The sequence below is a fragment of the Ensifer sp. Root127 genome, assembly GCF_001425225.1.
Taxonomy (GTDB): domain Bacteria; phylum Pseudomonadota; class Alphaproteobacteria; order Rhizobiales; family Rhizobiaceae; genus Ensifer; species Ensifer canadensis.
In genome coordinates, this window is record NZ_LMDX01000003.1 from 55,714 (window position 1) to 148,167 (window position 92,454).

Annotated in this window: 83 protein-coding genes, 1 tRNA gene and 1 pseudogene (1 of these 85 only partly in view); 57 read left to right on the forward strand and 28 right to left on the reverse strand. The window is 62.4% G+C overall.

The genetic code is table 11. The features are described from left to right. From ASD03_RS08010 to ASD03_RS08120, 23 genes are all read left to right on the forward strand, one after another. Positions 1 to 79: the 3' end of an ABC transporter permease gene (locus tag ASD03_RS08010; protein ID WP_025429658.1), read on the forward strand. 767 nt of this gene lie to the left of the window's left edge; 79 of the gene's 846 nt are visible here — the last part of the coding sequence; its start codon lies beyond the left edge, outside the window; the stop codon is at positions 77 to 79. Continuing rightward, positions 79 to 825 carry a glucose 1-dehydrogenase gene (locus ASD03_RS08015; protein ID WP_057205853.1) on the forward strand — a complete coding sequence of 249 codons (747 nt, stop codon included), beginning with the start codon at positions 79 to 81 and terminating at the stop codon, positions 823 to 825. The genes ASD03_RS08010 and ASD03_RS08015 overlap by 1 nt, the downstream gene beginning before the upstream one ends. Positions 826 to 839: 14 nt before the next feature. Further along, on the forward strand, positions 840 to 1,613 hold the full coding sequence (locus ASD03_RS08020) for an SDR family NAD(P)-dependent oxidoreductase (RefSeq protein WP_057205855.1): 774 nt from the start codon (positions 840 to 842) through the stop codon (positions 1,611 to 1,613). Between the two features lie 80 nt (positions 1,614 to 1,693). After that, entirely contained in the window at positions 1,694 to 2,926 is a 1,233-nt protein-coding gene (locus ASD03_RS08025; protein WP_057205857.1) for an extracellular solute-binding protein, read from the forward strand. A gap of 74 nt (positions 2,927 to 3,000) precedes the next feature. Further along, positions 3,001 to 4,107 carry an ABC transporter ATP-binding protein gene (locus ASD03_RS08030; protein ID WP_057205859.1) on the forward strand — a complete coding sequence of 369 codons (1,107 nt, stop codon included), beginning with the start codon at positions 3,001 to 3,003 and terminating at the stop codon, positions 4,105 to 4,107. Between the two features lie 91 nt (positions 4,108 to 4,198). Further along, positions 4,199 to 5,080, forward strand: coding sequence for a polysaccharide deacetylase (locus ASD03_RS08035; RefSeq protein WP_057212680.1), 882 nt, complete (start codon positions 4,199 to 4,201; stop codon positions 5,078 to 5,080). Positions 5,081 to 5,139: 59 nt separating this feature from the next. Further along, entirely contained in the window at positions 5,140 to 5,472 is a 333-nt protein-coding gene (locus ASD03_RS08040) for a hypothetical protein (protein ID WP_025429664.1), read from the forward strand. Next, a complete protein-coding gene (locus ASD03_RS08045; protein ID WP_057205863.1) occupies positions 5,465 to 6,544 on the forward strand; it encodes a GTP-binding protein in 1,080 nt (359 codons plus the stop codon). Before ASD03_RS08040 ends, ASD03_RS08045 begins: the two co-directional genes overlap by 8 nt. Then, complete coding sequence (locus ASD03_RS08050; RefSeq protein WP_057212682.1) at positions 6,541 to 7,761, forward strand: extracellular solute-binding protein; 1,221 nt, start codon at positions 6,541 to 6,543, stop codon at positions 7,759 to 7,761. The genes ASD03_RS08045 and ASD03_RS08050 overlap by 4 nt, the downstream gene beginning before the upstream one ends. 11 nt (positions 7,762 to 7,772) lie before the next feature. Next, the gene (locus tag ASD03_RS08055; RefSeq protein WP_057212684.1) at positions 7,773 to 9,140 is read left to right on the forward strand and encodes an amidase; all 1,368 of its coding nucleotides are present in this window, start codon (positions 7,773 to 7,775) and stop codon (positions 9,138 to 9,140) included. Between the two features lie 240 nt (positions 9,141 to 9,380). Beyond that, entirely contained in the window at positions 9,381 to 10,352 is a 972-nt protein-coding gene (locus tag ASD03_RS08060) for a helix-turn-helix domain-containing protein (protein WP_057205869.1), read from the forward strand. A 125-nt stretch (positions 10,353 to 10,477) separates the two neighbouring features. Further along, a complete protein-coding gene (locus tag ASD03_RS08065; RefSeq protein ID WP_057212686.1) occupies positions 10,478 to 12,517 on the forward strand; it encodes a hydantoinase/oxoprolinase family protein in 2,040 nt (679 codons plus the stop codon). Further along, a complete protein-coding gene (locus ASD03_RS08070; protein WP_057205873.1) occupies positions 12,510 to 14,465 on the forward strand; it encodes a hydantoinase B/oxoprolinase family protein in 1,956 nt (651 codons plus the stop codon). The genes ASD03_RS08065 and ASD03_RS08070 overlap by 8 nt, the downstream gene beginning before the upstream one ends. Before the next feature lie 55 nt (positions 14,466 to 14,520). Then, positions 14,521 to 14,964: a GNAT family N-acetyltransferase gene (locus ASD03_RS08075; protein WP_057212688.1), complete on the forward strand. Its 444-nt coding sequence runs from the start codon at positions 14,521 to 14,523 to the stop codon at positions 14,962 to 14,964. Positions 14,965 to 15,005: 41 nt separating this feature from the next. Next, entirely contained in the window at positions 15,006 to 16,361 is a 1,356-nt protein-coding gene (locus ASD03_RS08080) for an aspartate aminotransferase family protein (RefSeq protein ID WP_057212690.1), read from the forward strand. A 545-nt stretch (positions 16,362 to 16,906) separates the two neighbouring features. After that, positions 16,907 to 18,535, forward strand: coding sequence for an ABC transporter substrate-binding protein (locus ASD03_RS08085; protein WP_244494183.1), 1,629 nt, complete (start codon positions 16,907 to 16,909; stop codon positions 18,533 to 18,535). Positions 18,536 to 18,555: 20 nt separating this feature from the next. Then, positions 18,556 to 19,539 carry an ABC transporter permease gene (locus ASD03_RS08090; protein WP_025429674.1) on the forward strand — a complete coding sequence of 328 codons (984 nt, stop codon included), beginning with the start codon at positions 18,556 to 18,558 and terminating at the stop codon, positions 19,537 to 19,539. Further along, positions 19,536 to 20,438, forward strand: a complete 903-nt coding sequence (locus ASD03_RS08095) for an ABC transporter permease (protein ID WP_057212692.1) — start codon at positions 19,536 to 19,538, stop codon at positions 20,436 to 20,438. Before ASD03_RS08090 ends, ASD03_RS08095 begins: the two co-directional genes overlap by 4 nt. Beyond that, complete coding sequence (locus ASD03_RS08100) at positions 20,435 to 21,250, forward strand: ABC transporter ATP-binding protein (RefSeq protein WP_025429676.1); 816 nt, start codon at positions 20,435 to 20,437, stop codon at positions 21,248 to 21,250. Before ASD03_RS08095 ends, ASD03_RS08100 begins: the two co-directional genes overlap by 4 nt. A gap of 5 nt (positions 21,251 to 21,255) precedes the next feature. Continuing rightward, positions 21,256 to 22,185 carry an ABC transporter ATP-binding protein gene (locus ASD03_RS08105; RefSeq protein WP_025429677.1) on the forward strand — a complete coding sequence of 310 codons (930 nt, stop codon included), beginning with the start codon at positions 21,256 to 21,258 and terminating at the stop codon, positions 22,183 to 22,185. A gap of 22 nt (positions 22,186 to 22,207) precedes the next feature. Beyond that, positions 22,208 to 22,684, forward strand: a complete 477-nt coding sequence (locus tag ASD03_RS08110) for a GNAT family N-acetyltransferase (protein ID WP_025429678.1) — start codon at positions 22,208 to 22,210, stop codon at positions 22,682 to 22,684. A gap of 17 nt (positions 22,685 to 22,701) precedes the next feature. Continuing rightward, positions 22,702 to 24,726: a beta-N-acetylhexosaminidase gene (locus ASD03_RS08115; RefSeq protein WP_038577992.1), complete on the forward strand. Its 2,025-nt coding sequence runs from the start codon at positions 22,702 to 22,704 to the stop codon at positions 24,724 to 24,726. 143 nt (positions 24,727 to 24,869) lie between these two features. Beyond that, entirely contained in the window at positions 24,870 to 26,492 is a 1,623-nt protein-coding gene (locus ASD03_RS08120) for an ABC-F family ATP-binding cassette domain-containing protein (RefSeq protein WP_025429680.1), read from the forward strand. Positions 26,493 to 26,626: 134 nt separating this feature from the next. On the opposite strand, the gene pepT is transcribed toward ASD03_RS08120, so the two are convergent. Both pepT and ASD03_RS08130 read right to left on the reverse strand, forming a co-directional pair. After that, entirely contained in the window at positions 26,627 to 27,859 is a 1,233-nt protein-coding gene (gene pepT, locus ASD03_RS08125; RefSeq protein WP_057212695.1) for a peptidase T, read from the reverse strand. A 208-nt stretch (positions 27,860 to 28,067) separates the two neighbouring features. Further along, positions 28,068 to 29,603 carry an MFS transporter gene (locus ASD03_RS08130; protein WP_051509261.1) on the reverse strand — a complete coding sequence of 512 codons (1,536 nt, stop codon included), beginning with the start codon at positions 29,601 to 29,603 and terminating at the stop codon, positions 28,068 to 28,070. A gap of 171 nt (positions 29,604 to 29,774) precedes the next feature. Here ASD03_RS08130 and ASD03_RS08135 point away from each other — a divergent pair, with 171 nt between their 5' ends. After that, entirely contained in the window at positions 29,775 to 30,683 is a 909-nt protein-coding gene (locus ASD03_RS08135) for a LysR family transcriptional regulator (protein WP_057212742.1), read from the forward strand. A 132-nt stretch (positions 30,684 to 30,815) separates the two neighbouring features. Here the strand turns inward: ASD03_RS08135 and ASD03_RS08140 are convergent, their stop codons facing one another. The 4 genes from ASD03_RS08140 to ASD03_RS08155 all read right to left on the reverse strand — a co-directional run bounded on the left by ASD03_RS08140 (position 30,816) and on the right by ASD03_RS08155 (position 34,788). Further along, a complete protein-coding gene (locus ASD03_RS08140; protein ID WP_162250496.1) occupies positions 30,816 to 31,094 on the reverse strand; it encodes a hypothetical protein in 279 nt (92 codons plus the stop codon). Positions 31,095 to 31,436: 342 nt separating this feature from the next. Then, positions 31,437 to 32,678, reverse strand: coding sequence for a saccharopine dehydrogenase family protein (locus ASD03_RS08145; protein ID WP_057212699.1), 1,242 nt, complete (start codon positions 32,676 to 32,678; stop codon positions 31,437 to 31,439). A gap of 143 nt (positions 32,679 to 32,821) precedes the next feature. Then, positions 32,822 to 33,919 (reverse strand): carboxynorspermidine decarboxylase, encoded by a 1,098-nt coding sequence (locus ASD03_RS08150; protein ID WP_057212701.1) that lies wholly within the window; start codon positions 33,917 to 33,919, stop codon positions 32,822 to 32,824. Positions 33,920 to 33,969: 50 nt separating this feature from the next. After that, positions 33,970 to 34,788, reverse strand: a complete 819-nt coding sequence (locus ASD03_RS08155; protein ID WP_057212703.1) for a hypothetical protein — start codon at positions 34,786 to 34,788, stop codon at positions 33,970 to 33,972. A 762-nt stretch (positions 34,789 to 35,550) separates the two neighbouring features. Between ASD03_RS08155 and ASD03_RS08160 the strand changes: the two genes are divergently transcribed. The 8 genes from ASD03_RS08160 (at position 35,551) to ASD03_RS08195 (ending at position 45,592) form a co-directional block, all read left to right on the forward strand. After that, the gene (locus ASD03_RS08160; RefSeq protein WP_025429688.1) at positions 35,551 to 36,597 is read left to right on the forward strand and encodes a LacI family DNA-binding transcriptional regulator; all 1,047 of its coding nucleotides are present in this window, start codon (positions 35,551 to 35,553) and stop codon (positions 36,595 to 36,597) included. 2 nt (positions 36,598 to 36,599) lie between these two features. Continuing rightward, positions 36,600 to 37,577 (forward strand): ABC transporter permease subunit, encoded by a 978-nt coding sequence (locus ASD03_RS08165; protein ID WP_057212705.1) that lies wholly within the window; start codon positions 36,600 to 36,602, stop codon positions 37,575 to 37,577. Further along, positions 37,577 to 38,473: a carbohydrate ABC transporter permease gene (locus ASD03_RS08170; RefSeq protein WP_025429690.1), complete on the forward strand. Its 897-nt coding sequence runs from the start codon at positions 37,577 to 37,579 to the stop codon at positions 38,471 to 38,473. The genes ASD03_RS08165 and ASD03_RS08170 overlap by 1 nt, the downstream gene beginning before the upstream one ends. 49 nt (positions 38,474 to 38,522) lie before the next feature. After that, a complete protein-coding gene (locus tag ASD03_RS08175; RefSeq protein WP_225906381.1) occupies positions 38,523 to 39,947 on the forward strand; it encodes an extracellular solute-binding protein in 1,425 nt (474 codons plus the stop codon). Further along, complete coding sequence (locus tag ASD03_RS08180) at positions 39,934 to 41,118, forward strand: ADP-ribosylglycohydrolase family protein (RefSeq protein WP_057212708.1); 1,185 nt, start codon at positions 39,934 to 39,936, stop codon at positions 41,116 to 41,118. Before ASD03_RS08175 ends, ASD03_RS08180 begins: the two co-directional genes overlap by 14 nt. Before the next feature lie 17 nt (positions 41,119 to 41,135). Further along, positions 41,136 to 43,244, forward strand: a complete 2,109-nt coding sequence (locus tag ASD03_RS08185; protein ID WP_244494610.1) for an ADP-ribosylglycohydrolase family protein — start codon at positions 41,136 to 41,138, stop codon at positions 43,242 to 43,244. Positions 43,245 to 43,322: 78 nt separating this feature from the next. Continuing rightward, entirely contained in the window at positions 43,323 to 44,378 is a 1,056-nt protein-coding gene (gene ugpC / locus ASD03_RS08190) for a sn-glycerol-3-phosphate ABC transporter ATP-binding protein UgpC (protein ID WP_057205894.1), read from the forward strand. Beyond that, entirely contained in the window at positions 44,375 to 45,592 is a 1,218-nt protein-coding gene (locus ASD03_RS08195; protein ID WP_057212711.1) for a CoA transferase, read from the forward strand. Before ugpC ends, ASD03_RS08195 begins: the two co-directional genes overlap by 4 nt. A gap of 37 nt (positions 45,593 to 45,629) precedes the next feature. Here ASD03_RS08195 and ASD03_RS08200 read toward each other — a convergent pair whose 3' ends face one another. Together ASD03_RS08200 and ASD03_RS08205 are read right to left on the reverse strand one after the other, a co-directional pair. Next, a complete protein-coding gene (locus ASD03_RS08200; protein WP_057206150.1) occupies positions 45,630 to 46,043 on the reverse strand; it encodes a VOC family protein in 414 nt (137 codons plus the stop codon). 2 nt (positions 46,044 to 46,045) lie between these two features. Next, positions 46,046 to 47,062, reverse strand: a complete 1,017-nt coding sequence (locus ASD03_RS08205; protein ID WP_057205899.1) for a threonine/serine dehydratase — start codon at positions 47,060 to 47,062, stop codon at positions 46,046 to 46,048. A gap of 86 nt (positions 47,063 to 47,148) precedes the next feature. Between ASD03_RS08205 and ASD03_RS08210 the strand changes: the two genes are divergently transcribed. Then, positions 47,149 to 48,483 carry a PLP-dependent aminotransferase family protein gene (locus ASD03_RS08210; protein ID WP_057212713.1) on the forward strand — a complete coding sequence of 445 codons (1,335 nt, stop codon included), beginning with the start codon at positions 47,149 to 47,151 and terminating at the stop codon, positions 48,481 to 48,483. 117 nt (positions 48,484 to 48,600) lie between these two features. Here the strand turns inward: ASD03_RS08210 and ASD03_RS08215 are convergent, their stop codons facing one another. Continuing rightward, positions 48,601 to 49,038, reverse strand: a complete 438-nt coding sequence (locus tag ASD03_RS08215; RefSeq protein WP_057212715.1) for a hypothetical protein — start codon at positions 49,036 to 49,038, stop codon at positions 48,601 to 48,603. Between the two features lie 223 nt (positions 49,039 to 49,261). Here ASD03_RS08215 and ASD03_RS08220 point away from each other — a divergent pair, with 223 nt between their 5' ends. The 3 genes from ASD03_RS08220 to ASD03_RS08230 all read left to right on the forward strand — a co-directional run bounded on the left by ASD03_RS08220 (position 49,262) and on the right by ASD03_RS08230 (position 52,323). Continuing rightward, positions 49,262 to 49,597: a hypothetical protein gene (locus ASD03_RS08220; protein WP_025429700.1), complete on the forward strand. Its 336-nt coding sequence runs from the start codon at positions 49,262 to 49,264 to the stop codon at positions 49,595 to 49,597. A gap of 521 nt (positions 49,598 to 50,118) precedes the next feature. Further along, a complete protein-coding gene (locus tag ASD03_RS08225) occupies positions 50,119 to 52,071 on the forward strand; it encodes a hypothetical protein (protein ID WP_057212717.1) in 1,953 nt (650 codons plus the stop codon). A 33-nt stretch (positions 52,072 to 52,104) separates the two neighbouring features. Beyond that, positions 52,105 to 52,323, forward strand: coding sequence for a hypothetical protein (locus ASD03_RS08230; RefSeq protein WP_057205904.1), 219 nt, complete (start codon positions 52,105 to 52,107; stop codon positions 52,321 to 52,323). 213 nt (positions 52,324 to 52,536) lie between these two features. On the opposite strand, the gene ASD03_RS08235 is transcribed toward ASD03_RS08230, so the two are convergent. Further along, on the reverse strand, positions 52,537 to 53,004 hold the full coding sequence (locus tag ASD03_RS08235) for a GNAT family N-acetyltransferase (RefSeq protein WP_025429703.1): 468 nt from the start codon (positions 53,002 to 53,004) through the stop codon (positions 52,537 to 52,539). Between the two features lie 466 nt (positions 53,005 to 53,470). Then, positions 53,471 to 54,829: a dicarboxylate/amino acid:cation symporter gene (locus ASD03_RS08240; RefSeq protein WP_025429704.1), complete on the reverse strand. Its 1,359-nt coding sequence runs from the start codon at positions 54,827 to 54,829 to the stop codon at positions 53,471 to 53,473. Here ASD03_RS08240 and ASD03_RS38720 point away from each other — a divergent pair. Further along, positions 54,786 to 55,079, forward strand: a complete 294-nt coding sequence (locus ASD03_RS38720; RefSeq protein ID WP_107027870.1) for a hypothetical protein — start codon at positions 54,786 to 54,788, stop codon at positions 55,077 to 55,079. The two genes, ASD03_RS08240 and ASD03_RS38720, sit on opposite strands and share 44 nt — an antisense overlap. Positions 55,080 to 55,151: 72 nt before the next feature. Beyond that, the gene (locus ASD03_RS08245) at positions 55,152 to 55,583 is read left to right on the forward strand and encodes an OsmC family protein (protein ID WP_057212719.1); all 432 of its coding nucleotides are present in this window, start codon (positions 55,152 to 55,154) and stop codon (positions 55,581 to 55,583) included. Between the two features lie 192 nt (positions 55,584 to 55,775). Here the strand turns inward: ASD03_RS08245 and ASD03_RS08250 are convergent, their stop codons facing one another. Beyond that, on the reverse strand, positions 55,776 to 56,798 hold the full coding sequence (locus tag ASD03_RS08250; RefSeq protein WP_057205908.1) for an LLM class flavin-dependent oxidoreductase: 1,023 nt from the start codon (positions 56,796 to 56,798) through the stop codon (positions 55,776 to 55,778). Between the two features lie 483 nt (positions 56,799 to 57,281). On the opposite strand from ASD03_RS08250, the gene ASD03_RS08255 reads away from it, so the two are divergent. Beyond that, the gene (locus ASD03_RS08255) at positions 57,282 to 58,559 is read left to right on the forward strand and encodes a DUF2254 domain-containing protein (RefSeq protein WP_057205910.1); all 1,278 of its coding nucleotides are present in this window, start codon (positions 57,282 to 57,284) and stop codon (positions 58,557 to 58,559) included. Positions 58,560 to 58,638: 79 nt separating this feature from the next. On the opposite strand, the gene ASD03_RS08260 is transcribed toward ASD03_RS08255, so the two are convergent. After that, positions 58,639 to 59,667 (reverse strand): helix-turn-helix domain-containing protein, encoded by a 1,029-nt coding sequence (locus ASD03_RS08260; protein WP_082555468.1) that lies wholly within the window; start codon positions 59,665 to 59,667, stop codon positions 58,639 to 58,641. 126 nt (positions 59,668 to 59,793) lie between these two features. Between ASD03_RS08260 and ASD03_RS08265 the strand changes: the two genes are divergently transcribed. Next, a complete protein-coding gene (locus ASD03_RS08265) occupies positions 59,794 to 60,414 on the forward strand; it encodes an isochorismatase family protein (RefSeq protein ID WP_200951662.1) in 621 nt (206 codons plus the stop codon). Between the two features lie 91 nt (positions 60,415 to 60,505). Here the strand turns inward: ASD03_RS08265 and ASD03_RS08270 are convergent, their stop codons facing one another. Further along, on the reverse strand, positions 60,506 to 61,705 hold the full coding sequence (locus ASD03_RS08270) for an MFS transporter (RefSeq protein ID WP_025429709.1): 1,200 nt from the start codon (positions 61,703 to 61,705) through the stop codon (positions 60,506 to 60,508). Positions 61,706 to 61,815: 110 nt separating this feature from the next. Between ASD03_RS08270 and ASD03_RS08275 the strand changes: the two genes are divergently transcribed. Continuing rightward, positions 61,816 to 62,754 carry an AraC family transcriptional regulator gene (locus ASD03_RS08275; protein ID WP_025429710.1) on the forward strand — a complete coding sequence of 313 codons (939 nt, stop codon included), beginning with the start codon at positions 61,816 to 61,818 and terminating at the stop codon, positions 62,752 to 62,754. 85 nt (positions 62,755 to 62,839) lie between these two features. Here the strand turns inward: ASD03_RS08275 and ASD03_RS08280 are convergent, their stop codons facing one another. Together ASD03_RS08280 and ASD03_RS08285 are read right to left on the reverse strand one after the other, a co-directional pair. Further along, the gene (locus tag ASD03_RS08280) at positions 62,840 to 63,136 is read right to left on the reverse strand and encodes a CcdB family protein (protein ID WP_057212721.1); all 297 of its coding nucleotides are present in this window, start codon (positions 63,134 to 63,136) and stop codon (positions 62,840 to 62,842) included. Next, positions 63,136 to 63,381, reverse strand: a complete 246-nt coding sequence (locus ASD03_RS08285) for a type II toxin-antitoxin system CcdA family antitoxin (protein WP_025429712.1) — start codon at positions 63,379 to 63,381, stop codon at positions 63,136 to 63,138. Before ASD03_RS08285 ends, ASD03_RS08280 begins: the two co-directional genes overlap by 1 nt. Before the next feature lie 186 nt (positions 63,382 to 63,567). Here ASD03_RS08285 and fdnG point away from each other — a divergent pair, with 186 nt between their 5' ends. The 9 genes and pseudogenes from fdnG to ASD03_RS08330 all read left to right on the forward strand — a co-directional run bounded on the left by fdnG (position 63,568) and on the right by ASD03_RS08330 (position 73,881). Further along, the gene (gene fdnG / locus ASD03_RS08295) at positions 63,568 to 66,663 is read left to right on the forward strand and encodes a formate dehydrogenase-N subunit alpha (RefSeq protein WP_082605216.1); all 3,096 of its coding nucleotides are present in this window, start codon (positions 63,568 to 63,570) and stop codon (positions 66,661 to 66,663) included. Positions 66,664 to 66,707: 44 nt separating this feature from the next. After that, positions 66,708 to 67,631, forward strand: a complete 924-nt coding sequence (gene fdxH / locus ASD03_RS08300) for a formate dehydrogenase subunit beta (RefSeq protein WP_164474921.1) — start codon at positions 66,708 to 66,710, stop codon at positions 67,629 to 67,631. After that, positions 67,631 to 68,317 carry a formate dehydrogenase subunit gamma gene (locus ASD03_RS08305; RefSeq protein ID WP_025429716.1) on the forward strand — a complete coding sequence of 229 codons (687 nt, stop codon included), beginning with the start codon at positions 67,631 to 67,633 and terminating at the stop codon, positions 68,315 to 68,317. The genes fdxH and ASD03_RS08305 overlap by 1 nt, the downstream gene beginning before the upstream one ends. 38 nt (positions 68,318 to 68,355) lie before the next feature. Then, positions 68,356 to 69,276, forward strand: a complete 921-nt coding sequence (gene fdhE / locus ASD03_RS08310; protein WP_025429717.1) for a formate dehydrogenase accessory protein FdhE — start codon at positions 68,356 to 68,358, stop codon at positions 69,274 to 69,276. Positions 69,277 to 69,280: 4 nt separating this feature from the next. Continuing rightward, complete coding sequence (gene selA / locus ASD03_RS08315; RefSeq protein WP_057212725.1) at positions 69,281 to 70,681, forward strand: L-seryl-tRNA(Sec) selenium transferase; 1,401 nt, start codon at positions 69,281 to 69,283, stop codon at positions 70,679 to 70,681. Further along, entirely contained in the window at positions 70,668 to 71,453 is a 786-nt protein-coding gene (locus ASD03_RS08320) for a tetratricopeptide repeat protein (RefSeq protein ID WP_057212726.1), read from the forward strand. The genes selA and ASD03_RS08320 overlap by 14 nt, the downstream gene beginning before the upstream one ends. Beyond that, positions 71,450 to 73,273 (forward strand): annotated as a pseudogene (gene selB / locus ASD03_RS08325) (selenocysteine-specific translation elongation factor); the annotation flags it as partial. The gene ASD03_RS08320 and the pseudogene selB, both read left to right, overlap by 4 nt. Positions 73,274 to 73,387: 114 nt before the next feature. After that, positions 73,388 to 73,483, forward strand: a tRNA-Sec gene (locus ASD03_RS38725). A gap of 14 nt (positions 73,484 to 73,497) precedes the next feature. Continuing rightward, positions 73,498 to 73,881: a hypothetical protein gene (locus ASD03_RS08330; RefSeq protein WP_025429721.1), complete on the forward strand. Its 384-nt coding sequence runs from the start codon at positions 73,498 to 73,500 to the stop codon at positions 73,879 to 73,881. 80 nt (positions 73,882 to 73,961) lie between these two features. Here ASD03_RS08330 and ASD03_RS08335 read toward each other — a convergent pair whose 3' ends face one another. Then, the gene (locus ASD03_RS08335) at positions 73,962 to 74,294 is read right to left on the reverse strand and encodes a hypothetical protein (protein ID WP_025429722.1); all 333 of its coding nucleotides are present in this window, start codon (positions 74,292 to 74,294) and stop codon (positions 73,962 to 73,964) included. A gap of 68 nt (positions 74,295 to 74,362) precedes the next feature. Continuing rightward, complete coding sequence (gene selD, locus ASD03_RS08340; protein ID WP_057205926.1) at positions 74,363 to 75,412, reverse strand: selenide, water dikinase SelD; 1,050 nt, start codon at positions 75,410 to 75,412, stop codon at positions 74,363 to 74,365. Positions 75,413 to 75,787: 375 nt separating this feature from the next. On the opposite strand from selD, the gene ASD03_RS08345 reads away from it, so the two are divergent. Beyond that, positions 75,788 to 76,270, forward strand: coding sequence for a hypothetical protein (locus ASD03_RS08345; RefSeq protein WP_225968553.1), 483 nt, complete (start codon positions 75,788 to 75,790; stop codon positions 76,268 to 76,270). Positions 76,271 to 76,431: 161 nt separating this feature from the next. After that, positions 76,432 to 77,748: a hemolysin family protein gene (locus ASD03_RS08350; protein ID WP_057212730.1), complete on the forward strand. Its 1,317-nt coding sequence runs from the start codon at positions 76,432 to 76,434 to the stop codon at positions 77,746 to 77,748. A gap of 158 nt (positions 77,749 to 77,906) precedes the next feature. Here the strand turns inward: ASD03_RS08350 and ASD03_RS08355 are convergent, their stop codons facing one another. Genes ASD03_RS08355 through ASD03_RS08365 form a run of 3 tightly spaced genes read right to left on the reverse strand, consistent with a single transcriptional unit; the run spans position 77,907 to position 81,699 of the window. After that, positions 77,907 to 78,953: a glutathione synthase gene (locus ASD03_RS08355; RefSeq protein WP_025429726.1), complete on the reverse strand. Its 1,047-nt coding sequence runs from the start codon at positions 78,951 to 78,953 to the stop codon at positions 77,907 to 77,909. A gap of 8 nt (positions 78,954 to 78,961) precedes the next feature. Continuing rightward, positions 78,962 to 80,878 (reverse strand): flavohemoglobin expression-modulating QEGLA motif protein, encoded by a 1,917-nt coding sequence (locus ASD03_RS08360; RefSeq protein ID WP_025429727.1) that lies wholly within the window; start codon positions 80,876 to 80,878, stop codon positions 78,962 to 78,964. After that, a complete protein-coding gene (locus ASD03_RS08365; protein WP_025429728.1) occupies positions 80,875 to 81,699 on the reverse strand; it encodes an N-formylglutamate amidohydrolase in 825 nt (274 codons plus the stop codon). Before ASD03_RS08365 ends, ASD03_RS08360 begins: the two co-directional genes overlap by 4 nt. A gap of 242 nt (positions 81,700 to 81,941) precedes the next feature. On the opposite strand from ASD03_RS08365, the gene ASD03_RS37395 reads away from it, so the two are divergent. Together ASD03_RS37395 and ASD03_RS08370 are read left to right on the forward strand one after the other, a co-directional pair. Then, on the forward strand, positions 81,942 to 82,097 hold the full coding sequence (locus ASD03_RS37395) for a DUF3309 family protein (protein WP_038577999.1): 156 nt from the start codon (positions 81,942 to 81,944) through the stop codon (positions 82,095 to 82,097). 29 nt (positions 82,098 to 82,126) lie between these two features. Then, positions 82,127 to 83,143, forward strand: coding sequence for a DNA topoisomerase IB (locus ASD03_RS08370; RefSeq protein WP_057212732.1), 1,017 nt, complete (start codon positions 82,127 to 82,129; stop codon positions 83,141 to 83,143). Between the two features lie 12 nt (positions 83,144 to 83,155). Here ASD03_RS08370 and ASD03_RS08375 read toward each other — a convergent pair whose 3' ends face one another. From ASD03_RS08375 to ASD03_RS08390, 5 genes are all read right to left on the reverse strand, one after another. After that, entirely contained in the window at positions 83,156 to 83,518 is a 363-nt protein-coding gene (locus ASD03_RS08375; protein ID WP_057205942.1) for a response regulator, read from the reverse strand. After that, positions 83,515 to 86,808, reverse strand: coding sequence for a PAS domain S-box protein (locus ASD03_RS08380; RefSeq protein ID WP_057212734.1), 3,294 nt, complete (start codon positions 86,806 to 86,808; stop codon positions 83,515 to 83,517). Before ASD03_RS08380 ends, ASD03_RS08375 begins: the two co-directional genes overlap by 4 nt. Before the next feature lie 118 nt (positions 86,809 to 86,926). Further along, positions 86,927 to 87,997 (reverse strand): putative zinc-binding metallopeptidase, encoded by a 1,071-nt coding sequence (locus ASD03_RS08385; RefSeq protein ID WP_025429732.1) that lies wholly within the window; start codon positions 87,995 to 87,997, stop codon positions 86,927 to 86,929. Between the two features lie 42 nt (positions 87,998 to 88,039). Next, entirely contained in the window at positions 88,040 to 88,225 is a 186-nt protein-coding gene (locus tag ASD03_RS38735) for a hypothetical protein (RefSeq protein WP_128090568.1), read from the reverse strand. Positions 88,226 to 88,380: 155 nt separating this feature from the next. After that, positions 88,381 to 88,581, reverse strand: a complete 201-nt coding sequence (locus ASD03_RS08390; protein WP_025429734.1) for a CsbD family protein — start codon at positions 88,579 to 88,581, stop codon at positions 88,381 to 88,383. 205 nt (positions 88,582 to 88,786) lie between these two features. Between ASD03_RS08390 and ASD03_RS08395 the strand changes: the two genes are divergently transcribed. Together ASD03_RS08395 and ASD03_RS08400 are read left to right on the forward strand one after the other, a co-directional pair. Next, on the forward strand, positions 88,787 to 89,494 hold the full coding sequence (locus ASD03_RS08395) for a YetF domain-containing protein (RefSeq protein ID WP_025429735.1): 708 nt from the start codon (positions 88,787 to 88,789) through the stop codon (positions 89,492 to 89,494). Positions 89,495 to 89,580: 86 nt separating this feature from the next. Next, positions 89,581 to 90,273: an aspartate/glutamate racemase family protein gene (locus ASD03_RS08400; RefSeq protein WP_200951664.1), complete on the forward strand. Its 693-nt coding sequence runs from the start codon at positions 89,581 to 89,583 to the stop codon at positions 90,271 to 90,273. 90 nt (positions 90,274 to 90,363) lie between these two features. Here the strand turns inward: ASD03_RS08400 and ASD03_RS08405 are convergent, their stop codons facing one another. Then, positions 90,364 to 91,377 carry a 1-aminocyclopropane-1-carboxylate deaminase gene (locus tag ASD03_RS08405; RefSeq protein WP_057212736.1) on the reverse strand — a complete coding sequence of 338 codons (1,014 nt, stop codon included), beginning with the start codon at positions 91,375 to 91,377 and terminating at the stop codon, positions 90,364 to 90,366. A 159-nt stretch (positions 91,378 to 91,536) separates the two neighbouring features. Here ASD03_RS08405 and ASD03_RS08410 point away from each other — a divergent pair, with 159 nt between their 5' ends. Beyond that, complete coding sequence (locus ASD03_RS08410; RefSeq protein WP_057212738.1) at positions 91,537 to 92,001, forward strand: Lrp/AsnC ligand binding domain-containing protein; 465 nt, start codon at positions 91,537 to 91,539, stop codon at positions 91,999 to 92,001. Positions 92,002 to 92,074: 73 nt separating this feature from the next. On the opposite strand, the gene ASD03_RS08415 is transcribed toward ASD03_RS08410, so the two are convergent. Beyond that, positions 92,075 to 92,454: type II toxin-antitoxin system VapC family toxin (locus ASD03_RS08415; protein ID WP_063997065.1), on the reverse strand; the 380-nt coding region annotated here is incomplete at its 5' end.

Here is a 92,454-nt window from a genome sequence, read left to right on the forward strand (position 1 = left end):
GCTGCTCGGCACCTATGCGGCGCTGATGATGCTTTCGGTGCGCCGCGCCAAGCGTATGGCGATCCAGGAGGAGGCGTGATGGCCAGCTCTGCTCTTGGTTCGGCAATCGTCACCGGTGCCGGTTCCGGCATCGGTCGCGCCATCGCGCTGCGGTTGGCGGCCGACGGTTATGCCGTCGTCGTCAATGATCTCTCGCCGGAGCGCTGCGAAGCGGTTGCGGACGAGATCGCTGCTGCCGGCGGAGTGGCGCTCGCGATATCAGGCGACGTATCAAGCGAAGCCGACGCCGCCGCGACGGCCGAGAAGGCAGCGCAATTCCACGGCCCCGTGGCGCTGCTCGTCAACAATGCCGGCATCGCCCATCAGGCGCTGTTCGAGAATCTCGAGGTCGCCGATTTCGACCGGATGTTTGCGGTGCATGTGCGCGGCACCTTCCTGATGACCAAGGCGGTGCTGCCGGCCATGCTTGCCCGCGGCGAGGGTGTGATCGTCAACATGGCCTCGCAGCTCGGCCAGATCGGTGGCGTCGAACTCGTGCATTACTCGTCGGCCAAGGCCGCGATCATCGGCATGACCAAGGCGCTGGCGCGCGAGGTTTCGAGACGCGGCGTGCGGGTGAATGCGGTCGCGCCCGGCCCCATCAATACGCCGCTGGTCATGGGGCTGTCCGAGGATTGGCGCGCGGCCAAGAAGGCGCAGCTGCCGCTCGGGCGTTTCGGCGAGCCGGACGAAATCGCCGCGACGGTCGCGTTTCTGGCCTCGCCGTCGGCGAGCCTGTTCGTCGGCCAGACGCTCGGACCGAACTCCGGCGACGTGATGCTCTGACAGGAAAGATGAAAATGCCAAATCCTCCCAAGACGTCCCGCATTGTCATCGTCACCGGTGCCGGCATCGGCATTGGCCAGGCGACCGCCAGAGCTTTTGCCGCCAAAGGCGACCATGTCGTCGTGACCGATATTCTCGAGCGTGAGGCATCGGCCACGGTCGACGCCATCCGGCATGCCGGCGGCTCCGCCGAGTTCGCCTACTACGACGTCCGCTCGACGTCGGCGACCGACGCGCTGGTCACTGATCTGGAAAAACGCCACGGTCGCATCGATGTCGTCGTCGCCAATGCCGGCATTGCCCATCGCACCCCGCTTGCCAGGCTGACCGACGACAAGTGGGATCTGACCTTCGACATCGACCTCAAGGGCATCTTCCGACTGGCGCGTGCCGTCGCACCCGGCATGCGCCAGCGCGGCGAGGGCAGCATCGTCGCGCTCTCCTCGATCATGGGCGTTGCCTATGGCTGGGACGAGCACGTGCATTACTCCGCCGCCAAGTCCGGCGTCGTCGGTCTAGTGCGTGGGCTTGCCGTTGAGCTTGCCGGCGACGGGGTTCGCGTCAACGGCGTTGCGCCTGGCTACATCCGCACAGCCCAGCTGCTTTCGGAGGAAAACTCGCTCGGGCCTGACGGCGCGGAAGCCGCTGCCGCCTTCATCCCGATGAAAAGGCTCGGAACGCCTGAGGATATCGCCGACGTGATCGCGTTCCTGGCATCCAACAGCGCGAGATACATGACCGGCCAGGTGCTGGTTGTGGATGGGGGCCTCCTGGTGGGGCGTTACTGAAACGCTGCGCGATGCGGCGAATGAACATGGGGCGCGTGGCAAACGGGCTCCGGGGAACAACAACAACTGGAGAAGAGACAATGCCAAATATGGAAATCAATCGCCGCTCCCTCCTCAAACGATCCGCCGGGATGATGGCGCTGGCGATGGGCGGCGGCACGCCGTTCCTGTCGTCGCGCGCTGCCTTTGCGCAGGCCGCCGACCTCGCAGGCCAGCAGCTGCGCACCATCGGCCTTTCGGTCACCGTTCAGGAGCGCATCCTCGAGCAGTTCAAGGCTGCTGCCGGCGTCGGCGGCACGTCCGGAACGGCAGCAACTTTCCCGGACGCTCAGACGAAGATCCTCTCCGGCTCCAAGGACTATGATTGCTGGGAGATCATCGCCGAGCGCCTGCCGTCGATCGTCATGACCAACAATGTCGAGCCCATCCCGGCCTCGGCGCTGAAGAATTGGGCCAACATCCGGGATACCTTCACGACCGCCAGTGACAAGTGGGACCGTAGCGCGCAGATCATCGGCCAGATCTGGACAGACGAAAGCCAGACGGCGCTGAACATGGTGCCCGCCGTCTATAACTACGATTCCATCGGCTACAATCCCGATGTGCTCTCGGCCGAGGAAGCCAACAGCTGGACCGCGATCTTCGATCCGAAGTGGAAGGGCAAGTCCGGCATCAACACCGACCCGCTGATCGCGATCGGCCAGGCGATGATGGCGATGAACTCGCTCGGCCTTTCCGACGTCAAGAACCCGGGCAATGCGACCGCAGCCGAAATCGACGAGGCTGCCGCCTTCCTGATTTCCAAGAAGAAGGAAGGCCAGTTCCGCGCGCTCTGGGGCGATTTCGGTGAACTCGTCAACCTCATGGCGTCGGGCGAAATGGTCGTCTGCGACGCCTGGCAGCCGGCGGTCATGGCGGTCAAGGCGCAGGGCAAGCCCTGCCGCTACGCCGTGCCGAAGGAAGGCTATCGCGGTTGGGCGATTGGTCCGGCGATGATTGCTGGCACTGCCAACAAGGAGGCGGTCATTGCCTATGCCGACTATTGGCTTTCGGGCGAGCCGGGCATCACCGTCTCCGAGCAGGGCTACTACTCGCCGTCGACCAACATCAAGAACGTCATGGCGCCGGAGAAATATGCCTTCTGGTACGAGGGCAAACCCTGGGTCGGCGCCGAGGAGCGCGGCATCAAGGAAGGCGACCTGCGCGACGGCGGCTCGCTCGAAGAACGCGCCAAGAACGTCGCCTACTGGCACCAGTGGCCGGACGAATACGACCACCTGATCCAGAAGTGGGACGAATTCCTCAACGCCTGATGAAGGACGGCCGGGGCGCAAACCCGCCCCGGCCTTTCCCCCAACGCATCCGCTATTAGAACCGGAGAACGACCGTGATCTTCGACCTCGAACTCAACAATGTCGGCAAGGTCTACGACAACGGCACCCCCGCCGTGATCGATTTCAACCTGTCGGTTTCCAAGGGCGAGTTCATCGCGTTCCTCGGCCCGTCCGGCTGCGGAAAGACGACGACGCTGCGCATGATCGCCGGCTTCGAGCAGATCTCTTCCGGCGAGATGCTGATCAAGGGCAAGCGTATGAACGACATCCGGCCGGAACACCGGCCGACGTCGATGATCTTTCAGAGCTACGCGCTCTTTCCGCACATGACCGTGCGCCGCAATGTCGGCTACGGGCTCGACGTCAAGGGCATGGCCAAAGCCGAACGCGACGCCAAGGTCGATCGTATCCTGGCAACGCTTGGGCTCGAGGACATCGCCGAGAAGAAGCCGGACCGGCTCTCCGGCGGCCAGCGCCAGCGCATCGCGCTTGCCCGCGGTCTTGTCGTTGAACCGGATATTCTGCTTCTCGACGAGCCGCTGGGCGCGCTCGACGCCAATCTGCGCAAGGCGATCCAGAACGAACTGAAGCTGCTGCAGAAAACGCTCGGCGTCACCTTCGTCTTCGTCACCCATGCGCAGTCCGAGGCGCTCGCGCTTTCCGACCGTATCGTGGTGATGAACCAGGGCAGGGTCGAGCAGATCAGCCCGCCACACCAGCTCTACACCCGGCCAAACACCGCCTTCGTTGCCCAGTTCATCGGCAACAACACGATCTTCCAGGGCGAAGTCGAAGGCGCATCGGACGACCGGACGCTGGTTTCGACGCCGCTCGGGCAGCTTTCCGGCCGGCCGAACGGGGCCCTTTCCAAGCGGTCACGGGTCAATGTCGTCATCCCGGCCGAAGCGATCGAGGTGCATCCGGCGGCCCTGGTTTCGCGTGACCAGATTGCCCATGCGGTCGGCGGCAACGTCGTCAGCGCCAGTGTGCGCCGCTTCGACGTGGTCGGCCATGTATCCCACCTGACGGCGGGACTTGCGGACGGACGCACCGTTTCGCTCGAAGCCCATGTCGACAAGTACCAGCCCGACGCCTTCCCCGTAGGCGCGGACATTCTTTTGAGCTGGCAGCCGGGCGAAGCCACGGTCATCCCAGCCTGATCACGCGAGCGGGATGAGGAACAATGTGTGCGGTTTTCCGCCCGCATCCCGCTCTGACTTACGAGAAGAGAAAACACGAAGGAGACATACCATGGCCAAGGAAATCCTCTGCAGCTTCGGCGTCGACGTCGACGCGGTCGCCGGCTGGCTCGGGTCCTACGGGGGCGAGGATTCGCCCGACGATATCTCGCGCGGCCTTTTTGCCGGCGAGGTCGGCAGCCCGCGACTGTTGAAACTGTTCGAACGCTTCGGCATCAAGACCACCTGGTTCATTCCCGGCCACTCGATCGAGACATTCCCGGAACAGATGCAGGCTGTGGCGGACGCCGGCCACGAAATCGGCATTCACGGCTACACCCATGAAAACCCGATCGCCATGACGCGCGAGCAGGAGACCGAAGTCCTCGACAAGAGCATCGATCTCGTCACCAAGCTCTCGGGCAAGCGCCCGACCGGCTATGTCGCGCCATGGTGGGAGTTCTCCAACGTCACCAACGAGCTGCTGCTGGAACGCGGGATCAAGTACGATCACTCGCTGATGCATGACGACTTCACGCCCTATTATGTCCGCGTCGGCGACAAGTGGACGAAGATCGACTACTCCAAGAAGCCGTCCGAATGGATGGTGCCGCTGCAGCGCGGCAAGGAGACCGATCTCATCGAAATTCCGGCCTCCTGGTATCTCGATGACCTGCCGCCGATGATGTTCATGAAGAAGGCCCCGAACAGCCACGGCTTCGTCAATCCGCGCGACATCGAGCAGATGTGGCGTGATCAGTTCGACTGGGTCTATCGCGAGATGGACTATGCGGTTTTTCCGATTACGATCCATCCTGATGTTGCCGGGCGGCCGCAGGTGCTGATGATGCTGGAGCGGCTCTATGCCCACATGATCAAGCATCCGGGCGTGAAGTTCGTGACCATGAACGAGATCGCCGACGATTTCGCCAAGCGCTTCCCGCGCAAGAAGTGAGCGACTGACGGGGGCGGTCCGAGCGCCGTCCCCGCTTTTTACACCGATTGGATCAAACGATGTGCTCTCTCTGCGGCGTCCTTGGAGGCAACGAACACTGGGCCGATGCGGTGGCGCGGCCAGGCGTCTATACCCGCAATGTCGAGCGCATCGATCGAAGGCGCGAGCGCGCCAACCGGGTGCGCATCGCCAATGCAATGCTGGCGCGCTTCGGTCTGACCATCTCCGATTGGCAGGGCGCGTCCTTCGTGTTGTCCACACGGACGGGCAAGACTGAGATCATCGAGGATCTCGGTCATCTCTGGCCGGCCGCCGAACGGCTTTGCGGCCGTCCCTGCGATCCGCTCGATGTGGCCCTGGTTACTGCTGCTGAGGCCGCGATCGATGACTGAGCCGCAGATCCCGCTGCTGACCCCGATCAACCTGCTCACGGGCTTCCTCGGCTCCGGCAAGACGACTCTGCTTGCGCGACTGCTCGCCGATCCGGCTCTTTCGGATGCAGCGGTCCTCATCAACGAATTCGGAGAGGTCGGGCTCGACCATCATCTTGTCGAGCGCATCGACGATACCATGGTGCTCTTACAATCGGGCTGTCTCTGCTGCACGGTGCGCGGCGAGCTTGCCGATGCCATCAAGGATCTGCATTCGAAGCGGGAGCGCGGGCTGGTTCCGCCTTTCCGCCGCATCGTCGTCGAAAGCACCGGGCTTGCCGATCCGTTCCCGGTGCTGTCGACGATCAAATCCGACCCGGTGCTGCGCCACCATTTCCGCCCGGGCAACGTCATCACCACCGTCGATGCCGTCAACGGGCTCGGCCAACTCGGCACCTATGTCGAATCCAACCGGCAGGCTGCTGTTGCAGACCGGCTGGTCGTCACCAAGGCCGATCTGGCGCTGCCGGCCGATGTCGCCCGTCTTGTCGAGAAATTGCGCAACATCAATCCGGACGCGCCGCTGCTGATGGCGACCGATCTGTCCTTCGCCGTTGCCGAGCTTGTCGACGAGAACCTCGGCCTGCGCGCCGCCGCGCTGCAATCGACCAGCGGTTTCTATTGCGAGGCGCCGGTTCAATTGGCAACGGCGGAAGGCTCCGTGCACCAGTCCGCGGTGACCTCCTTCGTCATGACCGTGGAGCGCGCCATCGACTGGACGGCTTTCGGCCTCTGGCTGACAATGCTGCTCAACCGTCACGGCGAGAAGGTGCTGCGGGTGAAGGGCATTCTCAACATCGCAGGCGAGGAGCGCCCTGTCGCCATTCATGGCGTTCAGCATTTGGTCCACACGCCTGTTCATATGGAGCGCTGGCCGGACGAAGATCGCCGCTCGCGCATCGTGTTTATTGTTGACGGTCTGGATGTCGAACTGCTGAAACGGTCGTTCGAGGCTTTTGCCCTCGACCGGTCCTCCGTCGAGGATGCGGCCGTCCCGAAACGCAGTCTTCAGGAACGTCAGTCGTCTTCATGAACAAGCACCTGCCTGACCAAGCGACGATGGCGACGCCATCCCTCCATCTCTCCGGTCGCCCACGCCTGCGCGTGCTTGGCACGGCGATTTCTCTGCTCGAGGAGTTGCGGGTTCGCGCCGAGGCCGATCTCGGCATCGAGGTCGTATTCGACAACAACGACTTCCTGACCACTCAGCACAAGGCGGCGCAGGAGCCGGATAGTTACGACATCTACGACCAGTGTTTCCATAATCTGGATATCGTCTGGTACTGGCGGGCGATCCAGCCGATCGAGATTGGCCGCATCGCGCTCTGGGACCAGATCAACGATCTGACGAAGACCGGCCATATCGGCCCGAATGCCAGGCTGGGGCAGGGGGATGCGCCGGTAAAGAAGCTGTTCGTGCAGCCCAATCTCGAACTGGGCGACACGCCGTCGAGCACGATCTCGATGCTGCCGACGACGCATAATTTCGACAGCTTCGCCTACAGGACCGACGTTGCCCCCAATACGGTTTCGATGAACAGCTGGGCGGCGCTGCTCGACGAGCGCTGGGCCGGACGCGCAGCCCTCGTCGACGAGCCGGCGATCGGTATCTTCGATGCAGCCCTTGCCGCGCAGGCATCCGGCCTGATGTCGTTCGACAATATCGGCGCCATGACTGTTGACGAGATCGACCGGCTGATCGGTCTGCTTGAGGAGCGCAAGAAGAACGGCTATTTCCGCGCCTTCTGGCGGACGGCCGAGGATGCAGCGCGGCTGATGGTGCGCGGCGAGACCGATATCCAGAGCATGTGGTCGACGGGCATCAGCATCCTCAACGGCCAGGGCGTTCCGGTGGAACAGGCGGTGCCGGCTGAGGGATATCGTGCCTGGCATGGCGGCCTGTGTCTCGCACGCCATCTGTCGGGCCGCATGCGCGACGTCGCCTATGAGTATCTCAACTGGTGGATATCCGGCTGGCCGGGCTCGGTCGTGGCGCGGCAAGGCTACTACATCTCGACGCCGGAGCGTTCGAGGCAATTCATGTCGGTGGCCGAATGGGACTACTGGTACGGCGGCCTGCCGGCGGCATGCGACCTGCCGGGCCCGGACGGCACCATACGCATTCGGGCAGGATCGGTCAGGAGCGGCGGCTCCTACTGGCAGCGCGCCAACTGCATCGCGGTCTGGAATACCACCATGGACGAGCACAATTATCTGGTTCGCCGCTGGATGCAGCTGGTCGAACGATAGAGGGAAACGGGATGACGCAGGACTTCAGTGGACGGTCGATCGCGCAGCTGTCAGTGCTGCTGCAGTCCGGTGCGCTCGATCCGCGTGAGCTGACACGCTGGACGCTTGAGCGGATCCGCAGTCACGACGACCAAGCGATCTTCACCACGATTCTGCCGGAGCGGGCGATGCGGGAGGCGGAGGCCTCCGCCCGGCGCATCGCCGCCGGCCGTTCATTTGGGTTGCTCGACGGAATTCCCGTTGCGTGGAAAGACCTGTTTGCCATCAAAGGCGTGGCGACGACGGCGGGATCGGTGGTGCTGAAGGACGCGCCGGCGGCACAAGAGGACGCGGCGATGGTGACCGCGCTCGGCCATGCCGGCATGGTCAGCGTTGGTCGCGTCAACATGAGCGAATTTGCCTTCTCCGGGCTCGGCATCAACCCGCATTACGGCACGCCGCGCAATCCGCGGGCGCGCGATGTCGACCGCCTGCCGGGCGGTTCGTCCTCCGGCTCCGGTGCCGCCGTAGCCGCCGACCTCGTGCCGGTTTCGATCGGCACGGATACGGGCGGATCCATCCGCATTCCGGCCGCCTTCAACGGTATCGTCGGCTACAAGGCGACGCGCGGCCGCTATTCCATGCGTGGCGTCTTTCCGCTCGCCAAGAGCCTCGATTCGCTCGGTCCCCTCTGCCGGACGGTGCAGGACGCCGTCTGGGTCGATGCGGCGATGCGAGGTCTGCCCGCGCCGGAAATCCGGCGGGGCAGTCTCGATGGCCTGTCGCTCGTGGTGCCGACAACGGTGGTTTTCGACGGTGCCGAAGACGGTGTCGTTTCCGCTTTCGAAGCCGGACTCGGGCGGCTGGAGCGCGCCGGCGCCCGTGTGCGCCGCCAGCCGTTTCCGGCATTCGAGCGCATTTTCGAGACCATGGCGCGGCACGGACCGCTGGTCACGGCCGAGGCCTTCGCGCTCCATCGCGACCGGCTCGAAGGGTCGCAGGCGGCATCGATGGACCAGCGCGTCGTGGCACGGGCCCGGCTCGGGCAAAACATAAGCCTCTCCGATTATGTCGAGACGCTAAACACGCGGGAGGCGCTGATCGCCGAGATCGCCGCCCATATTGGGTCGAACGAGCTTGTCGCTTATCCCACCGTTGCCCATGTGGCGCCACCCACGGCGCCGCTTCTCAATGACGACGCCCTGTTCGTCGAAACCAACGCCCGGACCCTGCGCAACACCTCGATCGGCAATTTCCTTGACTGGTGCGGCGTCTCTCTACCGTGCGGCATTGGCGCCGCCGGTATGCCGGTCGGCCTGCTGCTTTCCGCCCAGCCGCATCACGATGCGCATCTGTTGTCGATGGCGCTTGCGGCCGAGGCAATCGTTCGTGCCGATTGAGGGGCAGGTCGCTCGGAAACTACGCCTACCGACAAGAGCGAGCGCACTTTGCGACTAGCCGGGGCGGGAAAGAGATAGTCTACTGCTTGACGACCTTCCGGAAACGCCGGTCGCAAAGGCCCTGAAGAGGCCGCGACATTCAAGGCAGCCGGTCAGGAAGAATAGGCCGCGATCGGCCGTCGCCTTGGCAACACGGGAACAGCTGAAGCAGACGGACGGCGGACTGGATGGGAGCTTCGCATGGACGTGAGTTATTCCACGGCAGGCACGGTTGCGTTCGAGCGCAAGCGCTATTGGGACGAGGCGGTATCGAGCACCTACTTCCCGCTCGATCTGCGCTTCCAGAACTCGGCGGAGTTTTCCGGCGAGTTGAACGTCTGGGATCTCGGCGCGGTATCGCTGTCGCGGCTTGAATCCGACGGGCTGCTCTATCGCCGACAGAAACGGCACCTGCTGCATGAGCGCGAAGAAAGCTATCTGATCACCGTGCCGGAGACGGCGGAGATCAGCTTCGAGCAGGCCGGTAAGGCAGTGCGCTGCAAGCCGGGGGCCTTCCTCGTCGAGCGCAGCCATCTGCCGTACGAATTCAGCTATACGGCCAAGAACACGCTCTGGGTGCTGAAGGTGCCGATTGCCACGCTGCGTCCGCGTGTCGGCCTTCCCGAACGTATCGCGTCGCTCAGCTTCGATTCCACCCGTGGCACCGGCGCATTGTTCGTCGACATGATCCGGCTTGTTGCGCCGCGGCTTGTCGAGATGGATGCGCCCGCCCGCGACATGACCGGCAAGCACCTGGTCGATATCCTCGCGATGTCGCTGATCTCCGACGAACGCATGCTGACGTCGGACGCAGGCTCGGTTCAGGTCGGCCACCTGCATCGCGTCGAGAGCTACATTCGCGCCAATCTCGCCCGGGCCGATCTCGGTCCGCAGGTGATCGCCGATGCCTGCGGCATCTCGGTGCGCTACCTGCACCAACTGATGAAGAGGCAGGGCACGTCCGTGTGCCATTGGATCCGGGTCCAGCGGCTTCTGCGCTGCGACGAGATGCTGCGCGATCCCACCTGCCGCAAGCTGGTTTCGGAAATCGCCTATGCACTCGGCTTCAGCGACCACGCGCAGTTGAGCCGCCACTTCAAGGCGCATTTCGGCTACAGCCCGAGCGAAGCGCGCGAGCGCTCCCATCTGACGAGCCCGAGCAGCCCCGGCTGAGCCGGACGGCGACAAACCCCAGACAGACGTGAGGCGGTCGCACGCCCGACCGGGCGAAGGGCGAAGCCTTGCCCGATTTTCAACGGATGCCCGCTTTTAAACGGATGAAAGACAGGAGACGGATTTTGCAGAACCTTCGAGTTGCGGTCGATGTCGGTGGCACCTTTACCGACATCTGCATCATGGACGAGACCACGGGCCGGATCCGGGTCGAAAAGACGTCGTCCTCCGCCGATCCGATCGACGGGATCATGTCTGGCGTCGAAAAAGCCGGCATCGACCTGTCGAAGGTGGCGCTGTTTTCGCATGGCACCACCGTTGCCACCAACGCCCTGATCACGCGGCGCCTGCCGCGCACGGCGATGGTTTGCACGAGAGGTTTCCGCGACGTCATCGAGATCCGCCGCGCCAACAAGGAAGACCTCTGGGATACCTACAAGGACGTAGTGCCGCCCTATGTGCCGCGGCGCGACCGGTTGGTGGTGACGGAGCGTGTCGACGCGCAGGGCGGGATCGTCGCCACGCTCGACGAAGACGAGGCCCGGGAGGTCGCACGCATTCTCAAGCGCCGCAATGTCGCGGCCGTCGCCGTCTGCTTCATGAACGCCTTCATGAACGGCGCCAACGAGCGCCGCATGAAGGAAATCTTGATGGAGGTGATGCCCGGCGTGCCGGTGTCGACCTCGTCGGAAGTCCTGCCCGAGATCTTCGAGCATGAGCGGTTCTCCACGACCGTCGCCAATGCGGCCTTAAGCCCCGTTGTCGTCGACTATACATCGCGGCTCGGCAAGCGGCTGCAGCAGGAAGGCTATGAACGCGATCTTCTGCTTTTGCACACAGGCGGTGGGGTAATGACCCCGAAGAGCGTCGAGGACTTTGCCGCACGGCTTGCCGGTTCCGGCATTGCTGCCGGTGCTATCGCCAGCAAATACATCGCCGAGCTCTGCGGCTTCCGCAATTCGATCGGGCTCGACATGGGCGGCACCTCGACCGACGTGTCGCTCGCCTATGACGGCCAGTCGCGCATCACCAAGGACTGGTTCATCGAATTCGGCTATCCGATCCGCTTCTCCTCGATCGAGGTTCTGACGATCGGTGCCGGCGGCGGGTCGCTTGCCTGGACTGACGAGGCCGGATCGCTGCGCAACGGTCCGCAATCGGCCGGCGCCAATCCAGGCCCTGCCTGTTATGCCAAGGGCAACCGGCAGCCGACCAACACCGATGCCAATGTCGTGCTCGGTCGCCTCGGTACCAGCCTTGCCGGCGGCAAGATCACGCTTGACGCGAACCTTGCCCTCGAGGCCGTCCGCGAAGGGGTCGCCGAGCCGTTCGGGCTAGAGCCGCATGCGGCCGCCGATGCGATCATCCGTGTTGCCAATGCCAATATGTCGGACGCGGTGCGGCTGATCTCGATCAGCCGTGGCTACGATCCACGCGATTTTGCGCTCGTCGCCTTCGGCGGTGCCGGAGCCCTGCATGGCGCGGCGATCGCTCGCGAACTTTCGATCCCCGCGGTCATCGTTCCGCCGAACCCCGGCGTCACTTCGGCGCTCGGCTGCCTGCTCGTCGACATGCAGCACGATTTTTCCGAAAGCTACCTGAAGGCGGCCGCCGACGCCAACGCAACGGCGATCGAAGAGGCCTTCCTCCGCCTCGAACAGGAAGCATCGGAGCGGCTCGCCCATGAAGGTGTCGCGGCTAAGGACGTGGTGCTCCAGCGCAGCATCGACATGATGTATCTCGGGCAGTGGCGTTCGCTCTCCGTCACCGCACCAGCGCCGGTCACCGACATCGCGCCGCTGGTCGAAGCCTTCCACCGTGAGCATCAGCGCGAATACAATTTCCGTCGCGACGAAACGCCGGTCAGCCTGTTCCGCATCAACTTGAAGGCCGTCGGCATGGTGCCGAAGGCGTCGCTGGCACGCCACGAGCCGACGGGAGTGATCCCCGAGCCGAAGACGCGGCGGAGCGTATGGTTTGAAGCCGAGGCCGCGCTCAATACGCCCGTCTACGATCGCGAAACCTTGCCCGCAGGGTTCGTCTTCAAGGGCCCTGCCATCGTCGAGCAACTCGATTCGACCGTCGTCGTCCCGCCGGGAACGACCGCGGAAGTGGACACCTATCTCAACATCATCATCCGCATCGAAGGTGAAGCGAATGTCTGAACAGCAAAACCTTGACCCGGTGACCTTCGAGGTCCTGAAGAACTCCTTCATCACCAGCGTCGATCAGATGGCCGAGCAGATCCTGAGAACCTGCTATTCCTTTGTCATCTACAACCGCGACTTCTCCAGTGCCCTTCACGATGCCGAAGGCAATTCGGCAGCTCAAGGTAACCAGGATATTGCGGTCCATGTCGGCACCCTGCATTTCACCTGCAAGGACGTCATCCGCGCCTTCGATGGCGACATGCATCCCGGCGACGTCTACGCCATCAACGATCCCTATGCCGGCGGCACGCATTTCAACGACGTCCGGCTGATCCGGCCGATCTTCGTCGACGGCAGGATCATCGCCTTCAGCCAGTCGAACGGACACTGGTCGGATCTCGGCGGCAGCGTCCCAGGCTCCTTTGATGTCGCCGCCAAGGAGATGTTCAGGGAGGGGATGCGCATCACCCCGATCCGCCTGTTCGACAAGGGGCGGTTCTGCAAGGATGTCGCCCACCTCATCGCTTCCAACACCCGCGACCCCGCCTCGATCATCGGCGACATCCATGCCCAGGCGCAGGCGACCCAGGTCTGCGAGCGCGAGATCCTGCGGCTGGTCGGCAAATACGGCGAGGGCACGGTGAAACAGGGGCTCGGCGCCGTGCAGGACTATGTCGAGCGCGCCATGCGCCAGCGGATCGCCGCACTGCCGGACGGCGAATGGGAAACGCAGGACTTCATCGACCGTGATCCGGCGGGCAACGAGGGCATGATCCCGATCAAGGTCAAGCTGACGATTAGGGGTGACCGGGCGATCTACGACTTCACCGGCAGCCACCCGACCATCGGCTCGATCTACAATTCCGCCTTCGGCGCGACCTTCTCGGCGGTCGCCGCGGGGATGAAGACCTTCTTCCCCGACCTGCCGCTCAACAGCGGCTTCTACCGGGTGTTCGAAATCATCGCGCCCGAAGGCTCGATCGTCGATGCGAAGTGGCCGGTGGCCGTCACCGGCTTCCTCATGCCCTTCGAGAAGATCATGAACGCGATCTACGAGATCTGGTCGAAGATCATCCCGGAGCGCGCCATCGCCTGTGCCTTCAACCTCGAATACCTGCTGACCGGCGGGCGTGATGCACGCGCCGCGGAAAAGCCGATCTTCATGTTCTACGACTGGCTTCCCGGCGGTTGGGGCGGGCGCAACGGCATGGACGGCTGCAATGTGACGACGGCCTGCTTCGGAACCGGCCTGATGGCCCAGCCGGTCGAGGGACAGGAACGGGCAAATCCGATCCTGACCACCGAGTTCGAGGTGCTGACGGATTCTGCCGGCCCCGGAAAGTGGCGCGGCGGTGCCGGTGTGCTCAAGACTTCCCGCATGCTCGAAGCCGAAAATACCGTCATTTCCTATATCTGCGACCGCGAGCGCGCCATCGTTTGGGGCATCGAGGGCGGGCTGCCGTCGATGCCGCACGGGCTAACGCTGACCCGTGAAAAGACCGGCAAGACGGAATGGCTCGGCGCTACTTTCTCCGATGTGGCAATCGAGGCGGGGGACGTCTTCTCGCGCCCGACCGCGGGCGGCGGCGGCTTCGGCGATCCGCTCGAGCGCGATCCGCAACGGGTGCTGGCCGATGTCATCGACGACTACGTCTCGGTCGAGCGGGCGGCGAAGGATTATGGCGTCGTCATCGATCCCGTCGATCCGGAAATCTGCGCCTACGAGATCGATGCCACCGCGACGGCCGAACTGCGGCGACAGATCCGGGCAGACCGGTTGGGTTGGCTGGGCGCAGATCCGGCCGAGGTCTCGGCAAAGTTCAAGGCGGGGGAAATCAATGCGCTCGACGCGGTGCGCCGCTATGCCGTGATCCTCGACTGGGATACGGGCGATCTGCTACCCGTCTCCACCGAACAGTTTCGCAACATGTATCGCAAACGCTCAGTGGCTGCCTGGCAGTAGCAACGCAAATGCTTGGTGGGTGGGCGGTTCGCCTACCCGAATACGGGGGGATGTCATGGCGGGTGTTACGATCGTTGCGGCCGCTGAGGCCGATAGGTCCGCATGGAACGAGCTTCATGCGGGATTTGCCGCCTTCTACGGGGTTGATCAGACCGACGAGATGCGGGATCGGGTGTGGAGCTGGATCCGCGACGGCCAGCTCGAATGCCGGCTGGCGCTCGATGGCTCGGGTCGCCCGATCGGGTTGACCCATTTTCGCGAATATATCCGGCCGCTGATGGCGGCGCGCGGGGGTTTTCTCGACGATCTCTTCGTTGCGCCCGAGGCGCGCGGCAGCGGCGCAGCACCGGCGCTGATCCGCGCCGTTGCCGAAATCGGGCGAGAGCGCGGCTGGTCCGTCATCCGCTGGATCACGCGCGACAACAACTACCGGGCTCGCGGCCTTTATGATCAGCTGGCCACCAGAACGGATTGGCTGACCTATGATATCGCCTTGTAACCACGCACCAGAGTGATCATGCATCAAAACGGGAGACGCCGATGACCGCACAGCCTAATTCCACCGAAGCGCGGGACATGGCCTACCATCTCCATTCCTACACCAATCCGCGCAAGCTGGAGCGGGAAGGGCCGCTGATCATCGACCGCGGCGAGGGCATCCACGTCTTCGACAACAGCGGCAAGCGCTATATCGAGGGCATGGCCGGGCTTTGGAGCGTGGCCGTCGGCTTCGGCGAGAAACGGCTGGTCGAAGCCGCGCGCAGCCAGATGGCGAGGCTACCCTACTATCATACCTTCTCGCAGAAATCGCACGGGCCGGTGGCGGATCTGGCGGAGAAGCTGGTCGGCATGGCGCCGGTGCCGATGTCCAAGGTTTACTTCGCCAACTCCGGATCCGAGGCGAACGATACAGCGATCAAGCTGGTCTGGTATCGCTCCAACGCGCTAGGCAAACCGGAAAAGAAAAAGATCATCTCGCGCATCAAGGGTTACCACGGCGTGACGGCGCTGAGCGCCAGCCTGACGGGCCTCCCCAACAACCATCGATCGTTCGATCTGCCGTTTCCCAACATCCTGCACACGACCTGCCCGCATTATCGCACCGGTGCGGAGCCGGGGCAGGATGAGCTTGCCTTTTCGCGCTGCTGTGCAGAAGAGCTGGAGGCGCTCATCCTCGAGGAGGGGCCGGAGACGATGGCCGCCTTCATCGGCGAGCCGGTTATGGGGGCCGGCGGCGTCATCGTTCCGCCGGAGGGCTATTGGGTGGCCATCCAGGACGTGCTGCGGAAATACGATATCCTGCTGATTGCCGACGAGGTGATCTGCGGTTTCGGGCGCACCGGCAACATGTTCGGATCCGAGACCTTCGGCATGCGGCCGGATATCATGACGCTCTCCAAGCAGCTGTCATCGTCCTATCAGCCGATCGCGGCTCTCATGATCAACGACAACGTCTACGAGCCGATCGCCAATGAGGCAGATCGGATCGGTGCGCTCGGGCATGGATTTACCGCCAGCGGCCATCCGGTCGCCGCTGCAGTCTCGCTCGAAAACCTGGCGATCATCGAGGAGAAGGACCTGGTCGGCAATGTCCGCCGTCTTGCGCCGCATTTCCTCGGTCGGCTCAATGCGCTCGAACGGCATCCGCTGGCTGTCGAAGCGCGCGGCGTCGGCCTCATCGGTGCGCTCGAACTCGAGGCGGCGGATGGGGCGGCCGCAGGCGCGACGGGCGCGCGGGTTGGTGCGATCCTGCAGAGGAACGGCCTGATCTGCCGCAACATCGGCGATTCCATCGCCTTCTGCCCGCCGATGATCATCACCGCCGCCGAGATCGACGAGATGTTCGATATCGTCGAGGCGAGCCTTGAGCAACTCGGTAGGCAGGCGGCGGCATAAGCATCCCGGCATCGGGCCCGCATCATAGTGCGGGCTCACGGTACGCCGGGCTGCGGGCGTCTTCACGACGACGAAATCAGGAACGCCAGAGGCCGCCATGACGTGGCGACCATACCTGTGAGCCATCGCCCTTCGATCAGAACCGATATCCGACGAACAGCGACCCGGTCGGCTGCAGCTCGCGCTCGACAGTCCCGTTTGCCGTACCCCCAAGTCGCTGCAATCGCAGAGATCTTGATGGCTGCGATGCCTTCATTGAGCCGGCTTCCAGCCATTGGCATCCGCGCCGCCGGCGATCGAAGCCTCAGCAATGATGCCTGTCCTCGACCGCTTCTTCATCCTTAGTCGTAGCGAAAAGACGCAGATTGACACGCGTTCAATCCTGGACATATCATTAAGTCAAATTACTTGACTTATTAAATGCGTCATCGAAACCTGGAGGGGAGTTCGTCATGCCGGCAGTCGAGGAAATGCGGTCCAGACCAATTGTAACGGGGACCGGAAACATCATCAGCAGAGTTTCGGCAAGGGTGTTCGGCGGGGTCATGGCCGCGTCATTCGCCATGCTTGCAGCGGGCCAGGCGCAGGCCGAGTCCGTTCTGACCATGCATATCGAAGAGCAGACGAGCTGGGTGCAGAACTTCAACCCGTTCGACCTGGGCGGGCGGCGCCAAAGCACCATGGACTTCGTCTATGAGCCGCTCGTGATCTTCAACGACTATGACAGCGGCAAGCCGGTCTGGCGGCTGGCAACCGGCTACAAGTTTGCCGACGATCTGAAGTCGATCACCTATACGCTGCGCGATGGCGTCAAGTGGTCGGATGGCAAGCCGCTGACATCGGCCGACATGAAATTCACCCTCGAACTGATGCTCAAGAACCCGGCGGTCGACATCGTCGGCGTCGGCGAGAGTGTCGCTTCGGTCGAGGCGGTGTCGCCCACGGAGGTTAAGATCAACCTCAAGGGCGTCGATACACATTTCCCGGAATCGCTCGCCGACTTTCCTGTCGTGCCCGAGCATATCTGGAAGGATGTTGCCGATCCGCTCGCCTTCAAGAACGAGAAGCCTGTCGGTTCCGGCCCGATGACCGAGATCCGCCGCTTCACGCCGCAGGTCTACGAGCAATGCCGCAATCCCAACTACTGGGACGCAGCGACCCTGAAGGTCGATTGCCTGAAACTGCCGCAGATTGCCGGCAATGACCAGATGCTGGCGCTTCTGCCCGAGGGGGGCCTTGACTGGTTCGGCTCGTTCCTGCCGCAGATCGACAAGACCTATGTCGGCCTCGACCCGGAGCACAATGCCTATTGGCAGCCACCGGCCGAAACGGTTTCCTTCCAGATGAACCTCAAGTCGGCCAATGCCGGCAACGCCGAAGCCTTCAACGACATGACCTTCCGCCGCGCCTTCAGCCTGGCGATGGATCGCGTTTCCATGGTCGACATTGCCGGCTTCGGCTATCCCGTCGTCAATGCGCATGCGAGCGGCCTGCCGCCTCGCTTTGATAGCTGGCGCAACAAGGCGGCCGAGGGCGCCCAGGACGAATGGCTCGCCTACGACATCGACAGGGCCAACAAGCTGCTCGACGATGCCGGCTACAAGAAGGACGGCGAAGGGTTCCGCACGACGCCGAGCGGCAAACCCATCACCTTCCCGATCATCGTCCCCAACGGCTGGACCGACTGGATCGATGCGGTCCAGATCGCCACCGAAGGCCTGCGCAAGATCGGGATCAATGCTTCGGTGGCCACGCCCGAATACGAGCAATGGCAGAAGCAGATCCTCGACGGCTCATTCGAGGCCGTGATGAATTCGCGCGCCGACGGGCCGACCCCCTTCCGCGGCTATTTCCAATCGCTGTCGACCGCCTTCGGCGGACGGATCACCAGCGCGCCTTCGCGCTACTCCAATCCGGAACTCGACAAGGTGTTTGACGCATATCGCCGGGCGACGACGGACGAGGACCGCAAGAAGCTGTTCGACCAGGTGCAGCTGATCGTTGCCGACAATCTGCCCGTCGTTCCCGTCTTCAACGGTCCGACCTGGTACCAGTTCTCGACCAAGCGCTTCACCGGATGGGTCTCGAAGGAAGAGCCCGCGATGAACCCCGAGGATCACGACAACAACCGCATGCGGTTGATGCATCTGTTGCGGCTGAAGCCGGCCGAATAGGCTCAGGGAAGGGCTGACTGATGCGACTTCCTCGCCGACGGCTTGCCGTCTACTGCGTCGCGTTCCTGTTTGCGATCGTGATGAACTTTGCGGTTCCCCGGTTGATGCCGGGTAGCCCCGTCGACAGCATGATCGCCCAGCTCGGACCGCGGGCAACGCCCGCGGCGATCGAGGCGATCAAGGCGCGGTTCGGCGCCATCGAACAGCCGATGTGGCAACAGTTCGTCGACTACATAGTCGGGCTGGCGCATTTCGATCTCGGCGTATCGGTGAAGTACTACCCGCAAACGGTGCTCGAGGTTCTCGGGCGGTCGGCCGGCTGGACGGCGTTCCTGGTGGTAACCGCAATCGTCTTTTCGCTGTCGATCGGGGTCTCGCTTGGAGCCTTGGCAGCCTGGCGTCGCGGCGGCCGGTTCGACAGCTTCGTCTCGCCGTTCTCGGTGGTGATGATCGCTGTGCCGCCCGTGATCATCGCGCTGGCGACGCTGTTCATCTTCGGCGTCACCCTTCGCCTGCTGCCGGTCGGCTATGCCTACGATCCGAGCCTCGATCCGGGGTTCAATTTCACTTACTTCGGCAGTGTCTTTCTGCATGCGATCATGCCGGTGCTGACGCTCTCTCCCTACCTGATCGGCGAGTTCCAGACGACCATGCGCTCCAGCATGATCTCCGTGCTCGGCGAGGATTATGTCACCATGGGTCGCGCCAAGGGGCTGTCCGAATCCGCTGTCATGTTCGGCTATGCCGCCCGCAATGCCATGCTGCCGGTGCTGACCAACCTCGCGCTGATGCTCGGCGCCGTGTTCGGCGGATCGATCGTGACCGAAATCGTCTTCAATTATCCCGGCCTCGGCCTCACGCTCTATACCGCCAGCGTCGCGCGCGACTATCCCGTCATCCAGGGGCAGCTGCTGTTGATGACGATGGCCACGCTCGGGGCAAACCTGCTTGTCGACATTCTCTACGGCGTCGTCGACCCGCGTATCCGGGAGGGGCGCGCATGACCTCGGGTCTTACATTGTTATGGCGGCAGAAGAAGGCCGTTGCCGGTCTCGCCATCATCGTCGCGCTTTGCCTGATGGCGCTTCTGGCGCCGCTGATCGCCCCCGGCGATCCCGGCGAACGGGTCGGGCGCTCGCATCAGCCGCCAACGGTCGAGCATGTCTTCGGCACCACCAAGATGGGGCGCGACGTCTATTCCCAATTCGTCTGGGGTGCACGTCCGTCGCTCGCCGTCGGTTTTGCGACCGGCCTTGCGATCACAGCACTCGGCACGATCGTCGGGCTGGTGGCCGGCTATTTCGGCGGGCGCACCGATGCCACGCTCGATCTCGCGACCAACGCCGTGCTGGTCATTCCCAACATACCGCTGCTGATCCTGCTCGCGTCCTTCGCCGGCACGGTCGGGCCGCTGGCGATCATGGCGATCATCGCGCTCACCTCCTGGCCTTGGGGCGCCCGCATGACCCGCTCGCAGACTTTGGCGCTGCGCAACCGCGAATTCGTCGTTGCCGCCCGCATGGTCGGCGAGCCGCACTGGCGGGTGATCTTTGTCGAGATCCTGCCCAACCTCGTGCCGTTGATCGGCATCAACGTCGTCGGCAGCATCATCTACGCCATCGTCGCCCAGACGACGCTCGAATATCTCGGCTTCGGCGATCCGCTGCGCGTCACCTGGGGCACGATGCTCTACAACGCCCAGAACTCGTCGGCGATCATCATCGGCGCCTGGTGGGATATCGGTGCGCCGGCGGCCGGGATCGCGCTGGTCGGGCTCGGCCTCGCGCTTCTCAATTTCACTTTCGACGAGATTGCCAATCCGCAGCTTCGTTCCGGCCCTGCGCTCAGCCGTTGGCTGCGGCTCAACAGGCGGCGTAACCGCGCGCCGGAGGTGGGACGATGAGCGAGCCGCTGCTGCAGGTCCGCAATCTCGATGTCGATTACCTGCTCGACGACGGCGCCTTTCGTGCGGTCAGGAACGTTTCCTTCGACATCAACCGCGGTGAGCTGTTCGGACTTGCCGGTGAGTCCGGTTGCGGCAAGAGCACGATTGCCTACGCGATCACCCGCCTGTCGAAACCGCCGGCCTGGGTGGCCGGCGGCGAAATCCTGCTCGAGGGCCGCAACCTGCTGCAGATGCCGGAGACGGCCTTGCAGGACGTACGCTGGCGGCGCATCGGCATGGTGTTCCAAAGCGCGATGAACTCGCTCAACCCGCTGATGCGGGTCGAGGCGCAGTTCCATGACGTGCTGCACCGGCACACCGGCGCGACCCGGGCACAATCACGGGCGCGGGCCGAGGAGATGTTTCGCCTGGTCGGCATCCCGGCCAGCCGGCTCGATGACTATCCGCACCAGTTCAGCGGCGGCATGCGACAGCGCATCGTCATTGCCATCTGCCTTGCGCTCCGGCCCCAGTTGATCATCATGGACGAGCCGACGACGGCGCTCGATGTGGTGGTGCAGCGCGAAATCCTGGAGCAGGTCGTTGATCTTCAGAGCACCCATGGCTTCTCTGTCCTGTTCATCACCCACGACCTGCATCTGATGGCGCAGCTCTGCCATCGCATCGGTGTGATGCTGAAAGGCGAACTGGTCGAGGTCGGCGACGTCCGTCAGATCAGCCGTGCGCCGGCTCACGACTATACCCGCAAGCTCTGGGGCGCCATTCCGCAGCTGCCTGCTTCCGTCAAGAGAGTGGGGGCCGTAGAATGAACGTCATGCCCGTTGCTTCCCCTCTTGCGCCCGTGCCGACGGACGCCATCGTCCAGCTCGATGCGATCACCCGCAGCTTTGGTCACGTCGAGGCGCTGCGCGGTATCTCGCTGGCGTTGAGACCGGGGCGGGCGCTGGCGCTGGTTGGCGAATCCGGCTGCGGCAAGACGACATGCGCCCGCATCATTGCGCGCATGGACGCCCCGACGGCGGGGTCGATGCAATTTCGTGGCCGCGATATCACCGCCACCGGTAGTGCGGCTGCAGAGAAGGCCTATCGCCGCGCGGTGCAGATGGTGTTTCAGGACCCATTCGCCTCACTCAACCCGGTGTTCACGGTCTATCATCATCTGGCAAGACCGCTCGCCCTTCACGGGCATGCCAGGGGCAGGGCGCAATTGCGCGAAGCGGTCGACACGCTCTTGAGCGATGTCGGCCTCGATCCCGGCTTGACCGCACACAAGTTTCCGCACGCGCTTTCCGGCGGACAGCGCCAGCGCGTCAACATCGCCCGGGCGCTTGCGGTTCGGCCCGACGTTCTGGTTGCCGACGAGCCGACATCGATGCTCGACGTCTCGATCCGCCTCGACATCCTCGAACTCTTGGCCGGCATCAAGCGCGATCGCGATCTCGCCATGCTCTACATCACCCACGATATCGCCACCGCCGCGCATATTGCCGAAGACGTCGTCGTCATGTTTGCGGGCCAGATGGTCGAGTGGGGCGCGACGGAAGCCGTGATCGGTGATGCGCGCCACCCCTATACGCAGCTGCTGCTCTCCGCCGTGCCCGACCCGGATCGCCCGTTCGTGCCCGGCGCCAGCGCCCGCTTTCTCGGTCACGCCGAAGAGGTTCGCCGCATCAGCCGGCCGGTCTCGAGCGTGGTCGAACAGGTCGGTCCCAACCACTTCGTGCGCGCACTCGGCGTCGCCTAATTCCAACATCACAGGTTTGCTCATGGATTATCTCGTCAATCTGTCTCTGCTTCGCCCAAAGCCCGACCTCGACCAGCGGATGGATGCGGCAGGGGTGACGATCAGGCGTGCCCTGGCACCCGAGTTCGAGCTGGTGATCGCGTGGGTCCGGGAAAAATTCGGATCGGGCTGGGCCGGCGAGACCGCCGTCGCGCTCACCCGCCAGCCGCCAACCTGCCTTCTCGCCACGCGTGATGGAAAGCTCATCGGCTTTGCCTGTCACGAGGCGATCGCGCGCGGGTTCTTCGGCCCGACCGGCGTCGATGAAGCAGCACGCGGCGAAGGAATAGGCCACGCGTTGCTGCTTGCTTCTTTGCTCGATTTGAAGACGATGGGCTACGCCTATGCCATCATCGGCGATGTTGGTCCGTCGGCGTTTTACGAGCGGACCGTCGGCGCCATGCCAATCCCGAATTCCGCGCCCGGCATTTATGCAGGCATGCTCAAGATCGACGACTAACCCTTCTGGAGATGATGATGACGATCGCTACGAAACCGGTATTCCGTCTGGAAACGCTCTGGACGCCGGCAAAGACGGACACCCCAGCGGTTTATTCGCTGACACTGACGAACGCCTCCGATCGCCCGCTTCGGGATTTTCGACTTTGCGTTTCGGGACCTGCACGCATCGACCCTGCCGCCGCCGTCGAAGGCGGAGAGTTGTTGAGCCGGCTTTCCAACTATTCCGAGTTCGCGCCGCCGGCTGACCTGGTGCTTCAGCCGGGAAGCGTGTGGATCGTGAAGGCGCACGGTATGAGCTTCGAGCCGCAGCACTGGACCGACGGAGCCAACTCCGCCTATCTCGTCCTTGCCGACGGCAGCACCGCGCCGATCTCGGTCGTGCCGTCGCGCGCCCACGGCGACAACGCCGAGCTGAAACGTGGCGCGGTCATCTATCCCGTGCCAAAGGTAGCACCGGTTGCCGTTTCGGTCGTGCCCTGGCCGCAGGACGTATCCGTCTCCGGCCGCCTGACGCCGCCATCAGGGCTCGACCTTGCGCCGGAAGGGGCAGAAGCCGAAGCCGCAGCACGCGCATTTGCCGAGCTGACGGGGAGCCTGTTTCCGGTCGAAGGACTTGTTCGGCCGGTAGCGGAAGGCGGCCTTCCGGCCGCGCTATCGCTTTCGGGCGACCTTGCGGAGGAAGCCTATGTCATCCGCTTCTCGCTAGCTGGCGTCGCTGTGACCGGCGGCACGCGCACCGGTCTCCTCTATGGCCTGATCACGCTCGGGCAGATCCTGCGGGGTGCTAAGCTTCATCCCGGCACATTCCTGTTTCCGGCAGGCGGCGAGATTCGGGACGAGCCGGCGCTCGGCTGGCGCGGCACGCATCTCGACGTTGCCCGCCAGTTCTACAGCACCGCCGAGGTCTCGCGGTTCCTGCGGCTGATGGCCTGGAACAAGCTCAACCGCTTCCACTGGCACCTCTCGGACGACGAGGCCTGGCGGATCGAGATCGACGCCTATCCGGCGCTGACCGAGGTCGGTGCCTGGCGCGGCCATGGCCGCAAGATCCCGCCGTTGCTCGGCTCCGGCCCGCAGGTGACGGGCGGTTACTACACCAAGGCAGCCGTTCGCGAGATCGTTGCATTGGCGGAAACCTTGGGGATCGAGGTGATGCCGGAGATCGACGTGCCCGGACACTCCTTCGCGATGCTGCAGGCCATTCCGGAGCTGCGCGATCCCAACGAAGCCGGCAGCTATTATTCCGTGCAGGGCTTCCCGGACAATTGCCTCAACCCGGCGCGCGAAGAAACCTATCGTGTGCTCGAAGTCGTCTTCGACGAACTGATCGAACTCTTCCCGTCGAAGATCATCCATGTCGGTGCCGATGAGGTGCCGCTCGGCGCCTGGTCGGGCTCGCCAGAGGCACTTGAGCGGTTGCGGGCGGTGGCTGGCGAAGAGGTGGCGACGACCCACGCCAAGCGGCTCAATGTCGTCACCAACACCCACGGGGCCGACGAGATCGACGGATCGGGTGCCGCCGTGCTGCAGGCGGAGTTCCTGGCGCGCGTCCAGGGGTTCCTCGCAAGCCGTGGCTGCGTTACCGGCGGCTGGCAGGAGGCGGCCCATGGCAACGTCATCGACAAGCAGAAGTCGCTGCTCTTCGGCTGGCGAACGGTCGAAGCCAATGCCGAGCTTGCCGGCGAAGGCTACGACATCGTCGTTTGCCCGGGACAGGTCTACTATCTCGACATGGCCAACAGCCCGGCCTGGTCAGAGCCCGGCGGCAGCTGGGCCGGCTGGTCGGACCCGGAAAAACTCTACCTGTTCGACCCGATCGAAGGCTGGACCGACGCCCAGAAGAAACATCTGCGCGGGCTGCAATGCTGCATCTGGTCAGAGCCGATGACCGACCGCGGTGTGTTCGACCGCCTGGTGTTCCCGCGGCTGTCGGCGCTGGCCGAAACCGGCTGGACCCGCCCGGAGCGCAAGAATTTCAAACGCTTCGAGGCGCTGGTCGGGCTGATGCCGGTTCTCTACGGCTTTTACTCCGACCAGTAATCCTGTGGCTGAACGGGGTGTCAAAGCCGTTTGATGCCCCGTTTCCCGTGCGTTTTTGGGTGGGCAGACGTCGCGAATCAACGTTTGCGGCGCGACTGTCACCCGTGACATAAGGGCGCCGCAACGTTTCGGGCCCCTAAAATATGATTCGTATCGAGAATATCAGCAAGCAGCTCAGCCACCGGATCCTCTTCATCGAGGCATCCGCAGCCCTCAACAAGGGCGAGAAGGTCGGCCTCGTCGGCCCCAATGGTGCGGGCAAGACGTCGCTCTTCCGGATGATCACCGGAGAAGAGATGCCGGACGAAGGCCAGGTCGCCGTCGATAAGGGCGTGACGATCGGCTACTTCAACCAGGATGTCGGTGAGATGTCGGGGGGCAGCGCTGTTGCCGAGGTGATGAACGGTGCCGGGCCGGTGAGCACGGTTGCCGCCGAGCTGCACGCGCTTGAAGCCGCCATGGTCGACCCCGACCGTCTCGACGAGATGGATGCGATCATCGAGCGCTACGGCGAGGTGCAGGCACGCTATGAAGAACTCGACGGCTACGCGCTGGAAGGCCGTGCACGCGAAGTGCTGGCGGGCCTCAGCTTCTCCCAGGAGATGATGGACGGCGACGTCGGCGCGCTTTCTGGCGGTTGGAAGATGCGCGTCGCGCTCGCCCGCATTCTGCTCATGCGCCCTGACGTGATGCTGCTCGACGAACCGAGCAACCACCTGGATCTGGAAAGCCTGATCTGGCTTGAGGCCTTCCTCAAGGGCTACGAAGGCGCGCTGCTGATGACCTCGCACGATCGCGAGTTCATGAACCGGATCATCACCAAGGTGATCGAGATCGATGGCGGCTCGCTCAACAGCTATTCCGGCGACTATGCCTTCTACGAGCAGCAGCGGGCGCAGAACGAAAAGCACCAGCTGGCGCAGTTCGAGCGTCAGCAGGCGATGCTCGCCAAGGAGATCAAGTTTATCGAGCGCTTCAAGGCGCGCGCCTCGCATGCAGCCCAGGTGCAGAGCCGGGTCAAGAAGCTCGAAAAGATCGACCGGGTCGAACCGCCCAAGCGCCGTCAGACCGTGACGTTCGAGTTCCGGCCGGCGCCGCGCTCAGGCGAAGACGTGGTCAACCTCAAGAACGTGCACAAGAAATATGGCGAGCGCTGCATCTATGAGGGTCTGGACTTCATGGTGCGTCGTCGCGAGCGCTGGTGCATCATGGGCATCAACGGGGCCGGCAAGTCCACGCTTTTGAAGCTGGTGACAGGCTCGACCGATCCGGACGAGGGCAGTGTGGCGCTCGGCGCCAGCGTCAAGTTGGGCTATTTCGCCCAGCACGCGATGGATCTGCTCGATGGCGAGCGCACGGTCTTCCAGTCGCTGGAAGATGCATTCCCGCAGGCAGGGCAAGGTCCGCTCAGGGCGCTGGCCGGTTGCTTCGGCTTTTCAGGCGACGACGTCGAGAAGAGATGCCGGGTGCTTTCGGGCGGCGAGAAGGCGCGGCTGGTGATGGCGATGATGCTGTTCGATCCGCCGAACCTGCTGGTGCTCGACGAGCCCACCAACCACCTCGATCTCGACACCAAGGAAATGCTGATCAAGGCGTTGGCGCAGTACGAGGGCACGATGCTGTTCGTCTCGCACGACCGCCATTTCCTGGCGGCGCTGTCAAACCGCGTTTTGGAGCTGACGCCGGACGGCGTGCATCAATATGGCGGCGGTTACACCGAATATGTCGCCCGCACCGGCCAGGAAGCGCCGGGTCTGCGCAGCTGACTTCGCTGTGTCGCGGCGTCGCCGTGACGAATCTCCGAAACGACAAGAGCCGAAGCACGTTGCGCGTGCTTCGGCTCTTTCTGCTTCCGACGATCCTATCTCGAAAAAAGCTGCGCTCGCTCGGATGACCAGCCTCAGGCGCGCTCTTCCCAGACCTTTGCCAGCTCGACCAATGTCTTGACCGCCCGTTCCATGTCCTGGCGGCTCACCCATTCCAGCGGCGAGTGGAAGGCATGGCCGCCGGCGAAGATGTTGGGGCAGGGCAGGCCCATGAACGACAGGCGCGAGCCGTCGGTACCGCCGCGAATGCTGCCGCGCACCGGCGTCATGCCCGCACGTCGCACCGCTTCGAGCGCATTGTCGGCGATCTCGGGGTTGCGGGCGAGAATGGCCTTCATGTTGCGGTACTGCTGCTTGACCTCGAAGGTGTAGGATGACCCCGGATAGGCGGCGATCACGTCCTTGACGATGCCTTCGAGCATGGCTTCCTTGGTCGCCAGGCCCTCGTCCTCGAATTCGCGGACGATCAGGCTGAGGCTGGCCTTTTCCATCGTGCCGGTGACGCCGGTCGGGTGAATGAAGCCTTCGCGGCCTTCCGTGCTTTCAGGGGCGATGTCCTTTGGCAGGCGATCGATGATGGCGCCGGCGATCTTGATGGCATTCTCCATCTTGCCCTTGGCAAAGCCCGGATGGATGGCAACGCCTGAAATGGCGATCTCGACACCGTCGGCGGAGAAGGTCTCGTCTTCGATATGGCCGGCGGTTTCGCCGTCGATGGTATAGCCGAACTGGGCGCCGAGCTTCTTCAGGTCGACCTTGTCGGCACCGCGGCCGACTTCTTCGTCGGGGGTGAACAGGATGCGGATGGTGCCGTGCCTGACGTCGGGATTGTCCATCAGGAACTGTGCTGCCGACATGATTTCGGCAACGCCGGCCTTGTCGTCGGCACCCAGGAGCGTCGTGCCATCGGTGGTGATGATGTCATTGCCGATCTGGTCGAGCAGCACAGGATGCTCGCTGACGCGAATGACCTGCTGCGGGTCGCCCGTTAGCCGGATGTCGCCGCCCTGGTAATTCCTAACGATCTGCGGCTTGACGTTGGTACCGGTGAAATCCGGTGCCGTGTCCATATGAGAACAGAAGCAGATGACCGGAACCGGCTTGTCGACGTTTGAGGGAATTGTTGCGTAGACATAGCCGTGTTCGTCGAGATGCGCGTCCGATACGCCCATTGCCAGCAGCTCTTCGACCAGCAGTCGGCCGAGCGTCTTCTGTTTCTCGGTGGTGGGCGTGGTCTTCGACTTGGCATCCGATTGAGTGTCGATAACGACGTAACGAAGGAAGCGATCGATAACAGTGTCGGTCATAAGCAACGTGTCCAATATATCTGCGTCAACGATGGTCACGATATAACCGTCGCCGGCGTGCCCGTGAATGGACTTTTCGCCGCGCCGACGCGTTTTGTCGGCGAGGCAGAGGTCGGATTACGGCGCGGACCGCCATCCATGGTCCATCAGGCCAGTCTATCTGGCCCGATGCGCTGCCTTGCCCTCGGTGACTAGTCGGCTACGTGTGTTACGACGATTTCGCCGTCGAACACGCAAGCACCGCTTCCGTCTTGGCGCGGAGACCGAAGACGAGCAGGCTTGCGGCGGCCGACAGCCAGACACCGATGGCGCCATAGAGCATGACCCAGCCGAAACCCTCGCCGAGCGCCGTATGGATGACCGTCTCCGACAGGCCATAGTCCGAAGTCAGCATGCCGCCGGCCGAGATCTTCTCGGCGAGCGTACGCAGCTCGGTGTCGGTCACTCGCCCGAAAAGCGAGCTTTGCAGCGAAGACAGCACGCCTTCGACCAGGATCAGCCCCATCAGCGCGATGTTGATCGCCAGCGAGATCATCCGCGCGCTGGTGTCGATGCCCGAGGCCATGCCGGCGCGCTCCGCGGCGACCGCGCCGGTCGCGGCGTTGGTCACCGTGGTATTGGTGAAGCCGAGGCCAATGCCGGCCAGCACGCACCCCGGCAGCATCGTTAGCCAGCTGGCATTCTCAACGCTGCTGCCGATCTTCATCATGAGGAAGCCGAGACCGATCGTGAACAGGCCGGCCGGGATGACGATCCCTGGACGAAAGCGAAGCATCAGCCGTTCGGCAAAAGGCGGGACGATAAGCGGGGGCAGCGTGTAGGCGAGCAGGGCGATGCTGGCGGTGACGCCGTCATAGCCGAGGCCCGCCTGGAACCAGATCGGCAGATAGATCATGAACGGCCAGAAGCTGATGTTCATGCCCACCGAACCGAACAGCGCACCTGAGAAGCTGCGGATGCGGAACACCGAAAAGTCGAACATCGGCCGGGCGCTGACTTTTTCGGCAATCACGAAGCCGATCAGGCTGACGATGGCAATGCCGAGGATTGACAGTGCGGTCGGGCTGGCAAAACCGAGTTCGGGGCCTTGGGTAATGAAATAGGCGATGCAGAAGACCGCGGCCGACAACGTCACGATGCCGGCGACGTCGAGGCTCTCGGCGCCAGGATCGCGCGATTCCTTGACGCCTGCGAGCGCAAGCGCCACCGTCACGCCTGAAAGCAGGACGTGGACGAGAAACACCCATTCCCAGCTCAAGAGCGCGACCGTCGCGCCGCCGACGATCGGACCAAAACCGAGGCCGATCCCGAAGATGATGCCCCACCAGCTAAACGCGATCCCGCGCTGGCGGCCGGACTGGAACTGCTGCGATAGGACGGCGATCTGGCAGATGAGCATCACGCCGCCGGCCATACCCTGGAGGAAGCGGGCGACGATCAATACTGATATGTTGTCGGTCAGCCCGCAGATCAGCGAGGCGATGCCGAAGGCGATGATGCCGGCGACGAAGATGCGCTTGCGGCCGTAGCGATCGGCCAATGTGCCTGCTCCCATCAGAACCGCCGTGACGGCGATGGTGTAGGCGTTCATGATCCATTGCAGCTGTTTGAAATCTGCGCCGAGCACCTGCTCCAGCGTCGGCAGGATTGCTGGAATACTGGAAATCTCCAGGCCGAACATCAGCGAGGAGAGGCAGACGGCTGCCAGTGCCAGCGCACTGCGGCGGGTTATGGGTTGGTTCATGCTCACGGTCTTTCGATGCTTTGGCGGGCATCGCGGAAAACCGGTTCCGGCCTTTCCACGCGCTCCGCCCGAATTGAAATCGCTTGGGGACCGGGGCACCATAGTCTGGCCTTGATCACAACTGAATTGGATGGTTAAGTATTTCAGAGATAACAAAATCGGATGGTTGCGATGACGACTCTGGATGTGGACGCGGTTCAGGCCTTTGTCGCGATTGCCGATTTTCAAAGCTTTACCCGCGCTGCGGAGTTCCTCGGCAGCACGCAAGGGGCAATCAGCGTCAAGCTGAAACGGCTCGAAGATCGGCTCGGCGTCAGGCTGCTCGAGCGCACGCCGAGGCAGGTTCGCCTTTCGGCGCAGGGCGCTGTCTTCATCGAGGGCGCGCGCGAATTCCTCGCCGCCCATGAGCGCGCGCTGGCAGGGCTGTCGTCGACACGTCGCCGCTTCGGCCTCGGCATTGCTGCCCACGTCGCCGGCCCGGAAGTGCCGACATTGCTGGCGCGGCTCTATGCCCATGACCCCGGCCTGTGCATCGAGGTCAGGCTCGAGACATCGCGAAACCTGCTTGGCGCGTTCGACCGCGGAGAGCTCGATGCCGTCATCATCCGGCGTGACGAAGACCGGCGCGATGGCGAGACGCTTGGGCCGGAACATTTCGGCTGGTTCGCCTCACCCGGCTTCAAGCGCGGGCCGGGTGAGCCGCTGCGACTGGCAGCGCTGGCGCCGCTCTGCGGCGTGCGCGACATCGCCACGCGCGCGCTCGACGCGGCCGGCGTTCCCTGGGTGGAGGTGTTCGTCGGCGTGTCGACCGCTGTCAACGCTGCAGTCTCGGCGGGGCTCGCCGTCGGCCCATTCTCCTGTCGCCTTGCGCCCTCCGACACGATCGAAGTCAGCAAACAGTTTGGCCTGCCGCCGCTTCCGTCCTCGGAGATCGTTCTGCATTCGACCCTGACCGACGCGCGATCCCGCAAGGCCCTGCAAACCCTTGCTGCCGCCTTCCGCGAGCGGCATTCGGTAGCGATCGAGACCGACCCATCGGTCCAAAAGACCTGGCCGAAGATCGAGCTTTCGGCATGCTGAGTGCGGCGGGCGAGACTGATCGTGGAGGCCCTGCCCGCTGCCGTTATGTAACGGTTCAAAAAGCCACAGCGCTGAAGTCTGCAGCGTACCGGCCTGAATCAAAAGCGATTTCGGGGACGCCATGGGCGGAAATTACCGCGTGGTGGCGAAACGCCGTTGCTCCAAGCCGATCCTGCGCGCCGGTGCCGCAGGCGCCTTGACCCAGCCCTGGGCGGCCGGCGCCTTTCTGTCGGGCTTGCTGGCGCTCGGCCCCTTCAGCCAGCGAATGATGGCCTCGAAGCCGTGCTTGGCCAGGCGCTTGGTGATCCGCAGGCTGTCGTCGTCGAGATCGCAGGCGAGGCCGATTTCCTTCCAGTCGAGCTTGTTGCCGGTCTGAGGCGGCATTGCCCGCCGGTTAACGAAATCAAGCATGTAGTGACGGAGGTTGTCGTAGTCGTGCTTGGGAAGGGCGCGGGCAAGCCGGAGCTCGCAAAACGATGCAATCTTTTGATGAAAACTGTGAACCGGGGCAGTCAATGGGGGCATGTCAGTTGGAACTCATACGTGGTTGGCCGGCGAGACGCCGGGGTACGGGCAGCTAAGTGAATCGCGTTAACGAAGCGTTTCGCTCGCCGGGTCGATTCATCGACGTGCCGCGCCGAGAAATCTGTAGAAACGTTGGAAGCCCAATCACCTGGCGATGACTGGGCTTCGTCCATATGCCAGCCGGCCGCCCTAAATGACGACCGACCGGAGATGGTTCGACTTATTGTTTCAGGAGAACGTCAATGCGCGGTCGCCGTCCGCATCCTTGATGCGGGTCGGAAGTCCGATCCGGTTGAGGATGTCGAGGAACGGGCGCGGCGGCAGTTCTTCAACGTTGACCATCTGCTTCACGTCCCACTCGCCCGAGGCGATCAGCATGGCGGCGGCGACCGGCGGTACGCCGGCGGTGTAGGAGATGCCCTGCGATCCGACTTCTTCGAAAGCGTCCTTGTGGTCGGCGACGTTGTAGATGAAGACTTCGCGTTCCTGCCCGTCCTTGAGGCCCTTGACGAAATCGCCAATGCAGGTCTTGCCCTGATAGTTCGGAGCCAGCGACGACGGATCCGGCAGCACCGCCTTGACCACCTTCAACGGCACGACCTCGAGGCCTTCGGCCGTCTTTACCGGCTGTTCCGACAGCAGGCCGAGGTTCTTCAGGACGGTAAAGACGTTGATGTAGTGATCGCCAAAGCCCATCCAGAAGCGGACGTCGGCGCCGTCCATATGCTTTGCCAGCGAATGAACCTCGTCATGGCCGGTCATGTAGGCCTTGCATTTGCCGACCACCGGCAGATCGTATTCCTTGCCGACCTCGAACATCGAATTGGTCTGCCACTGGCCGTTCTGCCAGGAATAGACGACGCCGGTGAATTCGCGGAAGTTGATTTCCGGATCGAAGTTGGTGGCGAAATATTTGCCGTGGCTGCCGGCATTGATGTCGACGATATCGACGGCGGTAACCTTGTCGAAATACTCATCCTTGGCGAGGCGCGCATAGGCGTTGACCACGCCCGGGTCGAAGCCGACGCCGAGGATGGCGGTGACGGCCCTTTCCTTGCATTCCTGCGCGCGCTTCCATTCGTAGTTTCCGTACCACGGCGGCGTCTCGCAGATCTTCTTCGGGTCTTCATGGATCGCGGTGTCCATGTAGGCAGCACCGGTATCCATGCAGGCACGCAGCACCGACATGTTGACGAAGGCGGAGCCGACATTGATGACGATGCCGGCCCTGGTCTTTTCGATCAGCGCCTTTGTCGCCTCGACATCCATGGCGTCGAGCGCATGCGCCTCGAGCGTCACTTCGGTTTTCAGGCTCTTTTTCTCGCGCACGGAATCGACGATCGCGCGGCACTTTTCGACCGTTCTGGATGCGATATGGATGTCTCCCAGTACATCGCAGTTCTGTGCGCATTTGTGCGCCACGACCTGAGCCACGCCACCGGCGCCGATGATGAGAACGTTCTTTTTCATTTCGGGGGATGTCTCCTTTTCCCTTGGGGATATGACGAGCCTAGAGCGCCGTGCGTTCAGACGAACGCGCTAAGGGCGCTATAGCCCTTTGATTCTAAAGCATCTTATCCGCCTTAAGTGATTCCACTTAAAGGCGGGATGCTTTAGGAAAGGCTCTGTTCGTAGTCGGCGAAGGTGAATTCGCGGACAAGCCTGACGCTGCCGTCAAGGTCTCGGATGGCGATCGATGGCATGCCGACGCCGTTGAACCAGTTCTTCTTGACCATGGTGTAGCCGGCCGCATCCTGGAACGAGACGCGGTCGCCGACCTTCAATGGCTCGGGAAAGCGGAACTCGCCGAAGATATCGCCGGCAAGGCAGGATTTGCCGCAGATCATGACGCTGTGTGGGCCAGCATTGGGCTCGACCTTTGCGCTTTCGCGGTAGATCAAGAGGTCCAGCATATGCGCCTCGATCGAGCTGTCGACGATGGCCAGATCCTTGCCGTTGTTGAGCGTGTCGAGAACGGTGGTCTCGAGCGTCGTGCTCCGGGTGATCGACGCTTCGCCCGGCTCGAGATAGACCTGGACGCCATGGCAGCCGGAAAAGGCCTTCAGGCGCTCGCAGAAAGCATCGACCGGATAGTCGTCGCCGGTGAAGTGAATACCGCCGCCTAGGCTGATCCACTCGGCGCGGGAAAGTAGCGCGCCGAACTTTTCCTCGATCTCCGACAGCATCCGGTCGAACAGGCCGAAGTCCTTGTTCTCGCAGTTGTTGTGGATCATGAAGCCGCTGATGCGGTCCATGACGGCCTCGACCTTGGCCGCATCCCATTCGCCGAGCCGGCTGAAGGGGCGGGCGGGATCGGCAAGGTCGAAACTGGATGAGCTCATTCCCGGATTGAGGCGCAGGCCGCGGGCGAGGCCGGATGCCTTGTCCGCGAAACGGTCCAGCTGGCCGATCGAGTTGAAGATGATCTTGTCGGCATGGCCGATCACCTCTTCGATTTCGTTGTCGCCATAGGCGACGCTGTAGGCATGGGTTTCGCCGCCGAATTTCTCGCGCCCGAGCCGCACCTCATAGAGCGACGAAGAGGTCGTGCCATCCATGTATTCGCGCATCAGATCGAAGACCGACCAGGTGGCGAAACACTTGAGCGCGAGGAGCGCCTTGGCCCCCGATTTGTCGCGCACGTAAGCGATCTTCTCCATGTTTCGAAGCAGCTTCGCCTTGTCGATCAAGTAATAGGGGGTCTGGATCATGATGTGCCTTGTGTCTTCAAAAGCTCGCGGTGTCGGTGAAAGGACTAGGGCTATCTGATGTGCAACCCGAGTGCCCGTCGTTTCATGGCGCGGGCGGCAAGCGAGATATTGACCGAGCGCTTCGAGCGGTAATTCGTGGCCAATGTCGCCGCCCTGCCAGCGTCGCCCAACAGGATGGAGGTGGGCAAGCGCTCGGGAGCGTGAGAACCGCTTGGCGCCGACGTCGGTTGGAACACTTCGTCTCCCGTCGAGCCCAACCAGATCAGCTCGTGCTCGGCGGGTCGCCGGAGAAAGGCCGCGGCCTCAAGAAAGTCGGCTTGAGCGGCCGCATCCTGCGGGTCGAGAAGAAGGCGTTCCTGGCTGGCGTGGATCGCCGTCCCGATCCTGTGCGGATCGTCCTTCGGTTTGCGCCACAGCAGATATCGTCCGTCGATCACGTCGATATATTCGTCGATCCTGCCGACGGGCAGAGGCTCTTCGGCAAACGGCCCGAAGAACTGGAAGGGATCTGCGGCGGATGCCGGTTCGCGGCTTGCGCATCTGTCCTCCCAAGCTTCGCGCTCGAAGTCGACAATACGTGCGACCGAGACCGCGATTTGCGGCCAGTTCGAAAGCGCTTGCTCGGCTACGCAAAGCGGCAGACCAGCGGCGCGCCAGAGGGCGTGGAGGATGGCAAGGCTGACACGCGCCGTTGCCGACAGGTCGAAGCACTCCGGATCGCCTGCGTCGGCCGGGCGTCGCGCGCCCCTCAGCATGTCGCAATCGAAAAGTTCGCCGAGCGCTGCCCGACTTTCGCCGAATGCGGTGACGATTTCGAGCTCGGTGAACAGGCCCGAGTGCCAGCTGTCAATTTGCGGGATGTTTTTCATATACGCTGTCGAGAACTAAGGGCCTGCTCGCTATCAGGAAGTCCGCACAAGGCGGCACGAGCCGGCGATCGATTTCATCGTCTCAGCCAAAAGAGAGATAGCTGGGATGGAGTGACATACCCCGGTCGCGTACGACAAAAGCCGCGGCCGGGTTACGATCCCGTTTTCAGGCGCGCGGGTTCTCGAAGGGCATATGAAGTCACGATCAGCATGCCACTATCGTAATTGCGACGGCGCGTATGTCAAGGCGATGCGCCGGATGTGCGGAACCGCCGCACTTTCCCCATGCCCTTCCGCCCAATGGTGCCAGCCGCCCCCGTCCGGTCTCAGCCCAGCAAGGTTGCTGACTGCGGCGCAGCGGCCGAATTGAACGGAAATACGGTGGACGCTGGTTTGGCCGTGCTCGGATCTGAAGGTGAGACGGGAGCCTCACGAGATGGAACAAAATCGCGGCCGCCGTGCGATTATTGGAAGAGCGATCCCGCTCTGGCTTCCGTTCTGGTTTTGCATTGATTGAGAACCGGCGCCCGAGCTGTCACATTATCAGGGTCGCTTGACGTGCAGCCATCCTCCCGGCTGCGATAGCGATGTTCCCTCTGGAGGTTATACACCTCTCAATTTGAGGCCGCCGTCCTGAACGGTGGCCTTTTTCTTTTTCTGTGTTCGACCGCTGGCAAAGCCGCATCCGAAGGGGTGGACTTGCGGACCCGAAATCTCCGTGGTAACGTTCCCACGAGTTCATGCCATGGGAGGGCGTGTTTGATGCAGCGGAGGCGGCCGACGATCATTGACGTCGCGCGCAAGGCAGGGGTGTCCAAGAGCACCGCCGGCCGGGCACTCTCCGGCGCGTCCAATGTCACGGACGAGGCGCGCGAGCGGGTTCTCGATGCGGCCCGTGCCGTCGGCTATGAGCGCAACGATCTCGCCGTCGGCATGCGGTCCGGCCGCACCGGTTTGCTTGGTCTCGTCATCCCTGACATTACCAACCCGTTCTGGGCCGAGGTGGCGCGCGGTGCGCAGGATCGCGCGGTCGAAAACGGGGCCTCGCTGCTGGTGTTTTCTTCCGATTGGGATCACAGCCGCGAAGCCAGCCACCTCCGGGCCCTGCGGCAGGCACGCGTCGATGGCGCGATTATCAATCCGGTGGCCGACAATTTCGACGATCTCGACAGGTTCGGACTGCCCTTCGTGCTGATCGGCTCGAGTGCCGAGCGTTTTCCGGCGACCTCCAGTGTCGGTTCCGATATCGCCCAGGCGGTACGGCTCGGCATGGACCATCTGGTTTCCAAGGGGCATCATGCGCCGGCGCTGATCCTGGGGCCGAAGTCGCGTATCGCGCGGGCCCGGTTTCTGCGGACTTTCCACGAACATTGCGTCGACCGCGACATCGACCCGACAGCACTTCCAATGGAAGACGGTGAATATACCGTCGAAGGCGGGCGCACGGCGATGATGCGGCTGCTGCAACGCGACCGGGTCGGCCATCTCGCGGTCTTCGCCGCCAACGATCTGATGGCGCTTGGCGCCATGGTCGCAGTCCGCGAAGCCGGGCTTCGCTGCCCGGAGGATGTCTCGATCCTCGGTTTCGACGGCATTCCCGCAGGCGCTTTTTCCTGGCCGGGACTGACGACGGTTGCCAAGCCCGGGCGTGAGATCGGCGTGCGCGCCGTCGACTGCCTGTTCGATGAAATCGCCGGCCGTCCCGAGCATGGCCGGGTGTTCATGCCATGCCGGCTGATCGAGCGCGGCTCGTTGGCCGATCTGTCGCTTGACCAGCCCAGACGCGCAGCAAGCTCCGGGAGGGGGTAGGAATGACCAATCGTGACGAGGCGGTGATCTCGCCTAAGTTTGGGAACGTTCCCAAATCAAGCGCACGCCGCAGGACGGGACGCGTTGCGCTCGCCGCCGACGGCTGGCGGCGCTGGTGGCCCTATTACGTCATGATGGCGCCGGGCATCCTGTTCTTCCTCGTCTTCCATTACCTGCCGATCTGGGAGGCGCGCATCGCCTTCGAACAGGTCCGGATCGTGCCGCCCAACATCTGGGTGGGCATCAAGCATTTCCAAGTGCTGTTCTCCTCGCCGGTGTTCTGGCAGGTGCTGGCCAACACGCTGATCATCTCGGCGATGAAGATGGTGTTCTTCCTGCCGGTGCCGATCATCGTCGCGCTGCTACTGAACGAGGTTCGCGGCGGGTCGCTGCGCAAGTTCATCCAGTCGGCGATCTACCTGCCGCATTTCCTGTCCTGGGTGGTGATCGCCGGCATCTTCATTGCGGCGCTGTCGCCGACCGACGGTGCCGTCAACAATCTCATGGGCATGGCCGGCATGGCGCCCCGATCGTTCATGACCGATACCGGCGCTATCCGCTGGGTACTCGTCTTCACGGAAATCTGGCGTTCGGCCGGTTGGGACAGCCTGCTCTATCTCGCCGCCATCATCGCCATCGACCAGCAGCTCTATGACGCAGCCGAGATCGACGGCGCCAACCGCTGGCAGAAGATCAGGCATGTCACCCTGCCGGGCATCGTGCCGACGATCGCGACGCTGTTCATCCTCAACGCCGGCATGTTCCTCAACGCCGACCTCAACCAGGTGATCAACCTCTCCAACGACGTAGTGCGCAGCAAGATCGATATCGTCGACACCTATGTCTACCGCATCGGTTTGCAGACCGGCGAATACTCGCTGGCAACGGCCGCCGGCCTGTTCAAGGCCGTGCTCGGCACGATGATGATCGTGATTGCCCACTTCGTTTCCAAACGCCTGACCGGGAAGGGAGTCTGGTAATGGCCCTGTCACGCAAGACCCCGATCGAACGCATCGAATATGCGATCATCGTTTCGACGCTGCTGTTGCTCGTCGTCGTCACGGTCCAGCCGATCCTCAACCTGCTCGCCGTCTCGCTGTCCGAGCCGGCAAAGGTGCCGGGCATGAGCGGGCTGACCATCATACCCAGGGGCTTCTCCTTCGAGGTCTGGAGCGTTCTCCTGCAGCACCCCAATGTGCAGCGCGGCATCTTCAACTCGATCTTCATCACCGCCGTCAGTACCGTGATCGGCGTCGTCGGTACCGCGCTGATGGCCTGGGGGCTTTCGAGGCCCGGTCTGCCGGGCCGCAAGGCGCTGTTCATCTTCGTTCTCGTCACCATCGTGTTCGAGCCCGGCATCATTCCGGACTACTTCGTCAACAAGCGCCTCGGCCTTCTCGACAGCTACTGGTCTGTCATCCTCTTCAAGGCGGTCAACGCCTGGTACCTGATCATCCTCATCCGCTTCTTCGAGGAAATCCCGAAGGAGCTGCTGGAAGCCGCCGAACTCGATGGCGCCAACCCTTTCCAAGTGTTCTGGCATCTGGTCCTTCCGCTCGCCAAGCCGGCGCTCGCGACCATCTCGCTGTTTTATCTCGTCTTTCACTGGAACGAGTTCTTCCGCGCGATGATCTATCTGAACGATCAGGGCAAATGGCCGCTGCAGGTGGTGCTGCGCCAGTTCGTGATCGACGGCGACAAGGTTGCGATCGTCGGCGCCAACAACGCCAGCAACAATACCGGCGCGAGCCAGATCGATCTGAGGTCGCTCAAGGCCGGGATGATCCTTCTGACCATCGTACCGATCCTGGCGATCTACCCGCTGATCCTGAAATTCTTCACTAAGGGAACCATGAGCGGCGCGCTCAAGGGCTGACGACGACACGAGACACAACAAAGAAGCCTATCTAAACGGAGGAGACGAAATGCTTAGAAAAATGGTCCTGCTGGCATCGACAGCCCTGGCGCTCAGCCTTGGTGCCGCCGCCCCGACAATGGCCGAACCGGTCAAGATCCGGGTTGTGTCCAAGGACTTCACCCCGTCCAACCCAGACGACGTCAAGCACCTGCAGCGTATTGAGGAAGCGTTGCGGGCGCAGGGCACCGATCTCGACATCGAACTCGTCGACCTGCCGTCTTCCGGCTATGCCGACAAGCTGTCGGTCATGCTGCTTTCTGGCGATATCCCCGACCTGATCTATTTTCAGGGTGGCGACGCCAAGATGGTCGAGCAGGGCGTGCTTGAAGACCTCGGCCCGATGTTGGCCGACACCAAGTACCTGAAGGACGCGCTGTGGCCGCACAATGTCGAGCGCCTCAAGAACTATCCCTACCTGCTCTACGTCTATCCGGTGCGCGGACCCCAGCCGGTGATCCGCAAGGACTGGCTGGAAAAGACCGGCCTCAAGGCGCCCGAAACCGTCGAAGACTATGTGACTTTGTTCAAGGCCATCAAGGACGGTGATCTCGACGGCAATGGCGTCGCCGACAGCTACGGCGTGACCACGGCCGACAACACCAACGAGCTCGATTCGATCTTCAACCAGGCCTTCGGCATCACCGGAACCTGGATGAAGAACGCAGGCGGTGAGTGGGTGCAGTCGCGCATCACCTCCCAAGAGAAGGATAAGATCGCCTTCTACGCCTCGCTGCGCGAGCAGGGCCTCTACGATCCCGAATACATCACCACCAAGTTCGACGTGAAGGAAGACAAGTTCTACACCGGGCGGGCGGGCGTGATCTTCGGCTCCTCCGGCGAAGTCATCGACATCTATGGCGGCAAGATGCGCCAGGTCCATCCGGGTACCGAACTGGTGCTTCTGGCGCCACCGAAGGGACCGGGCGGGCAGGGCCTTGCAGCGGTCGACGTCTCCAAGGAATCGCGCGGGCTGGCGATTTCCGCCATCTCCGAGCACAAGGCCGAAGTGATGAAGCTGCTCGACTTCATGGCGAGCCCCGAAGGCCAGATGTTCGATCGCCTCGGCTTCGAGGGTCAGGAATACACCAAGGACGGCGACAGCTACAAAGTCACCGACAAGATCGCGACCTGGTACGCCCGTTTCATGGTTGCGGCCAACTGGACCCCACCCGTCGTTTGGCAGTCCGAAGCGGCGCAGCAGTCGCTGGCGACGATCCAGAAGGACTTCAAGCCGGACAACACCTTCGTGTGGCCGGCGGACTACGCGGCCGATCTCGACGCGACCGAAAACGTCTATCGGTCCTGGGTCTACAAGTTCATCTCCGGCGCCGCCAAGATGGATCAGTGGGACCAGTATGTCGCGGAGTGGGAAGCGGCAGGGGGAAAACGTCTCAACGAGTATGCAAGGACAGTTCTAGATGCAGAAAAGTAGCGTTCAAGGGCTCTCCCTGAAGGGGAGGGTCCGCGCGCTCATCCATGGCGTCGCGCTCGGCGACGCCATGGGGGCGCCGGTCGAAAAGCTGCCGGCCGCGGAGATCGCGGCCAAGTATGGGCGGGTGACGTCGCTTAACACCGAGTGGCACAAGATGTCGCTGGATGCCACGGCCCGCAACGGCCGGGTGCGTGGCAACGGCATCGTCACCGACGACACGCTGATGACGCTCTGCCTGATGGATATCTATGGCGAGGTCCGCAGGCATCTCGATGCCTGGGACATGGCCGATGGCATGGTCAAGCAGATCGCCTGGGTGCCGCGCTACGTGCCGGAACTGCAGCGAGAAGCGATGCTGATCGAGCGGCTGTTCTATCCCGAGAAGTGGATATTCCAGCGCCACCAGCTTACCTCGTGCGATCCGCGGCAAGGTGGCATCGGCAACATGGTCAATTGCGGCGCGGCGATGTACGTGGCGCCGATCGGCGTCGTCAATGCCTGCGATCCGAAGGCCGCCTATGACGAGGCGATCGCGTTTGCCTCCGGGCATCAGGAAAGCTTCGGGCTTGAGGCAGCGGGCGCGTTTGCCGCTGCAGTCGCCGCGGCCTTCATCCCGGGAACGGATATCGAAGGTGTGATCGAAGCGGTTCTGGCACTGGCCAAGGACGGCACGCGCAACGCCATTGCTGACATCGCCGAGGTTGCCCGCAAGCTCAAGGCGCAGGGTGCGGACTATCAGACCGTCGTTGCCGCGTTTCATGCGGCCATCGCGCCCTATTCTCCCATGGGCGACGACGTCAACCACACGCCCGCCAAGGCAGGGCGGCTGACTGCCGCCTATCAGCCAAGCCGCCTCGGCTCGATCGAGGAACTGCCTTTGGCACTTGGATTCTGCCTGTTCAACGACGGCGATTTCCGCCGGTCGATCGAGGATGGCATCAATTCCGGCCGCGATACCGACTCGATCGGCGTCATGGCCGGCGCGATTCTTGGCGCGATGCACGGCGAAGGCGTCATCGACATTGCCGACCACGCCCTGCTCGATCAGGTCAATAAGTTGAACCTCACCGCCGCCGCCGATCGGTTCACCGAAACGGCGACAACCATCCAGGCCGCCGACCAGGCGGCCGCCGACCGGCGGACCAGCTTCCGCGCCGCCCTCACATTCTGATTGATAACGAAAGACGCATGATGCCCAAGCTCAGCAAAGAGACGATTTACGAGAAGATCTATGCCGGTTTCATCGGCAAGGCCATTGGCGTTCGCCTTGGCGCACCGGTCGAACCGACGATCTGGAGCTATGAGCGCGTCCAGAAGACCTATGGCGAAGTCACCCAGTACCTGCGCGATTTCAAGAATTTTGCCGCCGACGATGACACCAACGGCCCGGTCTACTTCATCCGTGCTCTGCGCGACTATGGCCTCAAGGCCAGTGCCGCCGATGTCGGCAAGACCTGGGTGAACTATGCCGCCGAAGAGCATGGCATGTACTGGTGGGGCGGTTTCGGCGTCTCGACCGAACACACCGCCTACCGCAACCTGCGCGCCGGCATCCCCGCGCCGCAGTCAGGATCGATCGCCCAGAACAGCGCAACCGTTGCCGAACAGATCGGCGGCCAGATCTTCATCGACAGCTGGGGATGGGTGCATCCGGGCGAGCCGCAGAAGGCGGCCGACGCTTCTGCCCGTGCGGCAAGCGTCGCCCATGACGGCGACGGCCTGAATGGCGCGCGCTTCTGCGCCGCCGCAATCGCCAAGGCATTCGAGGCGACGTCGATCGCCGAGGTGATCGACGCTGCCATGGCAACCATCGACGCGAATTCGACCTATGCCCAGGTAGTGCAGGCCGTCATCGACTTTCACAAAGCCAACCCCGGCAACTGGCGCGCCTGCCGTGACATGCTGACAGCCGAATGGGGTTATGATCGCTATCCCGGCGTCTGCCACATCATCCCGAACGCCGGTGTCACCGTCATGGCGATCCTCTACGGTGAAGGCGATCTGCCGCGCACCGCCGAGATCGCGACCATGGCCGGCTGGGATACCGACTGCAACGCCGGCAATGCCGGTGCCATCGTAGGCACGTTCCAAGGGCTGCAGCCGGGTTGGGACAAGTACCGCAAGCCAATCAACGACTTCATCGTCGCCTCCGGCGTCGTCGGCTCGATCAACATCGTCGATATTCCCTCCTTTGCCCGGGAACTGACCGTGCTGGCGCTGCAACTGCGCGAAGACGATGTGCCGGCCCTTTGGCTTGCGGATTTTACCCGCCGCGGCGTCCGCTTCGATTTCGACCTGCCGGGCTCGACCCATGGTTTCCGCACCGAGGGTTTCAACCAGATCAGCCTCAAGGGCTCGGTTGAAAGACAGGCTGAAGGCTCGCGCGGCTCGCTCGAAATCCAGCTCGACCGGCTTGAGCGCGGCCAGGGCGGTCGGATCTTCTGGAAGCCGTTCTATCGCCGCTCCGATTTCGACGACGAGCGTTATCGTCCGATGTTCTCGCCGCTGGTCGATGCCGGCCAGAAGGTGTCGTTCAAGCTATGGCTCGATCCGTGGAACGGTGACGGCAACCTGCGCGTCGCGCCCTATATCCGCCGCGCGATGTCAGGCGCGATCGAAGAGACCGGTGCGTGGCACGTTCCCAACCACGAAGGCTGGCAGGACTACGCATTCACCGTGCCGGAAGGTGCCGAAGCGATCGACGAGGTCGGCATCCAGGTCGAGTATTTCGGCCGTCTGAAATTCCTCGGCCGCCTGTTCCTCGCCGATTTCAAGATCGAGGGTGCTGGCAAGACTGTCATCGACCCCAAGACCGAAGTGCAGGAGTGGGGTGCGATCTCGCGCTTTACCTGGAACCGTGGTCACTGGACGCTGCAGGACGGCCGCATTCACGCCCATACGGCCAGCGATGCCGATATGTGGACGGGCCATTACTACGCCCGCGACGTCGAGGTCCTGGCGGATATCAAGCCGCTTACCGGGCCGTCGCAACTGGTGACGGCCCGCGTGCAGGGCACCAGCCGGTTCTATGCCGCAGGCTTCGACGGCGACGACGTCGTCATCCTCAAGGAGGATTTCGGCACCACCGTTCTCGCGCGCGCCCCGTTCAAGCGTGAGCTCGGCAAGAGCTACGGTTTCGCGTTTTCGGTAAAGGGCGATGCGCTGTCCTTTGCCATCGACGGCAAGCCGTTGATCGAGGCGAGCGATGACCAGTTTGCCTATGGCATGGCCGGCCTTCGCCTCGGCGCGCTCGGTCGCATGAGCGTCGGAACGTTCGAGATTATCGAGTCCGCCTGAGCGGGTTTGATCCTGCCTGCCGGTCCAACGGGCCGGCGGGCCAGAACCGCATCGGCCTATCAATTGGGAGGAGAAACCATGTCCGAGATCGAACTGCGGAATGTGGGAAAGAGCTACGGCAGCCTGCCGGTGCTCGATAATATTTCGCTGGACATGGGCAGCGGCGAATTCGTGGTGCTGGTCGGCCCGTCCGGTTGCGGAAAGTCGACGCTGCTGCGGATGATCGCGGGGCTGGAAGACATCAGCGCCGGCGAAATCACCATCGGCGGCCGGATCGTCAACGACATGCCGGCCAAGGAGCGCGACCTTGCCATGGTGTTCCAGAGCTATGCGCTCTATCCGCACATGAAGGTGGCCGACAATATGAGCTTCGCGCTGAAGCTCGCCGGCGTTTCGAAGAGCGAGATCAAGCGTCGCGTCGATGAAGCAGCCGACATCCTTGGCCTTGGGCATCTGCTCGAACGGCTTCCACGCGAATTGTCGGGCGGTCAGCGTCAGCGCGTGGCCATGGGGCGCGCCATCGTGCGCGATCCGCGTGCCTTCCTGTTCGACGAGCCGCTCTCCAATCTCGACGCCAAGCTCCGGGTGAAGATGCGCGGCGAGATCAAGAAGCTGCACCAGCGGCTGGGCAAGACCACGATCTATGTCACCCACGACCAGACCGAGGCCATGACCATGGCCGACAAGATCGTGGTTCTGAACGGTGGCAAGATCGAGCAGATGGGGCCGCCGCTGGAGCTTTACAAAAACCCGCAGAACCTGTTCGTTGCCAGCTTCATCGGCTCGCCTGAGATCAACCTCTTGCGTGGCGAGGTCGACGGCCAGATGCTACGGCTTGCCGACGACGCCCGCCTGCCGCTGCCTTCGGGCCATGGGCTCGCACAGGGGCGCAAGGTCGTCTACGGCATCCGCCCGCAACACATCCAGCTTGCCGACAACGGCATCGCCGCCGAGGTTGTGCTGGTCGAGCCGACCGGGGAGGCACAGGAGGTCATGCTGCGACTCGAGACCACGGATATCACCGTGGTTCTCGGCGAAAGCGCATTACTGCAATCGGGCGCGAACGTGACGATCGGCTTCGACACCGCCAATATCCTATTGTTCGACGACAAGACCGGCGGGCGCATCCAATGAGCGAATTTGCCAGGAAACACTGGGATCCGAACGCCGAGGGGCCTCTCGAAGGGGTCAAGGTTCTCGACCTTTCGCGTCTCGTCGCCGGCAACATGTTGTCGCTGCAGCTTGCCGATTTCGGCGCCGACGTGATCAAGATCGAACCGCCGGCCGGTGATCCGCTGCGCGAATGGAAAGACGAAGGCCTGTCGCTGTTCTGGAAGACCTATGGGCGCAACAAGCGCTCTGTCGTCCTGAATTTGCGCGAAACGGCCGACCGCGAGGCACTCTGGGCGCTGGTTGCGAGCGCCGACGTCTTCATCGAGAATTTTCGCCCGGGAACGCTCGAACAGATGGGCTTTGGCCCGGAGGCGCTGCTCGCGCGCAACCCCGATCTCGTCGTCGTGCGCATATCCGGTTTCGGGCAGACAGGCCCCTATGCGGAATTTCCCGGCTTCGGCACCATCGTCGAAGGCATGAGCGGCTATGCCTACCGCACCGGTTTTCCCGACCGCGAACCTGTGCTGCCGCCGCTCGCGCTCGCCGACATGATCGCCGGTGTCTACGGCATGTCGGCGACGATGACGGCGCTCTTTGCGCGCGAAAAGGGCAGAGCGCGCGGGCAGGTCATCGACCTGTCGCTGCTGGAGCCGATCTTTTCCGTGCTTGGCCCCGAGGCCGGCATCTACGCGCTCAACGGCACGGTCAAGGAACGCATCGGCAGCGCCTCGAACACCGCATGCCCGCGCAACGTCTACCGCTGCGCCGATGGCAAATACGTCGCGCTCTCCGGTTCGACGCCGGCGGTCGCCCGGCGGATATTCGAGATCATCGGCCGGGCCGACATGAACGATGATCCGCGCTTCCGCTCCAACAGCGAACGCCTCAAGCATCGCGATTTGGTCGATGACGCCATCGGAGCCTGGTTTGCCGTGCGCTCGCATGACGAAGCCCTTGCCACCATGCGCGACAGTGGCGCAACGGTCGGGCCGATCTACAACATTGCCGACGCCACCGAGGACGCACATTTTGCCGAGCGCGAGGTGATCGTATCGCTGGATGATGCGGAGCACGGTGCGCTGCCCATGCACAACATCGTGCCGCGCATGTCCGAAACACCGGGACGCTTCCGGCGTCCGGCACCGGCGCTTGGTGAACATACGGCCGAGGTGCTGGCAGAAGTGGGGTTTAATGCCACGATAGCGGCGGCGATCGTTGCCGGAGCAGGCCGATAAGGCTGCGTCCCGCTTTACGCGCCGGCCATTCGGACCGTTACGGTAAAAGGGGCAGAAGGTCATCTCTACAGACGACATGCACCTTGTTGCCGTCGGGGTCGCGCAGATATGCACCGTAGTAGCCATCTCCATAGTGCGGCCTCGGACCGGGAACGCCCTCGTCCGTACCGCCGGCCGCAAGGCCGGCAGCATGGGCCTGGTCGACCGCCGCAGGTGTCGGCGCGAGAAATGCGACCATGCTACCGTTTCCCACACTGGCAGGCTTCCTGTCGAACGGCTCATAGACGTAGAAGCGCGGCAATGCCTGACCTGATGCGATCCAGCACGCTGCAGCCGGTCCGCCATCCGGAGCAACTGTTCGCCTGACAAGACCAAGAGGCGCGAGAACGGCGTCGTAGAAGACGGAGGCACGATCAAGGTCGCTGCAACCAACCGTGACGTGGCTGAACATGTTCATGCCCTGCCGACCGTTGGCTCTCCACTCGCCAGGATGGCGCCGGCAAGATCCAAATCGACGTTCCGGCCGGATAGCGTGACGGCAAACGTACGTCCCTCGAGCGGTATCTTGCGGGCGAGCACAGCCGCCAACGCGACAGCGCTTCCAGGCTCGAGAGCCAAGCCGAATTCGCTGAAGGCCACGCGCATGGCCTCCTTTGCTTCGTCATCCGTGACAGCAAGCGTACCGGCCAGATCAGGTCTGATGATCTCGAAGGGAATCTCTGCCATGTAGAGCCCGCTGATGGCGTCGCAGATCGAATGGCCGCCTGGTGCCAGGTTGATGCGTTTGCCGGCTGCGAGCGATTTCGCCATCTTCTCGAACCCAACGGCCTCGACGCCATAAACCTTGGTGGACGGAGACGCCTTGCTCAACCCCAGCAGGCAACCGGCGGTCAGTCCGCCGCCGGAGCAGCAGGTCAGCAATACATCGATCTGGGCATTCAGCCTCGCGGCCTGTTCCGCCATTTCAAGCGCGACGGTGCCGGCACCGGCAACCACCCAGAAATCGTCGGCCGGCGGTATAAGCACCCGATCCTCGCGACGCGTGATTTCAGCTGCCACGTCGGCGAGGTCTTTCATCGGAACCTTCACGACGCGTGCTCCATAGGCCGCGATCCGTTCGGCCTTTGCCGCCGGTGCGGTCTCCGGCACGACGACCACGGCTGATGTGCCCATCAGGCCGGCGCAATAGGCAATCGCAAGGCCGTGATTGCCGGAAGACCGGGCGACGACGCCACGCCGCCGTTCGTCGTCGGTCAGCGACCCTACCCTGTTGACCGCGCCACGCAGCTTGAACGAACCCGTGACCTGCAGGCTTTCAGCCTTGAGCAGCAACCGGCCACCATATTTCTGATTGAGATATGGCGATTCCAGCAGGGGCGTCTCGATGCAGTATTTGCCGATACGGCGGGCGGCCGCTTCGACATCGTGTAGAGTTGGCAGGGAAGTTGTCGGGACGGTGGAGAAGGGCATGACATTGATCCGGCGCTGCAATTTGTTTTACAAATGCACCGATGCCATAAGAGTTCAATTGGTTTATTGCCCTCGGAGCATTTGAGATGCTGGATTACCGCGCCGTCGCCGACGTTGTCGCCGGCGAGATCGCCTCTGGAAAGCTGCCGCCCGGTTCGCGGCTGCAGCCGCAAAGAACCTTTGCCTATGAGAGAGGAATAGCGGTCTCGACCGCCAGCCGTGTTTATGCCGAACTCGTTCGCCGCGGTCTGGTTATCGGCGAAGTCGGGCGTGGGACCTTCGTCAGGACGCCGGACCGGCTGCAATCTGCGCGGATCAGCGAGATCGCCGACGCGCCGATCGATTTGCAACTGGCGACATCGGGTTCCCTGGAGCAGGCGGCCCTGATGGCGCCGGCGTTCAAGAACATGGCCAACCCGGCAACACTCTTTGACGCCATGGACGCTCTCGGTCCCTTCGGGCCAAAGGGCGTCGGCGAGATCGTCGCGCGCTATCTCGCGCACGATCATTGGTCCCCGAGGCCTGACGGCATCCTTCTTGCCGGTGGAGGACGCCAAGCGATTGCATGCGCCATGGCAGCTGTCTGCAAACCTGGCGATCGCATCGGTGTCGAGCCGTTGACCTATCCGTCGGTCATCCGCATGGCGGCTCGGCTCGGCTTGCAGCTCGTGCCGCTTGAGATCGACGGTGACGGCGTCGACGTTGCGGCGCTTATCAGGGTGCTTCGCGCGAAGCCGCTCGATGCGATCTACATCCAGCCGACCATCCATAACCCGCTCGGCTTTTCGATGTCGCACGCACGACGAACTGCCCTCGCCGAGGCGCTCGAGGAGACCGGGCTGCTCTGCATCGAGGACGCTGCCTTTGCATTCCTTTCCGACGCGGCACCGCTTGCGGCCTATGCGCCGGAGCGTGTCGTCTACGTCAACAGCATGCAGAAGCGGCTTGGTCCGGGCGTTGGCGTTGGCATTGTCGTCGCGCCGCCGCAGGTCAAGGATCGCATTGCCGCGGTCATGCGTGCCGGAGGCTGGATGGCGTCGTCCCTATCAATGCGCTTGGTGCTATCCTGGATCTCTGACGGCACAGCCGCCCATGTTTCGGAGCTGAAGCGGAAGGATGGGCGCGATCGGCAGTTGCTGACGGCGCGCATTCTCGGCCCCGTGTCGCCGTCGGCGGAAAGCAACGCCTTTCATATCTGGCTCGAACTGCCGGAGATCTGGAGTGCCGGGGCGTTCGTTTCGGCGGCCGCTGTACAAGGCGTCGCCATCACGCCTGCGGGCGTGTTTAGTGCCATCCCAGGGCGTGCACCAAACGCGGTGCGCGTCGCGATCTCCGCTCCGCCGCTCAAGGACCTGGAGCGCGGGCTTCACGTGATCCGATCCCTGCTGGCCTCGGTGCCTGGCGACGCCGAGATCGAGTGACGAAGACTTGAAGCAAGCGGGGGCATGGCCCGGCGCTTTTAATCTCGCCAACATCTCTACATCAGCGAACTACCATCCTGCCGCGCAGCATCTCACAACAGTGAAATGCGGCTCGCGTCAGCCGACGAACAGCGCGCGCAGCCGGGCGAATAGGCCGCTGCGTTCGCCAGTCGAGATCGACCTGACGAGTTCTGCGGCCGTCTGCGCGTTCACCGTTGCACCGAAGTGGCAGTAGCAGATCACGCCGTGCAGCTGCCAGTCGCGCAACTCGAAGAACCTGAGGGCCTCGCCGTAGGTGTCGTTTTCCATGCCTGCGGCACGCAGTACGGTATCTTCGAACGCGACGGAGATCGGCGAGCCGTCGCTGCGCAATGTATCGCGCACGGCAGCGGACTGGTGTTCGGTTTCATACAATGTCGCCAGGTGTCGGGACGGGCTCTGCTCGAGAACCTCCGCCCAACGTTCGAGGCGTTCCCTGCGAGACATGCTCAGCGGCCGGTATTCCGGTTCGATTTGTGCAAAGACTTGCAATTGCTCGCGTGTATGGTGCTTCATTGTGGCCTCCATTTAGACGATAGATGCTCTGCGCCAGCCCATTTCACCCTACCGAAAGCGTGACTCTTGTTGGGCGCGAAGTCCAATCACGATGATGCTTCGTGACCCGCTGCCAATCCGGCGCCGCGACAATCCGTCCACAGGCAACACGCCCGCATGGGCGAAGTACCCAGATTTTGACATCTTGTGGGATCACTCAGGCTGCGTATTGAGGGAGGCTTCCATGAAGACAAAGGCACGCGACCGCGAACTCATCGACGTGATGAGACGATATTTCGCGGCAAAGGCTGAGCTATCCGAGCTACGAGCGCAGCTGGAGCAGGCCAGACGCGCCGCCGGTGCGGACATCGGTAGCTTTTACGATCCGCGCACCAATACCAGCCATGCAGACGACGTCATGCGTTCGCATGCTCTCAACAGCGAGATGCGCTCGCTGATGGATCGAGCCGAAGCCTGGGGCAGACAAGAGATTGCGACATTGAGACGAGATTTGCCGGCGGAGGAGTTGCAATCCGAACCGGATCCAACGGATGAGCCGGCTGCATCCGGTATCGAATAAGCGCCGTCCAACCCTGAGGGCGTGCCGAGAGCCTTGACGCGTGCCCGGATACAGGGACATGCCGCCGGCATGACAACCGTAACTGCGCAAGCGCGATAGGCTCGGAGCGCCAAGTCACCCTGAGCGTGCATTGGCGGTCTTCGGTCAAGCCGTGGCGCCAAGCAGCCAAGCCCCGCTGCAGCATTGGTGCTTTCGATGAACGCAGAGAGCGATCAGGGCCTTCGCCGCGGGACATCGGCCGCGATTCCCTGTCGTTGCGTCAAAAATGGGAATAAAACCTGGAGTGGAACGTAGAATAGATCGCCTGTCGATTACCCATTGGTGCTGGTAAGCTATGGAAACTCCCTTCTCCCACAGTAAATTCCCGGTTGAATTGCGTGAGGTATTAAGACAAACTCTGTCGCGCAATCGTTTGTCCAATCGCTTCCTAGATTAGTGGCCGAAGGGCTTAGATACTGCTGTTGAATTTTTTTCGGCACGCGGATGCCAATCAATATTGGCGGAACGGCTTAAAGGTACAAATGGCTTTCTTGCTGCAAACCTTTGGGGGCTTGAGGCTCGTCGATTCAGAGGGAAGGCAAGTTGCCTATCCCGAGAAAGGTTTGTTACTTCTCGCTTATTTGCTCACGACCAAAGATGGAGCCGAACACCGAACGGTGATGGCCGCATTCTTGTGGGGCAACGAAGACAGTGCCGTTCCGCTCGTGAACATGCGCAAGTTGATTTCCAGGATAAAGGTCCGCCAGGACGAAATTGGAGCGCAATTCCTCTCCTTTACCAGTAGCATGATCCATATGGATCGCGCGTCGTTGTCATCGGACATGGATCCGGCGACCGATAGCGAAATAGCCGATCCCTTGCCCCAGCTCCGCAGCCTTGCAACGCTGATGCACAGGTCATTCCTGGGGGCGGTCGGCTGTCAGAGCCGCGCTTTTTATGGCTGGCTCGCGGAACAGAAAGACCGCCAAAATACCCTTCTCAAAGCTTTGTTGCGAAAAGCGGCGCGCGCGCCGCGTTCGGAGGAAGAGGCTGACGTTCTCAAGGATGCGGGGATATTGCTCATCGAGGCGGAATACGCGGATCCGAATCCCGATACGTTGCAGTTGCTTGTCGAAATCTTTCAAGCCGAAGAGCAAGTCGACCACCTCAGGAAAATTCTCGAGAGGCGACGCGATGCGCTTGCACGAGGTGCCGATCTCGTGAACACCTTGGCGAGCCGGGATGCCGGACCTGGACCGGTCGCACGGCCGTACGCTCGTGCCGCCAGCATGTCCGAACCTGATTTTCAGACTGGATCTGGACAAACGCACCGTCATGCAATCCCTCGTCTGGTGCTGTTGCCTCCAAGCGACTATGTCGGGCGCCCGGACTTTGGCTTCATCGCGAGCGCCCTGATCGAGGACATCACCATCGGGTTTTGCGCCTTCAACAGCCTTCAGGTGATCGCCCACCATTCTGCCGTCCGGATCGGGCGCCAGCTTGAGGACCAGGCTGATTTCTTTGAGCGATTTTCTCTGAACTACATCCTCGACAGCCGGATCAGCAGTCAGACAAGCGAAGGGACGTTGTTCGTCCAGCTCATCTTCTTTCCCGATAATGAAGTCGTGTGGGCGGAAAGGTTCAGCCTGAGCCATCCGGAACTCGTCGCCACCCGGCGTGTGATCGCACGAAACATCGCGCTTTCGGTTTCAAGCGAGATCGAGCGGCATGAGGCGGCGCGTCTTTATCGCGAGCTGAATCCGGCAGCGTACCACAGCTATCTCGTGGGACGACGGCACCTGAACCGGCTGACGCTGCCGGACCTGCGGCGCGCCCGCAAGGAGATGAAGACCGCACTCCATGCGAGCGCCGATTTTGCGCCGGCGCTGAGTTCGATCGCCAGGACCTACTCAAAGGAATGGCTGCTGACGGCACGTGGCGACCTCGAACTGCTGAAGGCGGCCGAGGTGTTTGCTACGCGTGCCATCGGGGCCCGCCGGAATCTGGCAGACGGCTATCGCGAGTTCGGCGTGGCCAAGCTGTTGCAGGGGGCTTTCGATGAAAGCGCGGAAGCAATGGAACTCGCGGAGACGCTTGGTCCCCATTATGCCGATATCATTGCCGACCATGCCGATACACTCGTCCATTGCTCGCTTCCCGGCAAGGCGTTGGAAAAGATCGAACATGCGATTGAGCTCAATCCGTTGAGCCCGGACTCCTATCTCTGGACCGCCGCAGGTGCGAACTACGCGTTGAGTGAATTCGAGACATCGCTGGATTACATCGGACGTATGGCCGATCCGAGCCTGGCCGACAGGCTCTCGGCCGCGAACTGGGCGATGTTGGGCCATAGGGACAGAGCGCGTGTCTTTGTTCGCCGGGTGCGCGAAGCCAACCCCAATTTCGACCTGGACACGTGGCTTGCCGCCGTTCCCAGCAAGGAACAATGGCACAAGGACCTCTACAGAGAAGGCTTGAAGAGGGCAGGATTTTAGACCGAGCAGATCCATAGTGAGAGGGGAATACGGATGGCCAAAGTTGTTGTGATAGGTATCGAAGGTGAGGACGGCCTTTGGATTGTCGATCTGAAGGCTCGCAGCGTCGAGCCGCTGGATTCACCGAAGGCCGGGGGACTGAAGACGGTTGCCGATCTACGTGCCGCCGGGGTGAGCGTGATCAAGGGGGCCGACGTGGCGTTGGTCGTCAAGTCGGCTGCCGCCGCGTCGTCGGGGCACTACGAAGGGTAGGGCGCCGGCTTAAAAAACGGCAGCACAAGCCTGGCTGAAGGCGTGGATTGTCTCGGCCATGGGGTCAAGGTGCAGCGCAATGCTGGTGTGAAGCCTCGGCGTGACTTGGTACGCCCCGAGTTTGGACTGCTGGCGCCAGAGCGTATGCAGCGCGGGGGATGCCTAGCAATCATCCAAGCGAACTCAGGCACGGGCCGGTTACATCACAAATCATCAGCGCGCTGACTCAGGACTCCACTTTAGCGGCTTTGAATAAATCCTGAGCTTCGTAGCCTGATTGTAGCCGCTCGCCTTATAGTATTCGGCAGTGGCGCCCTCACTTTGCGACAAAAGCCACGCGCTCGAAAAGCCGGAACTCAAGGCTTCAGCCTCAAGAAATCTTAGCAGTTGCTTGCCGATGCCACGTCCCTGGTGAGAAGGCAGAACCGCGATTTCAGGAATGTACAGGCCCCTGCCGGCCGCCGACGTATGGGGGAGGCCGATCGCAAAGCCAAGCAACGCGCCATTTTCCAATGCCCCGACGCCGAGCCAACCGGGAGTGGTCGACAACTCGCCCATCCGTGCCGTCGCTCTCTCCAAGGTCCACGCCTCGTTCCAAGGCGGCCCGATATATGCCTTCACGATGATGGCCGCCGCCCGCAACGCGTGGTCTTCATTTATCCGTTGGAAGATGACCGGCATTCAAGCTCCGCTTGTCACGTGCTGTTAAGGCAGAAATCACGGCCATTCAGTATTCCAATCGCTGGCAGATAACAACTCTACGGTATTGCTGATAGTAATTCAAACGCGCTGATTGAAGCGCGAGTATTACCGGCAATCCGCCAGTCTTGAGTTCGGAATGATCTGCCACGATTTGGGGTAGCCGACCTTCGGTCCTGCTTCACTGACGCTATCGATGCGAGGCGTTGCAGCCACCTTAGAAGCCGGTGCGTGCGCAGGTTCCTCGAACTGCAACATCGCGGTCGTGCGACAAGCGCTGCTCAACCTCAGGATAATGCAGGCGGTTTGGCTGGCGCGCGCCAAACCGTGCCGGTGGAAGCTTGAACCAGCACTCATGTGAGAACGAGACTGCCGCAAATGATCCGAGGCACCGAGCGGTTTAGCAAGAAGCCGGCGAGATGCCGGCTTCCTCTGGGTGTGAATCCAATCAGGCCGTCTGGAGGCCTACAGCCGGTTCCGGATCCTCTATGGACTTGCCGGCATTGTAGACGGTCTCGTCGAGAATGCCTTCGCGCTTGGAGACGATCGTTGGCACCAACGCCTGTCCGGCGACGTTGACGGCAGTGCGGCCCATGTCGAGGATCGGGTCGATGGCAAGCAACAGGCCGACACCTTCGAGCGGAAGGCCAAGCGTCGACAGGGTGAGCGTCAGCATGACGGTCGCCCCCGTCAGGCCGGCAGTCGCGGCCGAGCCGAGCACGGAAACGAAGATGATCAGCACATATTCCTGCAGCCCGAGCGGTACGCCAAAGAATTGCGCGATGAAAATCGCCGAGATTGCCGGGTAGATCGCCGCGCAACCATCCATCTTGGTCGTAGCGCCAAGCGGGACGGCAAAGGCGGCAAACTCGCGCGGCACGCCGAGGCTCTTCTCCGTCACGGTTTCGGTGACAGGCAGGGTGCCGACAGAGGAGCGCGAGACGAACGCGAGCTGGATTGCCGGCCATGCACCGGCAAAGAAGCGCGATGGCTTCAGGCCATGCGCGATCAGCAGCGCGGGATAGACGACGAAGAGCACGATGGCGAGGCCGATATAGACAGCAGCTGCATACCAGCCGAGTTGCGCCAGCGTTCCCCAGCCATATTGCGCCACGGCGCGGCCGAGCAGGCCGATGGTGCCGATCGGCGTCAGGCGAATGACCCACCAGAGGATCTTGCGGACGATCGCGAGAAGCGACTGGTTGAAGGCAAGGAAGGGCTTGGCCGCTTCGCCTGCTTTCAGCGCGGCGGCACCAAAGGCGATGGAAACAACGAGGATCTGCAGCACGTTGAAATTCAACGACGTACTGGCACTTCCTTCCGTCAGCTTGGTGCTTGCCTCCAGGCCCAGCATGTTGCCGGGAACCAGGCCCTTGAGGAAATCAAGCCATGAGCCGGCATAGGACGGCGCCTTGGCAGCCTCCTGCGACACCGCCGAGCCGACGCCTGGCTGGATGATGAGGCCGAGCGCGATGCCGATGATGACAGCGATGAACGAGGTGATCGCGAACCAGAGGAGGGTTTGCCAGACGAGCTTCGCTGCATTCTGAAGCGTCGCCAGATTGGCAATGGAGGCAACGATCGCCGTGAACACGAGCGGCGGGACCAACGCGCGCAGAAGCTGCACGAAGATGGAGCCGATCGTCTGGAGCGTCACGGTCAACCAGTTGGGGTTGCCGGCCGCATCGACGCCCATGTTTCGGGCGATGAGGCCGAGCAGCAGTCCAATGACCATGGCTGCCAGAACTTGGAAACCGAAGGACATGAAAAACGGCTTCGGCGGGGATTTGATAGTGGCTTGGGACACGATTCACACTCGATTGATTGATGGAGCAGAGCGTTCGGGAGGAAACTTCCGCAACGGCGACAAATTAGTCAAGGTTGTGACAGAGGATAAGCAACCGTTTGGCTCGGGACCAATCATAGGTGGAATAATTTTCCCGGTTGAACGCTTGGCCACGGTGCATGGCGGAGGGGCGAAACCGGCAATCCGTTACGTTGCGCCCGTTTGCTGGGCCGCAAGCCGTGTATTCGGGCGCTGGCGGGTAGCAGCGTAAGCTATCCACACATACCAATCCGACGCCACTGCTCTATCTGGTGCCTGTGGATTTCACCCTGAGGAGAAGAGCATGCAGATCAATCGCACAGGATCGGCGAAATGGGCCGGCGGTCTCAAGGACGGTAAGGGTCAGATTTCGACGCAGAGCGGCGCGCTCAAGGAGTATCCGTATGGTTTTGCAACGCGCTTCGAAGGCGTCGCGGGTACCAACCCGGAGGAACTCATCGGTGCGGCTCACGCCGGTTGCTTTACCATGGCGTTGTCACTGATCCTTGGGGAGGCTGGCCTGACGGCCGACAGCATGGAGACGACCGCCAAGGTCACGCTTGAGTCCGTCGCCGATGGCTTTGCCATCACGGCTATCCACCTGGCGTTGAAGGGCCGTGTGCCGGGCGCGGATCTGGCAAAATTCACTGAGCTGGCAAACAAGGCGAAAGCGGGATGCCCGGTGTCAAAGGCACTTGGTGCGGTTCCGATAACACTCGACGTCAGTTTGGCATGAGAAGCCCGTGTGCGCCGACGACAGCGCCGCGCGTCTTATTGGACGCGCAAAGGTCACTGCAGCACTTTGAATGGCCGCAACTTTATCCTGAAATCGAATTGGATTTAAGGAAACATGCGGTAGGTCGGCGCACGCGGATATCTTCATGCCAGTCGAATTCGATCGCCGGTGCGAACGAACGCGTCTTGTCGCTCAACGCCAGCCGAGTGCGGGCGCCACGTGCTTCAGGATCGCCTCGATGACGTGCGCATTGTAGTCGACGCCGAGCTGGTTCGGCACCGTCAGCAGCAGCGTATCGGCTTCGGCGACGGCCTCATCCCCGGCGAGCTGCTTGATGAGCACATCAGGCTCGGCCGCATAAGACCGGCCGAAGATTGCCCTTGTGTTCTCGTCGATGAAGCCGATCGTATCCTGTTCCTTGCCGCTTCGGCCGAAATATGCGCGGTCGCGATCATCGACGATGGCGAAGATGCTGCGGCTGACGGAAACCCTCGGCGTGCGGGTGTGGCCCGCTTCCTTCCACGCCTCCCGGTAGGCGCGGATCTGTGCTGCCTGCTGGACGTGGAACGGCTCGCCGGTCTCATCGTCCTTCAGGGTCGAACTCTGCAGGTTCATGCCGAGCTTTGCCGCCCAGACGGCGGTGGCGTTCGAACTGGAACCCCACCAGATGCGGTCGCGCAACCCTTCGGAATGGGGTTCGAGGCGCAACAGTCCTGGCGGGTTCGGGAACATCGGCCGTGGGTTGGGTTGGGCGAAACCGTTGCCTTTCAGTGCTTCGAGAAACACTTCGGCGTGGCTGCGGCCCATATCCGCATCCGACGCGCCGTCCTGCGGCTGATAACCGAAATATCGCCAGCCATCGATCACCTGTTCCGGCGATCCTCGGCTGAGACCGAGCTGCAGGCGTGAGCCGGAGATCAGGTCGGCGGCACCGGCGTCTTCGGCCATATAAAGCGGGTTCTCGTAGCGCATATCGATGACGGCCGTGCCGATCTCGATGCGCTTCGTCCTTGCGCCGACGGCAGCCAGAAGCGGGAAGGGGGAGGCAAGCTGCCGGGCAAAGTGATGAACACGGAAATAGGCGCCGTCAGCGCCGAGCTCCTCGGCGGCAACTGCAAGGTCGATGGACTGCAGAAGCGCATCGCCTGCCGAGCGGGTTTGCGACTGGGAGGAGGGGGTCCAATGGCCGAAGGAAAGGAATCCGATTTTCTTCACGATAGTGCCGCCTGCGAATATGTCGTTGATACTCTTCTAGATGGCATAGGACAGGCTCGAGGGACAGCAGTGGAGGGTCGAACGCTGTGTTTCCGATCTGGTCATGAACCACCATGCTGCACCAAGCTCCAAACACTCAACGCTCGTCATCCATATCCAACGCCGCAAGGCCATGGCAGAGTGGAAAGCCGTGACCGTAATGCCCACCTAAATCACGACCCGATGCTCCATTCCGTCCCTTTTCGAACAACGTGACAGAACCTCGGCAGGCTATGAAAAAGGCTCAAGCTGCGGAGGCGGCTCGGGGGAGAAGCCGTGACCTGAAGTTGTGATTTTCGCGGCCCGACGAGACAGCATAGTATATATTAGGCCCCAGGTCGCTTGCGCCGATCGTCTCGTATCGGGAGTTGGTCGCGTACGGTGCCCTTGTGGCAGATTTGACCGTTTCCGGCTCGAAGGGCCACACGAGAGGGATGGGGCTAAATGCGCTGGAACAAGTTGTATGCGCTCAAGAGCTACATGCGGTCCTCGCTGTGGGTCGTGCCTTTCTTCGCGCTCGTTCTGCAGCAAGCCTTCTTACGCGCAGTGCTTGTATTAGAACAGTGGACAGAATGGGTGCCGTTGTGGCCCTTGGAGACAGAGGGTACGGTTGCAGCGATGCAGGCGATTATCAGCCTGGCGCTTTCGTTCATCGTCTTCACGTTCGGTTCCCTGCTCGTCGCCATACAGATCGCGAGCGGGCAGCTTACGCCCCGGATCATCGCGACCACGCTGCTGCGCGATAACGTGATCCGTTTCACTGTGGGCCTGTTCATCTTCACCCTGCTCTTCGCCATTGGGGCGATCAGTCGCATCAGTACGTCGGCTCCGTCTCCCATCATGTGGATCTCGGGGATCTTTGGCGTCCTGTCGCTGGCTGCCTTCCTCTATTTCATCGATTATTCCGCCCGGCTATTACGTCCCGTCAGCATCATTCATCGCGTCGCCGAGCAGGGCTTTGCCGTTATCGAGGCGGTATATCCTGGCCCGCTGTCGGATACCGACGAGCGACCACAACCGGACGAGCCGTGCGAGAAGCCGGGAAACATCGTTTTGCATGTCGGGTCGTCGGACATCATTCTTGCAGTCGACGTGAAGGCCTTGACCATTCAAGCACATCGAGCGGACGGCGTGATTGAACTTGCTGCGCGCGTCGGCGATTTTGTCTCATCCGGGCAGCCACTGTTCCGCCTCTATGGCGGCGCCAAGGCAATACCAGCCAAAGACCTTCGCAACAGTGTCGTCTTCGGGCGTGAGCGGACCATCGAGCAGGATCCGACCTTCGCCTTCAGGGTTATTGTCGACATCGCCAGCAAGGCGCTTTCGAAGGCTATAAACGACCCGACGACAGCGGTGCTTGCCATTGATCAGTTGCAGCGACTGCTACGCAGCGTTGGTGGGCGCGAACTGAGCAACGAGTACGTCCGCGATGCCCAGGGACGCCTTCGTGTGGTGTTCCCGACGCCGAACTGGGAAGATTTCGTGCAACTTACGTTTCGAGAGATCCGGATCTATGGAGCGGAAAATCTGCAGATCGCAAGGCGGCTGCACGCGATGATCGACGATCTCGAAGCGGTGCTGCCGGAAAGCCGGAAGGATGCGTTGGCCATTGAGCGCAACCTGCTCGACCAGACGATCGACAAGGTCTACCTGCTCCCCGAAGACGCAGCACTCGCGCATATTGCCGATACGCAAGGGCTGGGCGGCTCTCCTAAAGCATGACTGAAATTCGCACATCCGCATAGCCAGTGTCCGAGACGTCCTGATTGGCAGGCGCACGGATCCACCACGCTCCAATCACTCAGCGCTGGTCATCCATGTCCACCGCCTCAAGGCCATGGCGGAGTGGAAAGCCGTGACCGTAATGCTCCCCTAAATCCGGTCTCTTCCTGAACTGCCGGCGGTAGCTTGCCGGCGAGATCGAGAAGGCGCGGGTAAAGTGCTGGCGCAGCGATACCGTTGAGCCGAAGCCGGCCATCTCTGCGACCCGGTCGATCGAGCAGGATCCGGTTTCGAGCAACCGTTGCGCGGTCGCCAGCCGCTGGTTCAAGAGCCATTGCGTAAAGGTGGTTCCGGTCGTCTTTCTGAAATGTCGGGTGAAGCTGCGCAGGCTCATTCCGGCCCGCGCCGCCAGCTTTTCGAGCGACAATGGCTCGTCCAGATGTTCGATTGCCCAATTGATCGTCGCGCCGAGCTGCGCTTCGCCGGCGGCGGCAGGCATTGGCTTCTCGATGTATTGGGTCTGGCCGCCATGCCGGTGCGGCGCCACCACCAGCCGCCGGGCGACGCGGTTGGCGATATCTGCCCCATGATCGCGACGTACGATATGCAGACAGCAGTCGATGGCCGCGGCCGTGCCGGCCGATGTCAGGATGTCACCATCATCGATATAGAGCGCATCCTGATCCAGGGCGACCCGCGGATAGCTTCGTTGGAACTCCTCCGCCCAGGCCCAATGGGTGGATGCCGGTCGCCCGTCCAGCACGCCCGCTTCCGCCAGTACGAATGTGCCAAGGCAAAGCCCGACCAGCCGCGCGCCGCGTGCGTGGGCGGCCCTGACGCTCTGCAGCAAGGCTTCGGGAGGACGCTCGTCCGGATCCCGCCAGGCCGGCACGATGACGGTGTTGGCCTCCCCCAGGTGGCTCAGATCATGCGTCACTTCAATGCGAAAGCCGGAGCCAGTGGCAATCGACCCGGTATTCTCGCCGCAGATCAACAGGCGATATCGGGGCGCTCCGAGTTTCAAAAGCTCATCGCCGAACACGATGCAGGGCACCGACAGGTGGAAGGCGCTGATGCCTTCAAAGGCGATGACGGCAACGGTGTGCATCGGCGTGGCGATCCCAATCTAATGAATTGGCCAGAACCTAGCACATATTGTCATTCTGGCCACTTTCGCGAAGCCGCCGCATGCAGGATTTTTCCGCCATCAACACCGATGCGAAAGGACGCTTTCATGATGCAGCACCCCACCATCCGAACCATGGCCGGAGCCACAGCGCCGCAAAGCCTCGATCCTGCCAAGACCGCCCTGCTGGTGATCGACTTTCAGAACGAATATTTCAGCGGCAGGATGCCGATCCCGGATGGCGCAAAGGCGCTCTCCAACGCCAAGCGCCTCATCGAGCGTGCTGATCAGGACGGCATGAAAGTCTATCATGTCCAGCACGTGACACCGGCGGGAAGCCCGGTCTTTGCCGAGGACAGTGCGACCTCGCGGTTCCACGACCAGATCCAGCCATCAGCCAACCATTCGGTGGTGCGCAAATCGTCGGTGAGCGTGTTTCCAACCACCGACATCGACCAGAGGCTGAAACAGGCTGGCGTCGATACGCTCATCATTGCCGGCCTGATGACCCATGCCTGCGTGGCCGGCGCTGCCCGCGATGCCGTCCCCCTCGGCTACAATGTGATCGTGGCCGACGACGCCTGCGCCACGCGGGACGTCGATACGGCAGATGGGGAGACCGTGTCGCATGTTGCGCTGCACCGCGCAGCTCTGGCTTCGATCGACGACACCTTCGGCGATATCGTCACGACCGATCAGCTCCTGGCCCTGCCACTGACGCGCAAGTGAGACTTGAGCGCGGCTGAGTACGGGGCCTAATGATGGCTCTCCCGATCCCCCAGGAATTCAGGATCGGGAGGGCCATAGAGTCCTTCATCTCTCAGCCCGGCTGGAGCGCCACCTTGCGGGAGACGGCGACGAGCGAGGCGCCCAGCAGTGCGGCCAATGCCGCAAACATGAAGACGCCGGCAGGCCCCTGGAGTTCGACGATCAGGCCGCCGAGGATTGCTCCGGTGGAGATGGCGATCTGGAATGTCGTCAGCGTCGCCGCACCAGCGCCTTCCGCCTCGTCGCCGGCGGCCCGACTGATGAAGGACTGGACGCTGACAGGGAGCGCACCGAAGGCGAAGCCCCAGGCGGCCGTCGCTGCGGCTGCAATGCCCGGCAGCACGCCGGCGACCGCAAGCAGGAGCGCGGTGGCAGCGATGCCCGCGGCAGCCAGCGTCATCGACAGGCGCGTGTTGCGCTCCGCCAGGAAGCCGCCGGCGATATTGCCGAAGAAACCGCCGATACCGAATGCGAGCAGGATCGCGGTGATCATTTCGACGTCGAAACGCGGCACCTGCTCAAGATAGGGGCGAATATAGGTGAAGCCGGCAAAATGGCCGGTGACGACCAGCAGGATCGTGGCAAGACCCAGCCGGATCGCCGGGCGCCTGAGAACCCTCACGATCGTGCCAAGGCCGGTGGTTCCGATCGGCGGCAGCGACGGGACGGTCAGTGCCTGGACGATAAAGGTAACCACCCCGACTACGGCTGCCAGCAGGAAAGCATAGCGCCATCCGAGCGTGGCGCCGATCCAGGCGCCGACGGGGGCGGCGCAGACAGTCGCGATCGAGACGCCTGACATCACGATCGCCATGGCGCGGGGCATCAGCCTGGCGGGCACGAGCCGCATGGCGAGCGCCAGCGACATCGCCCAGAAGCCGCCGAGCGCGATACCAAGCAACACGCGCGCCGCAAGCAGGAACGGAAGGTTCGGCGCAAAGCCCGCCATAAGGCTCGAGACGACCAGCAGGCCCGTCAAAGCCAGAAGCACCGTGCGCCGGTCGAACCGGCCTGTGTAGACGACGATCGCCGGGCCGGCGACCGCCGCAACGACAGCAGTGGTGGTCACCGACTGCCCGGCAGCTCCAACGCTTACCCCGAGATCCGCCGACATCGGCGTCAGCAGGCTTGCCGGTAGAAACTCTGCCGTTACCAGGCCGAAGACCCCAAGCGAAAGGGAAACGACAGCGCCCCATCGGGCTTTGTTCCGCTCGTCCGTCGGGGCACCTGATTTCGTCACGACGCCATCCATGATTTTCATCTCCGCGATTGTTAGTGGCGAAAGTAGGCATGACCGTCAGGAGTTTCTATGCTAGAAAATCCAAAAGACTATGCCGTTTGTCCAAACTTGCGGAGCGCCTTATGAGCGATGCATTGACCGAGATTTTGCGCGGGCTGAGGCTCGACGGCGTCGAATACGGGCGTTGCCAACCCTGTGCGCCCTGGGCGACGGCCTATCCGGCACAGGAGCCCGCGCGATTCCATTTTCTGGCTGCGGGCTCGGCCCATCTTCAGACACCGGATGGTGAATGGATGGATCTTGCCCAGGGCGACGCGGTGCTGTTGCCGAGGGGTGACGCGCATGTGCTTGCCAGCAAGCCGGGCATTCCTGCCGTTTCGATAGCCGACCTGCCGAGGCGACAGCTTTGTGACGGCATCATCGATGTGCAATGCCCGTCGACGGACAGCAAGAACCTCATCTTCTTTGCGGTGATGCAGTTCAATGTCGATCGTCTGCATCCTCTCCTGCAGTTGATGCCCGCCGTCATGCGCACGAGCGACCTTGCTGCGAGCGAGCCTTCGATACCGGCACTCCTTGAGGCCATGATGCGCGAAGCAGAAATGCAGCGCGTCGGCTCGGGCGGCATTCTCTCGCGGCTTGCCGATGTGCTGACTGCAACGCTCATTCGAACCTGGGTGGAGCATGGCTGCGGCACGGCGACCGGCTGGCTGGCGGCCGTCCGCAATCCGGAGCTCGGGCGCGTCCTTGCCGCCATCCACCTTGAACCTGCGCGGGATTGGAGCGTGCCCGAACTGGCAAAGCTCATGGGTGCGTCACGGTCGGGCTTTGCCCAGCGGTTTGTCGACACCATGGGCGAGACGCCGGCCCGTTATGTTGCGCGCATGCGGATGCACCAGGCGCATCAATGGCTACAGGAAGGACAGCGGGTGGCCCTTGTCGCAGGCCGTCTCGGCTACGATTCGGAGGCTTCTTTCAGTCGCGCCTTCCGCAAGATCATCGGGGCACCACCGAGCCATTACCGAAACAAGAGCGTGGCCAGGGGACAACTGGTTTCCTGAGCCGGCTGCGGTTCAGATCGCGATCGCGCAGGGAGGCTGGTTGAGAGCGGCTTGGAGCGTGACGACGCTTGCTGTCACCCGTTCGCTAAAAGCCGTGAAAAACCATATCGAGAGCGGCGACGATCTCGTCGTGCCGCTCCGATAGATTGGAAACAGGTTCTGCAAGTGCCGATACGGGTATCGCAGCCAGAAACTGAGTGACCAAGGTGTAGCGAACGCCGGATATTTCAAACACGGGATTGAGGCGCTTGGCCGGTTCAGGAGCCGCTTCCATTGGCAAAAGCGGGACGACGACACGCGTCTTCAACTCGTCCAGCACATCGGCCTGCACATCAAGCACGAGGCCGCCGCCAGGATTGGCATAGACGTCATAACGCGCCATTAGAATTGACGGAACTGCGCCAGCGGCAGGCCATTTGCATCGACGAAGGCATTCGAACTCTGCAAAGCCTCGCTATTTTCTTTCTTCCAACGGGCAGCCTTGGCATCGGACACAGCCCTGGCGATCCCTGCCTCGGCAGCGCGAGAAATATTGATGTCGAAATGCCGTGCTTCTGCAAGAAGATCGGCGTCAATCGTCAAATTGGCTGCGCGCTTTGCAGAGGCAGATCGAGCATGCTCGGCCATGATTGTTCTCCTTTTGAGCAATCAACATATGCGCATCTTCCTGCGCATGCAAATATCCGGCCAGACAAGAGGCGATGGCATTGCCGATCGTCAGGAGAGTGGGTGGCGCGCAACCAACGCACCTTGACTTGCAAGCACTTAGCAATAGACTCATAGGTACGAAGTATCGGGAAAGGGAGGCCATCTATGAACATAGACCTCTCGCGGCGCAGCTTCCTGAAGCTGGCCGGAGCGGGTGTCGTGGCAACTTCCGTCGGAGCACTTGGCTTCGGCGAATCCGAGGCGGCGGAAATCGCGCATGTGCGTGCTTTCAAGCTGAAGACCACGACCGAAACCCGCAACACCTGTCCGTACTGTTCCGTTGCCTGCGGCGTCATCATCTATTCGAAGGGTGACCCTCGAAAAGGCGAGACGGCGGACATTGTGCATATCGAGGGCGATGCCGATCACCCCACCAACCGCGGGACGCTCTGTCCCAAGGGGGCGGCACTCAAGGACTTCGTCAAGTCGCCGACCCGCCTTCAATATCCGATGCTGCGCAAGCCCGGTTCCGATACTTTCGAACGGATCTCCTGGGACGATGCTCTCGATCGCATTGCCCGCCTGATGAAGGACGATCGCGATGCGAACCTGATTGCGGCCAACGCCAAGGGCCTTCCGGTCAATCGCTGGACGACCGTCGGCATGCTGGCGGCGTCTGCAACAACCAATGAAACGGCCTGGGCGACCTTCAAATTCGCCAAGAGCCTGGGAATAGTCGGTTTCGATAATCAGGCACGCGTCTGACACGGCCCTACGGTGGCGAGTCTCGCCCCAACATTTGGCCGTGGAGCAATGACCAACTCCTGGACCGACATCAAGAACACCGACCTCGTCGTCGTCATGGGCGGCAATGCGGCGGAAGCCCACCCCTGCGGCTTCAAATGGGTGACGGAAGCCAAGGCCCATCGCGGTGCAAAGCTGATCGTCGTCGATCCGCGCTATACCCGCACCGCCTCGGTCTCGGACTATTACGCGCCGATCCGCCAGGGAACCGACATCGCGTTCCTAAACGGCGTCATGAAGTATTGCATCGACAACGACAAGGTGCAGTGGGAATACACCAAGGCCTTCACCAACGCAGCCTATCTGGTCAAGGACGGCTTCGCCTATAAGGACGGTCTCTTCACCGGCTATGATGCCGAGAAGCGCGACTACGACCGTTCGACCTGGGACTATGTGCTCGGCGACGATGGTTTCGTCGTCACAGATCCGACGCTGCAGAACCCCCGCTGTGTCTGGAACCTGCTTAAGGAGCATCTGGCGCCCTATACGCCCGAAATGGTCGAGCGCATCTGCGGAACGCCGAAGGAGAAATTCCTCAAGGTCGCCGAGATGATCTCGGAATGTTCGACGCCGACAAAGACGATGACGTCAATGTACGCCCTGGGCTGGACCCAGCACTCGCACGGCTCGCAGAACATCCGCGCCATGGCGATGCTGCAGTTGATCCTCGGCAATATCGGCGTGCGCGGCGGTGGCATGAACGCCCTTCGCGGCCACTCCAACATCCAGGGCCTGACCGATCTCGGCCTGATGTCGCACCTGCTCACCGGCTACCTGACGGCGCCGACCGAGAAGGACGAGGATTTCGAGACCTACATGTCGACGCGGCAGTTCAAGCCGCTTCGGCCGGGCCAGACGAGCTATTGGCAGAACTACCGCAAGTTCATGGTCTCGTTCCAGAAGGCCATGTGGGGCGATGCCGCGCGGGCCGACAACGACTGGGCCTTCAACTACCTCGCCAAGCTCGACGTGCCATCCTACGACGTGCTGCGCGTGTTTGAACTGATGCATGCCGGCAAGGTCAACGGCTATCTCTGTCAGGGCTTCAACCCGCTGCTGGCCTTCCCCAACCGTGCCAAGAACACCAAGGCTCTTTCGAACCTGAAGTGGCTCGTCACCATGGATCCGCTGGAAACCGAGACGGCGCGGTTCTGGGAAAACCACGGCGATTTCAATCCGGTCGACACCGCTTCGATCCAGACCGAAGTCATCCAGCTGCCGACGACCTGCTTTGCGGAGGAGGAGGGTTCGCTGACGAACTCCGGCCGCTGGCTGCAGTGGCATTGGGCCGGCGGTACGCCGCCGGGCGAAGCCAAGCACGATACCTACATCATCGCGCAGATCTTCCTCAGAATGCGCGAACTCTACCGGACGGAGGGCGGCGCCTTCCCCGATCCGATCCTCAACCTGTCGTGGGAGTATGCCGACGAGAACGAACCGACGGCAGAAGAACTCGCCCGGGAAATCAATGGTCGAGCATTGAGCGATGTCATGGACACGACCGACCCGACCAAGGTTCTCGTGCCGGCCGGAAAGCAGGTGGTGAACTTCTCGCAGTTGCGCGACGACGGCTCGACCATGTCCGGCTGCTGGATCTATTCCGGCTGCTTCAACGAGCAGGGCAACAACATGGCTCGGCGGGACAATCAGGATCCCGACGACACTGGCACCTATCTCGGCTGGACCTTCGCCTGGCCGCTCAACCGCCGCACCCTCTACAACCGCGCCTCGGCGGACCTAGAGGGCAAGCCATGGGATCCGAGCCGCAAGCTGTTGGAATGGGACGGCGCCAAGTGGACCGGCTATGACATTCCCGACATTGCGCCGACGGCCAAGCCTGGAGATGTCGGTCCCTTCATCATGAACCAGGAAGGCACCGCGCGTCTGTTCACCCGCGGACTGATGCGCGACGGCCCGTTCCCCGCGCATATGGAGCCGTTCGAATCGCCCGTTGCCAACGTCTTCAATCCGAAGATGCGCGGCAATCCGGTCAGCCGCATCTTCAAGGACGATGCCGAGCAGCTGGGGCTTTCAGACGAGTTCCCCTACGCGGCCACCTCCTACCGGCTCACCGAGCATTTCCACTTCTGGACCAAGCACAACCGCGTCAACTCGGCGCTGCAGCCGGAGTTCTTCGTGGAAATTTCCGAGGAGCTGGCGCAGGAAAAGGGCATAACCAATGGTGGCTGGGTCAGGGTCTGGTCGAAGCGCGGCGAGGTCAAGGCCAAGGCGGTGGTGACCAAGCGCATCCGGCCGCTCATCTGCGACGGCAAGCCGGTCCATGTGGTCGGCATCCCCTTGCATTGGGGCTTCACCGGCTCTGCGAAAAAGGGTTTCGGCCCCAATTCGCTGGTGCCCTTCGTCGGCGACGCCAACATCGAGACGCCTGAGTCCAAGGCTTTCCTCGTCAATATCGAGCCTTCGACGCCGCCAAAGGACAAGGAGGCCACAGTGTGATGGATAGCCCGCGCACAGCCGTCAGCAATCCGCCGGTCCAGCCGATGGAGAGCAACCTCACGCAGCGCGATCTCGTTCGCCGCTCCGCCACGAGCGAGCTGCCGCCGCCGGAGCGGCAGCTGACGCCGGTCGCCAAGCTGATCGACGTTTCCAAATGCATCGGCTGCAAGGCCTGCCAGTCGGCCTGTATCGAGTGGAACGACACGTATCCGGATATTGAGGAGAATGTCGGGGTCTATACGAACCCGCACGATCTGACCGAGAATATGTTCACCCTGATGCGGTTTACCGAATGGGTGAACCCCGAAACGGACAATCTGGAGTGGCTGATCCGCAAGGACGGCTGCATGCACTGCGCCGATCCGGGCTGTCTCAAGGCATGTCCTTCACCCGGCGCGATCGTGCAATATTCCAACGGCATCGTCGACTTCATCCATGAAAACTGCATCGGCTGCGGCTACTGCGTGAAGGGCTGCCCGTTCAACATTCCGCGCATTTCGAAGGCCGATCATCGCGCCTACAAATGCACGCTCTGTTCCGATCGCGTCGCAATGGGGCAGGGCCCCGCCTGCGCCAAGGCTTGCCCGACACAGGCGATCGTGTTCGGTACCAAGGACGACATGATGAAGCATGCCGACGAACGTATCGCCGATCTCAAATCGCGCGGATACGCCAATGCCGGCCTCTACGATCCTCCCGGCGTCGGTGGGACCCATGTCATGTATGTCCTGCATCACAACGACAAGCCGCATATTTACGCCGACCTGCCTGATGACCCGAAGATTTCCGCCGTCATCGAGGCCTGGAAGGGCGTGACCAAATATACCGGCCTTGCGGCGATGGGGCTGGCGGCTGCGGGCGCGATCCTGCACGGCCTTTTCGGCAAGGCGAACCGGGTCGCACCTGAAGACGAGGTCAGTGCCGAAAAGCTCGTCGAGGAAGCCGAGGATCTCAGGGAGGGTGCCTGATGGCCAAGCCGAACGACATCCAGTCCGAAGACGCGATCCATCGCGGCCCGCCGGTGACTGTCGGTCGTTATGGACCCGGCAAGCGCCTCAACCATTGGATCACCGCTTCCTGCCTGATCCTGCTTCTGCTGTCCGGCCTCTCGATGTTCCATCCGTCGCTGTTCTTCCTGACGGATCTGTTCGGTGGCGGTCAGAACACGCGCATGCTGCATCCCTGGATCGGGGTCGTTCTGTTCCTGAGCTTCTTCATTTTCTTCGCCCAACTCTGGCGGGCCAACCTGCCGAACCGCACCGACGCGCAGTGGGTGTCGCAGATCGGCGACGTGGTCAAAGGCCATGAGGAGCGGCTGCCCGAGATCGGCAAGTACAATGCCGGACAGAAGTTCATCTTCTGGGGCATGGCGTTCTTCATCATCGTGCTGATCGTCAGCGGTATCATCATCTGGGACCAGTATTTTGGCGAGGCCACACCCATCGACGTGAGGCGCATTGCCATGCTGACCCATTCCGTTTCCGCGGTGCTGATCATTCTCATCTTCATCCTGCATGTCTATGCCGCGATCTGGACCCGCGGTACGCTGCGGGCGATGACGCGGGGTTCGGTCACCGGCGGCTGGGCCTGGCGGCACCATCGCAAATGGCTGAAGGAACTTGCTGGACGGGGCCGGATTGATCCTGCAGAATAACGACATAACAGCGGTGGCCGGTCGGCCCGCGAGGTGCAATGTCGATATCGTCCGTGCAGCCCGATCCCGCGATGATCGGTGGAATTCCCAAGGCTCCCTTCGTCTTGATGTCCAATCTGACGCGCCTTTTCGGGGATCGCGCCCAGCGTTTCCAAGTGCTGTCGGAAAGCAGCCGGCTTGCTCCCTACTTACGCTTCCTTGCAGGCATCGCAGCGATCCAGGACGACCTCCTGTCCAGTCTACCGCCGTTGCAGGCGATTTCCGCAGAACAGCGCGAGCGGGCGCGCGACAATGCGATGCCGCCGATCGATCGCTCGGCCATGGGCGCTTCTGCCGAGTGCCGGGACACGGTCCGACAGTTCCTTGCGCGGGTGGAGCAACTGGAAATGCCAAAGGCCGCGGCCGAAGCGCTTGCCCAGATCATTGCCGCTGACGACGAGGCGCTGGCGTGGATGATCGACAATATCGCCGCCGACAATCTGCCGCTCGATAGCCTTGCGCACCATCTTTTCGTTGCCGCGGCCGTGCAGGTCCATGCGACACGCCTGGCCGCGGGGCTCGATCCTGGTCGCCTCGTGCCGGTCAGCATCGGCGTCTGTCCCGCCTGCGGCGGCAGGCCCGTCGCTTCGCTCGTCGTCGGTTTCCACGGCGCGGAAGGAACCCGCTACGCGGTATGCGCCTGCTGCTCGACCAAATGGAACGAGGTCCGGGTAAAATGCCTCTCCTGCGGCTCGACCAAGGGCATAGGATACCGCGCGGTCGAAACCGGTGATGAAGAGGCCACGGTTAAGGCAGAGGTTTGCGACAGCTGCCACGGCTGGACGAAGATCATGTATCAGAACAGGAACCCGGCACTCGATGCCGTGGCCGACGATATCGGCAGTCTCGGCCTCGACGCGCTGATGAAGGATACCGGATACAAACGCGCGGGCTTCAATCCATTCCTGGTGGGGTATTGACGGGATGGCCGGGCTTGCCGAACTCCGCACCCTGCCGTCCGTCGACCAGATGTTGAAGGCGCCGGCCGTCGCGCCGCTTGTCGAGCGGCATGGTCGTGTCGTCGTGACCGAAGAGCTGCGCCTCGTGCTCGGCGAAATCCGCGAGATGGTTCGCAGTGGCGGCTTGCCCCCCGATGCGGACGGCGTCATGGCCTCACTTATGAGCCGGCTCGACTATCGGGATCGCTCCAATCTGCGCCCGCTCTTCAATCTCACCGGCACCGTGCTGCACACCAATCTTGGCCGTGCCCTCCTGGCCGAGGAGGCGATTGCCGCTGCCGTCGATGCGATGCGAGAGGCGGCGGCACTGGAGTTCGATCTCGACACCGGCCGGCGCGGCGAGCGCGACTGCCACCTGCGTGACCTGCTTTGCGAGCTGACGGGCGCCGAGGATGCGACGATCGTCAACAACAATGCTGCCGCCGTGCTGATTGCGCTGGGTACCGTTGGCGGCGGACGGCAGGCGATCGTCTCACGCGGCGAACTGATCGAGATCGGCGGCGCGTTCCGCATGCCCGATATCATGGAGCGCGCAGGTGTGGCGCTCGTCGAGGTCGGCACCACGAACCGCACCCATGCCAGGGATTATCGTCGGGCGATCGGCCCCGAAACCGCGCTCATCCTCAAGGTGCACACGTCGAATTACCGGATCGAAGGGTTCACGGCCGAAGTCTCCGGTGCCGACCTTGCAGAGATCGCGCACGAAGCCGGGCTGGTTCTCCTCAACGATCTCGGCTCCGGGACGCTTGTCGACCTCCGGCGCTACAGCCTTGGCAAGGAGCCGACCGTTCGCGAAGCCGTGGCCGAAGGTGCAGATCTCGTTACATTTTCGGGCGACAAACTGCTGGGTGGCCCGCAGGCCGGCTTTATCGTCGGTCGCCGCGATCTGATCGCCGCGATCAACCGCAATCCGTTGAAGCGGGCCTTGCGGGTCGACAAGATCCGCATCGCGGCGACGTCCGCGACGTTGAAGCTATACCGCGACCCGGATCGGCTCGCAGCGCGGCTGCCCACCCTTCGCATGCTGGCGCGTCCGCAACACGAGATCCGCGCGCAGGCGGAACGGCTCSCGCCCGAGGTGGCGAGACTTCTTGCCTCGAGCGGACATCGGGTGGAAATCTGCCACTGTTCGAGCCAGATCGGTTCGGGCGCGCTGCCGGTCGACACGATCCAAAGCGCCGGCCTCCGGATCGAGGCTGCAAGCGGCAGCGCGCTCGAAGCGCTCGCGGCGCTTTTCCGTTCGCTTTCGCGCCCGATATTGGGGCGTCTGCAGGACGGGGCGCTCATCCTCGATCTTCGCTGTCTTTCCGACGAGAGCGAGTTCCTGAAAAGCCTCTCCGAGGGCGTCGGACATGCACTGGCTTGACCGTTTGACAGGGCGTATGCCCGAGGCGGCGTCGGACGCCGATGAGATGACACAAGCCCTGACTGCCGCCCGGAACGGCGACTATGAGACCGCCCTGCGCCTATGGGAGCCCCTGGCGCAATCCGGCGTCGCGCGGGCACAGAACAATATCGGCGCCTGTTTTGCCGAGGGGCTCGGCGTGCCGCAGGATCGGGCCCTGGCGGGCAAATGGCTGCGGCTGGCGGCCGAAGCGGGCGATCCCGTCGGCGAGCGCAACTATGCAGCCTTCCACATGCAGGACGCGGATGGCGATTATAGTATTGCCGCCGACTACTATCGCCGCGCCGCCGAGAAGGGCGACGCGCCGGCACAGGACATGCTGAGCTGGATGCTGCTCGAAGGCGAAATCATGCCGTCCGATCCGGTCGAGGCGCGCCACTGGGCGGAACGTGCCGCTGAAGCGGGCATTGCTTCGTCGATGACCCGGCTCGGCATGCTCTATCACAACGCTTCGGGTGTCGATCGCGATCCGAAGAGGGCCGTCGATTGGTGGCGCCGCGGCGCCATGGCGGGCGATGCCGACGCGCAGGCGATGCTTGGCGCCGCCTGTCACATGGGCGCCGGCACGGCCCGCGACGGCGTCGCGGCACTCGTCTGGCTGATCCGCGCGACCAATGGGGGCAGTACCCTGGCGCAACCCTTCATCGGGCCGGTGCGCCAGAGCTTGTCGCCCGGCGAGATCGGCATCGCCGAGAGGCGCGCGCTTGAGCCCCCGGCGGAGGCGCGACCATGATCGTCGGAACCGCCGGTCATATCGACCACGGCAAGACCAGTCTGGTGAAAGCCTTGACCGGCGTCGATACCGATCGCCTCAAGGAGGAGAAGGCACGCGGCATCACCATCGATCTCGGCTTTGCCTATGCGAAATTTGCCGAAGCGGTCACCGGCTTTGTCGATGTGCCGGGCCATGAGCGTTTCATCCATACGATGCTCGCCGGTGCCGGCGGCATCGACTTCGCCCTCCTCGTCGTTGCGGCGGATGACGGCATCAAGCCGCAGACGCTCGAACACCTGGCCATTCTCGATCTGCTCGGCATCGAAAGGGGATTGGTCGCGATCACCAAGGCCGATCTTGCCGATGCGGAGCGATTGCTGGGGCTCAGTGTCGAGATCGGCAATATGCTTTCGGCAACGGGCCTTCGCACCGCCGAAATCCTTCCCGTGTCCGCCGCCACGGGCCTCGGTATCGCCGATCTCAGAGACCGCCTGGCCGAGGCCGAAAGGGCAACCGTGAAAGCAAATGCGGCGGGCCGGTTTCGGTTTTCGGTCGATCGCAGCTTCATTCTCTCGGGCGCCGGAACGGTGGTGACGGGAACGGTCCTTTCCGGTTCGGTTGCGGTCGGCGACAACGTAATGATTTCGCCATCCGGACAAGGGGCGCGCGTGCGCTCGATCCATGCCCAGGACCAGCGGTCGGAACGCGGGGTCGCGGGTCAACGCTGCGCGCTCAATCTGGTGGGAGACGGCATCTCCAAGGACAAGGTCGGCCGCGGCGACATGGTGCTCGATCCCTATCTGCATGCGCCGACCACACGCATCGATGCGGGCCTGTTTGTGCTCAAGGGTGAGCCGAAGCCGATCAGCGAGTGGTTTTCCGCGCGCCTGCATCATGGCAGTGCTGAAGTCGGGGTCCGTATTGTGCCGCTTGAAAACCCTGTAGGTCCCGGCGAGCGGGCGAAGGTCCAGCTTGTTCTCGATCGGCCGATCGCCGCCGCGGTCGGTGATCGCTACATCCTGCGCGACGTTTCCGCCCGGCGCACCATCGGAGGCGGGCGGCTTCTCGATCTGCGTGCGCCATTGCGCAAGCGCCGGACACCCGAGCGGATAGCCTATCTCGATGCGGCAGGCGTTGCGGAAACGGGCCCGGCCCTTGCCGCGCATCTGGAAGCGCCGCCCTATATCGTCGATCTCGATGCCTTCGTGCGCAATAGGGCCGTATCGGAGGAGGAGCTACGCGAGGCCGTCGAGTTATCCCACGCCATCGTGATCGAGGCCGGGCATGTGCGCCATGCCTTGTCTGTGTCGCTGTTGGACGACCTGTCGAAGGACGTCGGACGAATTCTCGCCGATTTCCATGTCGAAAATCCGGATCTGCAAGGCATCGGCCGAGAGCGCCTGCGCCTGCAGGTGACGCCGCGATTGCCGATGCCTGCCTTTCTCTTCCTGCTCAGGCAGGAACAGGCCGCCGGACGCCTCGTACTCGAGGGCGCCTTCGTTCGCCTGCCGGGCCATGAGGTTCGTTTAAGCGAGAGCGAGGAGGCGTTACTTGGCAAAATCTTGCCGCATCTCGAAGGAGAGGAGCGCTTTCGCCCGCCGCGCGTGCGCGACCTTGCAGACGTGCTCGGCGTCGACGAGCGGGAGATCCGGCGGGTGCTCAAACTATGGGCGAGGCTCGGACGTGTCGATGAGATCCGGCACGATCATTTCTTCATCCGTTCCACCACCGCAGAAATGGTTGAAATCATAAGGGATATCGCGGGCAAGGCCGAACGGGGCGAATTTGCCGCCGGTCTCTTTCGGGATCGCGTGAACAGCGGTAGAAAGGTGGCGATCGAGATCCTGGAGTTCTTCGATCGCCAGGGAGTGACGCTTCGGCGCGGCGACATCCGGCGCGTCAATCCCCACAGGCTCGACCTTTATGACGGAGCCACGCCCGAGGCGAAGCAAGGAAGAGATTCGTCCCCGGTGGGGCGTCCGGACTTCAAATCCGGGTGGGGCAGCGAGGCTGTCTTGGGTGGGTTCGACTCCCATTCTCTTCCGCCATCGGGAGATCGCTGATGGCTTATGCGCCCTGCAGCACCGACTTCGATGACTGGATCGTTTCCACCTATGGCGAGGCTGGCGCTTTCACCATGCTCTTCGTCCTGCTGGCGATCGGCGAGACCCGTTTAGACCTCCTGCGCTCGGCCTATCTTCACGTCGTCGGCGACGACACCCGATGGCAGGATATGGCCGCTCTTTTCGCCGGCGCCGGCGTCAAGTGGTCCGGCGTCGTGTTTTACCGCGCCGGCCCGGAGGGTCTTGTCGAAGACCATGTCGCCAGGGGACGGCTTGCCTCTCTGGTTCGCAATCTCAACGAGGACCGCTCACTGATCCGCGAGGGCGAGTTCTTCAATGTCGACGGATTGCGGCTGTCGATTGAGGAGATCAAGCCCCATTGATCTCCAGTCTCGGTCTTGTCCCGTTCGGCAATAGCGGTTCACGGCCTTTGTGCTGAAGGCTGAGTGCAATCATGCGCAGGCTAGCAACCGTTTTTCTTGATATCCTCGGGCGTCATTGCGAGATCGAGGCCACGCGCGGTCGGTGGTTGCCATGTCGGGGAGTCCTCGGACGCGCCTTGCGGATTTGTACCGATAAGGGCGCCGCCTGTTCCGCCGGTCCAGCCGGTCGAGCCGGCGTTGCCGGGTGCTGTACCATCCGCGCTCAAACGGTCGGGCTCCGTCGCCGGGTCCGCCTTCCCGGCGGTCGCATCGCATCCGGTGTTGGCATCGTTCTCCTGCGAATGTGCAGGGACAGTCATGCCCAGACAGGCGAGGAAGAGAGCGGTGGCAAGGGCAAATCGGGGATCGCGCATGGCATTCTCCTTCAGCGTTGCTCTACCAACGGGATGCTGCGGCCGGTTGTTCCATCTCCCCTTTTCACTCAGGCGCGAACCTCCACCTGCACGGGGCCAGGTTGCGTGTAGCCGACGATGCTGGCGAGCGGGTAGCCAGCGTCCCGGATCGTCTTGACCAGACTGTCAGCGCTGGCGGCATCGCAGGCCACCAGAAGTCCGCCTGATGTTTGCGGGTCGGCGAGCAAAAGACGCTGCCAGTCCGCCATACCATCGGGCAATTTGATCTCGCTGCTATAACTCGCCCAGTTGCGCTCCGACGCGCCGGTGATGAAGCCTTCTCGGGAAAGCGTTTCGGCCTGCGACAGGAACGGAATGTTCGCGAGGGAGAGCGACACGGTCAAGCCGGACGCGCGGGCCATTTCGAGCCCATGACCGAGAATACCGAAGCCGGTGACATCCGTCAGCGCATGCACATGCGGATCGGCGGCAAGCTCGGACCCGATCCGGTTGAGAAGGGTCGTCGAGGCGATCATCTCCTCATAACAAGCCCGCGGCAGCGCCTTCTTCTTGAAGGCGGAGGAATAGATGCCGACGCCAAGGCCCTTGGTGAGGATCAAGGCATCCCCCGGCTTCGCGCCGCTATTGCGCCGCACCTGTTCCGGGCGACAGATGCCGATGACGGCAAGGCCGTAGATGGGTTCGACCGAATCGATCGAATGCCCGCCTGCCACAGGGATGCCGGCCTGCGCGCAGATCGAGGCGCCGCCTTCGAGGATCTTGCCGATCGTCTCGGGGGAAAGCTTGTTGATCGGCATCCCAAGGATCGCAAGCGCCAGGATCGGCTTGCCGCCCATGGCGTAGATGTCGGAGATCGCGTTCGTTGCGGCGATGCGCCCGAAATCATGCGGGTCATCGACCACAGGCATGAAAAAATCGGTGGTGGCGATGATGCAGGTGTGGTCGTCGACCTGCCAGACCGCCGCGTCGTCCGCCATCTCGTTGCCGACGAGAAGCTGGGAGAAGGGCTGCATGGCCGGCTGATTGGCGAGAAGCCGCTGCAGAACCGAGGGCGCAAGCTTGCAGCCGCATCCTCCGCCATGGGCAAGCTCAGTCAGACGGGGTTCAAGAGATGTCATGTGTGCTCCCGCGTAAAAGATTTTGCCCGTTCGACCGCGTGGTCTCGCCGGCAACCGATAGTTGGCAAGTTAGGACGATGTCGTGCGGGAGCAAGGCCGCTTCGATGCTTCTGCGAGATATGGCCGTCCGGAGCGGCAGGGTGACCGCGTCCCCGGTCGCTGCGACGGTTTGACCCGCCGAATCGACGCCTGCTGCGTGCGGGATTGTCGTGATCTGCCATGACAAGTTGTTGTATCCCTTTCGGTGTTGCGCCATGTGTACAACTGTCGATCAGCCGTCAGCCGAGCGGGGAAGTAACCTCGCGGGCAATTGGAGTCATGATTTTGTTTTCAAGAGTTTTTCTGCCTGCCCTTGCCGTCCTCGCCGTTTCAGGCGTGCCCGCAGCCTTTGCATCCGAAGATGTCGCGGCCTTTTATGACGGCGCCCTCTGCAACCCGCCCTACACGATGCAATCGGCAACCGAGTTCTATGACGCCGCCGAGAAGCTGGTGAAACCCGATACGTCGCTGCTGACGGCCTATGTCTACAAGCTGCCGTCCGACATCGGGCGTGATGGCTTTAAGACGAATGAGGTTATCTTCGCCGGCAGCTCCGTCGGCGTGCTGATCGAAGGCGCGCGTGCGGACGAATTGGCGGCCCGCTACCAGCTGGAGCGCGAAAAAAGCAGCATTCTCGGCACGTCCACCAAGGGCTATGCACGGGTTCTGCCCGATGCCGAACAGCCGACAGCGGAGATGGGCATCGTGTCGATCGTTGCCCGCGAAAGCGAAGCCATTCCCGGCAAGACCTTGCTCGCCTGCGAGTTCGTTTCGCATGCGGATCTGGAGGCGCTCAAGAATCTTGAAGGCGGCAACTAGGACGAAGCGATACGCCCGGCCGACAGGGCCGTCCGGGCGCATTCCGGGATGCGGGCGAAGTCACAAAGATCGCCTGCGTCCCGTCTGACGTGTACGGCAAGAGCATGTTAGGCTGATCGCATTTTCAACAATGCGAGGCGCGACGCGCCCGAAGGGAGACCATGTCCGGCTCGGATGGCAGTATGTTCGACTATCTCGGGATACTGGCCGTATTTCTGCTCGTTGCCGCCAACGGCTTTTTTGTTGCGGCCGAATTCTCGCTGGTTTCCGTCCGCCGCAGCCGCGTGACCGAATTGGTGGCACAGGGGCGAATGAACGCCAGTGCGCTCCAGCATGCCGTCGACAATCTCGACGCCAACCTGGCCGCCACTCAGCTCGGCATTACCATATCGTCGCTGGCGCTCGGCTGGGTGGGCGAGCCCGCTCTGGCGCATCTGATCCAGCCGCTGCTGAGCGGCCTGCCGATGGCATGGGCCTCGTTCGGTTCGCATGCGATCGCGGTCGCGATTTCGTTCATCATCATCACCGCGCTTCATATCGTGCTCGGAGAACTGGCGCCGAAGAGCCTGGCGCTGCAGCGCAGCGAGGGAACGGCCCTTGCGGTCGTGCGTCCGCTCGGATTTTTCCTGTTTCTGTTGCGTCCGGCGATTCTGGCTCTCAACGGCCTCGGCAATCTCGTGCTTCGACTGGTCGGTCTGCGGCCCGGCACCGGCGAGGCGTCGATGCATTCGCCCACCGAACTGAAGCTGCTTGTCGCCCAAAGCCAGGAGGCCGGTCTCCTCGATGTTGCCCAGCAGGAACTGGTCGAACGGATCTTCAACATCGGCGACCGGCGGATTTCCGATTTCATGACCCCGCGTATGGAAATCGACTGGATCGATGCAGACGACACGCGGGAGGAAATCTTGCGCACCATCAGGGATTGTCACCATGAGCAGTTGCTCATCGGCCGAGGCGGCATCGACTATCCCTTGGGCATGGTGCTGAAGAAGGATCTGCTCGATCAATTGCTCGACGGCCAGACGCTCGATCCGATGAAGGCGATGCGAGAGCCGCTGGTGCTGCACGAATCGGCGCGCGTCTTCCGTGTCCTCGAAACCTTCAAGACCGCGCCCGTCCGCCTGGCGATCATCGTCGACGAATATGGCAGCCTTGAAGGCATCATCACCCAGACCGACCTGTTGGAGGCGATTGCAGGCGACCTGCCAGATACGGAGGCGAGCGATCCTGACATCGTCACCCGCGCTGATGGTTCGCTGTTGATCGAAGGACTGATGTCGGCGCACGACGCTTTCGAGCGGCTCGGCATTCATGACCGGCCGGAGGGCGATTTTCACACCATTGCCGGCTTTGCACTGCAGATCCTCGGCCATCTTCCGCATGTCGGCGAAACCTTCGACTTCCAGGATTGGCGCTTCGAAATCATCGACATGGACGGCATGCGCATCGACAAGCTCTTGGCGTCGCGCCGGGAGTGATACCTCTGCATGTTTCCCTAAATCCTTCGATTTAAGGAAACATGCAGCAATTCAAAGTGCTACAGCGACCTTGGCGCGTCTAATAAGACGCGCGGCGCTGTAGGCCCCGCTGCCGCGGAACTCGTCTCCTGGTCGGCCAGGCGATGTGAAGGCCCATGTCAGAGCGTCGCCAACGCGCGGTTGGACAGGGCGCCGCCATAGGCCTCGCGAATGGCTACCTTGTTTTCCAGGGCAATCACGATCTCTTCGGCGAAATCGATCGCATGCAGGGCCCGAATGGATTGCAGACCACCGGGTGTGAAGACATTGATCTCCAGGATCTTGTCGCCGACGATATCCAGGCCCACCAGGAACATGCCATCGTCGATCAGTTTGGGCCGTAGCTTTTCAGCAATCGCCAGTATGGCCGGGGTAATGGTTGCCGCCTGGGCGGTGCCGCTCGCGTGGATGTTGGACCGCACCTCGCCCTTGGCCGGAACCCGTCGAAAAGCGGCATAGACGTCGTCGCGAACGAGCGGGCGGCCGTTCATCAGGAAAAGCCGGATGTCGCCTGCCGTGGCTTCTGGCAGGTAGCTCTGGGCAATGAGATAGCCGATCTCGCTGACGGCCTCGAAGATCTGGTTGAGGTTGGCTTCCTCGCTCGACTTTATCTTGAAGACATTCCTGCCGCCTGAGCCCTGCAAGGGCTTGAGGATGACGCCGTCGCGATGATCGTCGATGAACGCGCGGATCTCTTCGATGTTCTTCGAGATCAGCGTCGTCGGGCGCACGGCCCGGGGGAAATCCTGAAAGTAAAGCTTGTTCTGCGCAAGCGACAGACCGGAGGGATCGTTGACGACGATCGCGCCGCGCTCCGAGGCGAGGCGCCCGAAGTTGGCGCCGACATTGGCGGCCCACGGCCGGCCTTCCGCATCTTCGGACGGGTCGTTGCGCAGAAACAGCACATCGATCTCGCTGATGTCGACGACGCTCATCTTCGCATCGTCGGCTTTCAAAGCCGAAATGAACGTTTCCGGCTTTTTCGGCTTCGTCCCATTGAGGCTGCGCGCCCGGATCATCAGCTTGTCGTCGGGCCGCAGGATGAAATCCGCCGGGGTGACATAACAGATCTCGTGGCCTCGGGAGAGGGCGGCAAGCGCCAGCGCCGTCGTCGTGTAGGACGCTGTCTCGGAGTCTATCGAGTTGACGAAGAAGGCTATGCGCATCGGATCTCCTACTCTGCGACCATGTCGAGCGGGGTTATTCCCCCACGCGCCCGGTCCAGCCGGGCACGTGCATGGGCGTCATCCAGAAAGATAGGGCGCACCGCCGGCGCACCCAGCAAGCCGCGCAAGCTCAACTCTTGCATGGCGGCAAAATGTGAGGCGGCGATCTTGCCCATCCAGAAGGGTTCAAGACTGCCGCCTGCGGCCAGATGGGCAAGCAGCTGAAGAAGCCCGCGCAGATAGATCGCGTCCTTCGCCAACCCGCCTCCGCGATAGATCCGCAGGACGATGTTGAAGGCGTCTGAAGGCTGAAACCGGTGCTGATCGACGAGCAGCCGATAGGTCTCCGGGAAAAGCGCACCGTTCAACATCGCCGCGCACGCAACCACACGGGCCGCGATGAGACGCAGGCGCGCCAGCGTCATGCCGCCGCTCAAATATTCGGCAAACACGGCAAGCCCTTCCTGCATGCCCTCATAGCCTGCGAGGCCTGAGCGGAAGAGCCGCAGCCCCTGCGCCGAGCCATTGAAGTAGGTCAGCAGGTGCACGCCGATTTCGTGATTGAGCAGGGCCTCGACGCGGCGCCGGCTCATGACAGTGCTGCGCGAAATCAACAGCTGGCTCCTCGACACCAGCAATCCGGCGGGAATGTCGTCGCGCAGCTCCACTGAGGCCGTGAAATCGGCATATTGCCGCTTATAGGCCGAAACCATCGTTTGCGCCCGGTTGCGAACGTAGTCGCAATCCACATTGTCAACCGCCGGTTTTTGTCCGGGCTTGCCGGTCCGCTTTTGTGTCTGCACCAGGATATCGGTGGCGACGTCGAGGAGTTTAGCCTCCACCGGACCATAGAGCGCCCGGCCGAATTCGACGAATGTGCGGCTCTCGCGGGCCGAGATCATCGAAAGCTGCAGGTCGAGCTCCTGTTGTTTCTGGCGATAGAGCGCGTAGAGCAACGGGTCCTCGAGATGCTCGAAGCTGATCGAAAAAAGCTTCTTCTTTGCGGCCTCGACTTCAAGTGTCAGCGGCCGATAGAGCAGCCGCGGACCGACTTCGTATCGGCTCGAAACAAACTCCGCCCAGGCCGCATCGGCGTTGATCGGCGTTACCGCCAGGAGGAAATCGAAACTTGAGGCAATCTCGTCTATGGCGCGGTCGGTGCGGGTCACGGTCTCGACGAAGGTTTTCCGCCCGAAGGCCCGATGCGTCGAAACGCGCGTGTCCGTCGCGCATTGGGTCGCTGCCGCCAGCGCCTTGAGACCGGCATCGAAAATGTTGGCAATCAGGCGTTCTCGCAGTTCCGGGTAGATCCGTCGCGTGCCCGGTTCGCGATAGATCGGCGCAAATCGCACGCTGATGTGGGGGAACGCCGTCAGCGTTTTGCCGTTGGCGTCTTGCGGCGGTGGCGACAGCAGGTTCATGTGGGCGGTGCGAAACTTGCCCTCGATCGTGCTGACGGAGCCGAGGAAGGCATTCGCGGCTGCCTCAGCAGCCGGGTCCTCGCCAGCGGTGACTTCGATCGTGAAAAGCGGCAGATAGGGCGCGTCCTTGGCGGGCGCCTCGTCCCGTTCGAGTTCGCCATATTCGAGCACGAAGAAAGCGCCGAGACGCTGTCGAAGCGCGCTTCCGACTGCCTCGATGACAGCGGCAGCCGCCGCGGCGTCGGGTGCCATCAGGTAGGAGGCGTTGGACTGGGTGATCTCGCGTGCCACGACGGCTTGCTTTGCCTCGGCGATAAAGACGCAGAGAAAGGGCAGCGGTCGGTCGATGTGCAGGCGCCCGCCCTCGGCAAATTCGCGCCGCACCGCCTTGCCGGCCTCAAGGCAGGCGATCACCTCGCCGAGCCACACATCATCTGGTGCCCGGTGCCCGGCTTCCTGATGATCCCGGGCGCTGTGATCCCTTGGCGTCGCTGCGCTCTTCATCGGCGCGCATCCAGCGTCTTGACGAGATCAGGCACGGTTGATGCCACTAGCGCGCGCAATGCCTCCAGCACCTCGAAATCCGGCTCGCCGGTCCATTCGTCCATGAAGAATTTCTTGAACTCGATGGCGATCGCGCAGCCCGTCTGCGGAAAGTACTCATGGATGAAACGCGTTTGTTCGCCGCGCCCCTGAAACGCGACATTCTCGCGAACGTCGAAACGCCTGCCCTGAAATTCGAAGCGGCGAAAGGTTTCGAGCAGTGTCGCGAGCACATCGGCCCAACGGTCGCGGTTCATCGAATGGGTGCCGATGTTGATCTCGGGCGCACCTTCGGGATCAGAGGGTGTGGCGGTCGACCCACCGCGCCGATGATTGTAGCTGTGCACATCCAGAACGACGAAGCTGCCATGCCGCCGCTCGATCGACAGCAGCATCGATCGCAGCATGCGATAATATTCGTCATGCAAGACGAGTGAGCCCTCGTGAAGTTCATGAGGAAGCGCGTCTCGCCAGACCGTAAGCCCCCAGGCCTGTAAGGGGTCGACATAAACCGCACCGTCGCGGGCACGGTTGAGATCAACCTCGAAGCGCGAGCGATGCACGATCACCCGGTTCACCAGATCCTGAATGATATAGGCCGTGTAGGGATCCTCCTCCCGCAGCCGTGCTTCATCGGCAAGGGCTATCAGCGACCGCAGATCGGCGCGCAGGCCGTGCCCGTCGTGTATCGCCGTAGCGACGACGGGACTGTCACCGCGATGCACGGTCCACCAGCTGTCTTCATCGAAGTCCTGTCGTTTATCACCTGTTCGATCAAGCATATTCGGGTCCCGTTCCTCCCTCGTCGATGGACCTGTGGTCTGGCTACAATTCGCGAGAGAACGGTTCGGTTCCAAACGCTGCGCAATTCGCATCGGGACGAGAGATGCAGGGAGCATGCCGATGGCGGTCACACTGGGACGGTCGCGGCTCGTTGCGTCTTGGCTGCTGCACGGGCGACGGAACCAATGCGCCTCCGCCGCATTTTCCCAACACGTTACAACGCACTAGGGAAGGTGGAGCCATGCTTGGAACCATTCTGCTTATCGTATTGATTCTGCTGCTGATCGGTGCGTTTCCGAGTTGGCCGCATTCGACCAATTGGGGCTATGGCCCATCGGGCATATTGGGCGTTCTGCTCGTCGTTCTCTTGGTCCTCCTGCTCATGGGACGGATCTGACGGTGGCGTAAACCTTGTTATCCGTGTCGATGGAACCCGACCTCATCTACGTCACCGACGCCGATCCGGGCATAAGGCGCTACCGGAAGGGAAAGCGCTTCAGCTATCGCCTTCCGGACGGCTCGACCCTCAAGGATCCGGACACCCGAGCGCGTATTGCAGCGCTCGGCCTGCCACCCGCCTATGAGCGTGTCTGGATCTGTCCCAAGCAGAACGGGCACCTGCAGGCGACCGGCTTCGATGCGCGCGGGCGAAAGCAGTACCGCTACCATGATGCCTGGCAGGAAATGCGCAATCACGCCAAGTTCGATCAGTTGATCGACTTCGCCACGGCCCTGCCGAAAATTCGCCGGACCCTTCGCCGCCATATGGATGGGCCGCTTGACGATGCTCGCACCGTGCTCGCCGCCATTTCGACACTGCTCGATCAGGCGAGCCTGCGCGTCGGCAACGCCGCCTATGTCGAGGAAAACGGCACCTATGGCGCAACGACGCTTTTGAAACGGCATCTCAAGCTGCGCGATGAGGGCATCGAGCTTCGCTTCATGGGCAAGGGCGGCAAGCGTGTCATTCGCCGGCTGCGTAGTCCGCGGCTGCAACGGTTGCTCGAAGATATTGCCGACCTGCCCGGACGCCAGCTTTTCGTCAGCAGGGACGCGAACGGTGATCTGCATCCGATCGATTCCGGTAGGCTCAATCGCTATCTCGCCGACATCTCCGGTGCACCGATCTCGGCCAAGACATTTCGCACCTGGGCGGGAAGCGTCGCCGCTTTTGCCGAGGCGCGGCTGACGCTGGCGGAGGGGCGGCGCCCCTCGGTCAAGCGGATGTGCGAGGCAGCAGCCGACGTGTTGCACAACACCCCGGCTGTCTGCCGCAAGAGCTATGTTCACCCAGATATCATCGCCCTTGCCGACAGCGAGAGCAAAATTAACCTGCGGCGGCTTGAGGCGCTGCCAAGGCAAAGCAGCCTGTTGCGTGCCGAGGAGGATCGCCTGCTGCGGTTCCTCCAATACGCCGCGCGCGCGAAGAGGCGTGCGACCTGAGTTGGGTCGGCATCATTTGCCGGCCAGCAGGCCCTCAACTGTGCGGATGAGGTCCCGGCTGTTGAACGGCTTGGAAAGGCGGGGAAGGTTGCGATACTGCTCGGGAAGGTCGGAGGCGGCGTAGCCGGTCAGCAACAGCACCGGAACGCCGCGGGCCAGCAGCTCGTCTGCCACGGGATAGACGAACTCACCGTTGAGATTGACATCGAGCGTCGCTGCCTGCGGTGTCTCCCGCTTTGCCGCGGCGATCGAGCTGCGCAGGCTGGTGAAGGGGCCGATAACATCGAAACCCGCGGCCTGCAGGTCGTCCTGGATCTGTATCGCCAGCAGATACTCGTCCTCGACAACAAAGACGCTCCGTTGTCCGCCATTCATCGTTCAGCACCTGCGGCGTAGGGCATGTGGATCGTGTACCTCAAACCGCTCTTTGCAAAATCCAGTTCGACGTCGGCGCCGAGGTCGGAGCCGACGACGCGTTCCAGCAGCAGCCGGCCAAAACCGTTTCTGGAAGGCGGGGCGACTACGGGACCACCGGTTTCACACCAGTCGATGTGAAGCGCCTTGTTGGCCCGATCCAGGCTCCAGCTGACGTCGACATGCCCGCTTTCCACCGAAAGCGCGCCATGCTTGGCGGCGTTGGTTGCGAGCTCATGGGCCGCCATGCCAAGGGCCAGAGCGTGCCGTGGCGAGAGCATGATCGCCGGTCCGCCGAAGGAGACGTTGCCGGCGTTTTCGTTCTTGTAGGGCGCAAGCTCATCGCAAAGGATCGTTTCCAGCGAAACGCCGGCCCAGGTTGCTTCCGCGAGCCGGGTATGCGTCTGGGCGAGAGCCCGGATGCGCGCATGAAACGACTGCTCGGCCTCCTTGCGGTCGGGGGTCATGGCGAAGGACTGGCGGGCGATCGAGGTGACGGTCGCGAGCGTGTTCTTGACACGGTGGCTGAGTTCGGCAACCAGCAGATTGCGCTGCGCCTCGGCGTCCTTGCGTTCGGTAATGTCCATGCAGACGCCGGCGAGGCGCAGCGAGGAGGGTCCTGCGCCTTGCAGAAAACGGCCGAACGCCTCCAGCCAGCGAATGGATCCATCGGGGCGGCGGATGCGATAGGATGTGTGGTAGTCCTCGCGCCTTTCGATGGCGGATTGGATCTCAAGCTCGACCATGGCGAGATCATCAGGGTGGATGTCCGCCTTGAAGTCGTCGAGCGTGCCGCCGAAACTGCCCGGCTCCAGCCCGTGAAGTGCTTCGAGGCCCGGCGACCAGATCACCTTGCCGGTGTCGAAGTTCCATTCCCAAGCCCCCATCCGGCCGGCTTCGAGCGCCATCTGCAGCCGCCGCTCGCCATCGCGCATCGCCTGTTCGGTCTCCTTGCGCTCGGTGATATCGACGAAAGCGGCAACTGCGCCTTGCGGTATGCCCCAGGCGTCGATCAGCGGCGTGGCATTGCCGAGCAGATGCCGGGACGTGCCGTCGTCAAAGCGGATCTCCTGTTCGAAGCTGCGCACCTCCTCGCCGCGCGCCGCCCGCTGGACCGGCAATTCGTCCGGCGAAAGCAACCTGTCTTGCGAATAGACCTTGAAGTGCGCGGGCCGTTCGCCGTGCGGTGCCGAGAGGGAGGGATTGCTCTCAGGCGGCAGCCGCAGCAGCTCGAACGAGCTTCTGTTGCCGCTGATGACCCGACAATCCGGGGTCCTGGCAATCCAGATCGGCGCCGGGACCGCTTCCATGAGCGCGAGCACCTCCGTCGCCCTGGCGCGTTCCTTTGCCTCGTTGTGCCGCAGCAGATCTTCGGCCCGCCGTCTCGCCTCTTCGGTCCGGATGCGCTGCACGCTGAAGCTCAGCTGGCGCGCGATGGTCTGAGCGAGGTCGACCTCGGAACCGGCGAAGTGATGCGTCGTGTCGTAGTAGGTCATGAACTTGCCGATCAGTCGGCCTGCCGAGACCAGCGGAATGAAGCCGAGAGCGCCGATGCCTTCGGTTCGAACGGCTGCGCGCAACTCATCCGAGATGTCGGCCAGGCCAATATCTTCGATGAAGATCGGGTTGGGATCCTGCGCCTCCGCGCTCCATGGCGTGTGGCCGTCGACGGCGAGGCGATAGCGTTCCGAAAGTCCGCGGGAGGCGACAAAACGCATGGTGCCGGTCTCGTCGATGAGCAGGATCGATGCCCGGCTGCAGCGCAGCGCCGATTGAATGGCGTCGAGCGCAGCCTCATAGACGGCAGCGATCGACCGCGCACGGTGCACTCGCTCGGTAAACTGATAGAGCGAGGCCTGCTCGCGCAGGCGCTCGGAAAGCACCAGCTCGGCTGCCTTGCGTTCGCTGATATCGCGGGCAATCTTCGAAGCGCCGACGACACGCCCCTCGTTATCGAGGATCGGCGATATCGTCAGCGATATGTCGATGAGGGTGCCATCCTTGCGTTGCCGTCTCGTCTCATAGTGATCGACGCGTTCGCCTTTGCGGATCCGGTCTAGGATCTGCATTTCCTCGTCTTCATGGCCCTTCGGAATGAGGCGCATGATCGGGGTTCCCACCATCTCCTGCACGCTGTATCCGAACAGTGCCTCGGCGCCCCTGTTCCAGCTGGTGACGACGCCGTTCAGGTCCTTGCTGACAATGGCATCATCAGAGGATTCGACGATCGATGCGAGATGGCGGGCGGAAAGCTCGGCAATCCGGCGGCTTTCGCTTTGTTTTTGGCTGTCGGCAAGCAGTCGAGCGTTGTCGATGGCGATGGCCGCTTGGGCGGCGATGGCAACGACGATGTCCTCGGAGCCGCGGGTGAAGACACCCGGTGCGTCATGGCCGAAGAACAATCCCCCGAGCACGGCCCCGGAGCGGGCGATCACCGGAACGGCGAGGTAGCTGACAACGGGCAGATGCCCCGGCGGCATGCCGAGATGCGGCTCGCTCAACCCGTAGCGCGGGTCTTTGCGGATATCGTCGCTGCGCACGACCCTTTCGCCGTTGAAGGTCGGCGCGAACACTGCCGTCTTGCGCGGCGGGCCGAATTTTTCGAACGCTTCCCGCGGTGCGCCGGACAGGGTGAAGAGTTGAAAATGCTCACCGGTCTCGTCGACGACATTGTAGAAGAACGCACCGAATTTCGCGCCGCTGAGTTCCGTGGCGCTGTCGGTCACGGTCTGGACGATATGCTCGATATCGAGGTCGCTGGCTAAAAGCCTGGAGATGCGATCGAGCGCCTGAATGCGGTCGGTCTTGGCGCGCAGTTCCTCTTCCGCCGCCTTGTGCTTGCCGATGTCGATGAGGACATTGACGGCGCCGATCATCTCGCCTTCGGCATCGAAGATCGGTGTCGGGTAAGGAAGCACCGCCACCATTGTCCCATCGGGACGCGCGACGGTCAATTCCTCGCCACGAACGGCGCGCTTGCTGAGGAGCGCCTCGGCCATCGGGCATTGATCGGTCGGCAGCACCGTGCCGTCAGGTCGATGCAGGCGCCAACAGACGCACCAGCGGTCCGCATTGAGGCGTGGTTCGCGTCCCGCCAACTCCGCCGCAGCGCGATTGAAATAGGTGACGACCCCGGCCGCATCCGTGGTGTAGATCGCGATCGGAAGGCTGTCGAGGACAGCTCTCGATTCGATCGTCTGCGATCCCGCTGCTCCCGCCAGCGCTGCCGCCAATGCTTCTGCGCCGCTCATAATTCCCTCCGCAAGCGCTTGCTAACGCAGGGCAACGCGGCGCGATGCGATTTTGTTCCGCTTGCATCCTGTCCAACGCGGCTCGGTGATCACGCCCCAGCGTCAAATCCGGAGGCCTTTACCGGCTCGAAGTGGCGGCGCCGAGGATCAGCCGGTTGATGAAATCCAGCTTCTGGATAACCGGCTGCGACAGAACGAAGGGATAGCTGTCGGGCTGGCCCATCGACCGCTGGATGGCGTTGAGCGCAACGCTGAGCGGCACCCACGCCTCGACAAGCACGCCTGCGCTCGGCTCCCGATAGGGATCGAAGGGGATTTCGGCCTCGAGCGTATCATGCCCGATCGGATCGAGGACCATGCCGAAGGCGCGCCCGGTCTCCAAGGCGTCGACGATGTGGAAGAGATGGGCCCAGCACTCGGCGAAATCCTCTGACGGATGGGCACTCGCATAGGGGCTGATGAACCGTTCCTGCCAGTCGTCGGGAGGGCCTTGATAGTAGTGGCGTTGCAGTGCTGCCGCATAGTCCTGTGTCTCATCGCCGAACAGTGCGCGCGCCTCGATCCTTGTCGCCTCGTCAGCGACGAGTTTCTGCCAGTAGAAGTGACCGATCTCGTGGCGAAAGTGCCCGAGCAGCGAGCGGTAAGGCTCGTTCATCGATACTCGCACGCTTTCGCGAACGACGTCCTCCGCCTCGGAGGCGCGCAGACTGATCATTCCATTCTTGTGGCCCGTTCGGGCAGGTACGGTGTTGCCGTAGGTATCGACGGTGTCGGCGAGGAATTCGAACGCCAGCCCGTTCTGCGGATCCTGCTCGCGGGTGGGATGCGGCAGCCGCCAGCGCAACAACGAATAGAACAGATGACGCTGTGCCAGGCCTATTCTGCGCCAGCGCTCAAGGCCGACGCCGTCGATTGTCGGCACGATGGTGTTGTGACGACAGGCGACGCAGTAGCGATCGGGCTGATCGGCCGGCACCAGCCAATGGCAGACATCGATGACGGCATTGTCGCAGAAGCGAAAGGTCCGCGATCCGCCGCCGTGGACCTGCCACAGTCCGTCGTCGAGTGGCACCAGCGCGTGCATCGCCACATCGCCTGGATCGAACCCGAGGGTCGATCCACAGCGCATGCAGCTGCGGTTTTCAAAATGGATCGTCTGACCGCAGGCGCTACACTGGAAGAGCCGCATTCTTTCTCCTTGCAGGGGTTCTCCGGTCTTCGAAAGATGCTCTCATGTACAGCTTTTGCGTGCTTTCATGGCGGCATCCAGGGCCTGCCGCGACGGGCCATATTTCTCAAACAAGGGCCGGGCTTCGAGCGGCGGCAGATCATAGGCGCGGATGAATTCGGTCAGATCATAGATCTTGCTCCAGCCGTATACCACGTCTCTTTGAGCCACGGGCCGGTTCTCTTGCACGGGTCTTCCCATCGTTGTCGGATTTCTCCCTGGGGTCATGATGCGGCCACTGTTGCGGCCACGCCAACAACCCGGCTGGCCTGACAAAGTTCCATTTCCGTCGTGCTCTCAGAAAAAAACCCCGCCGGAGCGGGGTTTCTGAAATCGTTGAACGGTCAGAGCTGACGTCCATACCATTCGTCGATATCGCGGCGAGCGCGGTCCTTTTCGATGCCGTAGCGTTCCTGGATCTTGCCTTCGAGCTGATCCCGCTTGCCGGCGATCTGATCGAGGTCGTCGTCGGTGAGCTTGCCCCACTGTTCCTTGACCTTGCCCTTGAACTGCTTCCAGTTGCCTTCAACACGATTCCAATCCATCTGCGAATCTCCTGACGTTGTGGTTGCGCTGATAGGCAAACGCCTCGTGTCGGCTTTGGTTCATTCATGGCGGCAAAAAGTTCGGGACGGCGATGACGCCGCACGCGCCCGGGCCGCACTTCGCTCTCGCCTTTCTCATCCAGCGCTACAGATAGAAAACGAGCAACCGTCAGCGCCTCCCGGCGCCTTGTGGAGGAGTGTTCCCATGAATGAGCCGTTCGTGGCTTTCGATCTCGGCAGGATGATGATCGGCGACGAGCCGCCGCTTTTCCTGCTCGAGATCGCGCTGAGGACGCTGATCATCTACGCCTACACGCTGTTCCTGATCCGATGGATCGGCAGCCGGTCGATCGGCCAGCTCTCGCTGGTGGAGTTCCTGCTGGTGATCGCGCTTGGCTCTGCGGTTGGCGATGCGATGTTCTATCCCGACGTTCCGCTCGTCCATTGCATCGTCGTCATCACCGTGGTCGTGCTGCTGGACAAGTCGTTGAGCTACATCGTTGCTCGCAACCGAAAGCTCGAGGACGTGATCGAGGGCGTCAGCGTCGAGGTGGTGCGCGATGGCGCAATCCTCTGGAAGGCGCTGAAGCGGCTGAACGTTGGCCACGACGAGCTGTTCGAGCAGCTCCGCCTGAAGCAGGTGCGGCATCTCGGACAGGTGCGGGCCGCCTATTTCGAAACCAACGGGCTGCTGTCGGTTTTCACCTTCGATGAGCCGTCGACCAGGCAGGGGCTGTTGATCGAGCCGCCCTGGGACGTCAGCAAGCCGACGCAGTTCCGGTCCGGATCCGCCGTTCGTGAGAAACGCCGTCTTGCCTGCGTGCAGTGCGCCGAAGTCCTCAAGCTTTCTCCGGGCGAAATGGTGCCGCCTTGTCCACGCTGCGGGGCGGAGCTCTGGCACGAGATCCATTAGCGTGTGTTGCTTGTGCGGCGGCGGATGTGGCAGAAATTAGGATCGCCGAGCTTGAGGTTTGCTCGCAATCGGGAAGGACAAGTGCATTGAAGGTCATGGGACTTATCGGCGGCATGAGTTGGGAAAGCTCTGCCCAATACTATCGTATCGTCAATCAGGAAGTCCGGGCGCGCCTGGGCGGCGTGCACTCGGCCAAGAGCCTGATGTGGTCGATGGATTTCGGTGAGATCGAGCGGTTGCAGCATATTGGCGACTGGTCGGCCCTGACGGGCGAAATGACCGATGCGGCCCGCCGCCTTGAAGCCGGCGGCGCGGATTTCCTGGTGATCTGCACCAACACCATGCACCGGATGGCCGATGCCATATCCGCAGCCGTCTCCATTCCGCTCTTGCATATTGCCGACCCGACGGCGGAGAAGATCAAGGCGCTCGGCCTCAGCCGCGTCGGATTGCTCGGCACGGCCTTCACCATGGAGCAGGATTTCTACAAGGGGCGGCTGATCGAACGGCATGGGCTGGACGTTCTGGTGCCCGGCGAAGAGGACCGGAAAACCGTCCACGACATTATCTACAAGGAGCTCGTTGTCGGCCGTGTCGAGGACGCGTCGCGCGACGCCTACCGTCAGGTCATTCAGCGACTGGCGGAACGCGGCGCCCAGGCGATCATCATGGGCTGCACCGAGATCATGCTGTTGATCTCCCAAGCCGACAGCCCCGTTCCGGTTTTCGACACCACCGAACTCCATGCGCTTGCGGCGGTCGATCGCGCTCTCGCCTGAATTGATGTCCTCTTGTCCACGGCCGGACAGTCCTGCCCGGCCGTAGCGCTCGAAGCGGTGGGTCGAGATACCCGGCGGCCGGCGGAGATATCAGCCGTTGCGGAAGGTGTAGCCGTAGCCGTTGAGCGCTGGGGCGCCGCCGAGGTGGGCATAAAGAACCTTTGATCCCTCGGGAAAATAGCCCTTGCGAACGAGATCGATCATGCCCTGCATCGATTTGCCTTCATAGACGGGGTCGGTGATCATGCCCTCGAGGCGGGCGCAAAGCCGGATCGCCGCCTTGGTCTCGTCGGAGGGCACGCCGTAGACCGGATAGGCATAATCCTCGAGCAGCACCACGTCCTCTTCGGTGAGATCGGTGCCGAGCTCGACCAACTCGGCGGTCCCGCGAGCAATGTCGAGAACCTGTGCTTTTGTCTGCGCCGGGGTGAACGAGGCGTCGATGCCGATGACCTGCCGCTGGCGGCCGTCCTTGGCAAAGCCCACCAGCATGCCGGCATGGGTCGAGCCGGTGACGGTGCAGACGACGATGTAGTCGAACTTGAAGCCAAGCTCTTCCTCCTGCGCACGCACCTCCTCGGCAAAGCCGACATAGCCCAGCCCACCGAACTTGTGCACGGAGGCGCCGGCGGGGATGGCGTAGGGCTTGCCGCCACGCGCTTTCACGTCCTCGATCGCAGCCTCCCAGCTTTGGCGGATGCCGATGTCGAAACCTTCATCGACCATCTGGACCTCGGCGCCCATGATACGGCTGAGCATGATGTTGCCGACGCGGTCGTAGACGGCGTCCTCGTGCGGCACCCAGCTCTCCTGCACCAACCGGCATTTGAACCCGATCTTGGCGGCAACGGCGGCGATCATGCGCGTGTGGTTCGATTGAACGCCTCCGATCGACACCAGCGTATCGGCTCCGGAGCTGAGCGCATCCGGAATGATATATTCCAGCTTGCGCAGCTTGTTGCCGCCGAAGGCGAGGCCGGAATTGCAGTCGTCTCTCTTGGCGTAGATCTCGACCTGACCGCCCAGATGGCCCGAGAGCCGGTCGAGTTTCTCGATATGCGTCGGCCCGAAGGTGAGCGGGTAACGTTCGAATTTTTCCAGCATGTTGTTCCCTTCCTTCTGTTTTGAAAGTCAGGAAACGCTACCACCCATCACGTGGAAGGTGCTCTCTAATCTCATGCAAAGATTTTGCATTTGCCCCGGCGAATTGCATAAGATCACAGATTACATCCGCATATCACGACGAATAAGGAAGATTCTTCCATGCAAGGTGAACTCGATCGTATCGATCTCAAGATGCTGCGCCTGCTGCAGAAGAACGGCCGGCTGACCAATGCGGAGCTGGCGCAAATGGTCGATGTCAGTGCTGCGACATGCCACCGACGGACGCAGAGGCTGTTCGAGGAAGGTTACATCAGCAATGTGCGTGCGCTTGTGGCGCCGCAGAAGGTCGATCGCGGCGCGCTGGTCATGGTCGGCGTGGTGCTCGATCGCTCGACGCCGGAGAGTTTTCGCGAATTTGAAAAGGCGGTCGAGAAGCTGAAGTTCATCCTCGACTGTCATCTCGTTGCCGGCGACTTCGACTACTTCTTGAAAATTCGCGTGGGTGACATGACCGATTTCAATCGGATCCACGGGACGCAGCTGATCGCGCTGCCGGGCGTCCGCCAGACAAGGACGTTCTTCGTGATGAAGGAAGTGGTCGACAACGCCGCCCTCGATTTTTGAACGGTCGGCGCGATCGACCCCGGGCTAGGGGCTCCGCTCACCGTTTGTGTGCGACGACCCCGCTCGTCGTTTGTCATGCTGCCTCTATGTCTGTGCGCGAGAAATCGTCACCATTGAAGAGCAATGGCTCGTTGCGCGACTTGGCCAGCGCATAGGAAAAACAGTCCCCAAAATTCAGGCTCGCCGGGTGCCGGCCCTTGCCAAAGTTGCGCCAGGCACGTCTTGCAATAGCAATCTGTTCCGCGTCGACAGCGACGACTTCGACACCCGCTTTGTAGGGCCATAGATCGAGCTCGGCAGCGCCCGCCTCGCCGAGGCGAGCCTCGATCACGATGGACAGTTCAAGAATTGTCGCAGCTGAAATGAAACGCCGCGGAGCGTCGACTACTTTTTGCTCGTAGGTTTCTGCGTCCGGTTCGTTGAACGCGATCGCAACAATTGCTGATGTGTCGA

Bases quoted from the DNA above. Each gene is read 5' to 3' on its own strand.
- ASD03_RS08015 (WP_057205853.1), top strand. From the start codon at position 79: ATGGCCAGCTCTGCTCTTGGTTCGGCAATCGTCACCGGTGCCGGTTCC.
- ASD03_RS08020 (WP_057205855.1), top strand. From the start codon at position 840: ATGCCAAATCCTCCCAAGACGTCCCGCATTGTCATCGTCACCGGTGCC.
- ASD03_RS08025 (WP_057205857.1), top strand. From the start codon at position 1,694: ATGCCAAATATGGAAATCAATCGCCGCTCCCTCCTCAAACGATCCGCC.
- ASD03_RS08035 (WP_057212680.1), top strand. From the start codon at position 4,199: ATGGCCAAGGAAATCCTCTGCAGCTTCGGCGTCGACGTCGACGCGGTC.
- ASD03_RS08040 (WP_025429664.1), top strand. From the start codon at position 5,140: ATGTGCTCTCTCTGCGGCGTCCTTGGAGGCAACGAACACTGGGCCGAT.
- ASD03_RS08045 (WP_057205863.1), top strand. From the start codon at position 5,465: ATGACTGAGCCGCAGATCCCGCTGCTGACCCCGATCAACCTGCTCACG.
- ASD03_RS08050 (WP_057212682.1), top strand. From the start codon at position 6,541: ATGAACAAGCACCTGCCTGACCAAGCGACGATGGCGACGCCATCCCTC.
- ASD03_RS08055 (WP_057212684.1), top strand. From the start codon at position 7,773: ATGACGCAGGACTTCAGTGGACGGTCGATCGCGCAGCTGTCAGTGCTG.
- ASD03_RS08060 (WP_057205869.1), top strand. From the start codon at position 9,381: ATGGACGTGAGTTATTCCACGGCAGGCACGGTTGCGTTCGAGCGCAAG.
- ASD03_RS08070 (WP_057205873.1), top strand. From the start codon at position 12,510: ATGTCTGAACAGCAAAACCTTGACCCGGTGACCTTCGAGGTCCTGAAG.
- ASD03_RS08075 (WP_057212688.1), top strand. From the start codon at position 14,521: ATGGCGGGTGTTACGATCGTTGCGGCCGCTGAGGCCGATAGGTCCGCA.
- ASD03_RS08080 (WP_057212690.1), top strand. From the start codon at position 15,006: ATGACCGCACAGCCTAATTCCACCGAAGCGCGGGACATGGCCTACCAT.
- ASD03_RS08085 (WP_244494183.1), top strand. From the start codon at position 16,907: ATGGCCGCGTCATTCGCCATGCTTGCAGCGGGCCAGGCGCAGGCCGAG.
- ASD03_RS08090 (WP_025429674.1), top strand. From the start codon at position 18,556: ATGCGACTTCCTCGCCGACGGCTTGCCGTCTACTGCGTCGCGTTCCTG.
- ASD03_RS08095 (WP_057212692.1), top strand. From the start codon at position 19,536: ATGACCTCGGGTCTTACATTGTTATGGCGGCAGAAGAAGGCCGTTGCC.
- ASD03_RS08100 (WP_025429676.1), top strand. From the start codon at position 20,435: ATGAGCGAGCCGCTGCTGCAGGTCCGCAATCTCGATGTCGATTACCTG.
- ASD03_RS08105 (WP_025429677.1), top strand. From the start codon at position 21,256: ATGCCCGTTGCTTCCCCTCTTGCGCCCGTGCCGACGGACGCCATCGTC.
- ASD03_RS08110 (WP_025429678.1), top strand. From the start codon at position 22,208: ATGGATTATCTCGTCAATCTGTCTCTGCTTCGCCCAAAGCCCGACCTC.
- ASD03_RS08115 (WP_038577992.1), top strand. From the start codon at position 22,702: ATGACGATCGCTACGAAACCGGTATTCCGTCTGGAAACGCTCTGGACG.
- ASD03_RS08120 (WP_025429680.1), top strand. From the start codon at position 24,870: ATGATTCGTATCGAGAATATCAGCAAGCAGCTCAGCCACCGGATCCTC.
- pepT (WP_057212695.1), bottom strand. From the start codon at position 27,859: ATGACCGACACTGTTATCGATCGCTTCCTTCGTTACGTCGTTATCGAC.
- ASD03_RS08130 (WP_051509261.1), bottom strand. From the start codon at position 29,603: ATGAACCAACCCATAACCCGCCGCAGTGCGCTGGCACTGGCAGCCGTC.
- ASD03_RS08135 (WP_057212742.1), top strand. From the start codon at position 29,775: ATGACGACTCTGGATGTGGACGCGGTTCAGGCCTTTGTCGCGATTGCC.
- ASD03_RS08140 (WP_162250496.1), bottom strand. From the start codon at position 31,094: ATGCTTGATTTCGTTAACCGGCGGGCAATGCCGCCTCAGACCGGCAAC.
- ASD03_RS08145 (WP_057212699.1), bottom strand. From the start codon at position 32,678: ATGAAAAAGAACGTTCTCATCATCGGCGCCGGTGGCGTGGCTCAGGTC.
- ASD03_RS08150 (WP_057212701.1), bottom strand. From the start codon at position 33,919: ATGATCCAGACCCCCTATTACTTGATCGACAAGGCGAAGCTGCTTCGA.
- ASD03_RS08155 (WP_057212703.1), bottom strand. From the start codon at position 34,788: ATGAAAAACATCCCGCAAATTGACAGCTGGCACTCGGGCCTGTTCACC.
- ASD03_RS08160 (WP_025429688.1), top strand. From the start codon at position 35,551: ATGCAGCGGAGGCGGCCGACGATCATTGACGTCGCGCGCAAGGCAGGG.
- ASD03_RS08165 (WP_057212705.1), top strand. From the start codon at position 36,600: ATGACCAATCGTGACGAGGCGGTGATCTCGCCTAAGTTTGGGAACGTT.
- ASD03_RS08170 (WP_025429690.1), top strand. From the start codon at position 37,577: ATGGCCCTGTCACGCAAGACCCCGATCGAACGCATCGAATATGCGATC.
- ASD03_RS08175 (WP_225906381.1), top strand. From the start codon at position 38,523: ATGCTTAGAAAAATGGTCCTGCTGGCATCGACAGCCCTGGCGCTCAGC.
- ASD03_RS08180 (WP_057212708.1), top strand. From the start codon at position 39,934: ATGCAGAAAAGTAGCGTTCAAGGGCTCTCCCTGAAGGGGAGGGTCCGC.
- ASD03_RS08185 (WP_244494610.1), top strand. From the start codon at position 41,136: ATGATGCCCAAGCTCAGCAAAGAGACGATTTACGAGAAGATCTATGCC.
- ugpC (WP_057205894.1), top strand. From the start codon at position 43,323: ATGTCCGAGATCGAACTGCGGAATGTGGGAAAGAGCTACGGCAGCCTG.
- ASD03_RS08195 (WP_057212711.1), top strand. From the start codon at position 44,375: ATGAGCGAATTTGCCAGGAAACACTGGGATCCGAACGCCGAGGGGCCT.
- ASD03_RS08200 (WP_057206150.1), bottom strand. From the start codon at position 46,043: ATGTTCAGCCACGTCACGGTTGGTTGCAGCGACCTTGATCGTGCCTCC.
- ASD03_RS08205 (WP_057205899.1), bottom strand. From the start codon at position 47,062: ATGCCCTTCTCCACCGTCCCGACAACTTCCCTGCCAACTCTACACGAT.
- ASD03_RS08210 (WP_057212713.1), top strand. From the start codon at position 47,149: ATGCTGGATTACCGCGCCGTCGCCGACGTTGTCGCCGGCGAGATCGCC.
- ASD03_RS08215 (WP_057212715.1), bottom strand. From the start codon at position 49,038: ATGAAGCACCATACACGCGAGCAATTGCAAGTCTTTGCACAAATCGAA.
- ASD03_RS08220 (WP_025429700.1), top strand. From the start codon at position 49,262: ATGAAGACAAAGGCACGCGACCGCGAACTCATCGACGTGATGAGACGA.
- ASD03_RS08225 (WP_057212717.1), top strand. From the start codon at position 50,119: ATGGCTTTCTTGCTGCAAACCTTTGGGGGCTTGAGGCTCGTCGATTCA.
- ASD03_RS08230 (WP_057205904.1), top strand. From the start codon at position 52,105: ATGGCCAAAGTTGTTGTGATAGGTATCGAAGGTGAGGACGGCCTTTGG.
- ASD03_RS08235 (WP_025429703.1), bottom strand. From the start codon at position 53,004: ATGCCGGTCATCTTCCAACGGATAAATGAAGACCACGCGTTGCGGGCG.
- ASD03_RS38720 (WP_107027870.1), top strand. From the start codon at position 54,786: ATGAAAAACGGCTTCGGCGGGGATTTGATAGTGGCTTGGGACACGATT.
- ASD03_RS08245 (WP_057212719.1), top strand. From the start codon at position 55,152: ATGCAGATCAATCGCACAGGATCGGCGAAATGGGCCGGCGGTCTCAAG.
- ASD03_RS08255 (WP_057205910.1), top strand. From the start codon at position 57,282: ATGCGCTGGAACAAGTTGTATGCGCTCAAGAGCTACATGCGGTCCTCG.
- ASD03_RS08260 (WP_082555468.1), bottom strand. From the start codon at position 59,667: ATGCACACCGTTGCCGTCATCGCCTTTGAAGGCATCAGCGCCTTCCAC.
- ASD03_RS08265 (WP_200951662.1), top strand. From the start codon at position 59,794: ATGATGCAGCACCCCACCATCCGAACCATGGCCGGAGCCACAGCGCCG.
- ASD03_RS08270 (WP_025429709.1), bottom strand. From the start codon at position 61,705: ATGGATGGCGTCGTGACGAAATCAGGTGCCCCGACGGACGAGCGGAAC.
- ASD03_RS08275 (WP_025429710.1), top strand. From the start codon at position 61,816: ATGAGCGATGCATTGACCGAGATTTTGCGCGGGCTGAGGCTCGACGGC.
- ASD03_RS08280 (WP_057212721.1), bottom strand. From the start codon at position 63,136: ATGGCGCGTTATGACGTCTATGCCAATCCTGGCGGCGGCCTCGTGCTT.
- ASD03_RS08285 (WP_025429712.1), bottom strand. From the start codon at position 63,381: ATGGCCGAGCATGCTCGATCTGCCTCTGCAAAGCGCGCAGCCAATTTG.
- fdxH (WP_164474921.1), top strand. From the start codon at position 66,708: ATGGAGAGCAACCTCACGCAGCGCGATCTCGTTCGCCGCTCCGCCACG.
- ASD03_RS08305 (WP_025429716.1), top strand. From the start codon at position 67,631: ATGGCCAAGCCGAACGACATCCAGTCCGAAGACGCGATCCATCGCGGC.
- fdhE (WP_025429717.1), top strand. From the start codon at position 68,356: ATGTCGATATCGTCCGTGCAGCCCGATCCCGCGATGATCGGTGGAATT.
- ASD03_RS08320 (WP_057212726.1), top strand. From the start codon at position 70,668: ATGCACTGGCTTGACCGTTTGACAGGGCGTATGCCCGAGGCGGCGTCG.
- ASD03_RS08330 (WP_025429721.1), top strand. From the start codon at position 73,498: ATGGCTTATGCGCCCTGCAGCACCGACTTCGATGACTGGATCGTTTCC.
- ASD03_RS08335 (WP_025429722.1), bottom strand. From the start codon at position 74,294: ATGCGCGATCCCCGATTTGCCCTTGCCACCGCTCTCTTCCTCGCCTGT.
- selD (WP_057205926.1), bottom strand. From the start codon at position 75,412: ATGACATCTCTTGAACCCCGTCTGACTGAGCTTGCCCATGGCGGAGGA.
- ASD03_RS08350 (WP_057212730.1), top strand. From the start codon at position 76,432: ATGTCCGGCTCGGATGGCAGTATGTTCGACTATCTCGGGATACTGGCC.
- ASD03_RS08355 (WP_025429726.1), bottom strand. From the start codon at position 78,953: ATGCGCATAGCCTTCTTCGTCAACTCGATAGACTCCGAGACAGCGTCC.
- ASD03_RS08360 (WP_025429727.1), bottom strand. From the start codon at position 80,878: ATGAAGAGCGCAGCGACGCCAAGGGATCACAGCGCCCGGGATCATCAG.
- ASD03_RS08365 (WP_025429728.1), bottom strand. From the start codon at position 81,699: ATGCTTGATCGAACAGGTGATAAACGACAGGACTTCGATGAAGACAGC.
- ASD03_RS37395 (WP_038577999.1), top strand. From the start codon at position 81,942: ATGCTTGGAACCATTCTGCTTATCGTATTGATTCTGCTGCTGATCGGT.
- ASD03_RS08370 (WP_057212732.1), top strand. From the start codon at position 82,127: ATGGAACCCGACCTCATCTACGTCACCGACGCCGATCCGGGCATAAGG.
- ASD03_RS08375 (WP_057205942.1), bottom strand. From the start codon at position 83,518: ATGAATGGCGGACAACGGAGCGTCTTTGTTGTCGAGGACGAGTATCTG.
- ASD03_RS08380 (WP_057212734.1), bottom strand. From the start codon at position 86,808: ATGAGCGGCGCAGAAGCATTGGCGGCAGCGCTGGCGGGAGCAGCGGGA.
- ASD03_RS08385 (WP_025429732.1), bottom strand. From the start codon at position 87,997: ATGCGGCTCTTCCAGTGTAGCGCCTGCGGTCAGACGATCCATTTTGAA.
- ASD03_RS08390 (WP_025429734.1), bottom strand. From the start codon at position 88,581: ATGGATTGGAATCGTGTTGAAGGCAACTGGAAGCAGTTCAAGGGCAAG.
- ASD03_RS08395 (WP_025429735.1), top strand. From the start codon at position 88,787: ATGAATGAGCCGTTCGTGGCTTTCGATCTCGGCAGGATGATGATCGGC.
- ASD03_RS08405 (WP_057212736.1), bottom strand. From the start codon at position 91,377: ATGCTGGAAAAATTCGAACGTTACCCGCTCACCTTCGGGCCGACGCAT.
- ASD03_RS08410 (WP_057212738.1), top strand. From the start codon at position 91,537: ATGCAAGGTGAACTCGATCGTATCGATCTCAAGATGCTGCGCCTGCTG.